The sequence below is a fragment of the Mesorhizobium sp. WSM4849 genome (assembly GCF_055811385.1).
This window is the reverse complement of sequence record NZ_JBVVPW010000018.1, coordinates 57,672-144,582: the sequence shown is the minus strand read 5'-3', so window position 1 is coordinate 144,582 and position 86,911 is coordinate 57,672. Positions and strand designations below refer to the sequence as shown.

The window sequence follows — 86,911 nt, the reverse complement described above, 5'->3', positions numbered from 1 at the left end:
GCGCCCATTTGCCAGCCCCGTCTTTCCGGCCCTGATCGCAACCGCCGTCAGCGAAATCGACGTTCTTCACAGCCGACTAGCTACGAGCAAGGCCTCCATAGGTGACAAACTCGAACGAGGGAAGGTAATGGACATTGTCCCGTTCCCGGCAGACTTGACCAAGCACAGCCCGAAGAACGGATTTGCCTTCAGTGCTCGCGGTGACGATATCCGCGTCCTGAAACGTCCGAGCCAACGCAACCGGTGAGACTGTAAGAATTATCGGTGCATCGGGTTTGTGTTGACGGACCATGTCCACGGTGGCCATCACGTTGGCGTAGTTTTCCTGAAAGCTGCTGACGTGAAGCGTCGTTTCCTGCATCCCGCCTCCGCCACGATAGAGCGGTTTCTGTGCTGCTATTTTGCCACTGGCCTTGTTGATGAAGACCTCAGTCATTCCGAAAGTGAATATGAATGCCGTGGCTGCATCGAAGCCAACCCGCATCTCTCGGTTCATGCTCTCGATCACCTCTCTGAGAACTTGCGGAGATTTGGCGAAGATGCCGCGGCGGTACGGGTCCTGAAAGCAGATTGGGCCCCAAGGAGCACGTTTCTTGACCTGCCACCAGTCGTCATGGGCCTGATCCTACAACCCGAGCATTTGCTCGATCTGAAGCCGAACCGTGAAGGTGTTGTAGAAGTTCATATGCTCCTGCCGAGGCAGCTCATCTACAATGGCCTGTGCCGGGTCGAAGCTGATATTTTTATAAGACGGAACGCATGCGATCTGCCTGCTTGTCAATGCACGTCGAATTTCCTGCGCGAAGCAACTCCCCATCGTGAAGAATATGTCGTCAGAAGTGAATATTGAGGTTTTGCGGATTGTAATGGCGCCCGAACTGACAAAGTCGTCATACTTCGTGGTTGATTTGTTCGATGCCATCAAACGGATAGGTTTAATGTATCCAAGTTGGTGGCGGAGCCGAAGGTACTTTCGTCGAACTCGCTCTGGTAATGTCACAACAGCTCCATGATCTTCATAGCCGGCCGCCGACAGCAATGCCCGACATTTAGTCCGCTTCGTCGCCAGCCGCAATCAGGAGGATTCAAGATTGACTATAACTTCGAACGAAGTCAGACGTCAGGTACCAGTTTGGCGCATGTGTGACAGCGTCGAGAGAATTTCATGGATCGGCAGGAGCGAGGGTCGTCACAAAAACGATACATCGCATCGGGAAACGGAATGAGTGCAAAGAAACGAATTTCAGCGGCCCTGACGTATCCGCCGGTCAAGCGCCTGATCGTCGAAAACCTGCCACCGCATAAGACGCTGTATGTGACAGGTTTGCTGTGTTCGATCGCCGCTGCGGCGGCGACCGGCGCAACGGCTTGGATCATGAGTGTCATGGTCAATACCATTTATGTGGATCGGAACGCTGCCGCCGCATGGGGTATCAGCCTTGTGATTATCGGCATTTTCCTGATCAAAGGGATCGCTGACTACTGCCAGACTATTACGACGGGGAAGATTCGCCGGGCTATCGTTTCGGACCTTCAAAATCGGCAGTTTTCCCGAATGGTGCGTTTCGACATCGGCCGGTTCGCCAACCAGCATCCGGCGAAATTCGTCTCCAAGATCATGTTCAACGCGCGCGCCGGGGCCGCCGTTATTCTCACCCTCACGAGCAGCTCTGTCTCCGATGTGCTCAAGCTGATTGCCCTGGCAAGCGTCATGGTCAAGCAGGATCCGGTGATGTCGCTGATATCCGTGACGGTTCTACCGCTGCTGTTCCTATCGGTGGGCGCCATAACCAGGAAGCTCAAGGCGCTGGCAAGGGGTGAGACGGAGTTGGCTGCACTGGTCCAGTCGATCGGCACGGAAGCCGTCGAAGGCATCCGCACGATCAAGTCCTTCCAACTCGAAGACAAGGCAGCCGCCAGCTTCGCCAAGGCCGTCGGCAAGATGGAAAGGCGCGGCATCCAGATCAACCGGACATCGGCGTTGATGAGTCCATTGATGGAGACCGGCGGCGGTTTCATCATCGGCCTTTTCGTTATGTATGCCAGTTGGCAGACCCTCGGCAACGGCAAGACGCCGGGCGAATTCATGGGCTTCATAACCGCCTTTATGCTTGCCTACGAGCCCGTCAAGCGGCTCGCTCGGGTCAATGTCGACATCCAGAAGCAAATGGTGGCCGTCGAGCAGATGTATGATTTGATCGATACCCCCGAACAGCGACAACTCGCAACCGCGGGCGAGCATCTCACCGATGTCGAGGGCAGCATCCGTTTTGAAGATGTCGCCTTCACCTATGGCGGCAACAGCCCGGCGCTGCACGGTGTTTCCTTCGAGGTGCGACCTCGTGAGAAGCTGGCGATCGTCGGCCGCTCCGGCGCCGGCAAGACAACCATCGTCAATCTGATCCTGCGCCTGATGGAGCCGGACAGGGGCAGGATTCTTCTCGACGGAAAGGATATTTCGAAGATCAGCCTGGCCGACGTTCGCGACAATATCGCACTGGTGTCACAGGACGTCTTCCTGTTCGAAGGCTCGATCCGTGACAACATTCGTGACGGACGCCCGAACGCCAGCGATCGGGAGATCGAGTCCGCGGCGGACCTCGCCCGGGTCACCAACTTTGCCTCTAACCTGGAAAACGGGCTCGACACGCTTGTCGGGCCGAGCGGTACCAATCTATCGGGCGGGCAGAAACAACGCGTTGCCATCGCGCGCGCCCTGCTCAAAAATGCTCCGGTGATTGTCTACGATGAAGCAACATCCGCGCTCGACGGCGAAAACGAACGGGCGGTCATGGAGGCTGCGTTCGACGATGCATTTCAGCGCACGGTGATCTGCATTGCGCACAGGCTTTCAACCATCAAGGCGGCCGATCGTATTCTGGTATTTGACGCTGGCATGCTCTCAGACTCCGGGACTCACGACGAGCTTGCCGAGCGCAGCGAAATCTATCGCTCGATCTTCCATCTGGAAGCGTCCGCTCCGATCGTCGAAGGCGGCAAAACGCTGCGGCAGAGCGTATCGCGCTGAAGGCCGATGACCAGTTTTTACCACGGTTCCTACATCCGGTACGTGATTGGTGGATTGGGCCTGCAGTTGCGCCGATACACAAAGGCCGTGCGCAGACTGTTTACCGGCTCCAAACCTCGTTCCGTTCTTGACCAGCAGGCCAAGGTCGACGCGCTGATCGCGCGCCGGGACTGGACAGGGCTTGAAGCAAGTACCAATGAAATGGCCATCATGGCCGATCGTGCCCGTGACCCTGAGCTGATGCAGAAGGCAGGCCAGGCGTTCGAACGGCTGGGCAAGTTCGCGCGGGCGGCCGAGCTTCGGCTTTCCGCTCGCCGGCAACGAAAAGGGGAAGGTGCCAATGAGTGGACCGGAGAAGACCTCGGTGCGGATACACTGCTGATCGATCTTGTAGAGGATGATCCTCGCAGTCTTGGCCGGGTTATCCGCCATGCGCGACTGGCCGGCGCCGCCGCTGGATGTGCGCAAAGCGCGACAATTCGGGTCGAGCCGCGCCTCGTATCGCTTGTGCAGCGGACGTTCCCGAATGCGACCGTGGTTCCAGCGCAGCAGAATGTCGTTGGCGACAAATTTGCGACCTTCGAAAATCTCGCCTGGGTTTTCGGCCGCGATGCCGAAAGACTTGCCGCCGATTTCGTGCCGCTGCGGGTAGATCCTGAACTCGTCGAGACATTCCGCAAGCGCTATCGCTCGATGACGGATCTGCCACTGGTGGGTCTGTCCTGGGGCAGCAAATCACACACCAAGGAGGTGCCTGATTTCCCCGAATGGGCACGGTTCATCGCCCAGACACATGCGACATTCGTTTCCCTCCAGTACGGACAGATCAAGCCGGCGCTGCGGCGCCTGCGCAACGGCAATGACGCGCGGCTTATCTATGATGACAGTGTCGACCAGATGCTCGATATGGACCGTTTCGCCGCGCAGATCGCCGCGCTCGATGCCGTCGTAACGATCAGCAATACGGCGGCCCATCTGTCCGGAGCACTCGGTGTTCCGACCATTTTCCTGATCGACGACAAGTTTCAGACAGCGTGGCCAGTGATTGGCGATCGAACGCCCTGGTATCCGAACGGCGTCGTCATGCGCAAGGAAGGGCGTGCGTGGCCGATGGTGCTCGACGACGTCGGCCGGCGGCTCGAGTCGATTTTGACGGCGCCTTCGACGCAGTCTAGCGATAGTTGAGGGTCGCCGTGCCGAACAGACGATCCATCCTTGAGAAGGCAAAAGCCGCCGACCTGCGCCCGCAAGGTGTTGACGGCAAGCGGCTGCAGAAGGTTCTCGATCGGGCGAAGAAGTTTTTCAGGCGTCCCTCGCGCCATACTGACGAAAGCGTCGAACGGCATATGAGCCAGATGGCGCAGAATGTCGAGCGGCGTGACTGGCAGGCGGCCCGGGAACATGCGCTGGCACTCGGCCTGCTCGGTGAGCAGCTTGGCGATCCCGGGCTTGTCAAAAAAGCCGGGCGTGGACTGAGACGTCTTGGCGCTGGGAATCGTGCCTGGCAGTTGATCGCGTCGAGCAAGCAAGTGCCCGGCCGGCCCGAATGGGATGGCAGTGATCTTGCGGGTCGCAGGCTTGCCGTCGAGCGGCGCGAGGGCGATCTTGCAATCTTCTTCCAGTTCGCGTCGCTGCTTGGGCCGGTGGTCGCAACTGCCGACCGATGCACCGTCTTCGTCGAGCCGCGACTCGCGCCACTTTATCGCAGAACATATCCTGGGCTCGATGTCAGGCTAGAAGGAGAAGGGGAGGTGGCGGCGACGGACGCCGACGTCTTCGCCTGCTTCGAGACACTGGCGAAGCACTTCTGGCCGGATGAGCCGACAGCACGCGCGCCCTTCCTCCCGTTGGAGCCGGACCGCCGACTGGTCGCCGAGCTACGCAGCACCTATCTCGATCGTGGCCCGGGTCCTCTGATCGGCTTCGCCTGGGGAAGCCTGAACAAGGGCAAGGACCTGCCGGCTCTGGACGATTGGCGGGCGCTGCTCGGCGATCTGCCGGGACGCATCATCAGTATGCAGTATGGCGATGTCGGGCCAGCGCTCGCCGAATTCGAACGCTGGGCGCCGGGACGCATCATCCATGACGCTTCCGTCGACCAGTTGTCGGATATGGACCGCTTTGCCGCGCAAATCGCGGCGCTCGATGCGGTGGTGACGATCAGCAACACCGGCGCCAATCTGGCGGGAGCGCTTGGCGTTCCGACTGTCATCATGCTCGACGATGGGTTTCGGCTGTCGTGGCCTGCCTTCGGCGAGACGGTAGCCACATATCCAAGCGTTCGACTGGTTCGAAAGGGCGGCGAGGCATGGGCGTCCGCAATGCAGGAAGCAGGTGGACGGGTTACGCAAATCATCGGTGGAGCTGGTGATGGCCGGTAGCCAACTCCTTCGCCGGTTCCGCCGCGGTGTCGCGCTTGCAGGCTATAAGTACAAGGTCTGGTTCCGTCGCCACCGGCGGCAGCTTTTCCTGCGCTGGCGTGATGGCGACATTGCCGATCAGATGGCGGATTATCGGCGAAGCATCGAGGCGCGCGATTGGTCGGCCGCACTGCCGAAAGCCCTGGCCCTAGGGGCGATTGCGAAGTCGCGGGGCGAGGTTCGCCTGCTCGACGAGCTTAGCAAGGCGCTGATGCGGATGGGCGCCTACGGCCCGGCGGCCGAGCTCAAAATCGCCCGGCGCCACATCGTTGAAGGCCGCGTCAACGGCGAATGGCTCGGCCAGGATATCTCTGACCAGGTCCTGCTCGTCGATCTGATGGAGACCGAAAAGCAGGGTCTGGCCACCGCGATCCATCATGCGAGTTCCGTCGGCCGTGCGCTCGCCCGGGCCGCTCGTTTGATCGTCCTGGTCGAGCACCGGTTGGTGCCGCTCTTTCAGCGGACATTTCCCGCCGCCGATGTGCGAGCTGTCGGTCCGGGGAACAAGGCCGCCTATGGCGAGGCCCAAGCCTTTGCGGGCGTTCAGCATCTGACGGCCGTGTTCGAGACAGATGAGACCACGATCCGGGAGCATTTCGTCCCCCTGAAGCCGGATCCGGCGCGGGTCGCTGAACTTCGCGCCCGTTATCGGAAGGATGACCGGCCGCTGGTCGGCGTCGCATGGGGCAGCTCCAATCCTGGCAAGGACCTGCCGCCACTTACGGCATGGCGCGGGCTTATCAGCCGTCCGGACCTCCGGTTCGTTTCGCTGCAATATGGCCAGGTCGCGTCCGACCTGAAGATCCTGACCGATGGCGAGCCCGCGCGTATTCTCCACGACGGATCAATCGACCAACTCGTCGATATGGATCTTTTCGCGGCGCAGGTTGCCGCGATGGACGCTGTGGTAACCATCAGCAATACCGGGGCGCATCTGGCCGGCGCGCTCGGCATCCCGTCGGTCTTCATTCTTGGCGATGGGTTCAAACGTTCCTGGCCGGTCGAGGGCGATCGCACACCCTACTATCCTTCCGCAGTGCTGGTCTCGAAACGGGAAAGGCCCTGGGCCGCGGTGATGGAAGACGCACAAAACCACATGGGCTCACTCATCAGCGCTGGTTGAATCCATCACGGAAGCCATCGCAAGTGTGCCAGGCAGGTCACAACCGGCGAAGTAGTCAAGCGTCTTTCTTGACGGCGAGAGCATTGTAAACTACCCGGCGGGCGGCCGTTCTGAATTTCACGGATAGAGGCGATGCATATCTTTGGGTAGGTCGAGAACCAAGGCGGCTTCTCCTGTCAGCGAAGGCTTTGTGCAGCGGCTCCTCGCGGCGTACCGGCTTGCGCATCCAGGAAATCTGTTCAAGCGCGGGCGTATCTACGCTCGCGGCAGGGCAGCGACGAGGACTGTCTACTTCGTCCCACACAACCGCAACAATGTTCGGCTGCTGGCTGACGCGGCAGAAATTCTGGGTGACCGCGGCATCCGCTGCGTGTTCGCGCATCTCGATGGATTGAAACGCGGCGGCGTAGCGCGACCTGAACTCAACGCCCGGGGAATATCGCATATCGGCTTTGCCGAGCTCGAGCGGATGATCAGACCCGGCGACATTCTGGTGACTGGAAATGACTATGCGCCGCAATTCTTTAGGCGATTCATCGACTCCATCAACTTCGGCATGGTCCGTGTGGTCGGCCTGATCGGAGGTGCGCGACTGCTGCAGCCGCATCGATTTGTGAGAGCCGACTACATCCTGTCGATGGGACCAGCGGCGCTGCAGCAAAGACGACAGCCGACATACGTTGTCGGCTCGCCGGTCATTGAGCGTGCCGTCGGAAGCGCTGGCGCCAGGCACGATGAAGGGCTTTTTGTGCTGGTCAACTTCAAGGGGGATATCGAAGAGCCCGCAGATCGCCAAGCGATTGAAGCCGTGACAGCCGCATGCGCGAAACTCGGCCTTGCCTATGTCGTTAGCGTCCACCCCACGATGTTCGCAAAAGTCGATATGCCGAACAAATCGACCCTGGATTTCGCACAGTTGCTCCCGGACGCTCTGGCGCTCGTAACGCGCCCAAGCACCACTGTTTACGAAGCAATCGCCTGCGGCATTCCGGTGGTGCTGTTTCCGCTGGTTTCGGCCATGGTCGAGTTCGACAGGCCTATGGGCGCTTTCAAACCAACATTGTCGGAGCATGACCTTGTCGAGGATATCCGCGCTGCGGTCAGGTCAAGGCCGATTTATTTTGAGCAAAGCCGGGACTTCCTCAATGCCAATCTGTCGATTGATCCAAAGGTGCCGGCTTCGCAACGGATCGCCAATGCCTTAATCGATATTTACAATCGCTGATCTGCTCGATCAAAGTGCCCGCAATCGGAGTCCGCAAGTTGAGTTTGTTTTCCAACTTTTTTGCAAGAAAGCCGCCCCTGCTTGTCGTCTCGTTTCCCAAATCCGGGCGGACCTGGCTGCGAGTCATGCTTGACGATCTGGGCGTCGATGCGGCTTATACGCACGACGGTTCCGACCACAAGGATCTGCGTGACATTGCGCAGATCAGCCCCGACAAATCTCGCTACAAACGGCAGCGGCTTCTGTTCCTGACGCGAGACCCCCGCGACACTGCGGTGTCTGGATATTTTCAGGTCAACAAACGCCATGGGCTGGAAGCAGGTCCGATCGGCGATTGTATAAGAAGCCCCCAACACGGTGTCGAGAAGATTGCCCTTTTCAACCTGCAGTGGTTCGCAGCCGCAAGTCACATGCGAAAGATTGCGCTTCTGCGCTATGAAGATGTGCAGCGGGATACAAACGACGCATTGCGCAGCATCGGGAAATTTTTGGAGAAACCTTTTGAGGAGTCCCAGCTTGCCGATGTTGCCGTCAGCAGATCGTTCAAACGCATGCAGCAATCTGAAATCTCAGGAGAACTGGGTGCGCGCTATGGGGGGAGATTGCAACCGCGCAATCCTGACGACCCGGAAAGTTTCAAGGTTCGAAAAGGTAAGGTCGGCGGTTATTTGGACTACCTCAGCGCGGATGATGTAGCCTTTTGTGACAATGTGCTTGCGCGGCTCGATTACTGGAGGCGGCTCGATGAAGCCTTCCAGCGGCATGGCATATCTTATGTCGACGACAGGGCAGGTGTGAATTGATCCGATGCAAAGGCTTTGTCTGCGGATGCGGACATAGCGGCACCACGCTGATAGCGACGATTCTTGCTTCGCATGCCGATGTCTTTTTGCCATTCGAAGAAACCAACGTGTTTTTCAAATGGGCTCCACTTGCGCTGTATCGCTACTCGAAGCTGAAACGGGCGGCCATTGGGGCGGGCAAGTCGGTGCTGCTTGAAAAGACACCGCGTCATATCAGGCGTGTCGACCGGATACGACGCCTGGTGCCGGGCGCGAAGTTCGTGATGCCGGTACGCGATGGGCGCGATACCGTTGCTTCGCTGACCAGGCGGCTTGGCGATGCGACCGAGAGCCTGGATCGCTGGATTTCGGACAACACAATGGTGCTTGCCGAGCGCGGCAGCACGGACGTCCTGATTTACCGCTACGAAGATCTTGTCGATGACCCGGAAGCGACCATCGAAAAGATCTGCACCTTCCTGGGATTGTCGTTCGAGCAGAGTTTGCTCGACTATCATCGGAGCCCGCAACGATGGTTCACACTTGACGCGCAACCCCAACATGCCGCGTTGCGCAACCAGCAGGTGAACCAGCCAATTTATGACGGCCGCGGCCGCTGGAAGACCGAACTGGGTCAGCAGGAATTGGTGGAGCTTACCGAGGGGCGTGGGAAACCCCTGATGCAGGCCTTCGGATACATTTAAGACCGCCGCGCGACCGCTTTACTCTGGAAGCGCGCGCGCATAGCCAAACTGATCGAAGTCGCGCTCATACGCACGATAGATGGTGTCCGCCAGTTCTGGCGTGAAATAGTCGGCAAGCCTGCGGCGCGAGGAGGTGTGCAGAGGTGGCATCGCCGCGCGTCGCACCTCGTCGCTGGCACCGACATGATCGAGAACCCGTTCGAAATCCTTTGCAAAAGTCTCGGTCTTGCCGATGAGGTCGAACGCAACGCCTGGAAGGTCGATGATGTCGCTTTGTCTCTGCCAATGCTTGTCGATGCGCCATGTGGAAGTCGTGCAGGCAAAGGCGACGAAATCTGCAAAGGACAGGCTCTTGTCAGCACCGACAGGCAGCGCCGGATCAGCCCTTTCGCGGTGGGCTAGATAGACCTCCACCCTGCCATAACCAGGCACTAGGGGACGGTCGCGATATTGGTCGGCCCAGCACGACAACAGCCTTGTATAGGGATTGCGAACGAAGGTAAATCGCAAGGCTTCGGGACTTGTGGCCATGCGATAGAACTGCACGACGCCATGGCGAGGCGCCTGCAGGTTCGACGCCTTTCGGTTGTGCACCTTCCAGTTCTGGTCGCTGCGCCACCCCGACACGGTGTCGTTGCCGATCATGGCTGCAAGGTTGCTGCGAATGCGGCTGCTCGCCGCCTTTGGCGTAGCCAGGTACAGGATCTTGAGTTGCGGGACTACGTCGATCAGGTCGTCCGGCAGATATGCGGTTTCCATGGCCCTGCGGTAAAAAGCCAGCGCCTCGGGATTGCACCAGCTCAACACCTGCTCGACAACCCGCCACCGGAGAGACCGCAGTTTGGGCCTCAACTGGCGTTCGATTCTCCTCAATCCATGAGCCTGCTTCGATTTCGGGACGGGAATCTCATATGACAGTTGGGGGGGGCTGGTGTTCATCCGCTGCTTCCTGTTGATTTCTAAATGCCTCACCTCTGGGAAAACCGCAAGCAACAGTGGACAATCGACCCAATCTGCCTTCGCCTCGCGTTGGTACGACTTCCTGATCTACCGCTACGAGGATCTGGTGACGACCCAAAGCCGTCGAGAGATCTGTACATTCCTGGGATTGTCGTTCGATCCAGTGTTGCGGGACCTCATCAGAATTCACAACAAAGATTTACAGTTGACGCGCACCCGCCGCCACGATTGGAAAGCGCTTAGGGACGAGGCGCGACAAAACATGTGGTTGCTCATTGGCTAAGTTTGATCGAGATCACCCGTCATGTCATAAGGCCCGGAAGCCGGGTCCTTAGCAGCCGGCAACTGATAGGGTGTTTGCGAGGTGATCATGAAATTACTGCGGTGGCTCAGGCCGAAGGCACAAGAAAACTCCAGTAATTTGGGCCTTTCCATTTCCTACCCAAAGTCAGGGCGGACGTGGTTAAGAGTCATGCTTGATCAGCTCGATGTCTGCCTAGATTATAGCCACGGCGGCAGCGCGTTCCACAGCAGATCCTTCCGCCCGGCCGAAGCTTTTTTGGGAAAACGGCCCTTGCTTTTTTTGCATCGCAATCCGATCGACACAACGATTTCCGGATATTTTCACGTCACCAAACGCGAAGCATGGCGCGACTTATTCCAAGGCGATTTGTCAAGCTTTGTACGAGACCCACGGTTTGGCATCGAGAGGACCCTCCGCTTCAATGCAATGTGGCTGGCGGCAATAAGCGAAAGGGATGATGTGTTGATTACACGCTACGAAACGCTCCACAGCGATGCCGTCTCCGAGCTTAGACGAATCGCAAAATGGTTGAAAGTAGAACCAGACGAGGAGAAAATTACGAAGGCAATTGACGCCGGTCGATTTGACTCCATGAAAAGCAAAGAGTCCTCGGGGCAATACGACGAGCGCTATGGGCATCGCTTAAGAACAGCAGACACAACCGATTCCGATAGCTTTAAAGTTAGACGAGGCCTGGTTGGCGGGTATAAGGATTACCTTACCGAAGAAGAAATTTTATACTGCCAAAAGATCATGGAAAGTTACGGTGTATCTTCCTAGAAATGAATAGTCTTCACTCCAGCAGCGCGCGCGGATAGCCAAACTGGTCAAAGTCGCGCTCATCTGCGCGACTCATCAAATTCGCCAGTTCCGGAATGCAAAAGGGCGTATCGAGATCGCATGGCTTTGTCACAGCATGATCAACGGGTTCAAGCTGAACCGAAGACGCCTATTGTGTTTGTACGCCAGCGCTACGCGCCCTTTGGCGGAGGCGAGATCATGCTGGAAAACATCATGGCGGCGTTCGCCGCGCGTCAACGACCGGTGGCCGTGCTGTCAGGCGACTGGCCGCGACACGAAGGCATAGAGTTCATCCAGTGCGCCGGCCGCCGCTTTCCCCGCTACCTGCGGGCGACGTCCTTTGCTCGATCCGCCTGCCGCAAGATCGCCGAAATGCCGCCGGCCCTGGTGCAGAGCAACGATCGCCTTCCGTGCTGCGACGTCTTCCGGGCCGGGGAAGGCGTTCATGCCGCCTATCTTGCCGAGCGGCGGCGTTTCGAAACGCGGCTTGGCAGGGCAGCGATGGCGCTGAGTCCCTTTCATCGCCAGACGCTGCGTCTTGAACGCACCACCTATGCCAGCCCACGGCTTAAAGCTGTGATTGCCATTTCGAAAATGGTGGCTGAGGACATTGTCCGTCACTACGACTATCCGGCGGAACGTGTGCACCATGTTCCCAACGGGGTTGACCTGGACCGCTTCAACCTGGAGTTGCGACAACAGCATCGGGCCGCGGTCCGCGCGCAGCTCAATGTTGACGATAAAAGGTCGGTCGTTCTCTTCGTCGGCTCGGGTTTTGCTCGAAAAGGACTTCTTCCATTGATGAAGGCTGTCGCCACGCTGGACGGTGAGCCGGAGGTGTGGGTCATTGGCCACGATTCGCGCGCCAATGCCTTCAAGCAGGCCGGCGACAGACTTGGTCTTGGCGCGAGGCTCAGGATGCTGGGGCCGCAGAAAGACACGTTGCCATGGTACGGCGCGGCCGACATTGCCGTGCTGCCTTCCATTTATGATCCATTCGGCACAGTGGTGATCGAAGCTATGGCCAGCGGCCTGCCCGCCGTGGTAAGCACCGGGTGTGGGGCGCGCGAGCTTGTCGATCGGTTCGAGCCGACGCTTGTTTGCGACGCAGCCAGCGTAAACGACCTCGCCGCCGGGCTTGCCCGCGCGCTGCGGCTGTCGTCACGGCCTGAGACTGCGGCCAGGGTCAGAGCGGCGGCCGAACACTACGATTTCAACGTCATGATCAGGAGAATGATAGCGCTCTACGAAAGTCTCGACCTAAAATAATTTTTCGACATTTTTTTTGAATCCGTTAGTATCACTCGGAGTGCCAACAGGCCGGGGGGCAGTTTCATTTGAACAACAGTAGCAGTTTTGATGCCGGAACCGTCTGACCGTGCCGGCGCTCTCAGTCATCATAATCAGCCGCAACGAGGAAGCGTGCATTGCACGTTGCCTTCGCTCGGTACATTTTGCCGACGAAATCGTCGTTCTCGACAATAACAGCACCGATCAAACCAGGGACATCGCCAGTGGACTCGGGGCCAAGGTCCTGATCACCCTCGATTGGCCCGGTTTCGGCGCGCAAAAAAACCGTGCCCTCGCCGCGGCGACAGGGGATTGGGTCCTTTCGCTTGATGCCGACGAATGGGTCGAGCCACCGCTGGCTGCAGAAATCAGAGCCGCTATCGCCAACCCAAAAGGCTATGACGGCTTCGAAATACCAAGAAGATCCCGCTTTTGTGGGCACATTGTCCGCCATGGCGGCTGGTCGCCCGATCTGGTGCTCAGGCTTTTTCGTCGACAGTCCGGGCGCTTCAGCAACGACACGGTGCACGAGAAAGTTGTGGTGAACGGCAAGGTCACGCGATTGTCCCACTCTATGGAGCATGACTCCATCGCCGACCTGGCAGACGCGCATGACAAGATCGGCCGATACGCAGAAGCGTCCGCGGCGCGGTTGCTTGCCGAGGGCAGAAAAAGCTCGATAAGCAAGGCGGTCTTCCGCTCGGCCTGGGCCTATATGAACAGCTATGTTTTCAAGCTGGGGTTTCTGGATGGTTCGACCGGTGCGATGGTCGCTGCTTATTCGGCCAGCTACACCTATCAGAAGTGGGCGCTTGTCGCATTGGGCAACGAGACGAAATCCGCCGAAAAAAGCCGGACCGAGGTGAAAGGCAAAACCGTGAGATTCAGAAATCGCCCCGGCTAATTTCTGCACCATTGTTGCCGAGTTGTTGCCAGACAGCTAGGGTATGACCGTTTTGAAATCAGGAGCCAAGGTACTGAATATGACTGATGCGTTTAGGGTATTCGTTGGATGGGACAGCCGTGAGCCAATCGCCTACGACGTAGCGCGGCACTCTTTGCTTAAAAACGCTTCAGTGCCTGTCTCCGTCATTCCCATCAAACAGGACGAACTGCGTGCCCGTGAGCTGTATTGGAGGGAAAAAGATCCGCTCGCGTCAACAGAGTTCACCTATACGCGGTTTCTCACGCCTTTTCTCGCCGACTACACGGGTTGGGCTTTGTTCTGCGATTGCGACTTCCTGTGGCTCGGTGACGTCGCAGGTTTGCTGGAATACACGAAGTCGAACAAGGCGGTTTATTGCGTCCAGCATGACTATACGCCGAAGGCCACCACGAAGATGGATGGCGTGGTCCAGACATCCTACCCACGAAAAAACTGGTCCTCGCTGATGCTGTTCAATTGCGCGCACCCTTCGGTTAAATCACTTACGCCAGAGGTCGTGAACCGTGAAAGTGGTGCCTACCTCCATCGAATGCAGTGGGTCGCCGATGAGGACCTGGGCTCGCTGCCAGTAGAGTGGAACTGGCTTGAAGGTTGGAACGAAAAGCCGGCGCTTGGCACACCCAAGGCGGTCCACTATACAAGCGGCGGTCCGTGGTTTGCCGAGTGGCAGAATGTCGACTATGCGGATCTGTGGATAGCCGAACGCGACGAATTCCTGGGTAATGCCGATCAGACAGAGGCGTCTCTTCGCGCTCGGCGAGCCGGCAGCTAAGCCAACCGATCGGGACCGACTATATCAGACGTTTCGTCGAGGTCGCCGGCAACGCGCGGTTCGTGCAGATCTGTGAACAGACCGCGCGTGCCTGGTCGAAATCGAACCGAGCGGTTGTCGAAAAGCCACTTTGGCGGCGTGCTTTGCAGCGCGCCAATGAATCGCCTTGGGCCAATCGCACCCGGTTCAATCCGCAGGGCCAGGGCGGCCTGCAAACGCCGATTCCACGGTGTGGAAGAGCCGACCTGGGTCGCCTTTCGCAAGGGGACTTTCTCGAGATGCTTTCTCTGCTCCGGCTGATCAGGGCCATTTAGTGCTTGGCGTTGGCACAGCGTCTGCTGCACCAAGCCAGCAACTGCTTCGTCGTTGTTGCGGCATTTGTTCGCGGATCGCTGGCCACTCCAGATCGAATGAGTTTGCACTCGCTACTGTGATTTTCTGAGGATCACGTCTGGGGCTATTGGCGCCCCGATGCCTGTTGGACCCAATCGGCCCGATGAGACGGGACGGGGCCGCAGCCCCAGACGATATCGAGATCGTCTTTGAAAAGCGGGGTGCTAGATCGTTTCGTGTCGTATTGATGGGGTGTAGCCAGTCGCATCGACATAGGGCAGGGCAGTCTATCGACAAACGGAACATCCCGTTCAGCCTACCTGCGATGATAGGCTGGATTCAGGAGGCTTGAGGCGATGGCGAAAAGAAGTGCGGGCATTCTGCCTTACCGCAGATCGACCAACGAACTGCAGGTGTTGCTTGTCCATCCGGGCGGGCCGTTCTGGCAAAACCGCGATCTTGGCGCATGGTCGATTGCAAAGGGCGAGTATGGTGATGACGAACAGCCGGAAGCTGCGGCGCGTCGCGAATTCGTGGAGGAAACCGGCTGGCAGCTCAAGGGAGCACTGCTTCCGCTGGGAGAACTGCGCCAGCGCGGCGGCAAGCTCATTACGGCGTTCGGCGTCGAAGGCGATTTCGACGCCGGCAGCCTGCGCAGCAACATGTTCGAGATGGAATGGCCGCCGCGCAGCGGCCGCATGCAATTGTTTCCAGAGATCGATCGCGCAGGGTGGTTCGGCCTGGATATGGCCCGGGAAAAGCTACTTGTCGGCCAGCGGCCTTTTCTCGACCGGCTTGTGGTGTCTGTCTAAGGATCGACCCAATGGCCGACCGACATCTTCCTAGGGCACGAAGATAAGGAACAGATAGGCGACAAACACGACGAGATGAACGAGCCCCGTCAGCATCGTTGTTCGGCCCGTCCCAAAGCTCACGATGCTGATGGCAAGCGCGAGGATGAGAAGCACGGTATCCCCCGGGCCCAGACCAAGAGTCAGGCTTCGTCCTGTGAGTAGGCTCGCCGCACCGATCGCCGGGATTGTCAGGCCGATTGTGGCGCAGGCCGAGCCGAGGGCGACATTCAGCCCTCGCTGAAGTTCGTTATTGAGTGCTGCCCGAACCGCCGATACCGCCTCCGGCATAAGCACAAGCGCAGCGACGAAGAAGCCCACGATTGCGTCCGCCTGGGTGACTTGAAGAAACGCGAGCCCATTCTCGATACTGCCGGCCACCTGCTCGGTCAGAAGAACGATCCCTGCCAGTCCGACAAATAAGAGGAGCACATTGGTGGTCACTCTCCCACCCTCAGATACATGCTCCTCATGTTCGGCGCTGGACGTCAGATCCTCGATAAAATCGCCCCGATGGCGCACCATCTGAGCAAAGACGAACGCTCCATAGAGGAGGATTGAAAGAACGCTCACGAAAGCGAGTTGCGATGCGGAGAACGCACCGGGGCTTGTTGCAAGAGTGTAGTTTGGAATGATCAGCGTAAGAACCGTCAGCGCCATAATGACGGCAAGGGAAGCGCTGGTGCCCTGTCGTTTGATGTCCTGATATCGATGCTTCAGCCCACCCAGGGTGAGGCAGACCCCGACCACACCAGTGCACACGATCATGACCGTCGAAAACACGGACTCGCGTGCCAGCGTCGGGTTGTTCTCGCCATGCAGCATCATCGAAACGATGACCGATGCTTCGATGGCCGTCACCGAAAATGTCAACAGCAGCGTGCCATAAGGTTCACCGAGCCGCCGTGCGACGGCTTCGGCATGATGCAAAACCACAAACACGGTCGCGAAGATGAAGATAGCGACCACGATCAACGCAAGGATCTTGATCGAAAGCAGCGAATGCTCCATCGACGCGGCGCCGAAATGAATTAGCGCGGCCAGGCCCAAGGAGCCGATTGGGAACAGATATTGGCCGATAGGTCGTCGATGAACAGCCAAGACGGATTTCCTCATCGCCATCGACGGCCGCAGATCGGGTATTACAGAAACGGACCGAGGCCCACCGTATCAGTGTACTTGCGGCTGCCGGTCCGTTCAATGGCCGCGTGCTCAATCGACTTGGCGTAACGAAACTGCCGAGCTCGATGCCGCATGTGCCGAATCACAATTAAGCCTTGAGTTTTTGCGCTTACCGCAATAGCTAGGTGCTACCAGGCCGGGCCCCTCTGGCAGTCCATCAGGACTGTGATGTCGGACTGGAATTCAATCCGGGTGGCCTGGCTTTGAGATTTCTTCAGCTGTAGCAGCATTTCTCTTGTCATACGCGGTGTCCGCGTTGCTCTACGGTTATGCTCGCAAGCCGCGTCACCCCTAGCTGAACGCAAGGGTGCCGTATGACAGAATTTTTTAGTCCTGAAGCAATGACCGCTCTCTTGCAGGTCATCATGATCGACCTGGTGCTGGCCGGTGACAACGCCATCGTTATCGGCCTTGCCGCGGCCGGACTACCCAAAGAGCAGCGCAGAAACGCAATCGTCGTTGGTATCATCGCAGCGGCCGTTCTGCGCATCGGCTTTGCGGCCGCGACAACCCAGCTCCTGCAGATCGTCGGCCTGTTGTTGGCTGGCGGTATATTGCTGTTGTGGGTGTGCTGGAAGATGTGGCGCGAACTCCGGCAAAACCATGCGCAGGAAACACAGGCGATCGAAGCGCTTTCGGAAAGTGATGTCGACTACGATGGCATCGTAGCTGGCAAAGCTCCACGCAAGACCCTGGCGCAGGCAACCTGGCAGATCATCATCGCCGACGTCTCGATGTCGCTCGACAATGTTCTGGCGGTAGCGGGTGCTGCGCGCGAACATCCAAACGTATTGATCTTCGGCCTTGTCCTCTCCGTCGCGTTGATGGGCATTGCCGCAAACCTCATTGCCAATCTGCTTCAGAAGCACCGTTGGATTGCCTATGTCGGCCTGGTGATCATCCTCTACGTGGCTGCCGACATGATCTATCGCGGTGCGCTTGAACTTCTGCCTCATGTCGCGGGCGCTTGAGACACAGAAAATGGGCCGGAACGACCTCGTTCCGGCCGATTTCTGCTTATCGCTCCCCCTACGATTTTATGCATGTCGCGAAAAAGTGTGCAGCGGTTTTGCGATAACGACATGCATAAAACAACAACCTAAAGCGCGTCGCGTGAGGTCGGTCGAACGCGACGCGCTTTAGAGCGCACTCACCCGATCCGGCGGTAGAAGGAATCCTCCTGCTCAGATCCGTGTGAGTCGCGGTTTGCTCCCACGCAGACGACCAAATCGGAAGGCATCCGAAACCGCCGAGCGGACCATAAGCATCTCGCCTATGGTTTCGTGTGTCATGAGCCCGACCAGCCGGTCGGAATTGTCCACGACGGCGATAGCTGGCACATCTGCCTGCTGCATGAGCCTCAGGCTTTCCTCGAGACTTTTGCGGTAGTGTATTTTCGGGATATCGTTCCGCATTGCGCTCGCGACCGGTTCAGCGGGCCCCTTTTCCTTCAATGTCCGGATCATGTCGTTGCGTGTCACCAATCCCTCAAGGCGGCTGGCGGAGTCGATGACAGGGAAATCGTGCTGCGTGGTCGCGAGCAGCATCTCGATTGCCTCGTCGAGCGTCGCCGACCGTTCCAGCCGGGCGAACTCGGTGATCATCACGTCACCGACCAGGACACTTGTGGCAACCTCGCGGATCTGTGCGTTCTGCGCTTCTGCTGCCGCGGCGAGATAGACGAAGATGCCGATGAAGATCAGCAGCGGGTTGTAGAACAGCCCAACGAAACCGAAGACGAAGGCCAATCCTTGCCCGATCGTGGCGGCGATCTGGGTCGCGCGCGACCAGGAAAGGCGGGCGGCGAGGGCGGCGCGCAGGATACGGCCGCCATCCATCGGGAAGGCCGGGATCATGTTGAAAAGGACCAGGAAGACATTGACCCCGGCAAGCCTGGCGAGAAAATTCATACGCGGATCCTCGATCCCGGCCATCTGTTCGACACCCGCCGACCCGCCGAGCAAGACGAAGATCAGCGCGGCGATCGCGACATTGACCAGCGGCCCCGCGACCGCGATCACGAACTCCTGCCCCGGCTCTTCGGGCATGCGTTCCAGCCTGGCCACGCCGCCGATCGGGAAAAGCGTAATATCCGGCGTGCTGATGTCGAAATACCGTGCGGCGGCGATGTGGCCGAATTCATGCAGGACCACGCAGGCAAAGACGGCAATGATGAAGGCTACGCCTTCCCAGGCCGCTGGCGTGCCGCCGATCTGATAGTGCGTCAGCCAAATCCAGACGAGCAGAAGCAGGAAGGTAAAGTGAACGCGCACCGTGGTGCCGGCGATCGTCCCGAGGTTCAGCGACCAACCCAAATCCATCCACTCCGAGAGGCCCCACCTTCGCAAGAGGCTTTGGCAGGACGGTTGCAATCGTTCGAGAACATCAGGCGCTTAAGCTCATCGTCTGCGACTGATACCCCGCCTCGGTGTCGCGCGGTCCCGTCGCAGGAAGAGTTTATCACGACATGACATCCCGGTGAACGTCTTGCGCCGTCGTGATCCGATGCGTCCGAGTCTGCACGGTCATTTCGCCCTGTCGCGCTTTTTCGGCGCCGGCGGACACGGCGCTTCGGATTCGGATCGTCATCCATGGATTGTTCCTGAACCTTTGCCGAAGAACATCGCAATGCAGAAGGCGCACGGCGGCGCGTCGGCTTTGGCCGACGCACCGCGAAACAAGATAGGTTGACCTGGCGCTGACGTGTCGCCGCCTCACTCAGTGAGCAGTCTGCGAATGCTCGCCGCCCGGCTTCGAGATGTCGCTTAAAGCCTCTCCCGCTTCTGCCACTTCGCCACTCGTCGCGAGATCGCCAAGAGAGATGATGCCGACGAGCCGCTTGTCGCGGTTCAGAACCGGAAGCCGACGTACCTGCAGGTCGCCCATGTTTTCAAGCACATGTTCGACGTCTTCGTCATCGAAGCAATATTTGACCTCCGGGCTCATGACATCACGCACCTTCGTGTCAGGTCCCTTACCCAATGCTACGCCGCGGATCGCGATATCACGATCGGTGATCATCCCGACCAGCCGGTCGTGGTCGCCCACGGGCATCACTCCGGCGTCAAGCTTGCCCATGATCTGCGCTACTTCGCGGATGGACTGTTCAGGGTTCGCAACCTGGACATTCCTCGTCATGCAGTTGCCGACTTTCATGGCAATCTCCCTTTAACTTGCGAGGCCCCGCCGCCGGTTTTGGTGTTGACCTAGGAAACGAACTCTTCGGCGGTAACGTTCCCTCGAATCTGAATGCCGCAGGAGGTTTTTCACCTGCAGCCGGAAGGCTGAGAAGGCCCGCGTCGCGGGGACCTTGCGGTATGTCTTTGACGCGAAGTCGAACCACACAACGGCCGCGCTTCACTGCGCCCATCGCCGTAACCGCCGCTTCAGCGACAAACGCCAACGACCGGCCAAACTGGAACCCCGATGGGCGATACGACGTTCCAGGAGATAGGCAGCCACGGAGAAGTCGAATGCAGCCCTTAGCCGCAAATTCCACCAGCCGTCCCGGCGCGCTTACGATTACCCCGTTCAATGGAACCGTAACGGTCAGGTTCTCCGACGCGATTATTGCCTCAACCGAGCGGGCAAAAGTGGTCTATGAAGATGGGCACGATCCCGTCTTCTATATCCCCTTCGAGGATATATATTTCGACCTGCTGGAGAAGACGAACACCACAACGCACTCCCCGCCGAAGGGCACGGCGAGTTACTGGCGGGTCCACGCGGTCGGCGGAGCGGCTGACGACTTCATGTGGGCCTACGAGACGCCCGACACGCCGGCATTGGCCATCGCCCGCCATGGCGCCTTCGATCCCGACAAAGCGCGGATCGATGCCGATCCTGCCGAGGACAAGCGACACACGCCTCACATCCCCGAGTAGACGGCGCTTGAATTTCCACATCGGCCAATAACGCCGCAGGCGGCAATCTTTTCGTCATTCGGAGAATTCTTGGTCGATGATCCGCAGGCCGTCTTCATATTTCGATGTCGAGGTGCCAATCTGCCGTGCCTGCCACAGATTGTCGGCGAGATCTGCGCGCTTGACCGGCAGCGCCAATGGGTTGGCTGCTGCTCTGCGCACGAAAGCGAGGTCGTCCTCGTCCGGCCGGCGTGTCATGGCATCGACTGCCGACACGATGGATGTTCCAAAACCAGCCGCCTCGAGCCGATCGCGGTCCCAACCGTCGCTTTTCTCAAGAACGTCGTGAAGGTAGGCAACGGCCTTTTGGTCGAGGGTTTCGACAGCGTCAACGACCCGGCGGCAATGTTCGATATAGGGCCGTCCGGTCTTGTCCGTCTGCCCGGCATGAGCTTGTTCGGCGATTTTTGCCGCGCGGTAAAGCACGCTCATCGTGTGAATCCTTGCGTTGTCCCGATGAAATCCTTTGATTTAATCGTCAATTCGCTGCCGAGTTCCATTCGACGAGACCAGTACTGGGACTCACCATTGCTCCTGTCCCACGGTGCGGCAGGCCAATCCCGCAGCACACCCCAGCCAAGCCGCTGCGTTGACCCTATAGTTGTATAGTGGCACCAGGCTGCCAGGCTCATCAAAGCAGCCGACATGCAATGCGATTTCTTGCGGCGAAGCGTCGTAGGCAGGGCTGAGTGGAGACCCGCCGCCTTGCAGAAGCCTCTGCGGGCGCGCATGACCGTTCTTCACCTATACAGAAGGGGGATGGTTTCCAGTGGCCATTCATGGCTTGGATCGATAAGTCCATGTGGATTGATCGGTCTAATGCGATCGACATAGGGACGCTATTTCCAGGGCGAGCGGTGAACTGGCGGCGTGAACGAGCCGCCTGCGCTTGTCAGGACGCCTATCATGGAAACCACCTACGACACCCGGATTTTGGATGACCGCACGGCGCGGGGCGCGGTGCTGTCGATGGCGCTGTGCGTCTCCGTCCTGATCGCGTCGGAGTTCATGCCGGTGAGCCTGCTTATGCCGATCGCGGTTGATCTTGGTACCACCGAAGGGCGGACCGGCCAGGCCATTTCCATTTCGGGCGCCTTTGCGGTCCTGACCAGTCTTTTCGTGGCCGGCCTTACGCGCCGGATCGACCGCAAGCTTGTCCTGACCGGCTTCACGGTGCTCCTGATCGTTTCCGGTCTCGCGGTGACCTTTGCGCCGAACTTCGCGTTGCTGATGGTCGGCCGTGCGCTGCTTGGCGTGGCGATCGGTGGCTTCTGGTCGATGTCGACCTCGATCGTCATGCGCCTCGTATCGGAAGACCGCGTCCCGAAGGGTCTCGCGATGCTGAACGCCGAGAACGCGATCGCAGCTACGATTGCCGCTCCGCTGGGAAGCTTCCTCGGGGCCTATGTCGGCTGGCGGGGCGCCTTCTTCCTCGTCGTGCCTCTCGGCTTGCTGGCGCTCGTCTGGCAGTGGATCAGCCTGCCGCCGCTGCCCCCGCGCGGAAGGAAGGCGTCCGGCAACGTGCTGGCGCTGCTTGGCCGCCGCGCGGTCGCGCTCGGCATGGCCTCGATCCTGTTCCTCTTCATGGGCCAGTTCGCACTCTTCACCTACCTACGCCCCTTCCTTGAGGGCGTCACTGGACTCGGCATTTCCGCGCTCTCTGCCATGCTCCTCGTCATGGGCCTGGCGGGTGTTGCAGGCACGTGGTGCATCGGACGGCTGTTGCGAACCCGATTGTTCAGCGTCTTGGTCGTCATCCCGCTCGTGATGTCGATACTTGCCGTCGCGCTGATTGCCCTCGGATCAATGCCCATCCCCGTTTCGCTGCTTCTCCTCGCCTGGGGCTTCTTCGGCACCGCCGCCCCCGTGGGATGGGGGACGTGGCTGAGCCGTACGCTGCCCGACGACGCGGAGGCGGGAGGCGGCCTCCAGGTCGCCACCATTCAGCTCGCCATCACGGGTGGCGCGGCGATCGGAGGAATGCTCTTCGACACGATCGGTTGGTGGGGCGCGTTCGCGTTCGGCGCGACGCTGCTATGCGGTTCCTCACTGCTCGGCCTCGCCGCATGGCGCACAACCCTGAGGTTTTTGCCATGATCAAGCCGCCCACCCTCAGTCGCCGGGCATTGCTCGGCGACGTGGCAATGACCCACATCGCAATCCAGGAAGTCCAGGACGGCAAAGTCGTGGACTGGATGGAGCATGTTACCGACGAACAATACCAGGGAGACCAGTGATGACCGATACGATCAAGAACAAGGTCGTGATTATCACCGGCGCATCATCCGGCATCGGCGAAGCGACGGCGAAGTTGCTCGCGAGCAAGGGTGCCAAGGTCGTGCTCGGCGCGCGGCGAGAGGAAAAACTGAAGCAGATCGCCGACGAGATCGGAAAGGTCGGTGGTCAGGCCGTCTACAGGGAGTTGGACGTAACCAAACCGTCCGACAACGACGCGGTCGTAAAGCTTGCCAAGGATACGTTCGGCCGCGTCGATGTCATCTTCCTGAATGCCGGGCTCATGCCGAACTCGCCGCTCTCCGCGCTGAAGACCGACGACTGGCACCAGATGGTCGACGTGAACATCAAGGGTGTTCTGAACGGCATCGCGGCAGTACTGCCAGCCTTCATCGAACAGAAGTCCGGGCATGTCATCGCGACGTCATCGGTTGCGGGGCTAAAGGCCTATCCAGGCGGTGCTGTGTATGGCGGAACAAAATGGTTCGTCCGCGACTTCATGGAGGTCCTACGCATGGAGTCCGCCATGGAGAGGACGAACATTCGCACTGCGACGATCTATCCGGCCGCGATCAACACCGAGCTGCTGAACACTATTAGCCAGAGGCAAACGCTCGACCAGATGCAGAACACGTATGACAAATACGGGATCTCGCCGGACCGGATTGCCAATGTCGTGGCCTTCGCTATCGGCCAGCCCGAGGACACGACCATCAACGAGTTCACGGTGGGGCCGGCAAACCAGCCCTGGTAAGGCGGGAATGGATCGTGTGGTTACGGGCAAGATCAAGCCAGCGTCTTCGATCCCGAACCGCCGCTAGCCCAGGTTGCGGATGCCTACCGCGCCATGGACGGGCGGCAGGCTGCCAAAATGCTTGCTTCGGGTCTGACTAGCGGCCGACGGGCGACGCTGAACGCGCCTGTATAGCAACCGGTCCGGCGCGACGCAGAGACCGAAGGACTTGCCGTGCGCTGGCCCTTGAACGTCTCATGAAATGGAGAAAAAAGACGATGACGAATGCCCTGTCTTTGATTTCCACGACGCTGGTGCTGCTCACTTCCACTGCCGCCCAGGCTCAGGCAATGCAGGTCTCGCCCAACGGGTCACGCGTTTCCGTTCCGGGTCCTGCGGAAATGTTCACCGGCACCGTCACGGTCACGCCGCTGTTCGCGCCCAACGAGCACAGCAATGCCGGCGGCGGCCTGGTCGAGTTCACACCGGGCGCTTGCTCGTACTGGCACACGCATCCGGCAGGCCAGACGCTGATCGTTACGGCGGGTGCGGGCTGGGTCCAGGAAGAAGGCGGAGAGAAGATCGCCATCAAGCCCGGCGACGTCATTTCGACCCGCCCGGGGTGAAGCACTGGCACGGCGCAGCCGCCGAAAGCTCCATGAGCCACATCGCGATAACGCCTGCGCGCGACGGCAATGTCGTCGAGTGGTTTGAGCCCGTCACCGACGACCAGTACCGCTGATCCCGAACCCGAGACGTAAGGAGGAGATCATGAAATCCGTTGCGGCTCTTGCGCTGGCCATGACCGTTGCACCTGTCGCCGGCAATGCAGCTTCAGGCGCCAATGACGATGTCTCGTCCGTAGCGCCTGCTCTCGAGCGGTATGAACAGGAAACTCTCGAGAAGGGGCTCTGGGCGCGGCCGGGCCTGTCCGCGCGCGACCGAAGTGTCGTTACGGTCGCGGCCGTCATTACGCGCAACCAGACGGGTCTTATGCCCGAGCAAATCCGCCGCGCGCTCGACAACGGGGTCAAACCCGCCGAACTCTCGGAGATCATCACACATCTCGCCTTCTACGCAGGCTGGGGCAATGCCATGGCGGCGGTCGATGCGGCCAGGCCCGTCTATGCCGAGCGAGGGATCGGCGCCAACCAGCTTCCGGCAGCCGCCCCGACGCTGCTTCCGCTCGATGAGGCAAAGGAGGCCCGGCGTGCCGCGAGCGTCGAGCAGACCACCGGCCCGGCCTCTCCGGGCCTGGTGCGGGACACCCGCGAGGTGCTGTTCCGCGATCTGTGGCTGCGCCCGGACCTTGCGCCGCGTGACCGCAGCCTGGTCACGGTCAGCGCGCTGATTTCTGCCGGCCAGGTCGCTCAGGTGCCGTTCCACTTGAACCGCGCCATGGATAACGGACTGACCCGCGAGGAGGCCTCGGAGGTCATCAGCCATCTCGCATACTATGCCGGTTGGCCGAATGCATTTTCGGCAGCGCCGGTCGCGCGGGAGATTTTCGAGAAGCGTACGAACCCTTAAGGGCGGCAAGGCACGAGGTCAGCGGATGATCAGGCCGGCATATCAAATGACGCTTCCGCCATGTTGAGCGACCGCTGGAGGAGACCGCAGCGCTTTCAGGCCCCGCCATAGCGCAGGGCATCGACGATGACCTTGAAGGCCGGCAGGTTCTGCCGTCGGCTCGGGTAATAGACGTAGTAGCCCGGGAATTTCGGGCACCAGTCATCGAGCACCTGCACGAGATCGCCAGATGCGATCTGACGGTCGACGAGGTCCTCCGGCACGAAGGCGATGCCGTAACCCTTCAAAGCCGCATCGACCATGGCGTAGGAGGCGTTGAAGGTGAGCTGCCCATCCACCCGGACGCGAAGCTCATGACCGTCCTTCTCGAATTCCCAGGCATAGAGCCCGCCGCCACGAGTCTGGCGCATGTTCATACAGTTGTGCCCAATCAGCTCCTGCGGGTGGCGAGGCGGAGGATGCTCGGCGAAATAGTCAGGAGACGCGACGGCCACCATGCGCCAGTCCGGACCGATGCGGATCGCAATCATGTCCTTCTCGACGCTTTCACCCAACCGTACCCCCGCGTCGAACCCATCTTCGACGATGTTGCGCAGCCCGTTGTCGATGCTGAGTTCCAGCTTGATGTCGGGATAATCTGCGAGCGCCGGCCTGAGCTTCGGCCAGACGAGGCCGTCGAACGCGTGATCCGAAAGGGTCAGCCGGATTGTTCCGGCAGGCTTATCGCGGAACTCCATCAGCGAGGCGATCTCCGCTTCGATTTCCGCAACACGCGGTGCAAGCGACTGCCGTAGGCGCTCGCCGGCCTCGGTCGTCGCCACGCTGCGGGTCGTGCGCGTGAGCAGCCTAATGCCCATACGCGTTTCCAACCGCTTGATCGTGTGGCTGAGGGTGGACTGCGTGATGCCGAGCTTTGCGGCGGCGCGCGTGAAGCTCTTTTCCTCGGCAACGGCCAGGAACCACAAAAGGTCGTTGAAGTCTTCCTTGGCCATACCGTTTCCCAAACTGATCGCTGAAGATTTATGTCTCCCATCGATCAATGCAAGCGAATTAACGACCCTAATGCTCTTGATCGGGAGCGGCTACCCTGCCGGTCCGACAAGCCAACAGCCAGTCGTGTTGGCTTTCCGCGAACCAAAAGGTGAAGGCCATGGAACTGACCATTAACGGCTCGACATTTCAGGTCGACGTCGAACCGGATACGCCGCTGCTCTGGGTAGTACGCGACACGCTGGGCATGACCGGCACGAAGTATGGCTGCGGCGTCGCCCAGTGCGGCGCATGCACGGTGCTGATCGACGGACAGGCCACGCGATCCTGCGTGACGACGGTGGACAGCGTCGTCGGGATGGCGATCACGACGATCGAGGCGATCGAGCAGGATACCGAGGGCCGGAAGGTTGTCGAGGCGTGGCTCGCCAATCAGGTGCCGCAATGCGGCTACTGCCAGTCCGGCCAGGTGATGGCTGCCACAGCGCTCCTCAAGCAGACTGCACGGCCCACCGAGGACGACATCGCCGGCGCGATCGTGAACCTCTGCCGCTGCGGCACCTACAACGCGATCTCGGCTGCCGTCCGGCAGGCCGCCCAGGCGTGAGGAGGAAACCATGAACGACATGACTCCTAGTTGGAACCACTGGTCCACAGGCAGCGAGGACGGTCCGCTCAACATCTCGCGCCGCAGCTTCCTCGGTGGCGCCGCAGCGCTCGTCTTATCCGTCACGGTGCCAGTCGGAAGCGCCCGGGCGCAGGCCGCCGCATCCATCACGCCCGGAGCTCGCGTCAGTGCCTTTCTGGAAATCCGCCCTGATAGCACCGTGCTGTTCCGCAGTGCCTTCATCGAGGGCGGACAGGGCATCTTCACAGCCATGGCGCAGATTGTCGGTGAGGAGTTGGATGTCGATCCCGTGAACTTCACGGTCGAGGGAGCGCCTCCCGGTCTCGATTATCTCCTGACCGGCGGCGGCCGCTTCACCGGCGGCAGTATGTCGGTGCGCATGAGCTACGAGACCATGCGCAAGCTCGGCGCCTCGGCACGCCAGATGCTGCTGCAGGCAGCGGCCGCGCGGCTCGCGCTGTCCATCTCGGAGCTATCCACCGAACCGGGCCGCGTGGTCCATGCAGCGTCCGGGCGGGCGATCCCTTACGGCGAGATCGCCGATGCGGCCGCCGATCTGTCGGTACCGACGGATGTCGTGCTGCGATCTCGCGACGATTTCCGCTGGATTGGCAAGCCCGTTCGCCGGCTCGACGGGCGCGAGAAGTCGACGGGACGCGCGCAGTATGCGATCGACCTCAAGGTGGACGGTATGCTTCACGCCGCCGTCCAGCACAGCCCGCGTCTCGGCGGGGAGCCGGGCGCCTTGACGAACGAGGCCGAAGTTCATGCCATGCCCGGCGTGCACTCGATTCACCGCTTGCCTGGGGCCGTGGCGGTCGTCGCCGACAGCTGGTGGCGAGCGCGCCGCGCGGTGGAAACTCTGCAGGTGACCTGGACGGAGCCTGCGGCTGCAACGCCTCGCGCCATGCCGGCTGATTTCTCCTCCGAGACCCACAAGGCAATGTTGAAGTCGACACCCGGAGACGGCGTCGCTTTCGAGCAGGAAGGCGACGCCGCAGGCACCCTTGCCGGCGCAGCGCGGATTGTGGAGGCGATCTATGACGCTCCCTACCTCGTGCACGGGCAGCTCGAGCCGCCCTCGGCGATCGCGCATTGGAATGCGGACGGGACTCTCGAGCTTTGGATCCCAAACCAGGCGCCCGAGATGTTCCAGGCCGAGGCTGCAAAGGTCGCCGGCATCGAGCCGGGCAAGGTGATCATCCACTCCCCTATGCTCGGCGGCTTCTTCGGGCGGCATTTCCTCTATCAGACGGCCAACCCGTTCCCGCAGGCGATCCTGCTAGCGAAGGCGGCAGGTCGTCCAGTCAAGCTCATCTGGAGCCGCGAGGAGGAATTCCTGCGCGACACGTTGAGACCAATGGGGGTCGCCCGTTTCCGCGCCGGTCTCGACGGCGACGGTTTGCCGGTCGCTCTGGATGCCGTTGCGATGGGTGAAGGTCCGACAGGACGTTGGTTCGGCCGCCAGCCGGACAAGGTGGACAGCTCCGCCGTCGAAGGCATCGCGGGTAAAGTCTATGCGATTCCGAACCGGCGCGTCGGCCAGGTTCACGTCGACGACCCGGCGATCATCGGCTTCTGGCGGTCGGTTGGTCATTCGATGAACGACTTCTTCTACGAGGCGTTCTTCGATGAAATGGCCGACGCAGGTCAGCAGGACCCCTACGAACTGCGGCTGCGGCTTCTCGCGGACAGCCCGCGCCACAGCAATCTTCTGCAGGCAGTCGCCGATCTGTCCGGGGGCTGGAAGCGCGGTCCCTTCGCGGCAGAGGACGGCAGCCGCCGCGCGCGCGGCGTCGCGATGGCCTCGCCCTTCGGCAGCGAGGTGGCGACGATCGCCGAAGTCTCGCTGCGCGACGGCGAGGTCGTCGTGCACCAGATCTGGGTGGCCATCGATCCCGGAAGCATCGTCAATCCGGCCATCATCGAGGCGCAGGTGAACTCGGCGGTCGCACTTGGCCTGTCCTCGGCGCTGCTGGAGGAAGTCGTCTATGTCGACGGCATGCCGCAGGCGCGCAATTTCGACGGCTATCCCATCCTGCCGCCAGACCGCATGCCGCGCGTGCATGTTCGCATCGTCGAAAGCGGTGCGCCGATGGGCGGCATCGGCGAGCCTGGCCTGCCCGGCGTGCCGCCGGCGGTGGTTAATGCCGCCTCGGTGCTCACGGGCCAGCGTATCCGCAGCCTGCCCCTCTCGAAGCTCGACCTGAAAGGCATGGAAGGATGAGGAATCTCGTACTACCTGCCTTGACGATGATTGCAGCAGCCTGGGCAACGGATCTGTCCGTTGCCCAGGAGGCGGGTCCCGGTTCAGGAGAGCGCCTGTTCCGGCAGCGCTGCGGGGCCTGCCACCAGATCGCGACCACCCGGAACGGTGCCGGACCTCACCTGCAGGGCGTCGTCGGCCGCGCCGCCGCCAGCGTCGAAGGCTTCAACTACTCGCCCGCCCTGCGCGACTCCGGCATCACCTGGACGTCCGAGACGCTGGAAACCTACCTCGCGAATCCGACTGCCATGATGGGCGGCACACGAATGGTTCAGCGCTTCAACAATGCCGAGGAGCGGCGCGCCATCATCGAATTCCTGAACAGCCCGTAGCGCGGCGCCAGAGCCTGTTCGGGCAGCGCTTGATTCCCCGGTGTCCCCCGCGACTTTTCGAGGCTGTAATTGATGGTCAGGCCGCCACCGACCGTGGGTAACGCCTGTTTGTGCCGCATTTCATTTACTTGCCGTCGGTTACCTTTAGTCCACTTTGAAGCCGGCGAGACGGCTAGTCGCGAGCCGGTCCATCAACAATCCCGGAATTGGGCAGAATTCCAAAATCCTGTGACTTGGCACCTTGTGCCGCGGTCAAAAATCCGTCGGCGTGGAGACCGCGCCGCAGCAACTCTCTCACGGCCGCTGATCGGCTTGGCATGCGCCTTTCGAAGCGCCAGTTTTCCAATGCAGCCAATTCGTCAGCAGTCAGCATGATCTGCAGTCGTTCGGGTCTTTCCAGTTCGGCCATTTCTGCCTCCAGCCGCTCAAAGTTAGTATTTAGCTAAGAGTTAGGGAAAGGCTGAGTGTGCGTCAAGGTCGGTCAATAAGCCGCTGGCGTGAAAGGCCCGGAGTTAATGGGAGGCGTCGATTGCGTATCCTGCGTGATATGCTAACTGCTTGATTTTACAGGTGATTTTATGGATTTCAGCTTGTTATTAGAGCCGATCTGGCGCATGCTGATCCCGAGGGACAAACCGCTCCTGAAAGGAGGGTTCTCCATGAGAGACGGTTATTCGGTTCGTTTGTGTCACGACGTCGACCGGCAAGTGTGGGCCGCAGCTCGGTGCAAGGGGATAGTCAATGTCACTGGGGTGGCTGAGACCGTTCGGCTGCGAAACCTCGCCGAAAACGTTGCGCTTGAAGACATCGAATGCCTGGTGTTGCAAGCCGCCCAGTTCTACGGGGCAGCCATGGAGTTCGACAGCCTGGCCGTCTTCGAATTGGCTAACGTCCATCGGCTCTCAGTTCATCGCGATGCTTTGCCTGGGAGAGGCAACCTCGACGTTGTGGAGGACAGGGCAGTTCGCTCTATCTTCGCCAGCCGGACCGAACGCAATAGGTCCGGCTGAGCGTCAGCACAGTCGGTCGGCGGGAAGCGTTCAGCTTCCCGGGCGCTTTCAATCGGCGGCGTTATCCTGCATTGACGCCTGGACGAAATGCAGCGGCGCCTCGAGCGTCCAGGTGACGCCTTGCTCGTGGAACTCCAGCCGCCCGCTGCCGCTGAGAGCTTGTGGCGCCACTCGCTCGAGGACGACCGCTCCGAAACCGCGCCCCCTGACAGCATCCAGGATCGGCCCGTCCAACTCACGCCAGACCAGTCGAAAGGTGTCGGCGCCGTCGCCGGCAGGAATCACATTCCAATCGATTTCGACGCGTCCGCCGTTGCAGGAAAGCGCTCCATGTTTTGCCGAATTGGTGGCGAGTTCGTGAAAGGCTATGCCGAGATACTGCACGGCGTTCGGCTGCAGAATCAGCATTGGCCCGGCCATCGATACGCGGGACTGCGCTGCAAAGGCCTTGAGCTGTGCCTGGATGAGTTCGCCGACCGTGGCGCCGCGCCACTCGGCATTGACCAGGAGATCATGGGATTCCGAAAGCGCCGTGATGCGCTCCCGGACCTGCCCGAGAAAAGCCTCAGGTGTGCTCGTCAGCTTGCTGGTCTCGCGGATCATCGAGATGATGACCGAGAACTGGTTCTTCACCCTATGGTTGACCTCGCGCATGAGCAGACGGATGCGCCGTTCGCTCTCCTTGTGGGAACTGATGTCGCGCGCGATCTTGGAGGCGCCGACGACCCTCCCGATGGTGTCGCGGATCGGCGAGACGGTGAGCGAGACCGAAACGAGCGTGCCGTCCTTGCGCAGGCGCATCGTCTCATAGGAGGGGACGCGTTCGCCGGCGCGGATGCGGCCGATGATCGAGACTTCCTCGTCGAGACGATCGGGCGGAATGAGCATCGTCACCGGCCGGCCGATCGCCTCGGCAGGCGTATAGCCGAACAGGCGTTCTGCAGCATCGTTCCAGCTGGTGATAATGCCATTCATGTCCTTCGAGACGATGGCGTCCATCGACGACTCGACAATGGCGGCAAGACGCATGCGGGCTTCATCGCCCAGCGTCTGCGTGCGCAGGTCGAGCAGCGTGTTGATGGCACCGACAACATTGCCCGCTTCGTCGCGAAGCAGGCGTGGGTAAGCCCTGAATGGGACGAGTTCGCCATCCGGCCGCTCCGCAATCGCCTGGTCCCAGGAGACATCCCGTCCTTCGCGTAGCGCCACGGCCATCGGACATTCGCCATGCGCCATATCCCGACCGTCCAGATGACGAAGCTTCCACGAGCCGCACCATAGGTCCCGACCGACAACAGGACGATGGCCCCAGAGCTCGGCTGCGGCTTCGTTGAAGAAGGTGATACGTCCCTGTTCGTCGACGGTGTAGATGGCGACGGGCAGTGCCTGCATCAGATCGGCAGTCGGAATCCCCGGAACTCCGAGGCCGATATCGGCTTGTTCAACGAAGTTCACGTATGGGCGCCATTCTCGTGGATTTCTGCAGCGGGCATAATGCCCTTGAGCGATTTCGGTTCCGTCGGGACAATCACGTGCGCCCCTTGTCCGCAGCCGCGGCGACATTCCCGGACGAGGCCTAAAGCGCGTCGCGTTCGACCGACCTCAACCAACCTCACGCGACGCGCTTTAGGTTGTTGTTTTCATGCATGTCGTTATCGCAAAACCGCTGCGCACTTTTGCGCGACATGCATTAGAGCGACACCGGATCAACGCTGAAGTTTGTCCGCCTAATCGTGCGGGCACTAAATGCGTCCGAGAAGGACCAGGATAATCAAGATCAGCAGCACGAGACCGAGGCCGCCACCGCCATAATAGCCAGTGCCGTAGAACGGCCCGCCACCCAGACCGCTGAACCCGCCAAGCAAGATAAGGATCAAAATGATGATGAGTATGGTTCCGAGGCTCATGGTGGTTCTCCCATTCTTGCGCTGCCGCACCATACAAGGGCACGCCCATGCGCCTGTTGATGACGGTATGAACTCCCAGAGGGGCTTCCTGTTCCACCGGAAGTAGCATCGTTGTCGCTCGTCTAGCGGGAAAAGCCGGTAAGCTCACGAGAAAGCCCGCCGGCCGGGAGCCAGCGGGCCCGGACCACTGCGCCAGGCGGTGCTCACAGTCAGACGGCCTGATGATGTTCGGCGCCTCGGATTTTCATGCGAAAATGCGAGGCGCCACGCCGCAGGCTTCAACGAAGACGTGAATAATCATTCACCTTCCTTGGCGTGCCGGTCGGGTGCCGCCGCCCTTCTTTTCGGGGTCATGAGTATGGTGGCTGTCGCGTTCGCCTCCGCCGCCTGAGATCTTGCTGCGGCTGCGCAGATCGGAATCGGCTGGCGGCTTTTCTATCACCAGCGGCTCCTTGGCATTTTCGTGCGATGCGCCAGGACCGCCATGGCGGATGCTGGCGCGGGTCTTCTTCGACGTGGACATGAAATCACCTAACGGTCCTGCTGGTGGCCCTGATGGGTCGTATTGACTTTCGTGTTGCCCTGCTGGCCCTGTTTGTCGGGATTTGGGGCGGAATGGCTGTGCTGCGTCTGGTCGACAGGAACCGACTTCCTGTCGCCCGGACCCTTAGGACTCTGGTTCTCGGCCGGAACGGGTGGTGGTTTTGTGCTCATGACGTTCTCCTTTCACTAGCAAAAACAAGCAGGCCCCCGAGAAGGTTCCTGAAACGAACCGTGCGAGGGGCAAACTTCTAACATTGCCAATTCCGGCCTTGTCGGCGCGTCGCAGCGCAATAATCTTTTGTTAGGGCGTGGGCACTTCGACCTATCGAAAGGAGCCGACCATGAAACACCAAACACTCGACCAACTGCAGACAATTGCAAAAGTTGAGCCCTCGGCGACATACCCGACCATGTCTCGGACGCAGCGGATCGAGCGTTGGGCAATGCTTCTCGAACAAAATCCACGGCGTTGCCTTGGAGCGCTTTCAGGCACCGAATATCTCAGTCCTGAAGCCCGTGCTGTAGCGCGTGGCGCTGGCTCGCCGATCACAGTTGCCTATGAGGATCCGGTGCTGCGCGCGATGGGTCTGAAAGATGATACCTACGGTGAGGCAAAGCGCTTCTTCGAACTCAGTGACTGGCAGTTGCACAACATCGTCTGTCACTGCCACGTCGGTGCTACGATGCAAGCGCGATGGGCTGCCGCCAGAGTTCGCCGGACAATTACCGGCAACAGACTTCTGGCTTGGCTGAGGGCAAGGTTTGTGCATTGAGGCCAGCGCAGAACGGTGACGACAAGTCTTGATCGTTCTCGTTCGCGACTGGCCGCCAGGTGCTGGTGGCATTGCCTGCAACGCAGTGGATGGTGGAGCCGATGCCGTGCTTTCAGAGCGGCCGGGTGAAGACCTCATGCTCGCCCGGTCGGGGCTCATTGTCGGCGAGCATGAATTCGAGCGGACCCCATCTAAAGGGTGACCAGGATGAAGCTCGACTTCATGTGAACACGGCCCGCGCTCATACGATCCATACCACCACATATGCATCGCTCTCGGAGGAACAATAGCCGGTTGTGGTTGTTGGGATCGTCTGATGGAAGAAGGCAGCTACGAGAGCGCCCAGCGCCTCTATTTCGACGAGTCTAGCCGAGCAAGGAAGAAAGTGATGGCGTTCACTTTGACCAGTCCCGCCTTTCAGAACGGCCAGCCCATCCCGGATCGTCATGCCCGGCGCGGCGATAATCTCTCTCCGTTTCTGGAATGGAGCGATCCGCCGCCGGGCACTCGGAGCTACGTGCTCGTAATGGAAGATACGGATGCACCGTCACAGGCGTCCCGGCATTGGGTCGTCTACGACATCGGCGGAGACCGGCGTCATTTGGCCGAAGGGCGGAGTTCAAAGCGCGAACCGAGGACCTGCCTCATGGCTTCAATGATTTCGGTAATCTTCACTACGATGGACCCGACCAGCATCCGGGCGGTAAGCCACACACCTACCGCTTCAGGCTCGCGGCCCTTGGCATTGCCAATCTTCCCATCGGCCCGGAACCCGATGCCCTGGTGGTGTGGCAGGCTGCCCGTGAAAACATGTTGGGTGAGGCGGAATTAATCGGCACTTACGGATGAATCAGCGCCAAGCAGCTTCGTTCTTATGCTCGTAATGGCTGAATGCGGTCCGCAGGCACGGCTTGTCCGCAGAATTGGTTCACTTTGAACTTGAACATTCCGGGGAACTTCGAGCATCCGGGCTCAGGCGGCCACCTGAAGCACGATCTTGCCGCGCGTATGCTCTCTCTCCAGCCGTTCCTCGGCCTTAGCGACCTCCTCCAGAGGATAAGTCGCCTGCACGAACGGAGTTACCTTGCCGGCGTCAATGAGGCGGCTGATCCTCGCAAGCTGCGCCGCATTTGGCTCAGCCAGATAAGAAGCGCCACGCGCCTGATGCAGGCGTGCCTGTTCGGCCGAGGGCTCAGAAACGGTGGAAACAAGTATCCCGCCGGGCTTTAGTACACTCCAGGAGCGGTCCTGTGTGTCGCCCGCGACCAGATCAAAAACCATATCGATGTCTTCGACCTCGTCCTCGAAGCGCTGGTTCTTGTAGTCGACGGCCTGGTCGGCGCCAAGCTCGCGGACGAAATCGAAATCTTCGGCAGCAACGGTCGTCACGACAAATGCGCCCGCAGCCTTGGCAAACTGAATCGCCAGATGTCCGACACCGCCGGCGCCGCCATGGATGAGAACCCGCTGCCCGGATTTGAGGTCGCCATGGTCGAAAAGGCCCTGCCATGCTGTAATCCCCGCAAGCGGCACGGCGGCGGCTTCCACATGGCTTAGACGTTCCGGTTTTGCCGCCGCTTCCGTCGCCTTGACCACGACGTATTCGGCGTTGCCACCGCGGTCGTTGCCAAGCATGGCAAACATCGGATCGCCCTTCTTCAACGTATGCGCCCGCGTGCCGCACAGCTCCACCACGCCCGATACGTCGCGGCCGAGCGTAACGGGCAGATCCCCGCCCACCGAACCCTCGCGGGTCTTGTAGTCGACGGGATTGACGCTTGCTGCGCAGACCTTGAGCGTGACCTCGTCGTCACGGGGCTGAGGCATGGGAACCTCGTCCAGCGACAGAACCTCTGGCCCGCCAAACCTATGAATACGGACTGCTTTTATCGTCGCCATGGAGTTCCTCCTTGTTTCGCGGTCCAGCGCAGGTCTGGAAGCGGGACGAGCATCGGGTGAATGGGATACGCGGCGATCCTGGCAGTCGAATGCGGATTTCACCAACCACTGGGGACATCATCTTTCACTCAATCCGCTTCAAAGCCTTGTCCACCTAACCGGACTGCGGGCCGGAAGTTCCGATGAATTTCCGGTCGGGTCGTGGCATTCAAAGACCGTTCTCCCGGGCTCTACGAGAGACCTTGCGCAGAGTTCATCCCGTGACATTCCCGCAATCTCGTCAGGGAACTTTTCTGGAGGCACATGGTTGGAGTGTGCGGCCGAAAGAATCCGGGCCCTAGCTGTGCCAAGGAGGTTTGCCATGAGGCTTCGCGAGTTGATGGACCAAGTGAAGAACCTGCCACCGAACACTCTGGTCTGTGCCGCCGAGATTGACGAGGCCTTTGCGGCCAACATTGCTGGCATAGAAACAGTAGACAGTGCCTGGATCGAAAGCCGCAAACCGGACGGCACCGAAGCTGTCGAGCTCGCCAACGGAAACGACAAGGTTGTCGTAATCCGCTGGTGAGCCGCTTGCTCATGCTGGAACGGTCATATGCTTGATCACTGAACGCTGAAGGAGTCGCAGACCACCATGTCTCCGGTGTTGAACAAAAGACTCTGCGCCGGCCTGATCACCGGAATTCTGATGCTCTCGGCCGGCGGCTTTGCTCCGGTCGTAGCCCAGGAAATCCCGAACGACTTCACGGCGATCGTGCGCCAGAAAATTCCGGCCGTGGTCGCGATAACCACCCGACAGATTATCCAGGACCAGACGACATTGAACGATTTTCTCGGCCCTTTCGGCGGCCCTGAACCGGTGCAACCGCAGGTGCGGGAGGCTCTTGGCTCCGGCTTCGTGATCAGCCCAGAGGGCTATATCGTCACCAACAACCATGTTGTTGCCGACGGGACTGAAATCCACGTTGTTTTTTCGGACAAGGAAACTTCGCCCGCCCAACTGGTTGGCCGCGATCCGGAGACCGACATCGCCGTGCTTAAGGTCGATCCACGGCCCAATATGATGACGACCGCCTGGGGTGACTCCGATGCAGTACAACCCGGCGCATGGACGATCGCGATCGGCAGTCCGTTCGGGCTCGGAGGGACCGTCACCGTCGGCGTGCTTTCGGCCCGTTCGCGCGACATTCAGGCTGGTCCTTACGACGACTTTCTCCAGACGGACGCCTCAATCAATCGGGGCAATTCCGGCGGTCCCCTGTTCAATGCGCGCGGCGAAGTCATCGGGGTCAATTCGGCCATCGTGTCCCCTTCAGGCGGCAGCATAGGAATTGGCTTTGCGATACCATCCCGCACCGCCCGGAGCATCGTCGACCAGTTGATCCGCACCGGCCGGATTGAGCGTGGCTTCATCGGGGTGCGCCTCCAGGAGGTCACCCCGTCGCTTGCCGAGGCGCTTGGAGTAGCTGGCAGCAATGGAGCGCTGGTCGCTTCGGTCGAACCCGGCGGTCCGGCGGAGAAGGCGGGCATACAGGCGGGAGACGTGATTACGCGTTTTAACGGCAAGGACATCCGGAGCGTCCACGATCTGACGCTCGCGGTTGCGAGCCAAAAGCCGGGGACAAAGACGACGCTCACAAGGAACCGCGGGGGCAGCCAACAGGAAATAGCTCTGACCGTCGGTCAGCGCGACGATGAGGAGGTACAAAGTGGCGCCGTACCAAAGCAGGAAACGGCAGATGCGCGTCTTGGATTGTCACTCAGCCCGATCCCCGACGAGGCGCGCCAGCAGCTCGGACTCCAGCCGGGCACCACCGGGGTTTTCGTGCAAGAAGTGGCGCCGAACGGCCTCGCCGGCCAAAACGGCCTCCGGCCTGGGGACGTGATCGTCTCGGCCAACAACCGGAATGTGACACAGCCATCGGACGTCCAAGAGGAGTGGGCGAAATCCCGCCAGCAGAACAAGCCCATCCTGTTCCGCATCGACAGGCAGGGGGAGTCGCTTTTCGTTGCCGTGGCCATGCCCAAATCTTGACGGGAACGCATCGAGCGTAAGCTTGGCCGGATAGATCGCACGCTTTCGCAAGAGATCGCCTCTTAGGCTGACAAACGGGGCTGGCAACGGGAACAACAGCCGACCAAGGCCGTTTCGTCGAATGAGTCATTCGAACAGCTAGCAAAAAAAGGAGGCTTCGATGAGCGCCACCGGACTCGACGTATTCGACAAGACGCTGCAGACCACAAACATCTGGCTCGACGAGATCATGGCCGAGATGGGACCGGATCGGCAGATCGCATGGCATGTTCTTGGAGCGGTGCTCCACGCCCTGCGGGACCGCATGCAACCGGATCTTGCGGCCCACCTCGGCTCGCAGCTGCCGATCCTCGTGCGCGGCGCCTATTACGACCAATATCAGCCTTCCAAGACGCCCGAGAAGTTGCGTTCGCTCGACGAGTTTCTGGCCAAAATCAACGCGGAGCTGGAATTCACCCGACCGGTCGATTCAAAGGATGCATTCCGGGTCGTATCCAAGGTGCTCGCTCACCATGTGGGAGAGGGGCAGATGATCAAGGTTTGGGAATCCTTGCCAGCAGAAATCAGGCGCGTCGCGGAAGCTCAGCAAGCAGCGTGAACAGCGCCAGATCTCGGCAGTCTTGGCCGTAACGCTTCTTTGAGGAAATAGAAATGCCACTTACCCTTATCAGCCCGGCGTTCCCGGCTGGCGGGAAAATCCCTGAAAGGTATACCCGTGACGGCCAGAACGTCTCGCCACCGCTGAAGTGGTCCGGTGTTCCGGATGATGCGAAGAGTCTCGTTCTTGTCGTGCAGGATCCCGACGCGCCGAGCGGGATTTTCGGGCACTGGGCGGTGTTCAACATCCCGCCCGATGCCGGCGAGCTTGCCGAGGCGCAGGATGGCAAGCCAGGTCCGTCGGCACTTCGCCAAGGCACCAACGATTTCGGCAATGCCTATTACGACGGCCCGCAGCCGCCAGTGGGGCATGGCGTCCATCATTATCATTTCCGGCTGGCCGCGCTCGACGTGCCGAGCCTCAGTGTGCCGGGACAGGCGGGCGTGCAGTCTGTCTGGAAGGAAGCCCAGAAGCACGCGCTGGAGCAGACGGAGCTGGTCGGAACCTACGCACGGTAACGCCGGGCCGTGTCAGTCGCCGCCTTTTTTACAGCGCGGCCGGGGCAAGCGGTTCTCGAGCCGGGCCATGGATGACCGAACCGTCGGCGGCGAAAATCGAGCCATGGCAAGGACAATCCCAGGTGTTGTCCGCGTTGTTCCAGGTCACGGTGCAGCCCTTGTGGGTGCATGTCGCCGAAACGGGGTGGAGTACCCCTTCAGTGTCTCTCCACGCCGCGATCTTTTCGTCACCCCTGACGATCACACCGCCCATGCCGGGCACGATGTCGTCGAGGCTTGAGACAATCGATTGGCTGCGGCCATTCTTGTGAAAGTCCTCGGGATAAGACCGCGCCGGGTCATACAGCCTTTGCCATGGGCTCGACCGAGCGCAGATCAAATCCGCGATCATCGTGCCTGCGGCCGTTCCATTGGTGATGCCCCAGGCGTTGAATCCCGTGGCGATATGAAAACCGGAGGCTTTGTCCGGATCGGGTTCGCCGGCATACGGAACTCTATCGGCCGTATCATAGTCCTCATTACACCAGCGCCACGCAACGTCCCCAACTGGAAGGTTCATTCTTGCCCATTGTTCCAGCTCGACGAACCGTTTCGCCACGTCGCCGTCCTGGCCCGTGTCAAACTTGGGGCCGAGCGCGACCAGCAGCGGGCCTTCGGCATCGCGGCCGGTGCGGATGGAATGCGTCGGATCGTCGATGCCGATGAACATGCCGTCGACAGCAAGAGGGTCATCGATCCGAAACGCCATGGCAGTGTGGCAGCGCGGCTGGGTGCGGTTCGCCATTCCGACGGGGCTCTTCACCGTCATGTTGGTGGCGACGACCACATGCTCGGCGTGAACGGTGCCGCTGTCGGTGACGACGCGCCAGCGGCTTGCCTCGCCGATCGAGATCGCGCGGCTGTTTTCGAAAATCGGTCCGCCACGGGCCGTCACCGCTTGAGCCAGGCCAACCAGATACATCGCCGGATTGAACTGGGCCTGGTCGGAAAAACGCAGAGCGGCGGCCGTTTCGAAAGGCAGCGGCGCGCGCTCCAGAACATCGGCGTCCAGCCCAACTTGGCGCGCGGCCTCTGCCTCGGCCACGATCTCCGCGCGCTGGCTTGCTTCGCAGGTGTAGGTATAGGCGTCCTTGGCCTCGAGATCGCAGGGAATGGCATAGTTGCGAACCCATTCCCGGATCTGGACGGCGCCGGCGGAATTCGCATCGGCATAGGTCTGCGCCAGGTCCCGCCCGAAAGTGTCGATGAGATGGCGATAGATCAGCGCGTGCTGCGTCGTGATCTTGGCCGTCGAGCGGCCTGTCACCTGGCCGCCTGTCCGCAGGCCTTCGACGACGATCACCGACCGACCGGCCTCGCAAAGGCGAAGCGCCGTCGTGAGCCCGACAATGCCGGCGCCCACGACAACGGCATCGGCATGGATCGAGCCCTCGAGCGGAGAATAGTTCGTAGCGGTGGCTGCCGCCACCCAACAGCTTCCCGGTTTTCCCGAAAGAATGGCCATTTTTACCGGCGTCCCATGCGCTTCGATGCATCTCCATCGACAACCCGCGCCGGCGCGAAAACGTTCCGGATTTACCGTCTTCAGTCGTTGTTTGGCCGTCCGGAAGCTACAAACGCACCGGGAAGATGCGAGGTGCAAGCCATCACCCAGGTGATCGCCTCGCGATCGTATTCGTCGCCGGAGCGCCAATTCTCGAAGAAAGTGTTCAACCTCCCGATACGCTCGGGCCAGACGCCGGCGGCCTGCAGGCCCAGCGACACGCCGTAATTGGTGAAGGCGAACCTCGTATCGGGCAGCCACGGCGCGCGGCTGAAATAGCCCGGCGGGTCGACCCACATCGTTTCCAAATTCCGCAGCGAACGTTTCGTCTGCGCCTTGGCCCATGGCTCGGCGGGAAAGAAGTGGGCGAGCCACAGCATCATGCCGAGGCCGAGATCCTGTTCGATGTCGAGGGTGCGCCAGTCGCGCTCCATCAGGTCATGCATCTGCGCGATCTCGGGCGCCAGTGCGTCTTCATCGAGCATCCGGTAGGAGACGTAACCATCGTAGGCGTCCATGCTGCCGAGGCCGTAACCGGGAAAAGGACTGCTCAAATCCTCCTGCATTTTCCAGATCACGCCGCGGCCGGGGATCACGAAGGCCGGATGGATGTCCCGCGCCAGTGCAATGCCGCGGGCGCGGTATCGCGGTTTCAGATCGCCGAGACGCGCCAAGGCGAACAGCCACATCGCCAGGTAGTGGAAATACTGTCCGTCGCGATCTGCCGCTTGGCCGATCCTCAATCCGCGCAGCCGACCGAGCACACGCTCGACCTCCGCCACCAGCCGTTCAGCCTCACTCAGCCAACGTTCCTCGCCGAGCTCCTTGTAAAGCGAGACATAGAGCACGACCCCAAAAGCATCGGTCCAGAGATAGCGCAGGCCGTTGGGCCAGATGCCTTCGGCGCGCATCCAGTCGAGTTTTCGCAGGACATAGTCAACGTCGCGCAGCATAGCGCTGGTCTAGAGCCCGAACGGATAGGTATCGGGTGCTCCGGCCCTGGCATGCTTCGGCCCGTGCCGGCCGGCTATGTGCGCGTCGCAGTTGCGAGCATGCGGCATGTCGAGCATGTCTGCCTCCGTTCCGATTGGTCTGGGTCAGATCGCAAACGATCTGGTCGGCGGCGGGTTCCTTGGCCATCGCAATAAGCACCAGCCCGTTCCGCCGGCCCGACCCCGGAACCCTCCGTCTGTTCACGAGTTCCTTGGTCAGTCGCTCACTTTCGCACGAAATGGTTGAGGAGGTTTCATTGCCGCGCCCGATCGTGCTCTCGCTGGGCAGCATCAATGCCGATCTGCAGTTCGACGTTCAGGGCTCCCTTGGCGATGGCGGCACCGTTAGGGCCAGTGGCTTCGCCCAACGCGCCGGCGGCAAAGCCGCCAACGTTGCGTATTTCACCCATCGCCTCGGCGTTCCGACGAGGCTTATCGGGCGCGTCGGCGACGACCGGTTCGCGGAGATCGCAGTCGGTCCGCTGAAGGCGGCGGAGCTCGACCTCGGGTCCGTCGGCGTCGCCCGCGACGTCCCGACTGGCGTTGCCATCGTGGCGGTTCCGAAGGACGGCACGAAAGCTCGGGGTGGAGATAGCATGCGTTAAGCTCGAAGACGGTGGCTGCTTTCTCGCACTGGATCACGACGCAATGCAAATTCTCGCCCCGCCGGTCGATGTGGTCGACAAGACGGGTGCAGGCGACGCGTTTATCGCGGCAATGGCCGTCGCCTTGCTCGACGGCAAGTCCGCCTACGACGCCGCTTGCTGGGGCGTCGCGGCTTCGGCGATTGCTGTCAGGAAAAAAGGCGCACAGGAATACTATCCATCAATGATGGAACTCCAGCAGATGATCGGGTCAGTCGAACGCTGCAACGGGCGCGAATTGGTATAGGCTGATGCCATTACTGTTAGGCCGGCGGCCGAAGACTGCGCCGTTACGGCCTGTGGCGAAGGTCACCTGCGCGCGCCCGCCAAAGCCTAAAGAATGGTTCGAGCCATTAGGATGTACCCGCATCCAGTATTTCGGCGATAAACCAGTTCGTACCTTGTTTTTCCCTGTGCAATTGCCAACCATGGAAATGGATTGATTCGGAGCTTGTCTATGCGTGGACTGCAGGTGGCCCTGGCTGCGGTGATCTTGAGCACTTCAGTCAGTTCTGGACTCGCCGATGACAATTCTCCCTTTATCTATTTTGCGACCCAAGATCCTTTCACAGAAGGTCTGCCGACGAAGAATGATGTCTATGTCTTTGGTGGCGTGTTTGCGAGCGGGGCCTTCGGGGATACGATCAACGTTTTTGGTGCCGACTACACGGACAACTATATAATCGGGGCCGCATACGGTCGCGATCTCGTCGATATAGGCGCTGGTTTCGTTCTTGGTGGCGTCACCGGCGCGGCCATAAGATTTGGCGAAGACGATGATACATCAGGCGAACTTTGGGTCGGAGCGCGACTTCGCCACCAGGGCCTTGTCATTGGTGATTTGGCGATTGCGCCCGCACTGACCGCTGGATTCAGTGCCGTTACAGGCCCTACCGAGATCGAGCGCGATCGCGAAATCCGCTACGATGGCGATGCATCATTCCTCGGCTTCGTTGGTGCGGAGCTTTCGTTCAGAGTCAGGCAAGCTCCCAATGTCGAACTTGTCTACCAGCTCCACCATAGATCCGGCGCCGATGGTATAATTGGCGATATGAAAGAGGGTTCTAATGCGAACACTCTTGGAATCCGCTATCGCTTCTAATGCTCGCTGCTGTTGGTCTTTTCCCTGCGCCCACGTGCCCCGTATTGGGCTCACAGTGAAGACGGCGACACTTTCGTGATAGGGAAATGGCGACCGTGGCTCCAATATGGGATCACTGCGAGCGAAGCAGCCAGGAGAAGGCGGCCGGCGGCACTTTCGGAGAAGCGGTTCTGCGGCGGTTCGGCATCGGTCTCAATGCCGATCGGCATGATAAACCATTGAAATCTCGGGCGTGCAGGGTCACCCTGTCGCGCCATTTCGCACTCACGCTCTATCCTTCAAAGTGTCGAGCGGCCCTTTCAGCGCAGACCTGGGCTGGATCAACTCTGGAGCAATCAGGAAGGTCTGTGGCGTCGTCGTCGGTTCATCGATCAAGTCGAACGCCTTCGTAATCATCGCCTCAACATTCTGCCGCACCATGATTACCGGGAAGGGCAGGAAGGAGCCGAACGGATCGTAGTCGTAGCAACCGACGACGAGCTCACTAAACATCTCCGCCGGCCGGCCCGCCATGAAACGCAGCAGACCTTCCATATTGATCGACGAATTGATGAACAGCGCGCGCGGCAGCTTGCCATGGCGTTGGTAGAACGCCTCAAAGGCACGCAAAGTTATATCAGGCGAATACCCGGAGGACTGCACACCGTCTTCAGGGTCGACGCCCAGCAGTGCCTTCTTGGTCGCATGGAAAGCGGCGATGCGTTCGCGGCTGGCATGGTCGTTGCGGCCGCCAAACAGAAACAGCTCGTCCGGCCGCAGGGGATCATCATTGCCGAAGCGGCGGATGATTGCTTCCGTCAGCATCCGTGCGCCCCCATAATTGTCGCTGATCACCGAATGCGCCTTCGCTCCCGGCAGGTCGATGTTGACATGCCTCAGCCCCGCCGGTTCGCAGACCTCGTGCACGCCGTCCGGATCGGTGGCGCCGACGATGAAGAGCTGGTCGATTGAATAGGAGATCAGCGTCTCCGCGGTCCGCCGTTCCTCTTCCGGGTCGCGGCTGGCGCTAACCACGACCGGGCATTGGCCGCGGCTGCGCACATGCCCCTCAAACGTCTGCGCCATGGAGGAGAAGTAGCGATTGTCGTGGACGGGCAGCATCAGGCCGACCAGGCCCGATCGCGAGCGTCGCAAGCCTCGCGCCTGCAGATTGGTGGTGTATTGGTGGAGTTCGGCGAGGTCGAGAATTGTTTGCGCCGTACTTTCCTTGATGCGGCGCTTGCGCCAAGTGCCGTTCAGGACGGCACTCACGGTCGACGGCGAACTGCCCGATAGCACGGATAGGTCATAGATCGTCGCCTTCTTCTTGACCCGCTGATCCATCTGGCGCCTCCGGCGCGTCTATTTAGAGCAATATCCCGCTTGACGAGAGCTTCTCGATGCACAATAGTTTCTGCACCATCGATTGTGCAAGCGAAAACCGGTGGATGGCCGATGGGGAAGTGCCCCGTCTCTTTAGGGGAGGTTTCTAACGGCCGCCGTCGTTCGACGGCTCGAGTGTGTTCCCACTAGGAACGTTATGGGAGGAGTACAGATGAAAAAGCTCATGATCGCGGCGCTTGCCGCGACCCTTATGATTGGCGGGTCATTCGCTGCGATGGCACAGCAGGCCGGCAAGGTCGGCGTCGTCGTCAAGATCGGCGGCATTCCGTGGTTCAACGCAATGGAGGCGGGTATCAAGGAGCGCGGCCAGAAGCTCGGGATCGACGCATTCATGGTCGGCCCGACCAGCGCTGATCCAGCACTGCAAGTTCGCGCCATCGAGGATCTGATCGCGCAGGGCGTCAAGGTCATCGGCGTCGTGCCGAATGATGCGAAAGTGCTTGAACCAGTCCTGCAGAAGGCCAAGGACGCCGGCATCATCGTCATCACGCATGAATCGCCTGGCCAGAAGGGCGCCGACTGGGACTTCGAACTCGCGTCCGCGACCGGCTTCGGCGAGGCTCATGCCAAGCTCCTGGCGGAGAAGATGGGCGGCAAGGGTGAGTACGCAGTGTTCGTCGGCTCGCTGACGGTGCCGCTGCACAATGCCTGGGCCGATGCGGCAATCGAATATCTGAAGAAGAACAACCCGGACATGAAGCTTGTCGGCGAACGTTATGGCGTCGCCGAGGATGTAGACAAGAGCCGCAGCACTGCGCTTGACCTGATTTCCGCAAATCCAGGCTTGAAGGGTTTCCTCGCCTTCGGCAGCCAAGGTCCGATCGGCGCTGGCCGCGCAATCGAAGAGCGCCGGAAGGTGGGCGAAATTTTCGTGCTCGGACCATTCTCGCCAGGCCAGGGCCGGAAGCTCATCAAAAGCGACGCGATCTCCGGCGGCTTCATGTGGAATCCGAAGCAGGCGGGCGAGGTTTTCGTCACGCTGGCTGACCATCTCATGAAGGGCAACGAGATCAAGGACGGCGATACGATCGAAGGGCTAGGGACAGTCAAGCCGGACTTCGAAAACCGTAACATCATCGTCGATCAGCTGGTCCCCATCAACAAGGACACTGTCGACGATCTCGCGGCGATGGGCCTGTAAGGCCTCAAGCTAATGGCAGCCGGGCCGGCGTCGAGCCGGCCTGGCTGCAGGATTGCAAATGCGATTGGATCCAGGTTTCAACTCGATGGCTGATCAGGCACTCGATGGCGCCGCATCACGGCCGCTGCTGTCGCTCCGCAACGTCAATATGACGTTCGGCGGCGTGAAGGCGCTGAAGAATGTCAGCTTTGAGGTGCTGCCGGGCGAGGTGCATTGCCTGGCCGGCGAGAACGGCTCCGGCAAGAGCACGCTGATCAAGGTCATTACGGGCGTGTACAAGCCCGAGGCGGGCGCCGTGATCGTCTATGATGGCCAGAGCTACTCCCATATGTCGCCGGTTACGGCGCAGGCCGGCGGAATTCAGGTCATCTGGCAGGACCTCGCCCTGTTTCCCGAGATGACTGTCGCCGAGAATATCGCGTTCCAGACCGTCATCGGCCGCTGGCCGCGGCTGGTGAACTATGCCGAGATGCGCCGTGTGGCGATCAACGCCTTGCAACGTCTTGGTGTTACCCTCGATGTCGATCTAGCACTCCACCACTTTCCCATCGCACAGCGGCAGATCGTAGCAATCGCGCGCGCCCTCGTCGGCGAGGCGAAGCTCGTCTTCATGGACGAGCCGACGGCGTCGCTCACCCAATCCGAAACCGACTATCTGCTGGACATTGTGCGCAATCTGTCGGCGTCGGGCGTCGCCGTTGTGTTCGTCAGTCATCGCCTGGCCGAGGTTCTTGAAATCTCCAGCCGCGTGACGGTGTTGCGCGACGGCGCTTTGGTCGGCGTCTATCCGACCAAAGGCCTGACCCAATCGCGCATCACCGAGTTGATGACAGGCAAGACCTTCGACTATTCCGTCCTGCACCGCGATTTAACCACGAGCCCGGTCATGCTTGAGGTTAAGGGGCTGTCGCGGCCCGGCGAATTCGAGGACGTGTCCTTGACCGTCCGGCGCGGCGAGACGCTCGGCATCACCGGGTTGCTTGGGGCAGGGCGCACCGAACTGGCGCTGACATTGTTTGGCATGCGCAAGCCGAAATCGGGCTCTGTCGTCCTGGACGGCAAACCCGTTCATTTCGGTTCCAACCGTGACGCGATCGCCGCCGGCGTCGCCTATCTTTCGGAAGACCGGCTGTCGCTCGGTCTCATTCAGCCCCAGGCCATCGCCGACAACATGGTCATCGCCTCGCTGGACAAGATCCTTACGGGCGGTCTCATTTCGAGCGATCGCAAGCAATCTCTGGTCAATCGCTGGATAAGGGATCTTGGCGTCAGGATCGGAAAGCAGGACGACGCGATCTCGACCCTGTCAGGGGGAAATCAGCAACGTGTCGCCATTGCAAAATGGCTGGCCACCGACCCGAAGCTGCTTATCCTCGACGCACCGACGGTCGGCGTCGATGTCGGCGCGCGCGCCGGCATTTTCGACATCGTTTCCAAGCTGGCGGACAGCGGCCTGGCCATTATCCTGATCTCGGACGAGGTGCCTGAAGTCTATTTCAACGCGGACCGTGTGCTGCACATGGCTCAGGGGCGCATTGTCGGCGAATTTACGCCGGGCGCTACGACCCTCCAGGCGATCGAGGAGGCGGTCTATGCGTAGGTTTGTCCGCTCCCACGCAACGGAACTGGCTTTGCTCGCCGTTATCGCCGTCATCTGCGTCTTCCTTTCGTTCGCGACGGACCGGTTCTTCACCCTCGGCAACGCGTTTGACCTTCTGAACACCAGCTCGGTCAACATCATCTTCGCCGTCGGCCTGCTCGTCGTGCTGATTGCCGGCGGCATTGACATCTCCTTCGCGGTTGCCGCCTCCGTTGTGCAATATCTGGCGGCGACCGTCCTTGGCTGGATCGGCGGCGGGAACTGGATTATCGGCCTCATCATCGCTGGCGCCTTGGGCGTCGCGTTGGGCTGCATCAACGCCTTCCTGATCCACAGGTTCAGGATCATCTCGATCGTCGCCACGATTTCGACTTTCAACATTTTCTTCGGCTTGCTGATGTTCTTCACAGGCGGCGTGTCGATTTACAATCTGCCGGACTGGCTCACCACCCGCGTCGTGCTGTTCGAGCGAGAGATGGCTGACGGCAGCTGGGCGGAGATCACCCTGCCAGTGCTCATTATGGCCATATGCGTCTTCGCGACCTGGGTGTTGATCACGCGCACCACCACTGGTCGCCAGCTCTACGCATTTGGCGACAACCCGGAGGGCGCGCGCCGCTTCGGCATCAATATCGGCGCCATGCAATTTATCGCCTTCGGCTGGCTTGGCCTGATGGCGGGTATCGCCGGTCTCGTCCAAGCGCATTACGCGCAGGAGGTTGTGCCGAATGCCCTTTATGGGCGCGAACTCGACGTCCTGGCAGCCGTAGTTCTTGGCGGTGCGCGGCTCGGCGGCGGCAAGGGCAGCGTGCTCGGCTGCATTCTGGGCGTTCTGTTGGTCTCGATTACCCAGAACGGACTTAATTTGATGGGTGTGTCGCCTTTCGCATTCAAGATGATCGTTGGCGCCATCATTCTTGCCGCAATCACCCTGTCGAACACCAGCATCGAACGCCTGCTGCCGTTCCTGAAAAGCCGACGGGTGCCTTCATGACGGTTTTGATTGAACGCGTCCGCAACGCGCTCGGCCCCGAACTTGCAGGTCCGTTTGCCGCGTTCGTGGCGGTCATGGTCGTGTTCGGCTTTGCCGCGCCGAACTTCCTTTCCCGTGCTACCTTTGGATCGGTCGCCTTCCAGCTGCCGGAGCTCGGCCTCCTCACACTCGCCATGCTGCTGCCGATCCTGACCGGCGGCCTCAACTTGGCCATCACCTTCACGGCCAACATGGCCGGCCTGACGCTGGCTTGGGTACTGCAAAGCCAGGGAGGCGTCGACGCTGGCATCGGCGCCTTCGTCCTTGGCTCGGTCCTTGCCATCGCGGTCGGCGCACTGAGCGGGCTGATCATGGGGCTCGTCATCGCCTACACCAAGGCTCACCCGATCCTGGTCTCGCTGTCGATGATGATCTTCCTGCGCGGTCTCGGCGAATTCCTGACGCGCGGCGGCGACGTGTCCGGCATTCCCGGCTTCCTGGCGCCGATCGGCTACGGTTCGATTTTTGGCATCCCGGTGCCGTTGCTCATCTTCATCGCTTGCGTGCTGATCTGGCACGTCTTGCTGACGCGCATGAAGCTAGGCTTCAACACTTACATGATAGGCTCCAATATCGAGGCCACGCGCTATTCCGGTATCAATACGCGCAAGGTGCAGGTTCTCGTCTACACATTGTCCGGGGCGATGAGCGCGGTCGCCGGCATCATCATGCTGGCGCGCTTCAATTCGGTGCGTGTCGGCCACGGCGAGTCTTACCTGCTGATCACCGTGCTTGCCTGCTTCCTTGGCGGGGTCAATCCGTTCGGCGGCTTCGGTCGGGTGATCCCGGTCTTCGTTGCGCTGGTCGTGCTCCAGCTTCTGTCCTCGGGACTCAATCTGATGGGCGCAAACCAGCATCTTGCGACGGCAGTCTGGGGCGTCCTGATGATCACGGTGATGATCCTGCGCTGGCTTGCCGGGCGCCTCAAATTCCTAAACACAAACAGAGGGTGAGTTAGATGCATGGTTTTGGGGTCCACACCTCGATGTGGACGATGAACTGGGATCGGGCCGGCGCGGAGAAGGCGATTACGGCTTCGGTCAAATACGGGATGGACTTTATCGAGATCGCGCTTCTGAACGCGCCGGCGGTCGATGCCGCGCACACACGCGCCTTGCTCGAAAAGCACAATCTTCCTGCCGTTTGCTCGCTTGGTCTGCCGGAGCGCGCCTGGGCCTCGGTGCGGCCGGATGCCGCCATCGAACATCTCGAAGTGGCGATCGACAAGACCGCCGAGATGGGCGCGCTGGCGCTTTCCGGCGTGATTTTCGGTGGCATCGGCGAACGCACCGGCCTGCCACCCACCGAAAAGGAATACGACAATATCGCGCATGTGCTGACCGTCGCCGCCAAGCACGCCAAGAAGCGCGGCATCGAGCTCGGAATCGAGGCGGTGAACCGCTACGAGAACCATTTGATCAATACCGGCGCGCAGGCCGTCTGGATGGTCGAGAAAGTCGGGGCCGACAACATCTTTGTTCATCTCGACACCTACCATATGAACATCGAGGAGAAGGGGGCCGCCAACGGCATTCTGGCCGCCCGCGATCACCTGAAGTACATCCACTTGTCTGAAAGCGATCGCGGCACACCAGGCACCGGAAACTGCCCCTGGGACGAGATTTACGCAACGCTGGCGGCGATCGGCTTCAAGGGCGGACTTGCCATGGAAAGCTTCATCAACATGCCGCCGGAAGTCTCCTACGGCCTCTCGGTCTGGCGGCCGGTTGCGAAGGACGAGGCCGAAGTGATGGGCAATGGCTTGCCGTTCCTGCGCAACAAGGCTCGCCAATACGGTCTGATCTGACACGATGGATCACGGGCAGAAGGCGGACGGCGCAAGGATCGCCGTCTTCGACGTCGGCAAGACCAACATAAAGCTCTCCGCGATGACGCTCGACGGCGTGCTTGTGGAGAGCCTCTCTGTCCACAACGAAGTGCGGCCCGGTCCACCTTGGCGGCAGCACGATCTCAACGGCATCAGCGACTGGTTGTTCGGCTCGCTCGCCACTTTGTGCCGACACCATCCGCTGGAAAAGGTGGTCGGCACCGGACATGGCTCCGCGGGAGTTCTGGTGAACGCAGATCCCGACGACACTTGCGCCCTGCCGATGATTGACTACGAGCAGGACCTGCCGCCGGCAATTCGCGATGGTTACGCGCCGCTTTCGGGCGATTTCTTCGATCGCGGCAGCACGATCATGCTGAAGGCCGCCCACCAGGCGCGCCAGCTGTACTGGATGCAGCAGGTTGATCCGGAGTGCGTCGCTCGGGCTCGTTGGTATCTGGGCTTGCCTCAATATTGGGCCTGGCGGCTGTCAGGCGTGCCATCGGCTGAAACGACGATCCTCTCGGCGCAATCACATCTATGGAACAATGTGCGCAAGCGGTGGGCGCCCATTGTGGCGGGGCAGGGATGGCAGCGCCTCATGCCACCATTTCATCCGGCCTGGGAGAGGTTGGGGCCAATCCGGCAGGATCTGGCGCGTCGGCACGGCATACCGGAAGAGCTTTCTATTCTGACCGGCGGCCACGACAGCAGCCTGAACCTCTACCGCTATCAGGCGGCAGGCATGCGCGACGCCTGCGTGATCTCTACCGGAACCTGGATTGTCGGAATGTGCGCGGCGACACCTCTCGACCCGCTCGATGAAAATCGCGGAATGGTGCTGAACAGCGACGTGGCAGGACGCCCGGTCGGCGGCGTTTTGACCATGGGCGGACGTGAGTTCAGTCATGTGGCAGGGCAGGGGCAAGAAGGAAATGCAGCCGACGCTGCGCTGGTCAGGTTGCTGATCGAGCAGGGCACTTTCGCATTGCCGTCGTTCGGCGACGATGACGGCCTGTTTCCAGGCAGCGCTGGGCGCGGCCGGTTTGAAGGGCCGCCTGCAGAAACCCCTGCAGAGCGCAAGGCGCTCGCGGTGCTCTATGCCGCGCTGCTGACGGTAGAATGTATCGATGCGCTGAACGAAAACGGGCTGGTTGCATTGGATGGCACCTTCCTGCGAGACCCGCTCTACGCCACACTGGTTGCCGCGCTGCGGCCAAACGCCGAAACGGTCTACAACCTCGACTCTTATGGCACCGCTTCGGGTGCGGCGCTACTTGGCGAGCATGAAACTCGTGACACGCCGGCTCCGATCGCGCTCAGCCTGCCGGCCGCCTTTGCCGGCGATCATGAGGCGCTCGCAGCCTATGCACAGCGGTGGCGCGAACTGATCAAGCGAAACAACTTGCAACAGGGCAAGACCAGCAAAAGGAACGATCGATGACTGATGACAGCGCTCTGCGCCGCGAAATGGTGGATGTTTGCCGCCGGATGAACTCCAGCGGTATCAACCAGGGCAATGCCGGCAACCTGTCGGTGCGCTCCAGCGACGGTTTCCTGATCACGCCCTCGTCGCTGCCCTACGAAACGATGACGCCCGAAGACATCGTCGAGATGGACTTTGACGGTACCTATGTCGGCCGACGGCCCTCTTCGGAGTGGCGCTTCCACCGTGACATTTTGAGGGAGCGGCAGGAGATCAACGTCGTGCTGCATTGTCACTCGCTCTACGCCACGACACTGGCCTGCCATCACAAGACGATCCCGAGCTTCCACTATATGACGGGAGTGGCGGGCGGTACGACCATCCGCTGCGCCGGCTACGCGACCTTTGGCACGCAGGCCTTGTCCGACAATGCCTTGGTGGCACTCAAGGGTCGCCTCGCCTGCCTGCTCGGCCAGCACGGCCAGATTTCGCTCGGCAAGACCATGGAAGCGGCGTTGTGGCTGGCGAACGAGGTCGAAACCCTATCGCGCATGTATGTCCAGGCGCTTACCCTTGGCGAGCCGCCGGTCCTTTCCGACGAGGAGATGGCGCGGGTGATCGAGCAGATGAAGAAGATGAGCTATGGCCAAGCGCCGGATCCGGAGGGAACGAACGATTTGGCGCGGCCGCGCGACGCTGCGGTCTAGCGCTGCTGCGGCAGATTTTAGAGGAGAGAGGTCTGTTTTTCCCTCGACTGTGGCAGGTTACGGCAAACGTTGAATCAAATCGTTCAGCAAAAGCAGCAACGCGCCGGCGACCACAGCTGCAGCCGCGTCGTCCAGCATGATGCCGACCCCACCCCTTACTTTCTCATGCACGACGCCGATGGGCCAAGGCTTGACGACGTCGAAAAACCGGAAAGCAAGGAAACCTGCTGCCCACCAGACCGGGTCGAGCGGCAGCATGGAAAGCGTTGCGGCGGTGCCGAAGGTCTCGTCAATGACGACGATCTGCGGATCCTCCGTCCCGGTACGGGAGATGACATGCGACGACGCCCATACTCCCACGGCGAATACGGCCATGTAGGCAAGCACGATCAGCCAAGGCGATGCAGGTATCAGGAGCGCGGCAAGAGCCACTCCGACGCCCGCGCCGACCGTGCCCGGCCATACCGGAGATAATCCTGCGCCGGCAGAGGTCGCGAGTAGGTAAGCAAACTTAGGCAGAAATTTACGCATGGAGTTTTCGGACGGCTTCCCCGCGAATTGCGAATATGGGTTATAACGAAATTTTCCGTTTCGCTGCCAGCTTGGCAGCCTCTGGCTACCTTAATCCATTGGCCGCATTCGCCAAAGAAACGCTGCTGGCTTGAACTGGGAAAGACGTCTGAGCCGGTCTCGGCCCGCGTTGACCAACTCGAACGGTGCCGATGGGCTGGAACGAACCCGCAATTTGCCGGTTAAGCTCCGCGCAACGACATCATCAGAGGAGCCGAGTAATCATGATCGCCGGTCTCATGAAACGTCGTATCGACCCGCTATGGGAGCATGCCGCTTCTCCGCTGGTCGGGATCGGCATGACTCCGAACCAGGTAACATCAGGCGGGCTAGTGCTCGTGGCCCTGTCGTGCGCCGCCTATCTGTACCACCAGTCAAGCCTTGCCTTTGGCCTTTGCCTCGCGTTTGCCTTCACCTTCGACGCGCTGGACGGCGCGGTTGCCCGTCGCAGACATATGAGCACCAAGGCCGGCGGTTATTTCGACGCCATGGCCGACCGTTATCAGGAACTTGCCGTTTTCGCGGCAATAGGCTGGGTCGCCGATCTGTGGGCGATCGCAATGATCGCATTCGCCGGCGGGATCCTCACCAGCTACGCCAAGGCGCGGACGGCGATCGAAATCCCTATAGAAAACCACGCGTGGCCGGATTTCTTCGAACGGATGGAACGCCTTGTGTTCATTTGCGTGCTGCTAGTCGCCGACGGATTGGCGACCGCCAAGGGCGCCGCTTCGCCCTGGATTCTGACGGGCGGGTTCGCGCTTTACGCACTGCTGGCAAACGCCACAGCTGTGCAACGGATCAATCGCGCATTTGCGATGCTCAAACGAGCGGACGCGAAGCAGCCGTGAGCCCGCGAGAACCCATACTGGCTTTGGGCGGCGGAAAACGCGAGGCGCTGTCGCGGGCACAGTCGGGTTAAAATCAATCCTGGCGCGGCCTGCGTCATCTCTGGGCATAGCGAAGTTGCTGACCCTGTGGGGCCAGATGTCCGCACCGTCGTTAGACCGTTTCGAGCCGGCTGAACCGAACCGGGATGAGTTTGCGAGTCTTCAGTTGCCCTGCCGAATTCTTGTCGATGACCGTCAGCAACTGCACTTCCTCAGGTCCGACAGGCAGAACCAGGCGTCCCCCCGGCTTGAGCTGATCAAGTAAAGCCGGTGGCGCCCGCCCAGCCGCAACGGTGACCAGGATCTTGTCGAATGGGGCGTGCTCGGGCCAGCCGCGAGACCCGTCCCCGACACGAATGCTGACATTGGATAGACCGAGGCCCTGCAGGAGAGTCTCGGCGTGGCTTGCGAATTCCTCGATGATTTCGACGCTCCAAACGTGCCCGGCGAGTTCCGCGAGGATTGCGGTTTGGTAGCCCAGCCCGGTGCCGATCTCGAGCACCGCCTCGTGCGGTTGGGGAGCAAGGAGATCAGTCATGAGAGCGACGATGAACGGCTGCGAGACGGTTTTATCGAAGCCGATCGGCAGCGGCATGTCCTGGTAGGCATAAGGCGCAACCGAGGCTGGCACGAAGAGATGCCGCGGCACTCGCCGCATCGCAGCCATCACGCGCTCATCGAGCGCCGCCTTGCCGAGTTCTTCGCTTGCAAGGTCGGTATGGATTGCAATCATCTCGACCATGTGCCTGCGTAGCACTGCGAGATGCTCTTCGTTCATTGGCTTCATGACCGTCGGGCTTTCTTCAACCAGGCTTGCTGCCAGATAGGCTTATATCCTGTTCGTCACAGCAACGCCCGGCATCGTTTCCAGTTGCGGGTGGCCTACGGCGACCAGAGGTAAATTTGGCGTTGCATCTTGATAGATATCGTCGGCGGCCCCGGAGATCCGGTGCCATGTCGCCATAACGGTATGTCCTGGATCGCGGTGATTGAACGATGAACGGCTGAATCGCGTGCATGCGTGGGCAGCGGGCGATCTCGACCGGGGCGTTGTCGTTGTAGTAGTGGACGCCTGTTTCACCGATGCTGCGACTGCTGCATGGCTTCGGCAGCAGATGCCGCGACAGGCGGTTCGGGAGGTTCCTCACTCACCTACACAATCAAAGTTCCTAAATATCCAGCTAAAGTCCGGAGGCCGCTACTTTATCGCTTCCAGGAGTGCTGAGTGGAACTCGCCGGGGGCCTCTGCCTTGCCGCTCGGCCGTCGTGGTTGAATCCTCATCAGCTAAAGTAGTGAAATCTGATGGAACTACCGGCCCTGATGTGCCATTTTACCACGTCGTGAGAGAAGACGAAGGCAAATGAGCCAGCACAATGCCACTGTGATAGGCGTCGTGGTGCCCATGTTCAATGCCGAGAGAACCATTCTCCCGACGCTGACCAGCATCTGCCAGCAGAGCCACCAGGCGCTGGACATTATCGTAGTGGATGATGGGTCGACGGACCGGTCCGCGTCAATCGTGGCCGCCTATGCCGAGCAAGATCGGCGTATACGCCTTTTCAGGCAGCCGAACGCGGGTGTTGCGCACGCACGCAACAGCGGCGCCGCTGCCACCGATGCGGAGTTGCTAGCATTCGTGGACGCGGATGATCTTTGGGCTCCATCCAAAATCGCACTGCAACTGCGCGTCCTGCAGGAAGGAGGCTCGTCAGTTGGCCTGGCATATTGCTGGTTTGCGGAGATCGACGAGGACGGTCGGATATTTTCAGTCAAACAGCCCGATGCCGATGGTCGCGTGCTGCAACGCATGTGCAGAAACAACTTTGTCGGTAACGGAAGTTCCATGCTTGTACGTCGCTCCGCATTCGAGCGGGCGGGACAGTTTGATCCTTCCCTGAGGGCGAGGAACGCACAAGGCTGCGAAGATCTTCTAATGTGCCTCAGAATAGCGGAGAATTACGAGTTTCGTGTCGTGCCCCAACATCTTGTGGGTTACCGGAGGACGATCGGCAACATGTCGAGCGATGTCATGCAGATGTTTCGTTCGTATGAAATTGTCCTAGCCGAGTTTCGCGAGAAATATCCGCAATTTGGGGGCGATCTCAATGCCCATCTGCTTGACACGATCAATGCGCTTGCCGTGAGGGCTTTGATTCAAGGGCGGCCTTCCGCAGCCTGGTATCTGTCGAAGAAGCTCTTTGTCCTGGAGCCGCGCACGGCTATTTCACGTCTGCCTCACACGGTCGACGTCTGCTGCCGGGGGCTGGTTCCTCGCTGGATCAAAGTTCGAGTGAAACGGATGCGAAACGCCGAGTCTCGGCCTCTTTATGAAAAGATTTATCTAGAGAGGTGAGCGCGTCCCTGTTCGGATGCACGAGCCGGAGCTGTTGAAGCTAGATGCTTGATGCCAGGCATTGGCGGCGCATCCCTGAGCGGCCACCAGAACAATGTTACCACATTTCCATAGGACACGTATAACGTGCAACTACGCTGCCTCTATACAACATTTAGTTGTTTAGTTCGCGACCGCCGCTCCTGGTGGCGCCTCCAGCGTAATTGTGATGGTGTCACCCGGAGCAAGCAGAGTATCTTCAGTCGCCTCCGTCGTCGCTGCCCGTCCGTCAGTGGAGCGGGTTACACCGATCGTAATGCGGTCCCCTTCGCCTACAAGGTCGCTGCGCATCTGCATCACGTATGCGATTTGTTTGGTCAATGAATCCATCTCAGCGCGCATTTGCGTCATTGCCGCGCGTTCAGTCTGCAAGTTAGCCAACAGGTCAATTCGACTCTGGTCGATAAGCTTATCAAGACTGCGCTGCAAATCCCCTTGGTCGCGTTCAAGTCGAGCGATCTCAGCGTTGGTTTGCAAAGCGCGGGTCGCTGACAAGAGCACTGCGCGTTGAGCATTGTTGACGCTAGTGATCGGGATCAGACCTTTTTCGAAGAGCTTCTTGAGGCGAACAAGTTCCGCCGCATCTGCGGCTGCGCCCGCTTGATCCGCCTTCTGCTGCTCCTTCAGATAGCCCATTCGTTCCTCCGCCTTGGTTGCGGCCAACTTAATTGAAGCGCGCTCCTTCTCCTGATCCGCATAGACAGCTTCAAGATGCTTCCCCTCCTGCTGCAAAGCTTCGTCGCGACGAGGTTCGAGGCTCGGGTCACGTTCTGCGTCCGGAAGCGCAATCGCTCTCGCGCCGCTCAGCTGCGCCTCTATGCGAGCAGCTTTGATTTCGCTTTCCTGGTACTTGATGCGCACAATGTGGAGGCGGCCGCCAAGGTCCGCTGCTGTCATTTCAGGGTTTTGAAGTCCACCGCGACCGTAGCCGCCGCCAGTCGCCACAGCTTGTCGGACAGTCATTCCTGGTCTGAAGGTCTGAGTCCCAGGAGAGGCAATGTCCCCGTCAATATAGACGGGTCGGTATTCCTCAATATCAACTACAATCTGATCCGGATAAAAACCAGTCCAGGTCTCAGTGCCGTCGGTGGATCGTTGCGGAAGGGATTTTGGCTTTAAAACCTCAATTACCTCCTTGCGAACATCATCTATTGTCTTCCCGAGAACGTTTAGCGGGCCTAGGACCGGCAACACGATTACACCGCTCTGGTCGATCACAGCTCGCTTTTGCATCTCGGGATAGCCTATGACAGCGAAGCCGATCACGTCGCCAGTCTGCAGACGGTACTCGCCGACATTGTGCTCCTCTGCTAGGGCAAGGCCATTCGACGGAATCGCGTATGCAAACAACAAAAACATGCATGCGAGCGCAGCGCAGCTGCCTGCCCGCATCCAGCGCACCGATCTATTCAGCATTCACTTTCACCCCGCAATGCTTGAGCATGACATCGACGCAGACCTTTCTCACAACGCCATTCCTTTGAGGCGAATTTACGCTCTGGAAGAATACAACTATCCGGCGGCCACCGCGATCGCGGCGATTATGGTTTTGCCATCGTTCGCGATGCCCCTGGTCGTCAATCTGGTGCAGTCGTGGAGCCGCACACGCTATGGCTGACGTCACCATCGTGTCGCCGATCGGAAGCGACACCGCCGGCCAGCGAGCAGCCGGTCGGCGCGCTAACTGCTGATGGCAGTCGCGTCCTGGTGGCCTGAGCGGCATTGGCCGCCTGAGGCGCGGCCGCCATATCCGCCGCTCCGCTAAACACGGAAGCTGCGCGGCGGACACACCAACGTCGAAGCCATCCCATTTTTGTTCAACTTGGCGCACACAACTCGACTCAGCCTCTTCCTAAATCCACATCGCATGGCATGGCCGGTCCGTGTGGCAAACCTCTCTTGGCTGCCGAACGGGAGTTGGTCGCGCCTGGAAGCGTCCTGGCACAGGTTGGGGCGCAGTTATTCGCATCTGCTAATATATTGGTCGCTCTGACCCGTTCCGGTATGTTATGATGGTTAACGCGCTGAGGCCTGGATAGCCAAGGAGCGCGCCACGCGGCTGCGAGTGGGACGGTGATGTCCTTTTTGCCTTTTTTGCGAGGCCTTATCATAGTACTGTTGGCATTCGCCATCAGTACATATTTGCTCACCGTCTCCCTCTGGAGCACGTTTGTCCAAACGTTAATTTGTGGGATCTTGATACAGATCGGGTACTTTGTTGCTGTCATGCTGCTAGTGTGGCGCTCGGTCTCCAAAAAATCGGTGACTCCGAAATCACACATCGCGCGATGAGCCGAAAGGGAGCAACTGCCGAGCCACTTAGTAAGTGAGGCGGGCCCCCCCTCCGCCTTTATAGGCTCCGGCTGCTAGAGCAGGACGATCAGCAAGATGAAACCCCACGCCACGAAACAAAATGTGACTGCAGCCTGTCTTATTCGGGCACCGGAGAGGCTTTCCGCGAGGCGCCAAATGCACTTGCGATGATCGTTATCGCGCGTCTGTGATCGACGAGCCATTCCTGTTTCCCGCAGGACAGGCTCAACCGGAGCCCGGAGTCTCTTGCTCAGATGTTTTGCCATTTGGCAATACGACTCAATTTCTTCCTTCAATTGGAGCTTACGACATGCAGCGGAATTGCGGCAGTCGGAGCATGGGCCGCGTGAGGTTTCGTTTATTGCATCAAGGTTAGGAGTTGCGCCTTTAGCGAAGAGCGGGCTGATGCCCGCCCGAGCGGTGTGCCTGGGTGTGCCTGTGCTCCGCGGGCGTCGATACTGAATTTGCAGACATTTAGTCAGATAATGTGGTATGGTGTTTGTCACTACCAATGCGCTGCCAGTCTCATCCCACAGGTTTGAAGGCTTATGCTCCGCGAAGTTGAAAAACACCCGGATTCTGCCTTCACATTCGGCGATCCTCAGTGGGGAACGATTGATCTCGAAACACTCGTGGCGGCAGCGCTACGGCAGTTGAGATTCGTCCTTACATGCGCGCTCGCAGGACTTGTGCTGGGGCTGGCGTATCTTTGGGCCGAGGTGCCCTTGTACGAGTCGACCGCCAGAATCCTGATCGACAAGAACCAGCCATCCATCGTAACGAAGTTAACAGAGAGCGGAAGCTCCGCACAGCTTGACCCGATGATGCTGAGTCAGGTCGAATTGTTGCTTTCCGACCGCATCGGGCTAAAGGTCGTTGACAGCCTCGGTCTTGCTACCGATCGCTCTTTCTTGTCGGCGCCATATTCATTGCTCAACAGTCTCACAGGATCGGTCGCTCGGTGGCCATTCATCGGCAGTTCCGAAGCAAGCGGAGCGCCGGTGAAATCGAGTGCCGCGCGAGGACCCGATCCTCGATGGCAGGCATTTGGCATTCTGGCTGAGAATATAACGGTAGCTCGTGTAGGGCTTTCTTACATTCTGGAAGTCCAATTTCGGTCGCCTAGCGCCGAAATGGCGCAAAAAATAGCCAGTAAGTATGCAGAAATCTATATTTCTGACCAAGTCGGAGCCAAAGACGAGTCGATTATCCGAGCTCGTGGCGCACTGGCGGAAGAGCTCGAGACGGTGCGGAAGCGATCGGTCGATGCCGAGCTCGCAATCCACAGGTTTCGAACAGACAATACGCTGACCAAGGAAACGCTGGTTACCTTGCGCCAGCTCGAACTTGAGGCGTCCTCTCTCAAGTCGCAATATGAACAGGTCCTGCAGCAGTACCAAGCGAGCCTGCAGAACCTTTCGATGGCGTTGACGGAGGCGCGGACTATCTCGGAGGCACCAACCCCCGGCAGACCGAGTTATCCGAACAGCAGTCTTACGTTGGCGATCTGCGTCGTGCTCGCCGGCATGGTTGGCGCCGGTGTGGGCGGAATTCGGGAGTACCGGGAGCGCTTTTTCCGCACGTCGGCTCAAGTGCGCGATGAGCTCGGACTTGAGACGCTCGGAATGATCCCATTACTGGACGGGAAGCCAATTCGCCGAAACAAGCACGATCGTGCGGCTGGAGAGCCGTCATTCATCGAGGTGGGGAACAGCGCTTTCAACTGGGTAGAGCAACATCCGCGCTCGGAATTCGCTGAAGCGATGCGAACTGTGAAAGTCGCTGTTGACGTCGAGTTACCAACGAAGAGCACCAAGGCGCTCGGCATCGTTTCTTGCCTCCCGGGAGAAGGGAAGTCTCTGGTCGCTGCTAATTTAGCGATGGTTCTTGCTATGCAGCGTTGTAAGACGTTGTTGATCGATGCCGATATCCACAATCCGGGCTTGTCCCCTATGTTAGCCAACGGCTGGGAACGAGGCCTGGCCAACTTGTTGGCTGGAGAACTCAATCCGAGAGACTTGCTGGCCCATCAGGCATTGCCATTGAGGTTCCTGCCCGGCGTGAACCAGAGCCAACAAAAGCTCGCAAACACCGTGCAGCCTATCGAGAAAATGGGCGACTTTCTGCTCAAGGTGGGCCCCATGTTCAATTACGTCGTGGTTGATTTGCCCCCGTTGGCTCCAGTCGCGGACGTGAGGTCCTTTGTCCAGCACCTCGACGGCCTTGTTCTGGTTGTTGAATGGGGTGTGACAGCTCGTACATTCGTGCGCGAAATCCTCGACAACAACCCGATCCTGGCGGATAAATGCATCGGCGTTCTGCTCAACAAGGTTGATACCAAAAGAATCAAGCGGTACCAAAAGTTCGGCAGCGCCGAATTTTATAGTGAACGTTACCATCGGTATTACCAGGCCTAGTTGTGGAGCAGGCAGCCCCCCTACAGTATCCCCTCATATCGGCTAAAGGCGAGGCGGGCGGCGTTGGGAGTTCTTGACCCATGATATCTCAGCCTCCGCACGGCATCATCCTGATGACGTACGAATATCATCCATTTCCTGGTGGCATCGGAACATACGCCGCACGGTTGGTCGACATCGTTCGTGCTGGTGGCCACGCTGCGACCGTCATAGCGCCTGCCTATCCTGACCTTCCTGCCGTTCCCCAGGAGCCGGATACCCATCGCATTCTGCGGCATCATCAAATTTCTCCATTCGGGGCGCTGCGGGCGCTTTCTATTCTGCGCAACGTTCCTAAGGACAGGTTGTTTTTGGTCGCCGACATACGCAGTGTACTTGTGACATATGTGCTACGACCGTTCCATCGCAGAGGGTATCGAGCGATGATTCATGGCAGCGAAGTCAGCAAATTCAGGACCGATTCCATCCTTTTTCGGTTTGTACGCCGCGCCTACGAAGGAGCAGAGGTCGTTTTCGCCAACTCACATGCGACGCTGCGGATCTTTTCCGAAAGTTTTGGAATGCCCCGGAAGGGTGTCGTCACGTATCTCGGCGTGGATCCCATGTGGTTTCAGCCAATCCATGGGAATTTTGAACACCCGCAACTTGCAGCTGTACCACAAGCTGCAAGCGTCATTTGCGCAGTCGGACGTATCGAGCCTCGGAAGGGCCAGTTGGAAACTGTCCGGGCTATCGCGAGCGCGCGCGATGAATACGGATTAGACAATCCGATCTTTGTGATGGCTGGACGGGCCGAAGATCAGGCCTATGCCTCAAAGATATTGGATGAAGCAGCACGAACTCGTGTTCCAGTGATCGCTACCGGTAGGCTGTCCGACGACGACTTAAAGCGCTTATACCGCCGTGCGGCGTGCCACACATTGTTCGCACGAGAGCTACAGGGAAAGATCGAGGGCTTCGGGCTAGTGTTGGTTGAGGCCGGTGCGCAAGGATGTCCTTCGATAGCGACGGCCGTCGGCGGCATACCCGAGGTCATGGACTCCACTGGTGTGCTGGTGCCCCCGGAGGACGTGAACGCGATGGCCCGCGCGATAGCAACCTATGTGGCCAATGCAGAACTGCGTGAGCACGACGGTGCTCTTGCCAAATCACGGGCACGCACCTTCGACTGGGCAACCTGTGCATGCGCGACGTTTCCGGAGCTGAAATGGGGCTGAGCCCGAGGCCAAAGTAGCTGCTCAGCTTTTCCGGAGTCGGGAACCAATGAATATCGCCAAACGATGAAAGGATTGTTGAAGCAACCACGGAAGTCCGCCCGGTATCGTCATCAACCGGAGAGCTCGTGATCCTTGAGCGATTGTTTGGCGAGAGTTTTATCAAGCTCGGCGAGCTGCACCGATACACGTTCGAGCTCGTTGACGCCTTTGTTAACAATGCCGCCGAGCGCGCTCTGCGCGGTATCGCTCTGGGGCGAAAGGCATGGCTCTTCGCCGGATCGCAGCGCGGTGGAGATCGCGGTGCGTTCATTCGCTGATCGTTACGGCAAAGATGTACGACATCGGCACTCAGGCTTGGCTGGCGGATGTCCTCGCCCGGATCCCGAACATCCCCGTATCCAGACTTGGAAGCCCACCGGAAACACCCGGCAAGAGGCCGCCTGATGGCACGCCCAACCACGGTCTACACGATCGAATACGTCGCAACGCTGATCGGCGAGAACCTCGAACTCCTCCAGGAAATCGCCAGCAACTCAGACAATATCGACTACGGCGAAATGATCTACGCCCCACGACGGAACCGACGAACCGACGAGGGAATCACTACTTTCACCGAGAGCCTGAAGGAGTTCCTCGCAGACGTACGGACCTGGGAGGGCGGTGTTCGACAATTCCTCCTGGATTTCCAATGCGATCTGGAAATGATCGAGCGCATCTGCCCGATCGTGCGTGCGGAATTCGCCTCCCCTTTGTGGTGGGGTCGGGAGATCTCCCAGTCTTACCCGCCCAAAGACCTCGCAACCCCTTAATCCCTACCCACAAGGCCCACTAGGGGAGGGAAAGTTTAGTTTAGGTCGCTGCCCGACGGTGTCCCTATACATTCATTAGTGATCCCCGGTACTAGCGTTGAGCACCCCGATATTCGTCGACAATGCTGCTCAGTGGGATACTGGTTCCGGTGAGCCTTCCCAGGAAATAGGCTCCATTGCTGCCGTCAATCTTGTGATCCTCTCTGATCATGCCGTCCATGAGCGCGGCCAGCGCGAAGGGAAGACTAAAGACGTCACCAAGCCACCGGCTCCGGGTAAGGCCACGTACGAAATATTTCGCCGCCCAGTAGAGAGACAAGCCGGGTCCACCGAGCGCTCCGCGACTGATCGTTTCGAAATTCCGGAACAGCCAGCGATGTCCGACCTCAGTGAAGCGCGTAAAATCATATGCGCCCTCATGCACTTGCTGCATGAACGGTGTCTCGGCGTAGACGAGACCGCCGGGCTTGAGCACGCGAGATATCTCTGAAACGACCTGTTCCGGGTTAATCACATGCTCGAGGACCGCCTGAATGCAGACGCCGTCCACCGAGCCGCTGGCAAGCGGAATCTGATGAGCGTCCGCGATGAAATGCGTGTATGCGGACGGGTAGATGTCGAATGCAATCTGTCGAACGGCTTCGGTCTCATAAAGGCCATCGGTCCCCGCCCCCTTGGTTGCGGCGCCGATCATGAGCACGAGGGGGCGCTCAATCCCATGGGAGAGAACGTGATCGCGAAAGCTGACAACGTTGCGCGCGCTAAGATTCGCAGTTCCGAAGAGCCACCCCTTGGTGATCCTCAGCCAGTTCGGCCGCCTCTTTATGGCTGAGATGCCACTTGCCGTCAGCACATCGGCACGCACGAGACTGCAAGAGAAATCGATCAGTGCCGGCTGACCATGCACAACCGGATAATCGGTCGTTTGCGCATCGGAGAGCTCTGATTTCGCCTCCGTTATGGTCCTGCCGTCGCGGTACAGAATAATCGCTACGGAAGGATTCCCGGGCTGCCGCATGAGATGCTCGAACTCTCGCCATTCCGCCAGCATCATTAAGAGCCGTCAGCAAAGTCTTTGCGCAGGGCGCGGTAGAACAACAGCTTGGCTGCGCGGCGCACCTGCGGATCCACGCCCCTCGGCAGGACGCTAAGAAGGATGTAAACGTAGACGCGCCAGGACAATGGATCGTGCCACATCGCGCGAATGAGCAAGCGCGCTCCGCGTTTCTTTTCGCCTTGAGCCACGCAATCATTGCCCGCCTTCGCGTACAAACGCGCGTTGCGCCGACGCGCGAGGTGCGTAAGTTCCGGCCGTCGCATGACCCATTCTCGCGTGAGGCGTTCGGCTACCGGCAGAAGCGCGTCGAGTCTGCGGGTTATGTTCGAGCCATGGCGCCGTTTATAGACGAGTGCTTCGGCTACGTGTTGAAATGTCCAACGCTCGGCTGCGCGCAGACAAAACTCTGTATCCTCTCCAGCCCTGAATGCCTCGTTGAATAACCCGATATCTTCGACCATCTCCCGCCGCATAACCATACTGGAAGGAACAATCGGCCCATCAAGCAGAAAATATGTCGGCAGCGTATCGCATTGGTCCGCGCGATAGCGGCGCACGGCGACGTGTAGAGCATCGGACAGATCCGGAGCGGAAAAATCGACAAAATCGCCATAGACAAGACCTGCCTTGCAGCCATTGCCCAAGACGGCTAATTGACGCTCAAGCTTGTCCTCGGCCCAGAAGTCATCGCCGTCGAGAATTGCAATAAGATCGCCGGCAGCATGTCTGATGGCAAGATTCCTCGCCGATGAAAGCCCGATACCCGCCGTCGTCAGGACATGTACGCGCGGCTCCCTGCGACCCAGCGATGCAATCACTTCCGACGAGCCGTCCTTTGAGCCATCATTCACAATGATGATCTCTTTGATGTGGCTCGACGCGGTCTGATTAATCACGCTTTCCACTGCCTGCACGATGAAGCGTTCTTCATTGTGGCATGTCATGATAACCGAAACACTCATCTCGTGTTTCCTGGCAAGGGGCTCGCGAGAAATCGAGGATGTCTCATGCTCCTGGGGTGGCTCCTCCGCACCCTGTGCAATGATAGGCAAAGCCCGTGCCGCGTCAATTCAGGCAGGAGCGAGACAAGGGTTAGCGTGACGAAAGCTCGTGTGCCGGAGGCTTCTGTTCCAACGTAAAAGGCGCAAGGAACAAGGAGCACGAGGGGCAGAAGCCGTGCCTGGGCCGCTCCGATCAATCCGTGAGAAAGGGCCCAGCTTAGAGTACGGCTTAAGCGAAACCACGCAGCAATCCATATGGGAATATAGAGGCTGAGCCCAATGATGCCGTTCTCGGTGAGGATGCGTTGAAACTCGCCATGTATCCCCAGCCGCAACTCGTCAGGAAGTCCGCTGAACTCCGTATCGATAATATTCTTGAATTGGTTCGTACCCACGCCCATCAGTGGATGTTCGGAGATGAGTTGTCTGGACAGAGTGAAAGCAAACGCGCGCTGGACATTGCTCGGGGTGTCTCCAGGGGCATATTTCCCCGTCGCGACCAAGTATTCGTATTGCCCCATGCTCAGCGGATCGAGAATGGTCTGCATTTGCTTCTCGACATAGGCGTTATCCATCGTGGTCGACAGCACGAAAAGTGCCACGAAGCCGGCGGCGATCGCTGGTACCATCGCAGCGAGCCGTCCGCGCATCAGAAGCGCAGCGGTCAGAAAGAGATAGATCAAAAACGCCTTGCGTTCCCCGGATAGCAGGAGCAGGGGAAGTATCCCTGCCCATGCAAACCAAAGGCCGCGCCGCTTGCCCCGTTTGGCGAAGAGGAGGAGCCCCGCGAGCGCAATTGGAAGGAAGGTGAATACGAGCCTTGGGTCGGCCAAGTGCTTCCAGCCGACCGAGTAGCCATGAGCCACATGCCAGGTGATCGTATAGGCGAGAATCAGCACCATGCCGAAAAGCAAGATGTTGACGGCCTTCTGCGTCTCGAGCCATCTAGCCTCCTGTGCGATGGCGAACGCAAAGGCGCCCACAGTGGACATCTGCAACAGCTCGCGCAGGCCATTCTCTGCGTCCACGCTGAAGGCCGAGACCATGTGCCAGCCCAAGAAGGGCAGGAGCAGTAGAAAACCGGCTGAAAAAGCCAAATTTCGCCAACGCCCCGTCGCCAGGCCAATCACGAGCATCAGCAATGCGATCAGCTCGAACGGACGCAGCAATACAAGACCCGTCTCGAGCCTGATTGGCAGGAAGAGGCTCAGTATCGCGAATGTGAGGAGATAACGCATCACAGCCCCCTCGCGGCGCGATATTCTTTTAGCATGTTCTCTTTCCCGGAAACAGAACTTGTTGGATGTATCAATGCCAGCCCGCGGAGAAACACTTCACCCTGCTCCAGCCGACGACCCCATCGTTCCGCCCGCTGTGGCAATCGCATATCGAAGAGGTTTCCGCCTGTTGGGAAAGCTCACCCTTCTCGCTTGCGGGGAGGACTGCTAGTGGCAGAGCTCGTCAGGCAGTCCGACGGAGAGTGATGACGCATCCTGGCGTCGCGCAGTCGATGCGTTCTAGCCGACGGTCTCGCTCTCCGGGGTCCAGGCTTCTGGCTGGTCGAGCACAGAGACCGCGCGAACATGGCAGCGAATCTTATGCCCGACATCCCGCGAGCTGAGCTCATAGCTTGTGCCGGTTTCGCCCACGATCGGAACGCCGTCACGATACCATAGACACTCAATTTGCGACGCAATAACGTTCGGTACGACGGTCAGCGCCTGGCCCGGTAAAGCCTGGCCCGAGAAGGCCGGCAATGCGCTGAATCCCGTCGGGACCCTAGCCAGATCCGTTTCCGTCTGCCGGACCCTTATATAGTCAATGACCATGTCATACGTCTGCGACGGGTCCGGTTGAGCGTGACCCTTTTTTTCATCGTAAGCGAAATCCACCATGATGTATTTTTTCGCTGCGAGTTCCGGCGTCGTTGGAACGCGCGCTACTTCATGGCCGTCGATCACGAAATACGTGTAATCATCCTCGATCTGCGCATACCAAGTATGAAATTCGCCATCGTATATGTCGATCGTCGCGGGAAAGCCATTCGATGGGTCGACTTGATAGCCGGCGATTTTCCGGTGCACGTCACTTGGCGCGATATCTGGATCCGCATAACCGAGTGTGGGTTTGTGCACGTGCTGGCTGATGTTGATATAGGCCCCATTGAGACCGTCATATTCCCAAAAGTCCGTCTCAAGACGATTGCGTGTCCGCCAGAATAGATGCTCCTTCCCATACGCCCAGAAAGCAGGAAAAAATCCAGGGCGGGGCGCTGCAATCTTCGGCAGTCTGGCGCGAATCTCAAATATCCCCTTTCCCCAACACCGCCCCTGGCCATTGTTGTTCACGGAAGAGAACGCACCTGTTCTCCAACGGCCCTTATGCAAGAGCCGGAGCGCCAGCGTGTGGCTGGTGGCGTCGTGCACATAGGAGGAGGGCGACGCCGAGATCGGCGGGGTAGCGGCGTCAATACCAACGGTCGTCAGATGGGTCGGCGCATACCAGATGCTGCTTTGCGCGCCTTTGGAATAATCGACAACCGAGTTGTCATCGAAGTCGTCAAAAAAAACCGTTGTGTAACCGCGGATCGGCGGCGCCGCCTCACCACGATGAGCATATCGCTCATTGCCGATGGCTGCCCAGGACGCCCACGAGGCTGAATCGAACGCATAACGTGCCGGTTTGTCGTTCGCATCCACGGCTGAAGGAGGGCTCTCGCGGTAGGGATGATCGCCGGGCAGGGCGGATTGCCGGCCGACGCGCCACATGCCCCATCCCATCAGCATGTCGATCTGCGAGTCATTGAGTTCGCTTTGTCCGATGATGACGCAGTCGATCGCGACATCGGCCCTCATCGGATTGTTCACATCGCCCATGAAGCTCTGCGATTTCATCCGGTTGGGTGCCAATGCATAAATCGTCTGGCCGGCCGTCTTGACCCCATTCACCACAGCCTGCATCACGAACCCGCGGCGGTACCCGACCATGACATTCCAGTCGCCAAAATCGGTCGAGCATAGCCCTTCCTCGCTCTTAAGCTTGCCGTCACGGAGCTGCGAAACGAATGTGCCTGCCGAGGGCTTGAAACAGACCCGCGGCTGGCGATGCACCGGGCCACCCTCCGCCCCATTGACGCAAAGAACGGAAACGTTTTTCGCGTCGGCGTTGACCGCCGAATTGCACCGGGCGATCACTAACCACCAGCGGTGAAGATACGGGGCATCGTTATCGGCGGGCCAGGTCAATGCCTGTTTCGTGCCCTTCTTGAAGAGAACGCCGCCGTTATTCGGAAGCTTTGTCGGCCGCAGGGAGGGCTTGGCTTGCACCGCAGCCACCAGCTTCACGCCGCCGGATTGCCATGAGGAGACTTCGCCTTCGTCCAGATCCTCCTGAAACCAAGATTTCACAATCGTTTCCGGGAACAGACCAGGATGCCAGGAGTGAGCTTTCGGCTGCGAGCCTTGCGCAGGACCGGCGGCGCGGGCATCCCGTCCTGGGCGACCGGCGGCCGTCAGCACAAGGGCGGCGCATGCGGCCCGCGCTAGGTCCCGGCGAGAAAGGCGGTTGGTCATTGTCGTGTGCCAATAATTGCTGGTTTCGGGATGAGACTCCGCATGGACACCCGTTACTTACTTTCGCGCTTCTCCTCACAAGCTCCGCAGCATATCATAGGTTTCAGTTTAGCCTTTCAACGACAGCCAGGGAAGTGGGTCGCGCCTGATGCGATAACGGAGAAAGCAGATGCAGACCGCTGTCAGGATCGGTGCTTCGCCTCCCACCAGGCCGGGCAAAGCTCTTCCGCCCAATGCGCTTCTATTGAATTGCTTTGGCCGAGGTGGGTCAAACATTGTCTGGAATATCATCGGCAGCTCGCCGGATGTGTTGATGCCATACCGCGAATGGCATGAGGGAGTGTTCGGACGCTTCTACAAGCTGCGCAAGGCTGCGTGTCATATTGGCGGGGCCGTCAATTGGGCATCTGTTCCCGTCTTTTGGCGTCATATGCGCGCAGCGACTGCCGAGACCGTCCGCCCCGGGGAGCGCAGCGAAAAGTCCCAAGCACGCTTCGTCGTTTTGAAGGTGATGGATTACTACATTGCATTCGACGACGCGATTGCGCGCGGCTTTATGGAAGCGCGGAACCTTGTGCTTACGCGGCATCCATTACCGATGTGCGAAGGGCTGATACGCAGCGGTCTCAGCGAGGCGCGCGCGATCAAATGGTACAACGATGTGACTAGCCTGATGTTCAAAGCCTCGAGGAAGCGTGATGCGCTATCGCTTCGATTCGAGGACTTGGTCCGATCACCGGAGGCCTTTGTCAAAAGCCTTTACGACGCGCTCGGCATAGCAGCAGCGGAGGACGGAAGGATCCGGTTTAAGGTCAAATCATTTGGGACGGAGCGGACGACGAACACAAACGCCGCAACTGGCGAAAAGCTGCGGATAAGGTTGGATGAAGCACCCGATCACATCGCACCAGACGTCAACACCCGAGCGGTTGCCCGCCTCGATCATTCAGCACGACAGCGGATTTGGACAGGCACCCGCGCAACTGCGGAATTGTTCGATTATGGAGGTGACAATTTCTGAGTTTGCGCGGTTAACGGCGTTTGCCGATTGGCCCGGAATAGGCACGGGATAGGCGTAGACAAGTTCACGGTATCCAGTCCTTAGCGCCCGGCAGCCGGTCATTGAAATCGGTTTGTTGCCTCCAACAGCAATCTGCGTATGCCGCTGCCGCGCGCAAAGTCGAATATCAATGAGAGAAAAGGCAATCGCCTGCGAGTGAAGGAGGCCCATCGCCTCAGAATGCGCTCCAGACGGAAGCCCATCCGACCTTGAACAGCGTTGTAGTGGAATTCGATCTCCTTTCTCTTCTCGAGCGCAAGTCCCGGGTAGGGCTGCCACGTGGCCTTGGCCGCATCGAGATCGAGTTGCGGAAAGGGGGGCAGAGAAAACTCCGCCTGTAGCAACTTCATACTTGGTTCCAGCCTTGATAGGAGGTCGGCTCTCTCATCGGGTGAAAGGTATTCGTGATTATTGTCGGGATTCGTCACTCTCCGATCAACCAATGCATAGATTTTGCGTTCCAGCCGCCGCTCAGAAAACAGGATATGCTCGTTTTTGAGGCGCTTATACTCCAAGACATCTCGGCTCAGGCGTTCATTAGCCCGACGATAGGGCTGTACGAATGCGGAGAGATACTCGATCCCGACGACATTCTTCATGAAATCATCGATCAGATTCGGCAGCGCCGACTCGTAGACGCGTACCAAACACGCGCTGCTTCCAAAGACTTCGCGCCAGATGGACAGGCAGTGACGATAATCCAAACTATCCTCGATCGTGTTTAGAAAGTCGATGACATCTCCGGTGAACAGAACACCGCGCTTGACGTTCTGATTATACATTGACTCAAGCCAATGATCCGGTCTTCTCACATAACACAGCACACGGCATTCCATCTTCGCCGGAATGGAAGCACGCAACCGTTCGATCAAATTGCGCTCCTGTGATAGGGCGTCGGCGCTGGATTTATTGGCCATGAAACGCGCAAGGTATCTGATCAAATAAAGGTTTTCAGAACTTGCAATGATCGTGTGCGCTCCGTCTCGTTCGGCCGCCCTCAGATGATGCAGGAAGAATGCCTGGAAGTTGTCCGTGCCGGATAGCAAATAGCTGTTGGTAACACTGTTGAAATTGAACTGGTTTGGAGGTACAGCATAGTAAATTCTTCTCTCGCGGAGCTTCCTTGCATTCGCGGAAAGGAAATATTGTAGCGCAGTTGTTCCTGTCTTGCTCGTGCCAATGTGGAGGATAAGCTTCATCTGGCATTTCCTTGCCTGATAGCCGGCATACATGACACCGGTTTCACAAACGGTCTCGCCCCTGAGCCGGTTACAGTAAGGGGGCGTCGTGACTGAACTCCGTCGACTGTATCGTCAAGCCTCCGTACCTTCATGATGCATTCCATATCCTCTGATGGTCTGTCGCAAGACACGCCGAGAACGCAGGTATTGTGGGGCTATGCAAATCTAATGCATTCGGTTTGTTTGCTTGGATGTTAGCGTTTGCAGAACTTCCGCACCATATTTCCCGAAGAGGAGCGACGCTCTCAGATAGACAGTGACAACGGACAATGTACCTGTAACGAAAAGCCCGGTCGCGAGCACAAGATAGTCGGGCGATCCGGCAAGCAGCATTTTGACCGCCGAGCCGGTGGCGAACACCGCAGCGGCGAATGCGACAGGCGGCACATGGACGAGCGCGAAATCCAGAGCTGATAATCCTGTCATCCGACAACCGACCGCCGCATAAAGGATGAAACTCGTCGCGATGGCGCCGGACACTGCAAAGGCCACCGCGTTCACGCCGTAGGGCGCTGAGAGCAATGCGAATGAAGCGACAAGTGACATATAAACGAACGCCATGAAGGCTGTTTGGTAACTTTGGCCTGTCGCAAGCATCACGGCTCCGGAAACTCTATAACCTAGGCGGAAATACATTACTGCAGAGAACACGGTAATAGGAACGACGGCATCCATCCACTTTTCGCCGAGGACAGTCAACACAACCTCTTTTGCAAAACAGCATAGAAACGCGCTGGTCGGTATAGAGAGCGCAGCAGTCAAAGCATACGCCTTGAGCTGAGCGCTGCGTAGTCGCGCCTTGTCGTGATGAACCTTCGACATAAGTGGGAAAACGACGCTCTTGTTCAGATTGCCGAACAGATTTGCCGGCATTGCGATCAGATAATATGCTCGCGAGTAAATGCCAAGCTCTGCAGTACCGATCAACCGTGCCACAATTATGTTGTCTATATATTTGGCGGTGAAGCTCGATATAGCGGCCAGCGAATAGCCCAGGCTCTGGCTGCGGATATCGCGGTAGGACTGCATGTCGAAACGGGGACTCACGAGATAGTCCCTGGCAATGAAAAAATAGATGCTGGCCAGGATGAACGCCTCGGCCATGTACGCGACCACCAAGGCCCAATAGCTGAGCCCAAAATAGGCAAGCGGAATGGCTAGGCCGACGTGGGAAGCAATCCATGCGACCAGCCTCGCCATGGAGGATATTTTGAATTTCAGGTGCCGCGACAGAAGGGCCTCGGTGGTCAGATTGAACGCGTTCGCGACCATCATCACCGCAAGGACGCGCGAAACGAGGACCAATTCCGGCACACGAAGAAAATCGGCAATCTGCCGTGCAAACACCCATTGAAGCAAGCCGAGAATGGCAGCCATCATCATGGACAAGGAAACTACGGTTCCGACATGGCGCTCCTCGATGTCCCGTCGCTGGACCACGACTTGCGACATGCCGAGATTGGCAAGGCTATTGCCGATGGCTGCTATGATCATCGCAGCGCCGACAATGCCGTACTCTCGGGGGGAGAGCAGGCGCGCAAGAACGGCCGTGACCAGGACATTCAATAAGATTCGGGCCAGCAGCATGGTGCCCGACCAGGAAAGTCCCCGGGCAGCCTTGTGTGTCAAATTCCGGCTTTCGTTCACGGGCTTCGACTCGTGACTGAGAACAATGCGCTTGACTACTTGAGGCGGCTTAATGCAACGAGAAGCATCCCGCGCATCCCAACGGCGCGCACCATAGCAAGCACCAACGACACAAACGGCAATCGCCTGCGCGCCATGGATACTGTCCGTCTGAAAACGCGCTCCAGCAGGATGGCCATCCGCGCCTGGGCGACTTTATAATGGCATTCGATTTCCTGCCTTCTTTCGAATGAGAGCCCCGGATAGGGCCGCCAGGCCGCCTTGGCGGCTTCATAGTCAAACCGCGGAACGGCTGGCAAAGCAAACTCCGTTCGCAGCCGCTCCATGCTGGGCTCCAACCTGGAAAGGAGTCCGGCCCTTTCGTCAGGAGATAGATGTTCGTGATTGCTACTTGAATTTGCCATTATTCGCGCCTTCACGGCAGCATTGTTTCACTGAAACCGGCTTGTTGCATCCAGCAGCAATCTGCGTATTCCGCTGCCGCGCGCAAAATCGAGAAGCCATGCGAGAAATGGCAGCCGCCTGCGCGTCAGCGATGCCGCCCGAATGAGAAGGCGTTCCAGACGGAAGCCGATCTGGCGTTGAACGGCATTGTAATGGAATTCGATCTCTTGCCTCTTTTCGAGCGAAAGTCCCGGATAAGGCTGCCAGGACGCCCTGGCCGCTTCGAGGTTGAACTGCGGAAAGGGCGGCAGAGTGAATTCCGTTCGTAGCCGCTCCATCGAGGGCTCCAGCCTCGAAAGAAGAGCGGCCCTTTCATCGGGTAAGAGATATTCGTGATTATTGTTGGGGCTTGTTATTCTCTTGTCTACCAATCCAGAAATCTTGCGTTCCAGCTGCCGTTCAGAAGAAAGAATGTGCTCGTTCCTGAGGCGCTTATACTCCAAGACATCCCGGCTCAGGCGTTCATTGGCCCGAAGATAGCGCCGGGTAAATGCGGAGGTATCCTCGATCCCAACGACATTGTTCATGAAATCATCGATCACATTCGGCAGGGCCGACTCGTACACCCGTACGGAACACGCGCTGCTCCCAAAGACATCGCGCCAGATGGATAAGTAGCGATGATAGTCTAGCATGTCATAAATTGTGTTGAGAAAGTCGACAACTTCGCCGGTAACCAATGAGTCCCGCTTTACATTTTGATTATACAGAGATTCAAGATAATGATCGGGCCTTCGTACGTAGCATAGTATGTGGCATTCTACATGGGCAGGGATTGCGGCGCGCAAGCGCTCGACGAGACTGCGCTCTTTTGCAAGGATCTCCGCGCTCGTTTTCTCCGCGTTGAAGCGCGTCAGATACCGCACCATAGCATAAAGATGCTCCGAGCTTGCGACGATTGTGTGAGCTCTGTTTCGCTCTGCCTTCCTCAAATTCTCGAGAAGGAAATATCGGAATTTATCTTGTCCATCTAGTAAGAATGCATTGACAATGCTGTTGAAATTGAACTTATGGACTGGCGAGGCGTAGCATATGCCATATTCGCTCAGCCCTTTTCCGTTTGCCGACAGGAATTGCTGTAACGCCGTGCTTCCCGTTTTATGCGTGCCAATATGAAGAATGAGCCTCATGTGATCTTTTTACCGAAGGTTTGAGCAAAACGAAGCGAGCAATGCCGGCATAAGCCCCGAGACTCGCCACATTGTCCCGCAAGCAAGCTTCAGCGCGCGCATGGCAAGGCTTTCTGCATAAGCGTGGCGATGAGACTTATTTGCCGTGTTGCGACGCTTTCCATGCTGAATCGCGCAGCGACAGTTCGTATGGCGCGGCGCGCCATCGCATTGCGCTCGGCTTCCGACAGGCCCAGCGCGCGAAGCAGGAGCCGGCTATACTCCACATGCGAGCGAGCCAAAAAGCCGCTGCGCTCATGCTCCACAATATCGGACGCACCGCTGACATCGGTGATGATCGGGACCACACCGCAACTCATGGCCTCGAGCAGGGCGTTCGACATACCTTCCGACACCGAGGTGGAAAGATAGAAGTCAGCCTTCCACAGGAATGGAAAGACATCTTCGACCGCCCCGGCGAATGTGACCTTGCCGGAAAGGCCCAACCGGGCCGACTGTTCCTCGAGCGCGGCGCGGCACTGGCCATCGCCCAGGATGGTGAGTTGCGCCTTTGCGTCGGCGGGAAGTGCCGCGAACGCATCGATCATGTGCTCGAGGCATTTTTCCGGATCGAGGCGGCCAAGGCAGATAAAGCGTCGGCTGCCATCGGCGTTCGGCTCGCGGCGCGGCATCCGGGGCAGATCGATCCCATTCGGAATCATATGAATGCGATCCGCGCCGATGCCATGTCTCTTCAGATCACCAGCGATCTGGCGGCTATTGGCGATGAAGGCCGTGACGTGACGTTTAATCAAGGCGGACGCCCAGAGACCGATGATTTTCTTTTCGCGCACAACGTCGAGATCGAAACACGGTCCGCCCCGGGCCAATTTTGCGAGAACCGGTTTGCGCAGGAGGGCTCCTGCCAATGCCGCCGGAACAGCGTGAAGTCGGGCATGGATGATATGTACGACGTCGAATTCGTCGCGACGGCGCAGCATCCAGATCAAAACCTGGACACACCACGACAGGAACGACAGCATATGCCGCCCGCCCAAATACGGAGCCGCGCGCAAACGAAGGCGATGGATAGGCACCCCGTCGATGGCGGACCGTTTCGGGGTCGAGTGCGACAGTCTGGGTGCCAAAATGGTTGCGGAAACGCCGCTTTCAACCAGCGCCCGAGCAAATCGCCGCGCCTGCTGTTCGCCGCCGCCATATGACTCAGGAAAATAGGTTGGGAGCACGAGCAGAACACGTATGCTGGGAAGAGCTTCGGCTCGCGGGGTCTTCATCGGATAAGCGGGGGCAACTTCTGCTGCAATCATATCAATCCGCCGGATAGCGTTCCTGGAGCCAAGGCGGCCACCAAGTTTACTACCCGTCCCATGTGCAAAAAAAGAAGATGCCTCTTTGGCGTCTCACTGCCTTTCAGCGCATCGATCCCCTTGTCGTCCAGATCGGCGCACTCCACCTCATCCCCGAAATCGGCAAAGCATGCATCGCTAACCAATCCGACAACCTGCCCGATCACTGTCAAACGCATAGGTCACACCCGTTCATCGCGGAAGCGCCACATTTCGGACAGGAGGCCTTGTTGACACTCGCTTGCTTGCCCGATGCTGGTCAAGAGCCTCGCGGTAAATGGCATCGATCCGCTTGCCCATCAGCTTGACGTCCCAGTTCGAAAGATCTGTCGCCGCGGCACCTTGGGCGAGGCAAGCCAGTCTTTCACGATCCTCCAGGACGGCGGCAATGGCGTCGGCCATGGCTGCCAAATCGTCCGCGGGTGTAATCACACCGTTGATACCAGGGCGGAGCACTTCGCGAAGACCTGGCAGATCGCAAGCGACGCAGGGCTTGCCACCGGCGAGATATTGCATAACCACGCGGGGCAATCCCTCCCGCATGGAACAGAGCAGGCAGAGATCCGCGAGCGCGATCAGCCGCTCGGGGTCGTCCCGATAACCGGTAAAGACCACTTGTCGCTCGAGCCCAAGCCGCTTGGCCCGCGATTCCACGGTCGAGCGAAGCGGCCCGTCGCCCGCGAGCACAAGCACCGCGTCGGGTAACCGGACGGCGACTTTGTTGAAAGCGTCCAGAAATTCCGTGTGTCGCTTGCGTGGCTCGAAAGCCGCGATCATCAAGAGCACGGACGGGCGCGGCGCGTCCGGTGTCAAGCGCAACAAATCGCGCCAACCGTCGGGCGGACCGGCGTTGCGAAAACGATCGAGATCGAATCCGGAACGGACGACATAATGGTTGTCTGGATGTCCCACGCCTGCGCTCAGGCACAAGTCACGGATGCCCTCGCTCACGCTGATGAACGCACTGGTGACTGGTGCTGCCAGCTTTTCCAAGGCGAGATAGACAAACCGCTCGGCGACGCCGACATTGACAAAAGGCACGATATGCACGCCATGAACGATCGCTGGAACTCCCGCCGCCCATGCGGCGAGCCGCCCGAGAATGCCTGCCTTGCTGGTGTGCGTATGTACGATGTCGGCATGCAAGGCGCGGAACGTCCGCGTAAGCGCCAACAATGCCTTCACGTCGGAGACAGGCGAAATGGATCGGGTCAAGCCCGGGACGCCAATGAGTTCCACCCGCGGGTCCACTTTAGCTACAATTTCCGGGTGGACGGCCTCGCCATGCAGCAGGACAACATCATGTCCTCCTTGCGCGGCCCAATTGCAGGAATGGACAGTATTCTCATCAGCACCGCCATTGATGAGACGGGTAATGACATGAGCGATACGCAGTCGATGCCCCCCGTCAATCTTGCCTTCCGCATCCTGTACTTTCATATCGCCGCACCGATCGCGCTGAATCCATCCGGTGGCTGCGTTCCCACGCCGAGCCGCGCTTTCGGTCTCATGCGTCCCGATATCGGTGCTACTGCATTGGAGTGACATGCCACGCCTCGGTGGGTGCATGCCGTATGGAGATGAACCCCGAATCCTAAGTGTGCCCCTTCCTTCTTGGGCCATGACACATGCAGTCCGTAAGGAGGGTTATTCCAACGGCTTCCAGTCGATCAGATCTAACTTGTTGGCTTTAAACGTCTCGGAGAACTGCCGCTGTTACCCCGGGCACAGCGGAGTGATTATTTTGCGGTATACTTATGTGCAATATGTCTGCCTTACCGCGTTTGCGCGAAAATCGGACCCGTTGAAAGAAGTAGTCGAGGCAACGCTTTAAGGGACCGGGCAGTTTAACCTATCAGGGGGACAGGAGCCATGGCAGAGGGTCCTTCACCAGCAGCTCGCGGAACTTTCGCGTGCCCCAAAGTCGCTTATTGTCGATGTGCGCCGGCAGCCGGTTGAGGCGCGAGCGTGCATTCGATCAAGACATTGTCCCTTCCCTGGTCGGCGGATCCGACGGAGACTGACTCGAGAAGCATCCTGGCTTGGTTCGCCATAGCCGGCCAGCTAGCCCTCTTCATCGCGTTGGTCTATCTCCTCAGGCTCGAGACTACTGCGCTTATCCGCGTCCTGCTCGTTGCTCTCGCCGGCTGGTGCGTGCACTACTTCCTGCCACAGCGTTACCGGCTGCCGTTTTTCGTGCTGCTCTCGTTCGCGGCTATCGCCGCAGTCTTCGCGAACCTTGGGCCCGACTGGCACCACTGGAGATTTGAGGGCCTCATCGATGCCGCCTGGATCGCCGCCATTGGGCTCGTATTGATCGGAATTGTCCACCTACCCATCGCTTTTGGATGGAGAGTGCTGGCGCTGGTTGGCGCCGGCTGCGGGCTCGCCGCCGCACGAATGGACTGGATTGCGACCCCGTGGACGCGCGCCGTCTGGCCCGTGCTCGCTTCCATGTTCATGTTCCGTCTCATTGTCTATGCGTACGAAATGCGGCGTGAACAGAGGATGGCGACGGTTTCGGAACGTCTCGCGTATTTTTTCATGTTGCCGAACGTGTGCTTCCCGCTCTTTCCGGTCGTAGATTTTAGAACTTTCCGCAGCAGCTACTACAATGCTGACCGGCACTACATCTATCAAACGGGCATTCAGTGGATGTTTCGCGGCGCTGTCCATTTGATTTGCTACCGCATCGTATATCAGCGATTTGTTATCGATGCTGCGGATGTACAGAATCAGATTGAGCTTTTGCAATTTATCATATGGCCATTTTTACTTTATTTGAAGGTTTCAGGAACTTTTCACATAATCACCGGGATTTTGCATTTATTTGGATTCAACCTTCCAGAAACCCACAATCTGTACTTTCTTTCCTCAAGTTTCACAGATTTCTGGCGTCGAATAAATATATATTGGAAGGACTTCATAATGAAAATTGTGTACTATCCGTTGTATTTTCGTTTTCGACGCTGGGGAGAGAGCGTAGCGCTCGTCAGCGCGACCCTCCTGGCGTTCCTCGCGACCTGGCTGCTGCACAACTATCAGTGGTTCTGGTTACGTGGCACCTGGATATTCACCTGGAACGACTTCCTCTTCTGGATGATCCTCGCCGTGCTTGTGACGATCAACGCCCTCTATGAAATGCGGCACGGTCGCACGCGGCGCCTGCGTGGCGGGGCACTAAGCTGGAACGGTGCGCTGCAAACTGCGGGCCGGACCATTGGCGTATTCGTCGTCATCTCGCTCCTTTGGTCGTTCTGGAGCGCGAGCTCGGTCCCGCAATGGTTGTCGGTCTTCGACACTGTGGGCGTGGAAGGCCCTGGCAAAACGACGCCCGCCCTCGTACTGGTCGCGGTGGCAGCTATCATTGGCATTCCTGCGCTTGCGCTCGCGCGCGGCGGCGCCGACCGCCAGTACAGTTTCCGACGGTCGGTTGCGTCGGTCGGTGTCTGCGGGTTGATCGCGGTTTGCATCTCGCTCCCCGTGGTTCGCGATCGCCTCGGGGAGACGGTCAGTACCGCAATGGCCGACATTAGAGCGCCGAACCTCAATAGCCGCGACAACGCGAACCTGGAGCGCGGCTACTACGAGAACCTCGTCAATGTCGGCGCATTTAACCCGGAACTCTGGATTGTCTATGGCCAACGACCACCCGACGGATGGGAAGGGTTAAACGAGTCGCCGCTGAGCGAGTTCACGGGTGCGCTTCCCACGACCTATCTGCGTCCACTCTCCCAAGCAGACTTTAAGGGAACGCGGGTCCACATCAACCGCTGGGGCATGCGCGATAAGGACTACGAAAAGCTTCCTTCTCCCGGCACCCTGCGAATAGCAATCGTCGGCTCTTCGCACGTCTTCGGTGCGGGCGTCGCGGATGAGGAGACTTTCGAGGGCCTGCTGGAGCAGCGGCTGAATGAACAGGCGGCCGACAGCGGGTATCGACACTACGACGTGTTGAACTTTGCCATCGGGGATTATTCCAGCCTGGACATACTGGCCATCATCGAGGATCGGGTGCTTTCATTCAAACCAAATTACATTTTCTACTTTGAGCACAGCGGGCTTGTTCCGCGAATGATAGAGAAGGTCGTGAAAGCAATCCAGAATGGCTCCGCATATCGCTACGACTTTGTGCGCGACATTGTACGCGAAAACGGAATAGATACCAGCATCGACCCCGACGTGCTTACAAGAGAGCTCAAGCGCTATGAGGAAAGACTTCTGCGTGTGATCTATTCTCGAATCGTCGAAACCGCGAAGCGAGAAGGTGTTGGGGTCTCTTGGATCTATCTTCCCAGGCCGGACGAGAGGACCAGTCCCGAGCTGGAGAGGCGCATCGCTTCCGAGGCTGGATTCAACGTTCTCGATCTTTCCAACGTGTATGACGGGCACGACTGGCGGACCCTTCTTGTAGCACCTTGGGACGATCACCCAAACGCCGCCGGCCATCGGCTCATCGCCGACAAGCTTTACGAGGTGCTGCAGCAACACCGGGATCTAATTCCCCTGAGCCTTGTGGCTGCTCCGCAAAAGGAGGAACAATGAACGCGATCCAGATCAGGACGATGGCCAGGGATTTCATATTGAAGGAATTCCTGCCTGGCGAAAGGCCGGAGAATCTGACGGATTCAACGGAGCTGATAACTGACGGCATTCTCGACTCGCTGGCGACGCTTAAGCTCGTTGCCTACCTGGAAAAATCCTGCGGTATCGAAATCGCCCCTGACGAACTCGTGCCGGAGAACCTGAACTCCATCGCCCAAATTGCCAATTTCGTCCAGTCGAAGCAGGCGTCCACATAGAGCCCGCCATGACGGTCGCTGCCTTACACGAGTATCTGGAACAGAGCGCGAGGCGGTATCCCCAGACGTGCGCCGCTGTCGAGGCGAGCTCTGGGCGGCAGATCACCTACGGCGAGCTCGACGCGCTGTCGGACCAAGTCCGCGACCATCTGCGTCGGATCGGCGTCCGGCCGGCGGACCGCGTCGGCATTTGCCTTCCAAAATCGATCGCCTCGCTCGCTGTTCTGTTCGGCATCTTGAAGGTGGGCGCAGCCTATGTGCCCGTCGACTCTCTGGCACCGCCTGCGCGTAACGCGTTCATATTTAACGACTGCGGCGTGCGCGCGATTTTCGTGGAGGCGTCCCGAGCCGAAACTTTGCGCTGTGAGTTGGCGCGCTTGGCTGCGGAACCTTGTCTCTTACCGCTCGACTGGTCCGACGGTCCCTCGCCGCTCGCGACGTACCTGGCTCGCGTAGAGGCCGGCGGCTTGGCGGTGGAGGACGAATCGGCGCGGCCGGGGCCGGACAACCTCGCTTACGTGCTTTACACTTCGGGCTCGACCGGCCAGCCGAAGGGCGTGATGCTGACGCATCGTAATGGCTCGAGCTACGTGGACTGGTGCTCCGAGATTCTCGCCCCTGACGAGAACGACCGCTTCTCCTCCCATGCGCCTTTCCACTTCGACCTGTCTATTCTCGACATCTTCGTGCCGCTGAAGCACGGCGCGACCGTATTCCTCATCGGTGAGGAGCTCGGCAAGAATCCGACCCGGATGGCGTCGGTGATCGCCGAGCGGCGGTTGACCGTCTGGTATTCCACGCCCTCCGTACTCACGCTTCTGGTCGAGCACGGCAGCCTTGGCGCTCGCGACGACCACGCTCTTCGGTTCATTCTATTTGCCGGCGAGGTTTTTCCGGTCAAGCATCTGCGCAGGCTAAAGGCTGTGGTCCCACACGCACGCTACCTGAATCTCTATGGCCCAACCGAAACCAACGTCTGTACCTACTACGAAATCCCGCAGACGATCGCTGAAGACCGCTCGGCGCCGTTTCCGATCGGGCGCGCCTGCTCGCATGTTAAGGCACGCGTGATCGATGCGAATGGTCGCAACGTGCCGCGAGGCCAGGAAGGCGAGCTCGCAATCACCGGTGCTCCCGTGATGCTGGGCTATTGGAACATGCCTGAGCGAACAAGCGCCGCTTTTCATGTCGATTCAAGCGGTCGCTGGTACCGTACCGGCGATGTAGTGATCGAAGGCGATGGCGGGGTCTACACCTTCCGCGGTCGACGCGACCGGATGGTGAAGAGACGGGGATATCGGATCGAACTCGGCGAGGTCGAGACGGCGCTCTATCGCCATCCAGCGATCTCCGAGGTGGCGGCGATCGCTCGCTCGGAGGAGTCGGGCGTCTCCATAAAGGTGTTCTATGCCTCGCGCGACGGCCACGCGCTGTCGCTCATCGAGCTGAAGCGGTTCTGCGCCCACAACTTGCCGGCCTACATGGCCCCGGACTGGTTCTCGCATCAGCAGTTACTTCCCAAGACATCGACAGATAAAATCGACTACCAGCATCTGATGAGGATGGAGTAGTGGATTTCGCGCTGAACGAGGAGCAGCGTATTCTGCGTGGCCAGATCCTTCGGTTCGCGCAAGATAAGCTCAATAAAGATGTCAGGCAGCGCGACCGAGACCAAGTATTCCAGCGCGAGTTGTGGGGGGCTTGCGCGCAGATGGGTCTGACCGGCCTGCCAGTCCCCCAGGCCTACGGGGGACCCGGTCTCGATTCCCTGTCCACGGCCATTGCAATCGATGCGCTTGGCTACGGCTGCGAGGATTCCGGCTTGGTCTTCTCGATCTGCGCCCACCTTCTGGCCTGCGTGGTGCCGATTTGGAAGTTCGGCACTGAAGAGCAGAAGAATCGGTATCTTCCGGGGCTCTGTGATGGCACTTTGATCGCAGCCAATGCGATGAGCGAACCGGAGTCGGGCTCCGATGCATTTGCGATGCAAACCCGGGCGGAGCCTCATGGCGACGGCTTTCTAATCAACGGCACGAAGACCTTCGTGAGCAACGGGCCGGTGGCAGATGTTGCCGTCGTCTTTGCTGTCACTGACCGCGCCAAGGGGTATTTCGGCGGCATCACGAGCTTCCTCGTGGACCGCGCGCTGCCCGGCTATCTGGTCGCGCAAAAGTTCGAAAAAATGGGACTGCGGACGTCTCCGATCGGGGAGCTTGTCTTCGAGGACGTATTTGTTTCGAAGGACGCTGTTCTCGGTGGAGTGGGCGGCGGCTCGAGGCTGTTTGCTCATAGCATGGACTGGGAGCGGGCGTGCCTATTCGCCAGTCATATAGGCACCATGGAGCGGCTTCTGGAAAAGGCAGTGGCCTATACGCGCACCCGACGTCAGTCCGGCCAGGCCATCTCCAAGCACCAGGCGGTCGCCCATAAGATTGCCGACATGAAGATGCAGGTGGAGGCGGCCCGACTGCTCGTCTACAAGGCGGCGTGGGGCCTTGAGCGCTCCCAGTCCGTATCCCTCGACGCCGCCGTTTCGAAGCTCTTTGTGAGCGAATCGCTAGTTCGCACCACGCTCGATGTCGTCCAGGTCTTCGGCGGCTATGGTTTCTTGAGCGAATTCGACGTCGAACGTGCCGTGCGTGATGCCATCGGCAGCAAACTCTATTCCGGAACTTCTGAGATACAGCGCAACATTATTGCTGGCTGGCTGGGGCTTTGATGACGGCTGTGGTCAGAACCTGTCCGTGAAGGGCGGCGTGTGCTGTCGCTGGGCCTGCCCTCAGTTCGCGAAAAGGGCGACGCTCGATTTTTGGTAAGGCAACCGGAGAGTGGTACTATCGCAACCCATGGAGCCACCGGGGCGGAGGGCGCTTTTGTCGTTCGACTTGGGTGCGTCTGTGATCTCCGAACTTGCGGCTCAGAGGCGAAGAACCAGACAGCCGCGACGCGTTAAAGATAGGCTTTGTGGATGCGGCTTCTCTATATACATTCTGCGCACGTCCCGGCGCCGGCCGCCAATGCGGTACAAGTCGCAAAGATGTGCCATGCATTTCGGGTTGCCGGAGCGGAGGTCCTACTAGCGCTTCCACGCGCCTCCATGAATACACGGGATCATTATGAGAAGATCGCGCGCGAGTACGGATTCGGTACCGAGTTCCCATTCCGCGTTCTCTCTGTACCCTTTTGGCCTGTGCCCGGCCGGGAGCTTCTTTTTGCTGTGTTGGCGCTGCTTGCTGCGCTCTGGCTGCGGCCGCATGTCGTCTTTACACGCTCGGCTACTGTAGCGCTTGTTTCTGCCGGACTTTTCGGGTTCACGACCGTTTTTGAGCTTCACGACCCGATTGGCAGTTTGAGCAGACGCCAGCGTCAGCGCCTTGCCAAAGTGATAGGCCTAGAGGCATTCCGTATGCTGGTCGTCACGTCGCAACGTCTGCGAGACGACAGCATCCGCCTCTTTCCTCAACACGCGGGAAAATTTCTCATCGCGCCCAATGGCGCGGATCCTGTTTCGCCGAATGTCGAGCCATGCAGCCTCAGCGGCATGTTCAAGGTTGGTTATGTTGGACATCTGTATAAGGGAAAAGGCATGGAGATAATAAGCGCTATTGCGCCTCGATGCGGCTGGGCGACATTTCACATCGTCGGGGGAACACCAGGCGATATAGAGTATTGGACATCGAAGCTGGCCAAATGCCCGAACACAGTGTTTCATGGCTACGTTCCTCACGCCGCGACATCTGCCTACTTGGCCGAAATGGACGTTGTACTCGCGCCCTATCTTAGAAATGTAGAGGGCCAGGGCGGCGGTCGAAATATCGCCGAGGGAATGTCGCCGCTCAAGCTTTTCGAATACATGGCGCATGGCAAACCCATAGTGTCCTCCGACCTGTCAGTTATACGAGAAGTTTTGAGGGATAGCGTCAACAGCGTTCTGGTGTCGCCAGACAACCCGTCCGACTGGGTCAAAGCTCTTCAGCGCCTGCGCGAAAACAACGCGCTTCGGGATCAGATTGGTCAGCAGGCGAAGGCAGACTTTCTGGCCAGGCACAGCCGCATCGCACGCGCAACCAAAATTCTAGCGGAAATCAAGAGCCGGATGCCGTCGAGCGGAAGTTTATAGGACTGCACAATTTCTCTTGTTGAAGGCGGCTGAGCCGTCAAGCAAGCCTGCTTTCCGTTCGCCGCAATGAGCCCGTGGTCCGTCCTGAACCGTTGTGTGGCAAGATCCGACTGCCCCCGGCTTTTTGCTGAGGTTCCGTCATGTTGCTCCGACCATCTCCCCGCGTCGCGTTGATTTTCGCATTTGAGCTAATTTAGCCTGCGAGATGCGCCACTGTCCGGCGACTGAACGGGCGCGAACCCGATTGTGAGGCTCGATGTACTCGCTGGCGGCGGGATCGCCAGAAGCATCAGAATCAAAATTATCCGGTCAATCGGTCGGAAGATGGACTACATATATCCATTTAGCTTCCTGAGAAGCTGCTATACATCAATAGACATTGCGATCCGAAAACACCAATAAAGCAGTTTTCCAAATTATCTTAAGATCGAGAAGCATGCTCCAGGATTTTATATACCAGAGGTCATGCTCAACGCGTTTTTCCATCCTCCAGAGCTCCTTCGTTTCCCCTCGAAAGCCATTGATCTGAGCCCAGCCTGTCAAACCGGGTTTTACATGATGGCGATAAGCATAGCTCGCAATGATCACACTATAGGTATCGTCATGAGCGACGGCGTGAGGTCGGGGCCCAACCAGGGACATCTCCCCCCGAAGCACGTTGAATAATTGCGGCAGCTCGTCGATGTTTGACCGGCGCAATATTCGGCCAAGTCGGGTAACCCGCGCATCATTACGCTGAGCCTGGCGAATTTGTGTACCGTTCTCCTGCACCGTCATCGATCGGAATTTGTAAATATTGAACGGCTTACCACCAAAACCTCGTCGCATCTGCCGGAACAGCACAGGGCGACCGTTCTCGAGCGCTATGGCGCATGCGGCCAAGGCCATCAACGGACACAGGAACAGCAGGAGCAGGGATGCAACGGCAATGTCGAACAACCGCTTGAGCAGGCGTTCGGCAGGCCTCAACGGCACACGTTGGACTTCGAAGGCCCGCTGCCAGCCGGTGTGCAGCGGGCATCCAGCCAGAATTCTATCTATGTAGGCGTCGGCGAAAAGATAGATCGGCAGCGGGAGGCGGGACATTTCCTCCAGGATGCGTTCGATCAACTTCCGCTGGTCCCAAGAGCAAAAGAGATAAACTGCCCCATACGAGCCATTACGGAACGCAGCCTGTGCAGCTGCGGCGGCGGCATGCACCGATCGTGCTGCGATCGTGCCATCATCGTTCTCGATGTTCGAAACACCACAAACCGCGATGCCCTGTTGCCCAAGCTTGTTGATTATCCCCTGTTCCTTTCCAGGAACGCCAGAGTAAAACAGATAAACTGTGCGCAACACGAGTTTCTCAGCCGCCAGAAGCCGTTTCAGCCCACGCGCTAGAACCGCGTGGCCAGGCAGCAGGATTGGGAATCCGACCGCAAACGCCAGCGTCAAGGAGCCGCGCGAGAACGTCGACGTAGTCTTCGTGAGAAAGGCGAGCCAGAGAATTGAAAAGAAAACAAACAGCCAGCCGCTGAAGAGTGTTTTGATCCTGCAGTGATCGTCCAGGATGCCACTAACCGTGTAGGCGCCCCTGGCGGTCATGAATGCGACCAGCAAAAGGCCGGCGGTAACACTTAGGCAGATCGAATCCCAGATATCTGGCGGCCTCACGCCGAAGGCCCTATGGTAGAGCTCAATTGACGCAAGAAGTATTGTCTGTCCAAGGAGGAAATCAGCAGTTGCGAGAAACACGCAAACTGCTCCCACGGGAAGCCGTAGCGGCTCTACGCTCCGCTTCCAGAGCGCACGCGACGCCTCGGTTGGTGCATGCCGCATAGAGACGACCCCCCGAATCCTGTTGCATCCCTTCTCCTTCTTTGGGTCATGGCACACGCCATCCCATAAGGAGGGGTTATCCCAACGGCTTCCAGTCGGTTAGATTTGATTTAAATGTCTCAGAGACATGTCGCTGTTACCCCGGGCACAGACGAGTCGCTATTTTATCGTATCCTAATGTGCTAATATTTTCTGCCTTAACGCGTTTGCGCGAGAACGGACTGGAGGTCGGACTCGTTCAACGAGGTGGTCAAGGCAATGCTTTAGGGGGCTGGGGCGCTTACCCTATCAGGGAGGGAGAGGGAGCCATGGCAGAAAATGGCGCTGAGGTTCGGGTCAAACAGCTGAACAAAATACGCTTATTTCGGCAATTTGGGCAAGATACTCTTAGTGAAATGGCGAAAGCAGCCATCCTAAGGAGGGTTCCAAAGAATAAAGTCTTAACTCACCTTGGGGACATACCGCGTTATATTTACTACATAATTCACGGAAAAGTTCGACTTAGTGTTCCCCTCTCAGATGGCCGAGAATTCATCTTTTCCGATCTTGGTCCCGGTGACACTTTCGACTTGACTAGATTGTTCATCGCGCGACACAGTAACATGAACGCTGCGTCAGTCGTGGACAGCGACTTGCTCCAAATCGAAGCAGCTTTCATGGCTAGTGTCTTCGACAAGCACCCAGATCTCGCACTGAAGGTGATCCCGTACTTATGCCAAGCAACGCACGACGCGCAAGAGCGAGTGATCCACAGTGCGTCGAATGCCCTATCCATTCGATTGGCGAGCACGCTCTTGCGATTGACTGAGACCCCGCACAGCACGGCTACCGTGAATGGAGCTCTGAGCATCCACATTTCGCAGACCGACCTCGCGGCAATGATCCCGGCGTCTCGAGCGAAAGTGAATCGTTGCCTGAGAGAATGGGAACGGCGGTATCTGACCCAATACGACCACGGCTCGCTGACGATTCTCAATCGCACCGCATTAGAGTCTGTTGCTCTTGGCTACTCGCGTTTGAT

85 protein-coding genes and 7 pseudogenes (1 of these 92 running past the window's edge) are annotated in these 86,911 nt (G+C 59.1%); 58 read left to right on the top strand and 34 right to left on the bottom strand.

The window, feature by feature from the left end; genetic code table 11:
* Positions 1-76: 76 nt before the first annotated feature.
* Together AC0L3L_RS21350 and AC0L3L_RS21345 are read right to left on the bottom strand one after the other, a co-directional pair.
* The gene (locus AC0L3L_RS21350) at positions 77-484 is read right to left on the bottom strand and encodes a GSCFA domain-containing protein (RefSeq protein WP_473639028.1); all 408 of its coding nucleotides are present in this window, start codon (positions 482-484) and stop codon (positions 77-79) included.
* Positions 485-625: 141 nt separating this feature from the next.
* Positions 626-1,075 (bottom strand): hypothetical protein, encoded by a 450-nt coding sequence (locus AC0L3L_RS21345; protein WP_473484810.1) that lies wholly within the window; start codon positions 1,073-1,075, stop codon positions 626-628.
* Positions 1,076-1,222: 147 nt separating this feature from the next.
* On the opposite strand from AC0L3L_RS21345, the gene AC0L3L_RS21340 reads away from it, so the two are divergent.
* From AC0L3L_RS21340 to AC0L3L_RS21310, 7 genes are all read left to right on the top strand, one after another.
* Entirely contained in the window at positions 1,223-3,028 is a 1,806-nt protein-coding gene (locus tag AC0L3L_RS21340; protein ID WP_473639023.1) for an ABC transporter ATP-binding protein, read from the top strand.
* Positions 3,029-3,034: 6 nt separating this feature from the next.
* Positions 3,035-4,213, top strand: a complete 1,179-nt coding sequence (locus AC0L3L_RS21335; RefSeq protein WP_473639022.1) for a glycosyltransferase family 9 protein — start codon at positions 3,035-3,037, stop codon at positions 4,211-4,213.
* Between the two features lie 8 nt (positions 4,214-4,221).
* Complete coding sequence (locus tag AC0L3L_RS21330) at positions 4,222-5,409, top strand: glycosyltransferase family 9 protein (RefSeq protein ID WP_473639021.1); 1,188 nt, start codon at positions 4,222-4,224, stop codon at positions 5,407-5,409.
* Entirely contained in the window at positions 5,399-6,571 is a 1,173-nt protein-coding gene (locus tag AC0L3L_RS21325) for a glycosyltransferase family 9 protein (RefSeq protein ID WP_473639020.1), read from the top strand. Before AC0L3L_RS21330 ends, AC0L3L_RS21325 begins: the two co-directional genes overlap by 11 nt.
* Positions 6,572-6,962: 391 nt before the next feature.
* Positions 6,963-7,796, top strand: a complete 834-nt coding sequence (locus AC0L3L_RS21320; RefSeq protein WP_473639019.1) for a hypothetical protein — start codon at positions 6,963-6,965, stop codon at positions 7,794-7,796.
* A gap of 38 nt (positions 7,797-7,834) precedes the next feature.
* Complete coding sequence (locus AC0L3L_RS21315; RefSeq protein ID WP_473484822.1) at positions 7,835-8,599, top strand: sulfotransferase domain-containing protein; 765 nt, start codon at positions 7,835-7,837, stop codon at positions 8,597-8,599.
* 86 nt (positions 8,600-8,685) lie between these two features.
* A complete protein-coding gene (locus AC0L3L_RS21310; RefSeq protein WP_473639018.1) occupies positions 8,686-9,282 on the top strand; it encodes a sulfotransferase family protein in 597 nt (198 codons plus the stop codon).
* Positions 9,283-9,300: 18 nt separating this feature from the next.
* On the opposite strand, the gene AC0L3L_RS21305 is transcribed toward AC0L3L_RS21310, so the two are convergent.
* Entirely contained in the window at positions 9,301-10,134 is an 834-nt protein-coding gene (locus AC0L3L_RS21305) for a sulfotransferase family protein (RefSeq protein WP_473526370.1), read from the bottom strand.
* A gap of 79 nt (positions 10,135-10,213) precedes the next feature.
* Between AC0L3L_RS21305 and AC0L3L_RS21300 the strand changes: the two genes are divergently transcribed.
* From AC0L3L_RS21300 to AC0L3L_RS21280, 5 genes are all read left to right on the top strand, one after another.
* A complete protein-coding gene (locus tag AC0L3L_RS21300) occupies positions 10,214-10,525 on the top strand; it encodes a hypothetical protein (RefSeq protein ID WP_473484828.1) in 312 nt (103 codons plus the stop codon).
* 189 nt (positions 10,526-10,714) lie between these two features.
* Positions 10,715-11,326 carry a sulfotransferase domain-containing protein gene (locus AC0L3L_RS21295; protein WP_473484830.1) on the top strand — a complete coding sequence of 204 codons (612 nt, stop codon included), beginning with the start codon at positions 10,715-10,717 and terminating at the stop codon, positions 11,324-11,326.
* A 120-nt stretch (positions 11,327-11,446) separates the two neighbouring features.
* Complete coding sequence (locus tag AC0L3L_RS21290) at positions 11,447-12,616, top strand: glycosyltransferase family 4 protein (RefSeq protein ID WP_473639017.1); 1,170 nt, start codon at positions 11,447-11,449, stop codon at positions 12,614-12,616.
* Positions 12,617-12,725: 109 nt separating this feature from the next.
* The gene (locus AC0L3L_RS21285) at positions 12,726-13,541 is read left to right on the top strand and encodes a glycosyltransferase family 2 protein (protein ID WP_473484834.1); all 816 of its coding nucleotides are present in this window, start codon (positions 12,726-12,728) and stop codon (positions 13,539-13,541) included.
* Positions 13,542-13,584: 43 nt separating this feature from the next.
* The gene (locus AC0L3L_RS21280) at positions 13,585-14,355 is read left to right on the top strand and encodes a glycosyltransferase (RefSeq protein WP_425350318.1); all 771 of its coding nucleotides are present in this window, start codon (positions 13,585-13,587) and stop codon (positions 14,353-14,355) included.
* Here the strand turns inward: AC0L3L_RS21280 and AC0L3L_RS21275 are convergent.
* Positions 14,352-14,702, bottom strand: coding sequence for a hypothetical protein (locus AC0L3L_RS21275; protein ID WP_473639016.1), 351 nt, complete (start codon positions 14,700-14,702; stop codon positions 14,352-14,354). The genes AC0L3L_RS21280 and AC0L3L_RS21275 overlap by 4 nt on opposite strands.
* 342 nt (positions 14,703-15,044) lie before the next feature.
* Here AC0L3L_RS21275 and AC0L3L_RS21270 point away from each other — a divergent pair, with 342 nt between their 5' ends.
* A complete protein-coding gene (locus tag AC0L3L_RS21270) occupies positions 15,045-15,500 on the top strand; it encodes an NUDIX hydrolase (RefSeq protein ID WP_473639015.1) in 456 nt (151 codons plus the stop codon).
* A 30-nt stretch (positions 15,501-15,530) separates the two neighbouring features.
* On the opposite strand, the gene AC0L3L_RS21265 is transcribed toward AC0L3L_RS21270, so the two are convergent.
* The gene (locus tag AC0L3L_RS21265; protein ID WP_473639014.1) at positions 15,531-16,640 is read right to left on the bottom strand and encodes a calcium:cation antiporter; all 1,110 of its coding nucleotides are present in this window, start codon (positions 16,638-16,640) and stop codon (positions 15,531-15,533) included.
* A gap of 395 nt (positions 16,641-17,035) precedes the next feature.
* On the opposite strand from AC0L3L_RS21265, the gene AC0L3L_RS21260 reads away from it, so the two are divergent.
* Entirely contained in the window at positions 17,036-17,692 is a 657-nt protein-coding gene (locus tag AC0L3L_RS21260) for a TerC family protein (RefSeq protein ID WP_473526367.1), read from the top strand.
* A gap of 213 nt (positions 17,693-17,905) precedes the next feature.
* On the opposite strand, the gene AC0L3L_RS21255 is transcribed toward AC0L3L_RS21260, so the two are convergent.
* Entirely contained in the window at positions 17,906-19,042 is a 1,137-nt protein-coding gene (locus AC0L3L_RS21255; protein ID WP_473639013.1) for a site-2 protease family protein, read from the bottom strand.
* A gap of 157 nt (positions 19,043-19,199) precedes the next feature.
* Between AC0L3L_RS21255 and AC0L3L_RS21250 the strand changes: the two genes are divergently transcribed.
* The gene (locus AC0L3L_RS21250; RefSeq protein WP_473639012.1) at positions 19,200-19,412 is read left to right on the top strand and encodes a hypothetical protein; all 213 of its coding nucleotides are present in this window, start codon (positions 19,200-19,202) and stop codon (positions 19,410-19,412) included.
* Positions 19,413-19,439: 27 nt separating this feature from the next.
* Here AC0L3L_RS21250 and AC0L3L_RS21245 read toward each other — a convergent pair whose 3' ends face one another.
* Complete coding sequence (locus AC0L3L_RS21245) at positions 19,440-19,877, bottom strand: CBS domain-containing protein (protein ID WP_473526364.1); 438 nt, start codon at positions 19,875-19,877, stop codon at positions 19,440-19,442.
* Between the two features lie 317 nt (positions 19,878-20,194).
* On the opposite strand from AC0L3L_RS21245, the gene AC0L3L_RS21240 reads away from it, so the two are divergent.
* Positions 20,195-20,605: a DUF427 domain-containing protein gene (locus AC0L3L_RS21240; protein WP_473526363.1), complete on the top strand. Its 411-nt coding sequence runs from the start codon at positions 20,195-20,197 to the stop codon at positions 20,603-20,605.
* 54 nt (positions 20,606-20,659) lie between these two features.
* On the opposite strand, the gene AC0L3L_RS21235 is transcribed toward AC0L3L_RS21240, so the two are convergent.
* On the bottom strand, positions 20,660-21,076 hold the full coding sequence (locus tag AC0L3L_RS21235; RefSeq protein WP_192356176.1) for an HD domain-containing protein: 417 nt from the start codon (positions 21,074-21,076) through the stop codon (positions 20,660-20,662).
* Between the two features lie 474 nt (positions 21,077-21,550).
* Here AC0L3L_RS21235 and AC0L3L_RS21230 point away from each other — a divergent pair, with 474 nt between their 5' ends.
* From AC0L3L_RS21230 to AC0L3L_RS21210, 5 genes and pseudogenes are all read left to right on the top strand, one after another.
* Entirely contained in the window at positions 21,551-22,741 is a 1,191-nt protein-coding gene (locus tag AC0L3L_RS21230) for an MFS transporter (RefSeq protein WP_473639011.1), read from the top strand.
* 38 nt (positions 22,742-22,779) lie between these two features.
* A pseudogene (locus AC0L3L_RS21225) lies at positions 22,780-22,881 on the top strand ((R)-mandelonitrile lyase); the annotation flags it as partial.
* Positions 22,881-23,633 carry an SDR family oxidoreductase gene (locus AC0L3L_RS21220; RefSeq protein WP_473484853.1) on the top strand — a complete coding sequence of 251 codons (753 nt, stop codon included), beginning with the start codon at positions 22,881-22,883 and terminating at the stop codon, positions 23,631-23,633. The pseudogene AC0L3L_RS21225 and the gene AC0L3L_RS21220, both read left to right, overlap by 1 nt.
* 329 nt (positions 23,634-23,962) lie before the next feature.
* Positions 23,963-24,354 (top strand): annotated as a pseudogene (locus AC0L3L_RS21215) ((R)-mandelonitrile lyase).
* A 29-nt stretch (positions 24,355-24,383) separates the two neighbouring features.
* Complete coding sequence (locus AC0L3L_RS21210; protein WP_473639010.1) at positions 24,384-25,142, top strand: carboxymuconolactone decarboxylase family protein; 759 nt, start codon at positions 24,384-24,386, stop codon at positions 25,140-25,142.
* Positions 25,143-25,237: 95 nt separating this feature from the next.
* Here AC0L3L_RS21210 and AC0L3L_RS21205 read toward each other — a convergent pair whose 3' ends face one another.
* Positions 25,238-26,134: a LysR family transcriptional regulator gene (locus AC0L3L_RS21205; protein ID WP_473639009.1), complete on the bottom strand. Its 897-nt coding sequence runs from the start codon at positions 26,132-26,134 to the stop codon at positions 25,238-25,240.
* A 158-nt stretch (positions 26,135-26,292) separates the two neighbouring features.
* Here AC0L3L_RS21205 and AC0L3L_RS21200 point away from each other — a divergent pair, with 158 nt between their 5' ends.
* Genes AC0L3L_RS21200 through AC0L3L_RS21190 form a run of 3 tightly spaced genes read left to right on the top strand, consistent with a single transcriptional unit; the run spans position 26,293 to position 29,358 of the window.
* Positions 26,293-26,739: a (2Fe-2S)-binding protein gene (locus AC0L3L_RS21200; protein WP_473639008.1), complete on the top strand. Its 447-nt coding sequence runs from the start codon at positions 26,293-26,295 to the stop codon at positions 26,737-26,739.
* Positions 26,740-26,749: 10 nt separating this feature from the next.
* On the top strand, positions 26,750-28,987 hold the full coding sequence (locus tag AC0L3L_RS21195; RefSeq protein ID WP_473639007.1) for a xanthine dehydrogenase family protein molybdopterin-binding subunit: 2,238 nt from the start codon (positions 26,750-26,752) through the stop codon (positions 28,985-28,987).
* Positions 28,988-29,013: 26 nt separating this feature from the next.
* Positions 29,014-29,358: a c-type cytochrome gene (locus AC0L3L_RS21190; protein ID WP_473639027.1), complete on the top strand. Its 345-nt coding sequence runs from the start codon at positions 29,014-29,016 to the stop codon at positions 29,356-29,358.
* A gap of 172 nt (positions 29,359-29,530) precedes the next feature.
* On the opposite strand, the gene AC0L3L_RS21185 is transcribed toward AC0L3L_RS21190, so the two are convergent.
* A complete protein-coding gene (locus AC0L3L_RS21185) occupies positions 29,531-29,767 on the bottom strand; it encodes a hypothetical protein (RefSeq protein ID WP_473639006.1) in 237 nt (78 codons plus the stop codon).
* 169 nt (positions 29,768-29,936) lie between these two features.
* Here AC0L3L_RS21185 and AC0L3L_RS21180 point away from each other — a divergent pair, with 169 nt between their 5' ends.
* Positions 29,937-30,368: a hypothetical protein gene (locus AC0L3L_RS21180; RefSeq protein WP_473639005.1), complete on the top strand. Its 432-nt coding sequence runs from the start codon at positions 29,937-29,939 to the stop codon at positions 30,366-30,368.
* 48 nt (positions 30,369-30,416) lie between these two features.
* Here the strand turns inward: AC0L3L_RS21180 and AC0L3L_RS21175 are convergent, their stop codons facing one another.
* From AC0L3L_RS21175 to AC0L3L_RS21160, 4 genes are all read right to left on the bottom strand, one after another.
* Positions 30,417-31,823, bottom strand: coding sequence for a PAS domain S-box protein (locus tag AC0L3L_RS21175; RefSeq protein WP_473639004.1), 1,407 nt, complete (start codon positions 31,821-31,823; stop codon positions 30,417-30,419).
* 287 nt (positions 31,824-32,110) lie between these two features.
* Complete coding sequence (locus AC0L3L_RS21170; RefSeq protein WP_077381102.1) at positions 32,111-32,275, bottom strand: DUF3309 family protein; 165 nt, start codon at positions 32,273-32,275, stop codon at positions 32,111-32,113.
* 301 nt (positions 32,276-32,576) lie between these two features.
* Positions 32,577-32,798 carry a hypothetical protein gene (locus tag AC0L3L_RS21165; RefSeq protein WP_123147253.1) on the bottom strand — a complete coding sequence of 74 codons (222 nt, stop codon included), beginning with the start codon at positions 32,796-32,798 and terminating at the stop codon, positions 32,577-32,579.
* An 8-nt stretch (positions 32,799-32,806) separates the two neighbouring features.
* Entirely contained in the window at positions 32,807-32,989 is a 183-nt protein-coding gene (locus tag AC0L3L_RS21160) for a hypothetical protein (protein WP_123147254.1), read from the bottom strand.
* Positions 32,990-33,159: 170 nt separating this feature from the next.
* Between AC0L3L_RS21160 and AC0L3L_RS21155 the strand changes: the two genes are divergently transcribed.
* The gene (locus tag AC0L3L_RS21155) at positions 33,160-33,591 is read left to right on the top strand and encodes a hypothetical protein (RefSeq protein ID WP_473639003.1); all 432 of its coding nucleotides are present in this window, start codon (positions 33,160-33,162) and stop codon (positions 33,589-33,591) included.
* A 115-nt stretch (positions 33,592-33,706) separates the two neighbouring features.
* Here AC0L3L_RS21155 and AC0L3L_RS21150 read toward each other — a convergent pair.
* Positions 33,707-33,815: pseudogene (locus tag AC0L3L_RS21150) on the bottom strand (DUF4396 domain-containing protein); the annotation flags it as partial.
* Positions 33,816-33,907: 92 nt separating this feature from the next.
* On the opposite strand from AC0L3L_RS21150, the pseudogene AC0L3L_RS21145 reads away from it, so the two are divergent.
* Both AC0L3L_RS21145 and AC0L3L_RS21140 read left to right on the top strand, forming a co-directional pair.
* Positions 33,908-34,162 (top strand): annotated as a pseudogene (locus AC0L3L_RS21145) (YbhB/YbcL family Raf kinase inhibitor-like protein); the annotation flags it as partial.
* The gene (locus AC0L3L_RS21140) at positions 34,075-34,440 is read left to right on the top strand and encodes a hypothetical protein (RefSeq protein WP_473639026.1); all 366 of its coding nucleotides are present in this window, start codon (positions 34,075-34,077) and stop codon (positions 34,438-34,440) included. The pseudogene AC0L3L_RS21145 and the gene AC0L3L_RS21140, both read left to right, overlap by 88 nt.
* Positions 34,441-34,563: 123 nt before the next feature.
* Here the strand turns inward: AC0L3L_RS21140 and AC0L3L_RS21135 are convergent, their stop codons facing one another.
* On the bottom strand, positions 34,564-35,490 hold the full coding sequence (locus AC0L3L_RS21135; protein ID WP_473639002.1) for an NADP-dependent oxidoreductase: 927 nt from the start codon (positions 35,488-35,490) through the stop codon (positions 34,564-34,566).
* A gap of 361 nt (positions 35,491-35,851) precedes the next feature.
* Between AC0L3L_RS21135 and AC0L3L_RS21130 the strand changes: the two genes are divergently transcribed.
* The 4 genes from AC0L3L_RS21130 to AC0L3L_RS21115 all read left to right on the top strand — a co-directional run bounded on the left by AC0L3L_RS21130 (position 35,852) and on the right by AC0L3L_RS21115 (position 38,641).
* Entirely contained in the window at positions 35,852-36,058 is a 207-nt protein-coding gene (locus AC0L3L_RS21130) for a sugar phosphorylase (RefSeq protein ID WP_473639001.1), read from the top strand.
* Positions 36,059-36,178: 120 nt separating this feature from the next.
* Complete coding sequence (locus AC0L3L_RS21125; RefSeq protein ID WP_473639000.1) at positions 36,179-37,525, top strand: Do family serine endopeptidase; 1,347 nt, start codon at positions 36,179-36,181, stop codon at positions 37,523-37,525.
* A gap of 160 nt (positions 37,526-37,685) precedes the next feature.
* Positions 37,686-38,123 (top strand): DUF2267 domain-containing protein, encoded by a 438-nt coding sequence (locus AC0L3L_RS21120; RefSeq protein ID WP_473638999.1) that lies wholly within the window; start codon positions 37,686-37,688, stop codon positions 38,121-38,123.
* 53 nt (positions 38,124-38,176) lie between these two features.
* Entirely contained in the window at positions 38,177-38,641 is a 465-nt protein-coding gene (locus AC0L3L_RS21115; protein ID WP_473638998.1) for a YbhB/YbcL family Raf kinase inhibitor-like protein, read from the top strand.
* A 28-nt stretch (positions 38,642-38,669) separates the two neighbouring features.
* Here the strand turns inward: AC0L3L_RS21115 and AC0L3L_RS21110 are convergent, their stop codons facing one another.
* Both AC0L3L_RS21110 and AC0L3L_RS21105 read right to left on the bottom strand, forming a co-directional pair.
* The gene (locus AC0L3L_RS21110) at positions 38,670-40,145 is read right to left on the bottom strand and encodes an FAD-dependent oxidoreductase (protein ID WP_473638997.1); all 1,476 of its coding nucleotides are present in this window, start codon (positions 40,143-40,145) and stop codon (positions 38,670-38,672) included.
* An 80-nt stretch (positions 40,146-40,225) separates the two neighbouring features.
* On the bottom strand, positions 40,226-41,137 hold the full coding sequence (locus AC0L3L_RS21105; RefSeq protein WP_473638996.1) for a hypothetical protein: 912 nt from the start codon (positions 41,135-41,137) through the stop codon (positions 40,226-40,228).
* A 296-nt stretch (positions 41,138-41,433) separates the two neighbouring features.
* On the opposite strand from AC0L3L_RS21105, the gene AC0L3L_RS21100 reads away from it, so the two are divergent.
* The 3 genes from AC0L3L_RS21100 to AC0L3L_RS21090 all read left to right on the top strand — a co-directional run bounded on the left by AC0L3L_RS21100 (position 41,434) and on the right by AC0L3L_RS21090 (position 42,922).
* Positions 41,434-41,781, top strand: a complete 348-nt coding sequence (locus tag AC0L3L_RS21100; RefSeq protein ID WP_473638995.1) for a carbohydrate kinase family protein — start codon at positions 41,434-41,436, stop codon at positions 41,779-41,781.
* Complete coding sequence (locus tag AC0L3L_RS21095) at positions 41,762-42,067, top strand: PfkB family carbohydrate kinase (RefSeq protein ID WP_473638994.1); 306 nt, start codon at positions 41,762-41,764, stop codon at positions 42,065-42,067. Before AC0L3L_RS21100 ends, AC0L3L_RS21095 begins: the two co-directional genes overlap by 20 nt.
* A 210-nt stretch (positions 42,068-42,277) precedes the next feature.
* The gene (locus AC0L3L_RS21090; protein ID WP_473638993.1) at positions 42,278-42,922 is read left to right on the top strand and encodes a hypothetical protein; all 645 of its coding nucleotides are present in this window, start codon (positions 42,278-42,280) and stop codon (positions 42,920-42,922) included.
* A 264-nt stretch (positions 42,923-43,186) separates the two neighbouring features.
* Here AC0L3L_RS21090 and AC0L3L_RS21085 read toward each other — a convergent pair whose 3' ends face one another.
* Complete coding sequence (locus AC0L3L_RS21085) at positions 43,187-44,245, bottom strand: LacI family DNA-binding transcriptional regulator (protein ID WP_473484880.1); 1,059 nt, start codon at positions 44,243-44,245, stop codon at positions 43,187-43,189.
* 211 nt (positions 44,246-44,456) lie between these two features.
* Between AC0L3L_RS21085 and AC0L3L_RS21080 the strand changes: the two genes are divergently transcribed.
* From AC0L3L_RS21080 to AC0L3L_RS21050, 7 genes are all read left to right on the top strand, one after another.
* Positions 44,457-45,446: an autoinducer 2 ABC transporter substrate-binding protein gene (locus AC0L3L_RS21080; RefSeq protein WP_077381096.1), complete on the top strand. Its 990-nt coding sequence runs from the start codon at positions 44,457-44,459 to the stop codon at positions 45,444-45,446.
* A gap of 85 nt (positions 45,447-45,531) precedes the next feature.
* The gene (locus AC0L3L_RS21075; RefSeq protein WP_473638992.1) at positions 45,532-47,046 is read left to right on the top strand and encodes a sugar ABC transporter ATP-binding protein; all 1,515 of its coding nucleotides are present in this window, start codon (positions 45,532-45,534) and stop codon (positions 47,044-47,046) included.
* A complete protein-coding gene (locus AC0L3L_RS21070; RefSeq protein ID WP_473526346.1) occupies positions 47,039-48,040 on the top strand; it encodes an ABC transporter permease in 1,002 nt (333 codons plus the stop codon). The genes AC0L3L_RS21075 and AC0L3L_RS21070 overlap by 8 nt, the downstream gene beginning before the upstream one ends.
* Positions 48,037-49,032, top strand: coding sequence for an ABC transporter permease (locus AC0L3L_RS21065; protein ID WP_473638991.1), 996 nt, complete (start codon positions 48,037-48,039; stop codon positions 49,030-49,032). Before AC0L3L_RS21070 ends, AC0L3L_RS21065 begins: the two co-directional genes overlap by 4 nt.
* A 5-nt stretch (positions 49,033-49,037) precedes the next feature.
* Positions 49,038-49,886 (top strand): sugar phosphate isomerase/epimerase family protein, encoded by an 849-nt coding sequence (locus AC0L3L_RS21060; protein WP_419696439.1) that lies wholly within the window; start codon positions 49,038-49,040, stop codon positions 49,884-49,886.
* An 82-nt stretch (positions 49,887-49,968) separates the two neighbouring features.
* Positions 49,969-51,351: an FGGY family carbohydrate kinase gene (locus tag AC0L3L_RS21055; RefSeq protein ID WP_473638990.1), complete on the top strand. Its 1,383-nt coding sequence runs from the start codon at positions 49,969-49,971 to the stop codon at positions 51,349-51,351.
* Positions 51,348-52,040, top strand: coding sequence for a class II aldolase/adducin family protein (locus tag AC0L3L_RS21050; protein WP_292179337.1), 693 nt, complete (start codon positions 51,348-51,350; stop codon positions 52,038-52,040). The genes AC0L3L_RS21055 and AC0L3L_RS21050 overlap by 4 nt, the downstream gene beginning before the upstream one ends.
* A gap of 57 nt (positions 52,041-52,097) precedes the next feature.
* Here AC0L3L_RS21050 and AC0L3L_RS21045 read toward each other — a convergent pair whose 3' ends face one another.
* Entirely contained in the window at positions 52,098-52,571 is a 474-nt protein-coding gene (locus AC0L3L_RS21045; RefSeq protein WP_473638989.1) for a phosphatidylglycerophosphatase A family protein, read from the bottom strand.
* A gap of 263 nt (positions 52,572-52,834) precedes the next feature.
* Between AC0L3L_RS21045 and AC0L3L_RS21040 the strand changes: the two genes are divergently transcribed.
* Positions 52,835-53,461, top strand: coding sequence for a CDP-alcohol phosphatidyltransferase family protein (locus AC0L3L_RS21040; RefSeq protein WP_473526342.1), 627 nt, complete (start codon positions 52,835-52,837; stop codon positions 53,459-53,461).
* Positions 53,462-53,612: 151 nt separating this feature from the next.
* Here AC0L3L_RS21040 and AC0L3L_RS21035 read toward each other — a convergent pair whose 3' ends face one another.
* Positions 53,613-54,287 (bottom strand): protein-L-isoaspartate(D-aspartate) O-methyltransferase, encoded by a 675-nt coding sequence (locus tag AC0L3L_RS21035; protein ID WP_123147269.1) that lies wholly within the window; start codon positions 54,285-54,287, stop codon positions 53,613-53,615.
* Between the two features lie 574 nt (positions 54,288-54,861).
* Between AC0L3L_RS21035 and AC0L3L_RS21030 the strand changes: the two genes are divergently transcribed.
* On the top strand, positions 54,862-55,854 hold the full coding sequence (locus tag AC0L3L_RS21030; protein ID WP_473638988.1) for a glycosyltransferase family 2 protein: 993 nt from the start codon (positions 54,862-54,864) through the stop codon (positions 55,852-55,854).
* Between the two features lie 162 nt (positions 55,855-56,016).
* Here the strand turns inward: AC0L3L_RS21030 and AC0L3L_RS21025 are convergent, their stop codons facing one another.
* A complete protein-coding gene (locus AC0L3L_RS21025) occupies positions 56,017-57,252 on the bottom strand; it encodes a polysaccharide biosynthesis/export family protein (RefSeq protein WP_473638987.1) in 1,236 nt (411 codons plus the stop codon).
* Between the two features lie 136 nt (positions 57,253-57,388).
* On the opposite strand from AC0L3L_RS21025, the pseudogene AC0L3L_RS21020 reads away from it, so the two are divergent.
* The 6 genes and pseudogenes from AC0L3L_RS21020 to AC0L3L_RS20995 form a co-directional block, all read left to right on the top strand.
* Positions 57,389-57,511, top strand: a pseudogene (locus AC0L3L_RS21020) (molybdate ABC transporter permease subunit); the annotation flags it as partial.
* Between the two features lie 458 nt (positions 57,512-57,969).
* On the top strand, positions 57,970-58,185 hold the full coding sequence (locus AC0L3L_RS21015) for an exopolysaccharide production repressor protein (RefSeq protein WP_473638986.1): 216 nt from the start codon (positions 57,970-57,972) through the stop codon (positions 58,183-58,185).
* Between the two features lie 569 nt (positions 58,186-58,754).
* Complete coding sequence (locus AC0L3L_RS21010; RefSeq protein ID WP_473638985.1) at positions 58,755-60,623, top strand: Wzz/FepE/Etk N-terminal domain-containing protein; 1,869 nt, start codon at positions 58,755-58,757, stop codon at positions 60,621-60,623.
* Positions 60,624-60,703: 80 nt separating this feature from the next.
* Complete coding sequence (locus tag AC0L3L_RS21005; RefSeq protein ID WP_473638984.1) at positions 60,704-61,840, top strand: glycosyltransferase family 4 protein; 1,137 nt, start codon at positions 60,704-60,706, stop codon at positions 61,838-61,840.
* 212 nt (positions 61,841-62,052) lie between these two features.
* Positions 62,053-62,246: pseudogene (locus AC0L3L_RS21000) on the top strand (transposase domain-containing protein); the annotation flags it as partial.
* Between the two features lie 37 nt (positions 62,247-62,283).
* A pseudogene (locus AC0L3L_RS20995) lies at positions 62,284-62,556 on the top strand (hypothetical protein); the annotation flags it as partial.
* Positions 62,557-62,740: 184 nt separating this feature from the next.
* Here the strand turns inward: AC0L3L_RS20995 and AC0L3L_RS20990 are convergent.
* From AC0L3L_RS20990 to AC0L3L_RS20975, 4 genes are all read right to left on the bottom strand, one after another.
* On the bottom strand, positions 62,741-63,703 hold the full coding sequence (locus AC0L3L_RS20990) for a class I SAM-dependent methyltransferase (protein ID WP_473638983.1): 963 nt from the start codon (positions 63,701-63,703) through the stop codon (positions 62,741-62,743).
* Entirely contained in the window at positions 63,703-64,668 is a 966-nt protein-coding gene (locus AC0L3L_RS20985; RefSeq protein ID WP_473638982.1) for a glycosyltransferase family 2 protein, read from the bottom strand. The genes AC0L3L_RS20990 and AC0L3L_RS20985 overlap by 1 nt, the downstream gene beginning before the upstream one ends.
* Entirely contained in the window at positions 64,665-65,945 is a 1,281-nt protein-coding gene (locus AC0L3L_RS20980; protein WP_473638981.1) for an O-antigen ligase family protein, read from the bottom strand. The genes AC0L3L_RS20985 and AC0L3L_RS20980 overlap by 4 nt, the downstream gene beginning before the upstream one ends.
* Positions 65,946-66,224: 279 nt before the next feature.
* Positions 66,225-68,279, bottom strand: coding sequence for a hypothetical protein (locus AC0L3L_RS20975; RefSeq protein WP_473638980.1), 2,055 nt, complete (start codon positions 68,277-68,279; stop codon positions 66,225-66,227).
* Positions 68,280-68,448: 169 nt separating this feature from the next.
* Between AC0L3L_RS20975 and AC0L3L_RS20970 the strand changes: the two genes are divergently transcribed.
* Positions 68,449-69,300: a sulfotransferase gene (locus AC0L3L_RS20970; protein ID WP_473484908.1), complete on the top strand. Its 852-nt coding sequence runs from the start codon at positions 68,449-68,451 to the stop codon at positions 69,298-69,300.
* A 98-nt stretch (positions 69,301-69,398) separates the two neighbouring features.
* Here the strand turns inward: AC0L3L_RS20970 and AC0L3L_RS20965 are convergent, their stop codons facing one another.
* From AC0L3L_RS20965 to AC0L3L_RS20935, 7 genes are all read right to left on the bottom strand, one after another.
* The gene (locus AC0L3L_RS20965) at positions 69,399-70,538 is read right to left on the bottom strand and encodes a hypothetical protein (protein ID WP_473638979.1); all 1,140 of its coding nucleotides are present in this window, start codon (positions 70,536-70,538) and stop codon (positions 69,399-69,401) included.
* 207 nt (positions 70,539-70,745) lie between these two features.
* Positions 70,746-72,227: a lipopolysaccharide biosynthesis protein gene (locus AC0L3L_RS20960; protein WP_473638978.1), complete on the bottom strand. Its 1,482-nt coding sequence runs from the start codon at positions 72,225-72,227 to the stop codon at positions 70,746-70,748.
* A gap of 35 nt (positions 72,228-72,262) precedes the next feature.
* Positions 72,263-72,553, bottom strand: a complete 291-nt coding sequence (locus AC0L3L_RS20955; RefSeq protein ID WP_473638977.1) for a hypothetical protein — start codon at positions 72,551-72,553, stop codon at positions 72,263-72,265.
* A gap of 105 nt (positions 72,554-72,658) precedes the next feature.
* Positions 72,659-73,801, bottom strand: a complete 1,143-nt coding sequence (locus AC0L3L_RS20950; RefSeq protein WP_473638976.1) for a hypothetical protein — start codon at positions 73,799-73,801, stop codon at positions 72,659-72,661.
* 89 nt (positions 73,802-73,890) lie between these two features.
* On the bottom strand, positions 73,891-75,108 hold the full coding sequence (locus tag AC0L3L_RS20945) for a glycosyltransferase (RefSeq protein ID WP_473638975.1): 1,218 nt from the start codon (positions 75,106-75,108) through the stop codon (positions 73,891-73,893).
* On the bottom strand, positions 75,105-75,326 hold the full coding sequence (locus tag AC0L3L_RS20940) for a hypothetical protein (protein WP_473638974.1): 222 nt from the start codon (positions 75,324-75,326) through the stop codon (positions 75,105-75,107). The genes AC0L3L_RS20945 and AC0L3L_RS20940 overlap by 4 nt, the downstream gene beginning before the upstream one ends.
* Positions 75,327-75,339: 13 nt before the next feature.
* Positions 75,340-76,512, bottom strand: coding sequence for a glycosyltransferase (locus AC0L3L_RS20935; RefSeq protein ID WP_473639025.1), 1,173 nt, complete (start codon positions 76,510-76,512; stop codon positions 75,340-75,342).
* Here AC0L3L_RS20935 and AC0L3L_RS20930 point away from each other — a divergent pair.
* From AC0L3L_RS20930 to AC0L3L_RS20905, 6 genes are all read left to right on the top strand, one after another.
* A complete protein-coding gene (locus AC0L3L_RS20930) occupies positions 76,432-76,692 on the top strand; it encodes a hypothetical protein (protein WP_473639029.1) in 261 nt (86 codons plus the stop codon). The genes AC0L3L_RS20935 and AC0L3L_RS20930 overlap by 81 nt on opposite strands.
* 423 nt (positions 76,693-77,115) lie before the next feature.
* Entirely contained in the window at positions 77,116-79,692 is a 2,577-nt protein-coding gene (locus tag AC0L3L_RS20925; RefSeq protein ID WP_473638973.1) for an SGNH/GDSL hydrolase family protein, read from the top strand.
* Positions 79,689-79,949, top strand: coding sequence for an acyl carrier protein (locus AC0L3L_RS20920; RefSeq protein WP_077378588.1), 261 nt, complete (start codon positions 79,689-79,691; stop codon positions 79,947-79,949). Before AC0L3L_RS20925 ends, AC0L3L_RS20920 begins: the two co-directional genes overlap by 4 nt.
* Before the next feature lie 8 nt (positions 79,950-79,957).
* Entirely contained in the window at positions 79,958-81,520 is a 1,563-nt protein-coding gene (locus AC0L3L_RS20915) for an amino acid adenylation domain-containing protein (RefSeq protein WP_473638972.1), read from the top strand.
* A complete protein-coding gene (locus tag AC0L3L_RS20910) occupies positions 81,520-82,668 on the top strand; it encodes an acyl-CoA dehydrogenase family protein (RefSeq protein ID WP_473638971.1) in 1,149 nt (382 codons plus the stop codon). Before AC0L3L_RS20915 ends, AC0L3L_RS20910 begins: the two co-directional genes overlap by 1 nt.
* A gap of 249 nt (positions 82,669-82,917) precedes the next feature.
* The gene (locus AC0L3L_RS20905; protein WP_473638970.1) at positions 82,918-84,069 is read left to right on the top strand and encodes a glycosyltransferase; all 1,152 of its coding nucleotides are present in this window, start codon (positions 82,918-82,920) and stop codon (positions 84,067-84,069) included.
* A gap of 369 nt (positions 84,070-84,438) precedes the next feature.
* On the opposite strand, the gene AC0L3L_RS20900 is transcribed toward AC0L3L_RS20905, so the two are convergent.
* On the bottom strand, positions 84,439-85,806 hold the full coding sequence (locus tag AC0L3L_RS20900; RefSeq protein WP_473638969.1) for an exopolysaccharide biosynthesis polyprenyl glycosylphosphotransferase: 1,368 nt from the start codon (positions 85,804-85,806) through the stop codon (positions 84,439-84,441).
* Positions 85,807-86,198: 392 nt separating this feature from the next.
* On the opposite strand from AC0L3L_RS20900, the gene AC0L3L_RS20895 reads away from it, so the two are divergent.
* Positions 86,199-86,911: the 5' portion of a Crp/Fnr family transcriptional regulator gene (locus AC0L3L_RS20895; RefSeq protein ID WP_473638968.1), read on the top strand. 10 nt of this gene lie beyond the right edge of the window; the window shows 713 of its 723 coding nt (coding positions 1-713); the start codon lies at positions 86,199-86,201; the stop codon falls past the right edge of the window.

What these genes read in the sequence shown, in the direction of transcription:
- AC0L3L_RS21350 (WP_473639028.1), bottom strand. Translation starts at nt 484, where the DNA reads ATGCGGGTTGGCTTCGATGCAGCCACGGCATTCATATTCACTTTCGGA.
- AC0L3L_RS21340 (WP_473639023.1), top strand. Translation starts at nt 1,223, where the DNA reads ATGAGTGCAAAGAAACGAATTTCAGCGGCCCTGACGTATCCGCCGGTC.
- AC0L3L_RS21335 (WP_473639022.1), top strand. Translation starts at nt 3,035, where the DNA reads ATGACCAGTTTTTACCACGGTTCCTACATCCGGTACGTGATTGGTGGA.
- AC0L3L_RS21325 (WP_473639020.1), top strand. Translation starts at nt 5,399, where the DNA reads ATGGCCGGTAGCCAACTCCTTCGCCGGTTCCGCCGCGGTGTCGCGCTT.
- AC0L3L_RS21295 (WP_473484830.1), top strand. Translation starts at nt 10,715, where the DNA reads ATGCTTGATCAGCTCGATGTCTGCCTAGATTATAGCCACGGCGGCAGC.
- AC0L3L_RS21290 (WP_473639017.1), top strand. Translation starts at nt 11,447, where the DNA reads ATGGCTTTGTCACAGCATGATCAACGGGTTCAAGCTGAACCGAAGACG.
- AC0L3L_RS21280 (WP_425350318.1), top strand. Translation starts at nt 13,585, where the DNA reads ATGACCGTTTTGAAATCAGGAGCCAAGGTACTGAATATGACTGATGCG.
- AC0L3L_RS21270 (WP_473639015.1), top strand. Translation starts at nt 15,045, where the DNA reads ATGGCGAAAAGAAGTGCGGGCATTCTGCCTTACCGCAGATCGACCAAC.
- AC0L3L_RS21260 (WP_473526367.1), top strand. Translation starts at nt 17,036, where the DNA reads ATGACAGAATTTTTTAGTCCTGAAGCAATGACCGCTCTCTTGCAGGTC.
- AC0L3L_RS21255 (WP_473639013.1), bottom strand. Translation starts at nt 19,042, where the DNA reads ATGGATTTGGGTTGGTCGCTGAACCTCGGGACGATCGCCGGCACCACG.
- AC0L3L_RS21245 (WP_473526364.1), bottom strand. Translation starts at nt 19,877, where the DNA reads ATGAAAGTCGGCAACTGCATGACGAGGAATGTCCAGGTTGCGAACCCT.
- AC0L3L_RS21240 (WP_473526363.1), top strand. Translation starts at nt 20,195, where the DNA reads ATGCAGCCCTTAGCCGCAAATTCCACCAGCCGTCCCGGCGCGCTTACG.
- AC0L3L_RS21235 (WP_192356176.1), bottom strand. Translation starts at nt 21,076, where the DNA reads ATGAGCGTGCTTTACCGCGCGGCAAAAATCGCCGAACAAGCTCATGCC.
- AC0L3L_RS21230 (WP_473639011.1), top strand. Translation starts at nt 21,551, where the DNA reads ATGGAAACCACCTACGACACCCGGATTTTGGATGACCGCACGGCGCGG.
- AC0L3L_RS21220 (WP_473484853.1), top strand. Translation starts at nt 22,881, where the DNA reads ATGACCGATACGATCAAGAACAAGGTCGTGATTATCACCGGCGCATCA.
- AC0L3L_RS21210 (WP_473639010.1), top strand. Translation starts at nt 24,384, where the DNA reads ATGAAATCCGTTGCGGCTCTTGCGCTGGCCATGACCGTTGCACCTGTC.
- AC0L3L_RS21205 (WP_473639009.1), bottom strand. Translation starts at nt 26,134, where the DNA reads ATGGCCAAGGAAGACTTCAACGACCTTTTGTGGTTCCTGGCCGTTGCC.
- AC0L3L_RS21200 (WP_473639008.1), top strand. Translation starts at nt 26,293, where the DNA reads ATGGAACTGACCATTAACGGCTCGACATTTCAGGTCGACGTCGAACCG.
- AC0L3L_RS21195 (WP_473639007.1), top strand. Translation starts at nt 26,750, where the DNA reads ATGAACGACATGACTCCTAGTTGGAACCACTGGTCCACAGGCAGCGAG.
- AC0L3L_RS21190 (WP_473639027.1), top strand. Translation starts at nt 29,014, where the DNA reads ATGATTGCAGCAGCCTGGGCAACGGATCTGTCCGTTGCCCAGGAGGCG.
- AC0L3L_RS21185 (WP_473639006.1), bottom strand. Translation starts at nt 29,767, where the DNA reads ATGGCCGAACTGGAAAGACCCGAACGACTGCAGATCATGCTGACTGCT.
- AC0L3L_RS21180 (WP_473639005.1), top strand. Translation starts at nt 29,937, where the DNA reads ATGGATTTCAGCTTGTTATTAGAGCCGATCTGGCGCATGCTGATCCCG.
- AC0L3L_RS21170 (WP_077381102.1), bottom strand. Translation starts at nt 32,275, where the DNA reads ATGAGCCTCGGAACCATACTCATCATCATTTTGATCCTTATCTTGCTT.
- AC0L3L_RS21165 (WP_123147253.1), bottom strand. Translation starts at nt 32,798, where the DNA reads ATGTCCACGTCGAAGAAGACCCGCGCCAGCATCCGCCATGGCGGTCCT.
- AC0L3L_RS21160 (WP_123147254.1), bottom strand. Translation starts at nt 32,989, where the DNA reads ATGAGCACAAAACCACCACCCGTTCCGGCCGAGAACCAGAGTCCTAAG.
- AC0L3L_RS21155 (WP_473639003.1), top strand. Translation starts at nt 33,160, where the DNA reads ATGAAACACCAAACACTCGACCAACTGCAGACAATTGCAAAAGTTGAG.
- AC0L3L_RS21140 (WP_473639026.1), top strand. Translation starts at nt 34,075, where the DNA reads ATGGAGCGATCCGCCGCCGGGCACTCGGAGCTACGTGCTCGTAATGGA.
- AC0L3L_RS21135 (WP_473639002.1), bottom strand. Translation starts at nt 35,490, where the DNA reads ATGGCGACGATAAAAGCAGTCCGTATTCATAGGTTTGGCGGGCCAGAG.
- AC0L3L_RS21130 (WP_473639001.1), top strand. Translation starts at nt 35,852, where the DNA reads ATGAGGCTTCGCGAGTTGATGGACCAAGTGAAGAACCTGCCACCGAAC.
- AC0L3L_RS21125 (WP_473639000.1), top strand. Translation starts at nt 36,179, where the DNA reads ATGCTCTCGGCCGGCGGCTTTGCTCCGGTCGTAGCCCAGGAAATCCCG.
- AC0L3L_RS21120 (WP_473638999.1), top strand. Translation starts at nt 37,686, where the DNA reads ATGAGCGCCACCGGACTCGACGTATTCGACAAGACGCTGCAGACCACA.
- AC0L3L_RS21115 (WP_473638998.1), top strand. Translation starts at nt 38,177, where the DNA reads ATGCCACTTACCCTTATCAGCCCGGCGTTCCCGGCTGGCGGGAAAATC.
- AC0L3L_RS21110 (WP_473638997.1), bottom strand. Translation starts at nt 40,145, where the DNA reads ATGGCCATTCTTTCGGGAAAACCGGGAAGCTGTTGGGTGGCGGCAGCC.
- AC0L3L_RS21105 (WP_473638996.1), bottom strand. Translation starts at nt 41,137, where the DNA reads ATGCTGCGCGACGTTGACTATGTCCTGCGAAAACTCGACTGGATGCGC.
- AC0L3L_RS21090 (WP_473638993.1), top strand. Translation starts at nt 42,278, where the DNA reads ATGCGTGGACTGCAGGTGGCCCTGGCTGCGGTGATCTTGAGCACTTCA.
- AC0L3L_RS21085 (WP_473484880.1), bottom strand. Translation starts at nt 44,245, where the DNA reads ATGGATCAGCGGGTCAAGAAGAAGGCGACGATCTATGACCTATCCGTG.
- AC0L3L_RS21080 (WP_077381096.1), top strand. Translation starts at nt 44,457, where the DNA reads ATGAAAAAGCTCATGATCGCGGCGCTTGCCGCGACCCTTATGATTGGC.
- AC0L3L_RS21075 (WP_473638992.1), top strand. Translation starts at nt 45,532, where the DNA reads ATGGCTGATCAGGCACTCGATGGCGCCGCATCACGGCCGCTGCTGTCG.
- AC0L3L_RS21070 (WP_473526346.1), top strand. Translation starts at nt 47,039, where the DNA reads ATGCGTAGGTTTGTCCGCTCCCACGCAACGGAACTGGCTTTGCTCGCC.
- AC0L3L_RS21065 (WP_473638991.1), top strand. Translation starts at nt 48,037, where the DNA reads ATGACGGTTTTGATTGAACGCGTCCGCAACGCGCTCGGCCCCGAACTT.
- AC0L3L_RS21060 (WP_419696439.1), top strand. Translation starts at nt 49,038, where the DNA reads ATGCATGGTTTTGGGGTCCACACCTCGATGTGGACGATGAACTGGGAT.
- AC0L3L_RS21055 (WP_473638990.1), top strand. Translation starts at nt 49,969, where the DNA reads ATGACGCTCGACGGCGTGCTTGTGGAGAGCCTCTCTGTCCACAACGAA.
- AC0L3L_RS21050 (WP_292179337.1), top strand. Translation starts at nt 51,348, where the DNA reads ATGACTGATGACAGCGCTCTGCGCCGCGAAATGGTGGATGTTTGCCGC.
- AC0L3L_RS21045 (WP_473638989.1), bottom strand. Translation starts at nt 52,571, where the DNA reads ATGCGTAAATTTCTGCCTAAGTTTGCTTACCTACTCGCGACCTCTGCC.
- AC0L3L_RS21040 (WP_473526342.1), top strand. Translation starts at nt 52,835, where the DNA reads ATGATCGCCGGTCTCATGAAACGTCGTATCGACCCGCTATGGGAGCAT.
- AC0L3L_RS21035 (WP_123147269.1), bottom strand. Translation starts at nt 54,287, where the DNA reads ATGAAGCCAATGAACGAAGAGCATCTCGCAGTGCTACGCAGGCACATG.
- AC0L3L_RS21030 (WP_473638988.1), top strand. Translation starts at nt 54,862, where the DNA reads ATGAGCCAGCACAATGCCACTGTGATAGGCGTCGTGGTGCCCATGTTC.
- AC0L3L_RS21025 (WP_473638987.1), bottom strand. Translation starts at nt 57,252, where the DNA reads ATGTTTTTGTTGTTTGCATACGCGATTCCGTCGAATGGCCTTGCCCTA.
- AC0L3L_RS21015 (WP_473638986.1), top strand. Translation starts at nt 57,970, where the DNA reads ATGTCCTTTTTGCCTTTTTTGCGAGGCCTTATCATAGTACTGTTGGCA.
- AC0L3L_RS21010 (WP_473638985.1), top strand. Translation starts at nt 58,755, where the DNA reads ATGCTCCGCGAAGTTGAAAAACACCCGGATTCTGCCTTCACATTCGGC.
- AC0L3L_RS21005 (WP_473638984.1), top strand. Translation starts at nt 60,704, where the DNA reads ATGATATCTCAGCCTCCGCACGGCATCATCCTGATGACGTACGAATAT.
- AC0L3L_RS20990 (WP_473638983.1), bottom strand. Translation starts at nt 63,703, where the DNA reads ATGATGCTGGCGGAATGGCGAGAGTTCGAGCATCTCATGCGGCAGCCC.
- AC0L3L_RS20985 (WP_473638982.1), bottom strand. Translation starts at nt 64,668, where the DNA reads ATGAGTGTTTCGGTTATCATGACATGCCACAATGAAGAACGCTTCATC.
- AC0L3L_RS20980 (WP_473638981.1), bottom strand. Translation starts at nt 65,945, where the DNA reads ATGCGTTATCTCCTCACATTCGCGATACTGAGCCTCTTCCTGCCAATC.
- AC0L3L_RS20975 (WP_473638980.1), bottom strand. Translation starts at nt 68,279, where the DNA reads ATGACCAACCGCCTTTCTCGCCGGGACCTAGCGCGGGCCGCATGCGCC.
- AC0L3L_RS20970 (WP_473484908.1), top strand. Translation starts at nt 68,449, where the DNA reads ATGCAGACCGCTGTCAGGATCGGTGCTTCGCCTCCCACCAGGCCGGGC.
- AC0L3L_RS20965 (WP_473638979.1), bottom strand. Translation starts at nt 70,538, where the DNA reads ATGAAGCTTATCCTCCACATTGGCACGAGCAAGACAGGAACAACTGCG.
- AC0L3L_RS20955 (WP_473638977.1), bottom strand. Translation starts at nt 72,553, where the DNA reads ATGGAGCGGCTGCGAACGGAGTTTGCTTTGCCAGCCGTTCCGCGGTTT.
- AC0L3L_RS20950 (WP_473638976.1), bottom strand. Translation starts at nt 73,801, where the DNA reads ATGAGGCTCATTCTTCATATTGGCACGCATAAAACGGGAAGCACGGCG.
- AC0L3L_RS20945 (WP_473638975.1), bottom strand. Translation starts at nt 75,108, where the DNA reads ATGATTGCAGCAGAAGTTGCCCCCGCTTATCCGATGAAGACCCCGCGA.
- AC0L3L_RS20940 (WP_473638974.1), bottom strand. Translation starts at nt 75,326, where the DNA reads ATGCGTTTGACAGTGATCGGGCAGGTTGTCGGATTGGTTAGCGATGCA.
- AC0L3L_RS20930 (WP_473639029.1), top strand. Translation starts at nt 76,432, where the DNA reads ATGCAGCAGGACAACATCATGTCCTCCTTGCGCGGCCCAATTGCAGGA.
- AC0L3L_RS20920 (WP_077378588.1), top strand. Translation starts at nt 79,689, where the DNA reads ATGAACGCGATCCAGATCAGGACGATGGCCAGGGATTTCATATTGAAG.
- AC0L3L_RS20915 (WP_473638972.1), top strand. Translation starts at nt 79,958, where the DNA reads ATGACGGTCGCTGCCTTACACGAGTATCTGGAACAGAGCGCGAGGCGG.
- AC0L3L_RS20905 (WP_473638970.1), top strand. Translation starts at nt 82,918, where the DNA reads ATGCGGCTTCTCTATATACATTCTGCGCACGTCCCGGCGCCGGCCGCC.